The organism is Modicisalibacter coralii, assembly GCF_004117855.1.
GTDB lineage: Bacteria > Pseudomonadota > Gammaproteobacteria > Pseudomonadales > Halomonadaceae > Modicisalibacter > Modicisalibacter coralii.
Genome location: NZ_QWBW01000017.1, coordinates 1 through 115,343 on the forward strand (window position 1 = coordinate 1; position 115,343 = coordinate 115,343).

The following is a 115,343-nucleotide window of genomic DNA, read 5'->3' on the forward strand; positions in this document are numbered from 1 at the left end:
GCCGCGCGCCTCGAGCAGCTTGAGGGCGTCGCGGGATTTCGAGCAGCGCGGGTTGTGATAGAGCGTCAGAGCGGACACGCCGACTCCTTGATTTTCAAGGGTTGATGATGCCGTCCATTCTACGGGGGCGGCCGAAGGGCCACAACGCATGGCCGTCCCGCTCAGGATTCAGGGGGCGTCAGCCGGTCGTAAAGCCATACGCGCCGGCCATCGGCCAGGGTGGTCTGTATCCGACGATAGCGCACGCCCAGGTGTTCATAGCGGTCGAGCTGCGCCAGTTCCTCGGCATCGACCGTGAGCACCAGGCCGGGCACTCGGGCGCCGGGCTGGGGTTCGACGTCCAGGCCGTCGCGCTGGTGATCGTCGAGCACGCCGGGCTCGGGGTCGCCCCAGCGGCCGTAGACCAGCCAGCGCACCACGCCGTAGCGCAGTGTGCCGTAGACGAAGACGGCATGCTCGCCCGGCGCGATCGGTTCCAGGTCGGCAGGCCGCTGATAGCCATAAGGGCTGGCGAAGGTGAACCACAGATAGACGATGGCCGCCAGCGGCGCGGCCAGCAGGGCCGTGGGTACCCAGCTCAGTCGTTTCATCGAAACTCTCGCGTGTCGCAACGAACCCGAGACCTTGCCACAAGCCACGGGTGGCTGCCCAGCGGTGTCAGCCAGGGGACGTTGCGTCTTAAGTCCGGACAGAGAGCTTTGCTACCATCGAGTCATGACCACCACGGAGGGCGTAGCCATGAATCGTCACCAGGACGCGGATGCCGATTTCGAGGCATTGATGGGAAATCAGGTGCGCCCGCTGACCAAGGGCCGGGACAAGGCCGACGTCGCGCCGACCTCGCGCCCGCCCAACGAGGCGCAACTGGCCCGCCGGGCCAGCGCCGAAGCGCAGGAGGAGGTCGCCAACTTCCTCAGCGAGGAATTCGTCGACCTGATCCCCCACAACGACCCCATCGAATATCGCCGCCCCGGCGTGCAGACCGGGGTCGCCGACCGCTTGCGACAGGGCGGTTACCCGCCGGAGGCCCGGTTGCACCTGATCAAGCAGCCGGTCCGCGAATGTCGCCGGGAACTCTTTCGCTTCATCCGCGAGGGCATCGACCACGACCTGCGCTGCCTGCTGATCGTGCATGGTCGCGGCAAGGCGCTGGACAGCCACGCCAACGTGGTGCGCTCCTACGTCGCCAAGTGGCTCACCCAGTTCGACGAGGTTCAGGCCTATGTCTCCGCCCAGTCGTTTCACGGCGGGCTGGGCGCGACCTACGTAATGCTGCGCAAGTCGCTGCGTGCCCGGGCACTCAACCGCGAACGCCAGCAGAAGCGGCGGGGTTGAATGCGACACGGCGCCACCCGAAGGCGGCGCCGTGTCGACGGGGCGGGGGTCAGGCGGTCTCGCGCAGGCGCCGCTCGAAGAGCGCCTCCTTGACGTCCACCGCGGGCTGATAGCTGACGCTGAAGGCGCCCAGCGCGCGCAGGGCGTCGTCGAGGCGCTGGTCCTCGCGCAGCGCCAGGGCGTCGAAGCCGCAACGCGTCATGTAGAACAGCTGGTCGACCAGCACATCGCCGATCGCGCGGATCTCGCCGCTGTACCCATACCGCTCGCGCAGCAGCCGGGCCAGCGAATAGCCGCGGCCATCGGTGAAGGCGGGGAAGTCGATCGCCACCAGGGGCGCCTGGCGGAGCTGTTCGGCCAGCTCGGCGTCGAGTTCCGTGTCGCTGGGCAGCCAGGGCGCCAGCTGCGGCTCGTCACGGTGTGCCTGCCACAGCGCCAGGGGCACGATGGTCGGGCGCTCCTCGGGCAGCGTCTGGTCATCGCGTGACAGCGCCCAGGTGTCCTGCTCGGGTCGGCCGAGCTTGATCAGGCTGGTATCAGGCATAGACACGCTCCTTGAACGGCTTGATGCCGATGCGACGGTAGGTATCGAGAAAACGCTCGTCCTCGTGGCGCTGGGCGAGGTAGACCTGCAACACCTTGTCGATCACCTCGGGGACGTCCTCGCGGTAGAAGGAGGGGCCGAGAATCTTGCCCAGCGAGGCATCGTCGCGGGCGTTGCCGCCCAGCGAAATCTGGTAGTACTCCTCGCCCTTCTTGTCGACGCCGAGGATGCCGATGTTGCCGACGTGATGGTGACCGCAGGCGTTCATGCAGCCGGAGATGTTGAGATCCAGCGGACCCAGGTCGTAGAGAAAGTCGAGGTCCTCGAAGCGCTCCTGGATCGCCTGGGCGATGGGGATCGACACGGCGTTGGCCAGCGCGCAGTAGTCGCCGCCGGGGCAGCAGATCAGGTCGTTGAGCGTGCCCACCGTGGGGTTGGCCATGCCCAGTTCCTGGAGGTTGTGCCACAGCGCCTGGATCTCGTCGACCGGCACGTCGGAAAGCACCACGTTCTGCTCGTGGGTGACGCGCATCTCGCCGAAGCTGAAGGCATCGGCGAGATCGGCGATCGCCTCCATCTGGTCGGCGGTGACGTCCCCCGGGGCGTGCTCGCGGCGCTTGAGCGACAGCGTCACGGCCTTGTAGCCGGGCACCACGTGGTCGGTCACGTTGTTGGTGACGAAGCGCGCGAAGGCGCGATCGTCACGCCGCAGTTGCTCGTAGCCGGCGATCGCCGCCTCGTCGACCGGGCGGCGATCCGGCTCGGGGAAATGCGCCCTGGCAGATTCGACCGCGCTCTCGGTCAGCGTCTGCGGGCCGTCCTTGAGGTGCGCCCACTCGTCCTCGACACGCCGGCGATACTCCTCGATGCCCAGCGCCTTGACCAGGATCTTGATGCGCGCCTTGAACTTGTTGTCGCGGCGCCCGAACTGGTTGTAGACCCTGACGCAGGCTTCCAGGTAGGTCAGCAGGTGCTGCCAGGGCAGGTCCTCGCGGACCACGTCGCCGATCATCGGCGTGCGGCCCATGCCGCCACCGGCCAGGACCCGCACACGCAGTTCGCCGGCCTCGTTGCGCCACAGGCGCAGCCCGATGTCGTGGACCTGAATGGCCGCGCGGTCGTGATCGGCGCCGGTCACCGCGATCTTGAACTTGCGCGGCAGGTAGGCGAATTCCGGGTGCAGGGTCGACCACTGGCGGATCAGCTCGCACCACGGGCGCGGGTCCTCGATCTCGTCGCCGGCGATCCCCGCGAACTGGTCGCTGGTGGTGTTGCGGATGCAGTTGCCGCTGGTCTGAATGGCGTGCATCTGCACCTTGGCCAGCTCGCCGAGGATGTCCGGCACGTCCTCGAGCTTCGGCCAGTTCAGCTGCAGGTTCTGCCGCGTGGTGAAGTGGCCGTAGCCGCGGTCGTAGCGGCGGGTGATGTCGGCCAGGGCGCGCAGCTGCTGGCTGGAGAGCATGCCGTAGGGGATCGCGATGCGCAGCATCGGCGCATGGCGCTGGATGTAGAGCCCGTTCTGCAAGCGCAGCGGACGGAACTCGTCCTCGCCCAGGCGCCCGGCCAGATAGCGATCCATCTGGTCACGGAACTGGGCGACGCGCTCGTCGACGAGCGTCTGATCGTAGGTGTCGTACCGATACATACCGGATATGTCCTGCTAGTCAGGGCGAAATGGGATCCGTGCCGTTGGCACAGACCATACTCCGTTCCATTTATTCTATGAAAGAATAAATAGGCATACTTTTTGATTTTGAAGTTATTAAGCTCTGTCTGAAAAGTCGGCGAGCGATGGCCAGACAAGGCAAAAATTGACGAAAAAGCGCAGTTTACAAGCCGTAAATGAGCATTTTGAGTCAATTTTTAACGCTATATGGGCGAGCGCAGACATTTTTCAGACAAAGCGTAAGGCATTCGAACCGGCCGCGTCGCTCATACCGCCAGGCGCTGCCAGCGTCGACGCTGCCAGACCCGCGCGAAGATCAAGGAATTGAGCCCGCGATAGCCCAGCTGGGCCCACCAGATGCCGAGCAGGCCGTAGCCCTGGACCACGCCGACCCACCAGGCCAGCGGCAGGAACAGCAGCCATTGCAGGGCCAGCGTCAGCAGCATGACGGTGCGATTGGCGCCGGCCCCCAGCAATGCCTGGGCGAGCACGATGGCCGCGGCGTCGAGCACGATCATCAACGCCGTCAATTGTAACGGGACACGCCCCATCTCGACCAAGCTGCCGGGCAGGAACAGGCCGAGCACCTCGGCGGGGAACAGCAGCATCGGCAAGGCGAGCAGCGTCAGGCTCAGCCAGGCCAGGCGCACCACGTCCCAGCCCCAGCGATGGGCGTCGTCCGGCGTCTCCCGGCCCAGCGCCTGACCCACCAGGCTCATGGCGGCCAGCCCCAGACCCACGCCGGGCAGAATCAACAGCAACGACAGGTTGACCAGCACGTGTCCCACGGCGACGCTGGCGGTGCCTATGTGGGCGAGAATCCAGAACAGCACGGCGTAACCGCCGGCGAACCACAGTTGCTGGAAGGAGTGCGGCGCGGCCAGGCGCAGGGTGGTCGCGAAGACCCGCCGTGGCGGCCAGCGCCGATGCCCGCCGCGACGATCGCCGGGCAGGTGTCGCCAGGTCTGGGCGGCCCACAGCAGCACCCCCAGGTACACTGCCGCGGCGGAGCCGGCACCGGCGCCGGAGGCGCCCATCGCCGGCAGCCCCGCCAGACCGAAGACCAGACCGGCGCTGATCGCCACGTTGAGTGCCTGGGTGATCAGGATGATGCGCAGGTAGACGTGCGCCTGCTGAATACCGTTCCAGTAGCCGCGAAAGCAGACGATCAGGGCGATCGGCACCAGGGCGGCGACCCGCCAGCGGAAATAGCCCGCGGCGACCTCGTTGACTTCGGGGGCGGGCGTCATCAGGCCGAGCAGTTGCGGGGCCTGCCAGACACACACGAGACTCAGCGGCAGCGCCACGGCCAGGGCGATGAGCAGCCCCGCCTGCAGCGGCTGGGCGAGCCCGGCTCCAGCCGACTCGCCGTGACGCCGCGCGGTCTGCGCCTGGACCCCGGACGACAGCCCCAGAACCACGGCGGTGACCAGGAACATGGCGTAGCCACCCAGCCCCACACCGGCCAGCGGGACCTCGCCCAGGGTACCGACGAAGGCGGCATCCACCAGGTTCATCAGGCTCTGGGAGAGCATGCCGCCGATGATCGGCAGCGCCAGCCTGAGGATGGCGCGGCTGCGGGCAACGTCGACCATTCAGTCCGGATCGTAGCCCAGCACCGGCGACAGCCAGCGTTCCAGCTCGCCCAGCGGCATGCCCTTGCGTTCGGCCAGGACCTCGACCTGATCGCGGGTGATCTTGCCGGTGGAGAAATACTTCGACTGCGGGTGTGCGAAATACCAGCCGGAGACCGCCGCCGCCGGCCACATGGCGAAACTTTCGGTGAGCTCGAGCCCGGTGTTGGCCGTGGCGTCGAGCAGGCGGAACAGCGTGGCCTTCTCGGTATGGTCGGGGCAGGCCGGATACCCTGGCGCCGGCCGGATGCCCTGATACTTCTCGGCGATCAATTGATCGTTGTCGAGGGTCTCGTCGGGCACGTAACCCCAGAACTCCTTGCGCACCCGCTCGTGCATGCGTTCGGCGAAGGCTTCCGCGAGTCGGTCGGCCAGCGCCTTGACCATGATCGCGTTGTAGTCGTCGCCGGCCGCCTCGTAGCGGGCGGCGAGTTCATCGGCGCCGTGGCCGGTGGTCACCGCGAAGCCGCCGATCCAGTCGGCCTTGCCGGACTTCTTGCCACTCGTCTCATAACGAGGCGCGATGAAGTCGGCCAGGCTGTAGCACACGCCGTCGCGGTTCCTGGTGGTCTGCTGGCGGATATGGAAGAGCCGCTCGACGACGGTTTCACGCCGCTCGTCGGCATACACTTCGATCACGTCGTCGTCGACGCAGTTGGCCGGCCACAGGCCGATCACCCCGCGCGCGGTGAGATGCTTCTCGTCGATCAGCTTGCGCAGCATGGCCTGAGCCTCGGCGAACAGGGTGCGCGCCGCCTCGCCGACCACCTCGTCGTCGAGGATCCTGGGGTACTTGCCGGAGAGCTGCCAGCTGAGGAAGAAGGGCGTCCAGTCGATCCGCTCGACCAGTTCCTCGAGGTCGTAGTCGTCGAACACCTTGAGACCGGTGAAGGTCGGCTCGGGCGGCGTGTAATCCGCCCAGTCGGGCTGGAAGCGCCGCTCGCGGGCCTCGGCGTAGCCGAGATCCGCGGCCTTGGGCCGGCGCCTGGCGTTGCGCTCGCGGACCTTTTCGTACTCGGCGCGGATCTCGGCGACATAGTCCGCCTTGAGCCCGGCCGAGAGCAGCCGACCGGCCACGCCCACGGCGCGCGACGCATCGGTGACGTAGATCACCGGGTGCTCGTAGCCCGGCTCGATCTTGACCGCGGTGTGCGCCTTGGAGGTGGTCGCGCCGCCGATCAGCAGCGGGATGTCGAAGCCCTGGCGCTGCATCTCCTTGGCAACATGGACCATCTCGTCCAGCGACGGCGTGATCAGGCCCGACAGGCCGATGATGTCGGCGTTCTCGTCGCGGGCGGTCTGCAGGATCTTCTCGGCCGGCACCATCACGCCGAGGTCGATCACCTCGTAGTTGTTGCACTGCAGCACGACGCCGACGATGTTCTTGCCGATGTCGTGGACGTCGCCCTTGACGGTGGCCATGACGATCTTGCCCTTGGCCTGGGTCTCGCCGCTCTTCTCGGCCTCGATGTAGGGGATCAGGTAGGCCACCGCCTGCTTCATCACCCGGGCCGACTTGACCACCTGGGGCAGGAACATCTTGCCGGCGCCGAACAGGTCGCCGACCACGTTCATGCCGTCCATCAGCGGCCCCTCGATCACCTCGATGGGGCGCTCGGCGCGTTGCCGGGCGAGTTCGGTGTCTTCCTCGATGTAACTGGTGATGCCCTTGACCAGGGCATGCTCGATGCGTTTCTCGACCTCCCAGCCGCGCCACTCGAGGTCTTCCTTCCTGGTCGCGCCACTCCCGTCATCCTTGTAGCGCTCGGCGAGTTCGAGCAGCCGCTCGGTGGCGTCCGCGCGGCGGTTGAGCACCACGTCCTCGACCGCCTCGCGCAATTCCCCGGGCAGGTCGTCGTAGACCGCCAGCTGGCCGGCATTGACGATGCCCATGGTCAGCCCGGCCTGGATGGCGTGATAGAGGAACACCGAGTGGATCGCCTCGCGCACCGTATTGTTGCCGCGGAACGAGAACGACACGTTGGAGACCCCGCCGGAAACCATGGCGTGGGGCAGGTGGCCGGTGATCCAGCGGGTCGCCTCGATGAAGTCGACGGCGTAGTTGTCGTGCTCCTCGATGCCGGTGGCGATGGCGAAGATGTTGGGGTCGAAGATGATATCCTCGGCGGGGAAGCCGATCTCGTCGACCAGCAGCCGATAGGCACGCTCGCAGATCTCGGTCTTCCTCGCGAGGCTGTCGGCTTGGCCGCTCTCGTCGAAGGCCATCACCACGATCGCCGCCCCGAAGCGCCGGCAGGCCAGGGCCTGCTCGCGGAAGGCGTCTTCCCCCTCCTTGAGCGAGATCGAGTTGACCACGGCCTTGCCCTGGATGCACTTGAGGCCGGCCTCGATGATCGGCCACTTGGACGAGTCGATCATGATCGGCACGCGGGCGATGTCCGGTTCCGAGGCGACCAGGTTGAGGAAGTGGACCATCGCCTCCTGGGAGTCGAGCATCCCCTCGTCCATGTTGATGTCGATCACCTGGGCGCCGTTCTCGACCTGTTCCAGGGCGACTTCCAGGGCGGTGGTGAAGTCCTCTTCCTTGATCAGCCGCTTGAAGCGTGCCGAGCCGGTGACGTTGGTACGCTCGCCGACGTTGACGAACAGCGAGTCGGCTTCGATGTTGAACGGCTCGAGACCGGACAGCCGGCAGGCGGCCGGGCGTTCGGGGATGCGTCGTGGCGTCACGCCCTCGACGGCATCGCGGATCGCGGCGATGTGCTCCGGCGTGGTGCCGCAGCAGCCGCCGATGACGTTGAACAGGCCGCTCTCGGCGAACTCGCCGACGATCGCCGCCATCTCCTCGGGGGTCTGGTCGTACTCGCCGAACTCATTGGGCAGCCCGGCGTTGGGGTGGGCCGAGACCAGGGTGTCGGCCTTGGCGGAGAGCTCTTCCAGGTAAGGGCGCAGTTCGGCCGCCCCCAGCGCGCAGTTCAGGCCCACCGACAGCGGCCGGGCGTGACGGATCGAGTTCCAGAACGCCTCGGTGGTCTGGCCCGACAGGGTGCGACCCGAGGCGTCGGTGATGGTCCCCGAGATCATGACCGGCAGCCGCGCACCGCGCGCCGCGAACAGCTCCTCGAGGGCGTAGATCGCCGCCTTGGCGTTGAGGGTGTCGAAGATCGTCTCGATGAGGATCATATCGACGCCGCCGTCGATCAGCGCCTCGGCGGCCTCGTAGTAGTTCTCGCGCAGGGCGTCGAAGGTGACGTTGCGCTTGGCCGGGTCGTTGACGTCCGGCGACAGCGAGGCCGTGCGGCTGGTCGGTCCCAGCACCCCGGCGACATAACGCGGCACGCCGGTCTCCGCGCCGACCGCATCGCACACCGTGCGGGCCAGGCGCGCCGACTCGCGATTGAGCTCGACGACCAGATCCTCCATGCCGTAGTCGGACTGCGACAGGCGCGTGCTGTTGAAGGTATTGGTCTCGACGATGTCGGCGCCGGCCTCGAGATAGTCGCGATGGATGCGACACACCAGCTCCGGCTGGGTCAGCGCCAGCAGGTCGTTGTTGCCCTGGAGCTGGGTCGGCCAGTCGGCGAAACGCTCGCCGCGAAACGCCGCCTCGCTGAGTCGGGCGTTCTGCAGCATGGTCCCCATGCCACCATCGAGGAGCAGGATGCGGCGTTCGAGACTCCGTGCCAGCGTCTCGGGGAGGCAGGCGGCGAGCGAAGGCGGAAGCGACGAAAGAAGCGTATCGGCAGCCATGGTCGGCAGGTGTCTCCAGCGATGTCGTTATGTCGGTGGCCAATGCGGATCGCGGCAAGCGGCGGCCCGCCGCCCGGCAAACACGCCCGACGAGGGTCGAATATGCTACCAGAAACGCGCCGCTGGCGGGGATCCCGCGACAAAACCCAGTATTTCACTCAGGATTGTGCCGTGGGCGGTTTTTTCTTACCATTGCATAAAACCTGCATTTCCCTGACGGACCGAAACGATGAGCGAGAGCATCCAGATCACCGACAGCGCACAGGACTACCTGGCCGAGCTGCTGGCCAAGCAGAACGTCGACGGTATCGCCGTGCGTATCTTCATCACCCAGCCGGGCACGCCCTACGCCGAGACCTGTCTGGCGTATTGCCGCCCCGGCGAGGAAGAGCCCACCGACGAGACGATGACGCTCGACAAGATCAAGGTGTTCGTCGATACCCACAGCGTGCCGTTTCTCGAAGAGGCCGTGGTCGACTTCAATGCCGACCGCATGGGCGGTCAGCTGACCATCAAGGCGCCCAATGCCAAGATGCCCAAGGTCAACGCCGACAGCCCCCTCGAGGATCGCATCAACTACATCCTCTACAGCGAGATCAACCCCGGCCTGGCGGCACACGGCGGCGAGGTGCGGCTGATCCAGCTCACCGACGAGAACTTCGCCGTGCTGCAGTTCGGCGGGGGGTGCCAGGGCTGTGCCGCGGTCGACCTGACCCTCAAGGAGGGCGTCGAGAAGACCCTGGTCGAGCGCATTCCCGAGCTGGCCGGGATCCGCGACGTGACCGACCATACCGACACCACCAACGCCTACTATCGCTGACCTCTGAGGCCCGGGCGACGCCTCGGGCGCATTGCGCCGAACACATTGCATCGAACACATGAAAAGGGCCGCTCCGGACATCGGGGCGGCCCTTTATCGTGTGAACCCGCTCCCCGCGGGCGGCGCGCTCAATAGACGAAGGGCGGCAGGGGCGCTCGTGCCACCCGCGCCTCGAGGTCGCGCTGGCGATCGCGGGCCTCGTCCCGCGCGCGTTCGCTGTCGGCCAGTTCCGCCGCCAGCCGTGCCTCCCGGCGTTCGCCGTCCTCCCGGGCCGATTCCGCCTGCTTGAGTGCCCACTGGGCCTCACGGTGTGTCGCCTGTTCCTCGGCGAGCTCGCCACGTACCGCCTGCAACGTCTGATCGCTCTCGCGTAGCCGCGTTTCGAGCGCTTCCAGCCGCTGGTTGAACTGCTTCTCGCTGCGCTGGCGTTCCTGACGCGCATCGTCGAGCAGCGTCATCAGGCGTGCCTCGGCGGCTTCGTTGCGCTGCTCCTCCTGGGTCAGTTGTTGGCGCCATTCCGCCTCCTTCTCCGCCAGCGCGCTCTGATGGGCGTCCACCAGGCGCTCGTTATCGGCCTGCAGGCGGGTCAGCCGCTCGTGGGCCGCGTCCCGTTGCTGCACGAGCTGAGTCTCACGCTGTTCGGCCCCCTCGAGGGCAGCTTCCAGTCGCGCAAGGCGGGCGCTGGATTCCTGCAACTGCGCCTGGGTCGCCACCAGATGCTCGTTGAGCGCGGCCTCCCGCTGGCGGGCGTCCTCGGCCTCCCGTCGGGCGCGCTCCGCCTCGGCGCGCGCCTGTTCGATGGCACGATCCGCTTCCTCGCGATAGTGGGCCAGCCCCTCGACGGCGCTCTGCTGCGCCTGCTCCCAGAGCGCCTGCATCAACGCCTCGACGGGCTCGGGGATCGCCCGGGCGGGTGGCTGATCGCGATTCTCCTCGCGCTGCGCGCGCCATTCGCGCAGGTGATCGCTGATGGTGGTGAAACTGCCCGTGCCCAGCACCTCGCGTACCTTCTGAACGCCCGGCGTTTCGCCACGCTGCAAGAGGGTATCGATGGCCCGTCGAACATCCTCGTACTGCACGCCACTGCGCGCCATGACTGCCTCCTTGGTCACCTGGGAGCGCTTGCTCGAGACAGCGATTCTAGCCCAGAAGGGCACGATCGTCAGCTTTTTACATATTACGTAATATGGATAATTACGTATTAAGCGGATTAAAAATTCATGATTACGCGGCTTATCTTGATTATTGGCGCCATGCCCGGGACAATCTCCCGCCAGGTGGGATGCCAGCGAAAGGGGGAGCATGGACAGCCGAGACATCACGGCGGGGTGGAGCGACGGTGACGCGCCCCCGCAAGCACGGGCAGCGCCGGAAGAGGCGGCGCCGGTCCCGGGCGGCAACCCGCCGCTGGAGGCCGCCACCAGCGCGCCCCTGGTGGCGCTCGATTCAGGTCCCGTCACGGCGCCGGATCACGTCCATATCGCCGCCGACAACGACGTGGAAGCGGTGGCCCTGTGGCTCGACGAGTACACCGCCACGCCGCAGACGTGGCGGGCCTATCGCAAGGAGGCCGAACGGCTGCTGCTGTGGCTGGACGAGCAGGCGCTCACCCTCGGCCAGGTCGATCGCTCGGTACTGCAGCGCTTCGAGGCCTTTCTCACCGATCCGCGGCCGGTCGAACGCTGGATCGGGCCGCCGCGTCCGCGTGACCACCCCGGGTGGCGGCCGTTCCGCCGGCCGCTGTCGGCCGCGAGCCGCCGCCAGAGCCTGGTGATCCTGCAGGGGCTGTTCGCCTGGCTGAACGAGGCCGGCTGGGTCGCCCACAACCCGTTCCGGCTGATGCGCGACAAGCGTCGGCGTCTCGACAACCGCCAGCCGGGCATCGAGCGCTACCTGGAACGCCCGGTCTGGGAGTGGCTGTGGCGCTGGCTGAACCGACCGCCCGACGACCAGGCCACGCCCCGTGAACGGCACCTCTGGCAGCGGCGGCGGCTGATCTTCGGCTTTGCCTATCTCCTGGCGCCACGCATCGGCGAAATGGCTCAGGCGCGCATGCGGGACTTCACGTATCGCGAGGGAGGCTGGTGGTGGCGGGTGACGGGGAAGGGCGCCAAGCTCGCGAGCATCCCGGTGCCCGACGACATGATGCGACTGCTCGCTGAATGGCGCCGCAGTCTGGGGCTTGTCGCGCTACCCGATAGCAGCGAAGCGACGCCGGTGATCCGCGCCCTGGATGGCAGGCGCGGGCTCGGCGACAACCAGCTCTATCGGTTGATCAAGACGACCTTTCACGAAGCGGCCCGGGATCTGGCCGACGATCCGGCGGGGCACCAACTGCCGCCACATCTCGTCGAACAGCTCGCCCGGGCCACCCCGCACTGGCTGCGCCATACCGCGCTCACCCATCAGGCCCAGGCCGGCGTCGAGCTGCGCTTTCTCGCCCGGACCGCACGCCACTCGCGACTCGACACCACGGCGCGCTATCTTCACGCCGAAGCCGAGGAGTGGCAGCAGCAGGTGGCCATCCACCGCCTCGATGGCACGCGGCGGGCGGACGACGAGGGGGGCGAGTCGTTATAATGCCGACATCGAGCAACGAGGAGAGACCATGACTGCCCAGCAAGCCCAGGCGGAACTGATCGAGGAATTCGACATCTTCGACAACTGGATGGACCGCTACCAGTACATCATCGACATGGGCAAGCAGTTGCCGGCGTTCCCCGAGGCGCTCAAGACGCCGGAGACCAAGATCCACGGTTGCCAGTCCAACGTCTGGATCCATCACCAGCGTCAGGGCGATACGCTGCATTTCCAGGCGACCTCGGATGCCGCCATCGTCTCCGGTCTGATCGCCGTGCTGATGCGCATCTACAACGATCGCTCGCCGGCGGAGATCGTCGCCACGCAACCCAGCTTTCTGGAGGAACTGGGCCTCGACAAGCATCTGTCGCCGACCCGTTCCAACGGCCTGCACGCCATGCTCAAGCGCATCTATGCCGTCGCCGAGGCGGAAACGGCCGCCTGATCGCGGCGCCGTGCGGTCGGGCCTATGGCCGACGCGGCGCATTCGACAGCCGTGAAGCCGACGCCCGGCAACAGGTCTCGTCGAGTTCCGGGTCGTCGCGGCACAGCTGCTCGCTGGGGCCGCCCGGAACCGGGTCGAGGCCGCCGGGCGAAGCGGGATGGCAGCGCAGAATACGTTTCACGGCCAGCCAGCCACCGCGCCGGAGGCCGTGACAGCGCAGCGCCTCGAGGGCGTAGTGCGAACAACTCGGCCAGAAGCGGCAGCGCGGGCCAAGCAGGGGGCTGATCAGCAGTTGATAGCCCTTGATCAGCGCGACCAGTGGCGCTATCGCCAGGCGTCGCACCGGTCGTGCAAAGAGACCGTCAGCGCGATTGGCCATACAGTTCGCCGGGATCGACGAGGGCATCGGCATCGACCTCGCCGCGTTCGGCCCCCAGAGCGATGTAGAAACAGCTACGCCGGCCGGTGTGGCAGGCTGGCCCCTGCTGATCGACTTTCACCAGCAGGGTATCGCCGTCGCAATCGAAGTGCGCCGATTCCAGCCGCTGCAACTGTCCCGAGGTTTCGCCCTTGCGCCACAGTTTGCTCCGCGAGCGCGACCAGTAGCAGACCCAGCCAGTGGTCAGGGTTTCCTCGAGGGCCAGGCGGTTCATCCAGGCCATCATCAATACCTCGCCGCTGTCGTGCTGCTGGGCGATGACGGGGACCAGGCCATCGTCGTTCCAGCGCACGGCGTCGAGCAGGGCGTTGGTGGAACGGGTCGTGCCGCGCTCGGCGGACTCGAGGGTCTTGAACAGGGTCGTCATGGTAACCGGGCTCGTGGAGTCAGTGGGTCGGGAAGGGACGTTTCAGGAAGAGGCCACGGCCGACGTCGCACGGCAGGCGTCGCAGGCGCCGAGCAGCTCGATGGTCTGACGTTCGACCTGAAAGCCCATGTTCGCCGCGCGGGCGCTGAGCTGGGCACTGACCTCGTCGAGATGCAGCTCCTCGACGCGACCGCAATGGCGGCAGATCAGCAACTGGAAGCCGTGGCGATGCTCGGGGCAGGAGCAGGCAACGTAAGCATTCAGCGATTCGATGCGATGCACCAGCCCCTGCTCGATCAGGAAATCCAGCGCCCGATAGACCGTCGGTGGGCGGGCGGCCCCGTGCTCGGCAGCCAGCTTGTCGAGCAGGTCATAGGCCTTCAGGCCGCCGGGCGCGGCGGCGATCATTTCCAGCACGCGCCGCCGGATCGGCGTGAAGCGCACGCCGCGGCGCTGGCACTGGCGTTCGGCCTGCTGGGTGAGGGTCTGCGTATCGGGCATGAAGCGGGTATCGATATCCGTGGAGCCTCCATTCTACGCGTCCGGCCGATGGGCGGCCAGACGCCTGCCGTCACGATGCCGCCTGGAGTTCGCCGCGGCGGGCGAAGTGCGTCTGGGCGAAGGCCACGCGTTCGGCGACGCTCTTGCCGTCGGGCTGACGCTCGACCAGATCCAGCCGGGGTCGCAACCCCTCGCCGTTGGTCATCTGGATGGCCAGGCCGGGGCGGGCGTTGAGCTCCAGCAACATCGGCCCGTGATGACGATCGAGAACCATGTCGGTGCCCAGATAGCCGAGGCCGGTCATTTCGTAGCAGCTGGCCGCCAGGTTCAGCAGGGTGTCCCAGGCGGGCACGCGCAGGCTGGCCAGGTCATGACCGGTATCGGGATGATCGCTGCGTGGGCGGTCGTGCTGGACGCCGCGCAGCGCCAGGCCCGAGGCGATGTCCAGGCCCACGCCGACGGCCCCCTGGTGCAGGTTGGCCTTGCCGTCGGAGGCGGCGGTGGAAAGCCGCATCATGGCCATGACCGGATAGCCCTTGAAGACGATGACCCGGACATCCGGCACCCCCTCGTAGGTATAGGCCGACAGCGTCTCGTCGAAGGCGATCAGCGACTCGACCAGGGCCACGTCCGGCGTGCCGCCCAGCGAATACAACCCCGACAGGATGTTGGACACGTGGCGCTCCAGGTCCTCGCGCTGCAGACGGTGGCCGCTGGGCTTGATGTAGCCGTCGCCATCGTGATGCTCGATCACCAGAATGCCCTTGCCGCCGCTGCCCTTGGCCGGCTTGATGACGAAGCCGGGGTGGGCGTCGACCATGGCGGCCACGCGCTTGACATCGAACTGGGTGGTGACGGTGCCGATCAGCGCCGGGGTGGTGATGCCATGCTGCTGGGCCAGCAGCTTGGTCTTGAGCTTGTCGTCGACCAGCGGATAGCGGCTGCGGTCGTTGTAGCGGCCGATGTAACGGATGTTGCGGCGGTTCAGGATCAGCGCCATGAGAATCAGCTGCACGCCGAGGAAATTGAAGGTGAGGTGGCGAATCCACGGATTGTTCATCGCCAGATAGGCGAGCACCGCGGTCAGCAGGCTGCCGCCACCCTGGATCAGTACCTCCTTGGGGCCTTCTTCCTCCCAGAGGATCGACATCCGTTCGATGGTCCAGCTGAGAATGATCATCGGGAAGAAGGTGATGGTCAGCCCGGCATTGAGTCCCAGTCGATAGGCGAGCACCGAGAACAGCGAGATGATCGCGATCACCGTGATGATCACTGCCGAGACCCGGGCCACCAGCAATAGATTGAGGTGCGACAGGTAACTGCGGATCACCAGCCCCACGGCCACCACCAGCAGGAACCCGATCAGCCCGGTGAACAGGGTGGTCTGGATGAAGGCCAGGGCGATCAGCACCGGCATGAAGGTGCCGGACGTCTTGATGCCGATCAGTACGCGCAACAGCACCACCACCAGCGCCCCGATGGGAATCAGCAGGATGGTCTTGAACAGCGATTGCTCCTCGAGCGGCAGACTGTGGATCGAGAAGTTGAGCAGCGTATCCTCGGCGAGCTGATTGCGTACCGCCACCGCCGCGGGCTCGTTGTGGCGGATCATCGAGAACGTCACCTGCGAGCGGCTGCCGCCCTCGACCTCGAGAACCGACTGTCCGCCGGCGCCCCACAGCAACAGGTTGTCGGGCCGCCCCTGCTCGCCGGTGACCGGATCGATCAGCATCGATCGGTCGTTCTCGAAGACCTGGACCCAGGGCGTCAACGACTGTCGCCGTCGGCCATCCTCGAGCATCAGGCCGTTGACCACGCGGGCCGGCACACCGGCCTGATTGAGCAGGCGGACCAGCAATTCGGGGCGCGGATACTGGGTCAGCAACAGGCGGGCATTCTCGCCGGCGTCGTCGTCGCTGAAACGGCCGACCAGTTCACGCGCGAAGGTGAACGGATCGGCGGAACGCTGATGGGAGCGCGCGATGATCGCGCGGGCCGCCGTATCGTAGGGCCGCTCCCAGGCGACGTCCCGGGGGACCTCGGGAGGCACCGCCGGCGGCGCCTTGGCCCCCGGCGCGACGAGCAACTGTACCGAATAATAGAGGCGTTGCGTGCCCGTCGCCTCACGGATCGCCCACTGCGCGCGCCGCGCCCCCTGGTCGTCGAGAAACGACAGGCCGTAACCCGACGAGGCGGTGTTCTCGGTCAGCACGCGAAACCCCTGCTGGTGCGTGGGCAGGGCAAGGTCGATCTTGGCCGGGCCGCCATCGGCGACGAAATTGACCTGGGCCTCGATCTCCCAGACCTGACGCTGTTCACCCGGTGTCCAGGGAACCTCGAAGGCGATGTGGCGGTAGAGCGTGACGGCGACGCCGGTCACCAGCAATACGCCGACCAGCAGATAGAAGGGCAGACGGGACATGCGCGTTCCTTATTCGTCGTCGTCGTTATCGGTGGCCTCGTCCCTGGCGGCCGCGGAGGCGGGGGCCCCACCGGGGTATTCGGGACGGTCGTAGAGATAGTGCCGGGCAACGTCGACGACGACGATGTCCCGCATGAAGCGCCGCCCCAGGAGTACCGGATAGGTGAGGTGGGTACGGTCGTTGAGGGTGAACTCGACGTTCTGCTTGATCGGACCCAGGCGCATCAGCAGGCTGATCACCGGTCGGCTTTCCTCGCCGGAGGCCTGGATGATCCGCACCCGGCGCGTGATCTCCGCCTCGATCCATCGATCGCGGACGCTGTCGACGACGACGGCGTCGTCCTCGAGCGCCAGCTTGAAGCGCACCCAGTCCTCGCCGTCGCGCTCGAACTCGGTGATGTCGCGGGCCGACAGCGAGCCGGTATTGGCCCCGGTGTCCAGGCGCGCCTTGAGGTAGGTGCCGAGGGTCGGGAAGCCGACCCATTCACTGCGCCCCACGACTTCCATGTTCTCGAGGGACGGATCCACGCTGGTCGGGCAGTCGGGGACCTTGATGGCGGGCTCGCTATCGCGTTGCTGGAGATCGCCGCGCAGTGCCTTGAGCTGCAAGGTCGCCGCCCGGACATCGCCCTGCAGGACGGCCAGACGCTGTCCCGTGTCGTCGCGACGGGCGGCGTCGACCGCACACTGCGCGGCCAGGGTGTTCTCGAGTTCGGCGATGCGGTCATCGAAGCGCGACGTGGTCAGCAGCGTGTCGAGGCGCGGATCCTGGGAAGCCGGCAGGGCGCAGCCCCCCAGTAGCAAGAGCAGGCCGGCGGCGATCGCCGGCCTCGAGTGTCGAATCGGCATGACGGGGATCCTTGTCGACCGTGTCGGGGCCGTCGGTCGCTGGCGACCGACGGCACGGGGTCTCAAAATGCCGAACGATGATAAGGAGCGCCATCGCCCCTGTCCACGCCGGTCAGCCGTGACCCGCGCTGGAACCCTCGGGATCGGCGGCTCCGGCGTCCCGTGCGGCGTTGTGATCGCGGGCCAGCAGCAGATAGAAGGCCGGCAGCACGAACAGCGTGAACAGCGTGCCAATGCCCAGCCCCGCGGCGATGGTCAGGCCGATGTCGAAGCGGCTGACCGCCCCGGCGCCGGTGGCGATCAACAGCGGGAACATGGCGACGATCAGTGCCACCGAGGTCATGATGATCGGTCGCAGACGAATCGAGGCCGCTTCGATGACCGCCTCACGCTTGTTCAGGCCACGGTCGTGTTGCAGCGTGTTGGCGAACTCGACGATCAGGATGCCATTCTTGGCCACCACGCCGATCAGCGTGATCAGCCCGACCTGGGTGTAGATGTTGACCGTCGACACCCCGAGCGTGATGAAGGCCATCGCCCCGGCGATCGACATGGGCACCGAGACCAGAATGATCAGCGGGTCGCGCCAGCTCTCGAACTGCGCCGCCAGCACCAGATAGATCACCAGCAGCGAGAGGAAGAAGGTCACCATCAGCGCGCTGCCCTGGTTCATCAACTGCCGCGAGGAACCGGTGTAGTCGATCGAATACTCGGCGGGCAGGGTCTCGCTGGCCGCCTGGTTGAGCCAGTCGAGAGCGTCGCCGAGCGCCACGCCGGGGCGCGGCACGCCTTCCAGGGTGATCGCATTGAGTTGCTGGAACTGGGTGCGCTTGGAGGGTTCGACACCACGCTCGAAGCTCACCACGCTCGACAAGGGCACCTGAGCGCCGGAATCGGCCTCGATGTAGTAGTTGTCGATCATCGAGCTATCCAGACGGTAGGCCTGCTCGACCTGGGGGATCACCTTGTAGCTGCGGCCTTCCATGCTGAAGCGGTTGACGAAGCCTTCGCCGAGCAGCGTCGCCAGCGCCTGGCCGACATCCGCCATCGACAGCCCCAGGTCGGCGACCCGGTCGCGGTCGACCTGGATATGAGTGACCGGCCGGTCGAGATCGATCGACTTGCGCAGGAAGGCGAAATTGCCGCTGGCCATGGCCTTGCCGAGCAGCTGGTCGGCGGCGGCGCTGAGATCCTCGAAGCTGTTGCCGGTGGTGATCACGAACTGCACCGGCAGGCCGCCGCTGGAACCGGGCAGGGAAGGGCGCGGGAAGGCGGCGGTCTGCAGGCCGGTGACCTGGGACAGCGCCGCCTGGACGTTGGGCAGCACGCTCATCTGCGAGACGTCGCGCTGGCTCCAGGGCTTCATCTTGAACCCGCCGAATACCGTGTCGGCGCTGGTGCCGCCGAGGATCATGAAGGTCTCGTCGTAGCCATCGATGGTCTCGACGCCCTGCTGGATCTGCGTGGCATAGCGCTTGAGGTAATCCAGCGTGGCGGTCTGCGGCGCCGTACCCTGGAAGAAGATGATGCCCTGGTCCTCGGTGGGGGCCAGCTCGTTCTGGCTGGTGATGAACATGAAATAGATCGACACCAGCACCACGGCGGCGAAGACCACGATCACCGAGACCGTCTGCAGGGCCCGTGAGAGCAGGGCACGGTAGCCGTTGGCCAGGCCGTTGAAGGTACGCTCGACCAGCCCCTCGAACCGCGACGGATCGCCGTGGGGCTTGAGCACCTTGCCGGCGAGCATCGGCGACAGCGTCAGCGCGATGATGCCGGAGACGATCACGGCGCCGGCCAGGGTGAAGGCGAACTCGGTGAACAGCGAGCCGACCAGGCCACCCATGAAGCCGATGGGGGCATAGACCGCCACCAGGGTGGTGGTCATGGCGATGATCGGCGTGGCCATCTCGCGGGCGCCATTGAGGGCGGCCTGGAAACGGGTTTCGCCGGCCTCGATATGGCGATGGACGTTCTCGACGATGATGATCGCGTCGTCCACCACCAGGCCGATCGCCAGCACCATCGACAACAGCGTCAGCAGGTTGAGCGAGAAGCCCAGCACCAGCATGACGAAGGCGCCGCCGATCAGCGACAGCGGCACGGCCACCGCGGGGACCAGGGCGGCGCGAAACGAGCCCAGCGACAAGAAGATCACCACCAGCACGATGATCAGTGCCTCGGCGAGGGTCTTGATCACCTCGTCGATCGAGTCCTCGATGAATTCCGAGGCATCGTAGGGCAGTACCACGTCGAGCCCGGTGGGCAACTGGCTGCGGATTTCCGGCAGCGCCTCGCGAACGGCGCGGGCCACGTCCAGCGGATTGGCGCCGGGCGCCTGTTCGATGGCCATGAAGGTCGAGGGCGTACCGCTGTACCAGGCGACGCTGTCGTAGCTTTCGGCGCCGAGGTCGGTGCGCGCGATGTCGCGCAGACGGATCAGGTTGCCGTCATCGTTGCGAACCACCATGTCGGCGAACTGTTCGGGATCGGTGACGTCGGTGCTCGCGGTGAGGTTGATCGCCACGAACTCGCTGCGGGTCTTGCCGACGCCGGCCTGATAGTTGTTGTTGCGCAGGACGTCGACGACGTCCTGCGGGCTGACGCCGAGCGCGGCCATGCGCTGCGGGTCGAGCCAGATGCGCATGGCGAAGCTCTGGCCGTAGAGTCGCGCCTTGGCGACCCCGGGCAACGCCTGGAGCTTGGGCTGGACTACCCGCGTGAGATAGTCGGTGATCTGCGGTACCGGCATCTCGTTGGAGTAGAAGGCTAGGTACATCAGGGCGGTGGAATCGCCGGTCGTCGACTCGATCACCGGACTTTCGGCAGAGGCGGGGAGTACGCTGCGCTGACTCGCGACCTTGGCCTGGATCTCGGCCAGGGCGGCGTTGGCATCGTAGTTGAGCATCATGTGCACCTCGATCGTCGAGGAACCCTGGATACTGCTCGAATCGATGTAGTCGATGCCGTCGGCCTCGGCGATCGCCTGCTGCAACGGCGTGGTCACGAAGCCCTGGACCAGTTCGGAACTCGCACCGGGATAGCTGGTGGTGACCGTGATCACGGTGCTCTCGAGTTCGGGGTACTGGCGGACCTCCATGTCGAGCGTGGAGCGCAGGCCCATCAGCAGGATCAGCAGGCTGATGACGGTGGCCAGGACCGGCCGGTGGATGAACAGGTCGGTAAATGACTTCATCAGCCCTGCGCCTCCGGCGTCGTCTCGCTGGACGCTGCCTCGCCGGATGAATCACCGCCGGGCTGGGCTGCCGTCGCGCTCTTGCCGTCACCGTCCTGGTCAACAGGCTTGATCGCCTGACCGTCGCGCAGGCGCAACTGGCCGGCGGCCACCACGCGGGCACCGACCTCGAGGCCCTTGACGATCTCCACCTGGTCACCGCGGACACGCCCGGCGGTCACCTGGGTGCGCTGGGCCACGGTCTGTCCCTGATCGTTTTCCACCACGCGGAAGACGTAGTCGCCGTAGGTGTTGAAGGCCAGCGCCGTGCGCGGCAGGGTCAGCACGCGCTGGGTATCCGGGGCGAGGGTGCGCACGTCGGCGAACATGCCGGGCCTGAGCCGATTCTCGGGGTTGTCCAGTGTGGCGCGCACGGCCAGTGTCCGACTGCTTTCATTCACCGCCGGGGCCACGGCTTCGATCTTGCCGGTGAAGGCGCGATCCGGGAACGCCGCCACGTGCACCTCGACCTCACGGCTGGCCTGGACGCGGTCGAGCTGCTTCTCGGGGACGCTGTAGTCGACGTAGATGGGGTCGAGCATGTTGAGATCGACGATCGGCGTGCCCACGGCGATGTACTCGCCGATGTCCACCTGACGCAGCCCGACCACGCCATCGAAGGGCGCGCGAATGGTCTTCTTGTTCAACTGGGCCTGCTGCTGGGCGACATCGGCGCGGGCCGCCTGATAGTTGGCTCGCGCCTCGTCGTACTGTGACTGCGAGATCGCCTTGCGCGGCAACAGGTCGGAATAGCGCCGGAACGTTTCGTTGGCCAGACGGGCCTGGGCCTGGAGCGCCGCCAGCGCCGCCTGGTCGACGCTGTCCTCGAGCTGGATCAGCACGTCACCCCGCGAGACGCGCTGCCCGGACTCGAAGGCGATCTTGCTGACCACACCGGCCACCTCGTTGGAAACCGCCACGCCGTTGATGGCCCGCAGCGAGCCCACCGATTTCAACGCCGGTCGCCAGGGTTGGGCTTCGAGCTCGACGACCTCGACCGGCGCCGGCGGCTGGGCCTGAGCCATCTGCTGGCCCATCTGCTGCATCTGCCAGTATTTCCAGCCGAAAATGCCCCCCAGAACGATGGCCAGCAGGACGATCACGACGATCATGCGTAGGGTGGTCTTCATGGGGGAACTTCCTGAATGAATGCGTTTTTCTTGGTGTGCGGACGTCGGCGGCGCGACCGATGACACAAACGCCACATCATGCGATGTTCATGCAGCAAAGACCAGTCCCGTCTCGCCAACGTCGATCAACGCCGAGGACACGGTCGGCGATGGCTGGTGACCCAGTCAGCTGTTAACGCCGTGTGGGCGGGCGCAGACATGTTCAAACAAAGCGTAAGCGCCGGGTGTGACAGTGCGAAGACGGCAAGGATCCAGGCAATGACGCGACCGCGTATGTCTCGCCAAATGCATTATTTAACATAATATAGATTATGCGAACCAAAGGATCGGCAAGGTCAGTCGGTTCTCGACCGGTTCTCGGTAATTCGATCGCGACACGCGCCCACGGCGTATCCGTTCGCATTGGGACCCGGCTGACAGGCAATGCCGGCCACGTGATCGTCACTCGCCACATGGCCGGAAGACGGCGTGCGCCAATCCCATTCAGCCCGTTCGGTCAGCCGTAATGCGTCGAGCCGCCGAGGAACAGCTCGCCGGCCTCGCCGAGCGTTTCGGTCAGCGTCGGATGCGGATGCACGGTCAACGCCAGGTCCTCGGCGACGGCGCCCATCTCGATGGCCAGCACGGCCTCGCCGATCAGCGACTCCGCCTGGGGCCCGACGATCCCGGCACCCAGCAACCGGCCACTGCCAGGCTCGACGATCAGCTTGGTCAGGCCGTCATCGGCCTGCAGCGTCAAGGCGCGCCCGGCAGCCTGCCAGGGAAACTTGAGCACCTGGATCTCGCGGCCCTCGTCGCGGGCCTGGGTCTCGGTCAGGCCGCACCAGGCGATCTGCGGCACGGTATACACCACGGCCGGCACCGCGCGGGCGTCGAAGGCCGCCGCTTCGCCGGCTGCGGCGCGTGCCGCCACCTTGCCCTGGTGCATGGCTTCATGGGCCAGCAGCATGCCGCCGGTGACGTCGCCGATCGCATGGATATGCGATACGTTGGTGCGACATTGCGCATCGACCTCGATGAAGCCGGCGTCATCACAGTGCACGCCGGCCTTGTCGAGATCCAGCCCATCGCTGTTGGGACGCCGGCCCACCGCGACCAGCACCCGGCTGAAGCGGTGATCGCGCGAGCCATCCGCGTCCTCCAGCGTGACCCTTACCTGGCGCTGCGTTTCATGCAGCCCGGAGACCTGGGTCTCGAGGTGCACGGCCTTGAAACGCGACGCCAGTGTCCTGGCGAGCGGCTCGACCAGATCCGCGTCGGCATTGGGCATCAGGCGCTCGGCCATTTCCACCACGGTCACCTGACTGCCCAGCGACTGATAGACCATGCCCATTTCCAGACCGACGTAGCCGCCGCCGATGACCAGCAACGAGTCGGGAATCTCCTCGAGTTCCAGGGCATCGGTGGAATCCATGATCCGCCGGCTCGCGGCGATATCCACGTCGGGCAGCGCGACCGGTCGCGAGCCGCTGGCGATGATCGCCTGCTCGAAGCGCAACGTGCCCGAGACGTCGTTACCTTCGACGGTCAGGTTCTGCTCGTCGGCAAGGCGCGCGCTGGCCCTGACCAGTCGCACACCGCGCTGCCGACACAGCCCTTCCAGCCCGTCGGTGAGCGTCTTCACCACCTTCTGCTTCCACTGACGGAGCGCATCGGCATCGATCTCGGGCCTGGCGAAGCGCAGGCCCATGGTCTCTGCGGATTCGCTGGCGTGGATCAACTCGGAGACCTCGAGCAGGGTCTTCGAAGGAATGCAGCCACGCAGCAGGCAGACGCCGCCGACCGGTGTCTCGTCGTTGATCAGCGTCACGTCCAGGCCCAGCTTGACCGCCTCGAAGGCCGCGGCATAGCCGCCCGGCCCGCCGCCGATCACGGCCAACTGCGTGCTGTCGGGCAGCTTGGAAGATGTGTGCTTTCTTGCCATGGTCGTCCATTACCTCCGGCAACGTGGCTCAGATCTTGAGCAGCAGCGAATGTGGGTCCTCGAGGGCGCCGATCAGCGTGGTCACGAAGCTGGCGGCATCCGCGCCATCGTTGGCGCGGTGATCGAAGCCGAGCGACAACGGCAGCATCAGCCGCGGCTTGATCTCGTAGTCATCGAGGTCGCCGTGCACCACGGGTTCGAGTCTGGCCTGCCCCATGCCCAGGATGGCGACTTCGGGCGGGTTGATCAGCGGCGACAACGAGGTCCCGCCCATCGGCCCGGGGTTGGTGAGGGTCATGCAGCCGCCCTCCATGTCCTCACGTGCCAGCTCCCCCGCCTTGGCCTTGTCGATGATCGCTTTCAGCTCGGCGGTCAGCTCGATCATGTTCTTGCGATCGACGTCACGAATCACCGGCACCAGCAGGCCCTGGTCGGTGGCCACGGCCACGCCGATATGGAAATAGCGCTTGAGGACGAGTTCCTCGTTCTCGGCATCCAGGCTGGCGTTGAAGCGGGGAAACTGCTTCAAGGCGTAGACCATCGCCTTGAGCATCAGCACGGTCATGGTGAACTTGCCGCCGTTGCTCTCGGCGCTGGGTTCGTAATCGCGACGAAACCGTTCGAGGGCCGTAATGTCGGCCACGTCCTGATGATAGACGTGAGGGATCTCCTGCCAGGACCGGGACATCCGCTGGGCGGTGGCGCGGCGGATCGAGCGCATCGCTTCGCGCTCGGTCTCGCCCCAGCGCGAGAAGTCCGGCAGCCCGCTGGATTCTTGCCGGGATGGCTGTTCGGCCGACAGCGTCTCCCGGGCGGCTGCGCCCTGCTCTCCCTGTGCCGCGGCCTCGACATCGTCCGCGGTCACCCGGCCCTGCGGGCCGCTGGGCTCGACATCGTGCAGGTCGACGCCCATCTCGCGGGCGATGCGCCGTGTGCTGGGCGCTGCGGGGACCGGCTGGCGGCGATCGGTATGCTTGCCGTTGGAACGCGTTTCGCCCTCCTGTCGAGAGCCCGTGTCTTCCTGGGCACTCTCGTCCTGAGCGCTCTCCGCGTCATCTTTCTTCGACGCCTCGCTATCGGCTTCCTGCGTCTCGTCTTCGCTCTCGCGAGAAGACGTATCCTCCTCCTGGTCCTGCGTCGCTTGTTCGTCCTGTGACTCGTCGGCAGTGGCTTCCTCTTCCTTCTCGCCGTCGGGTTGGTAGGTGATCAGCGCGTCATCGACCCGGACGCGATCGCCGGTGCCGGGATGCACGGTCTCGACGGTACCGGTGAACGGCGCGGGGATATCCGTGGCGGCCTTGTCGGTCTCCACCGTGAGCACGGTGTCGCCGTCGTTGACGTGATCGCCCTCGCCGACATGAATCTCGAGAACTTCCGCTTCCTCGAGCCCCTCGCCAGGGTCGGAAAATCTGAACGTTTCGCTCATGGTCCCTTGGTCCTCAATCGTTCAACACGCCGCGGGCGGCTGCCAGGATGCGTTGCTGATCCGGCAGATAATCCTGCTCCCGGGCGAACAACGGTACGATGGTGTCGAAGCCGGTCACGCGGCGCACGGGGGCCTCGAGATAATAGAAGGCGTCCTCGATCAGCCGGGCCATGATTTCGCCCGCCGGGCCATAGGTGCGATGCGCTTCGTGGACGATGACCACCCGCCCGGTGCGGCGTGCGGATTCGGCGAATCGCGAGTGATCGAGCGGCGACAGGCTCAGCAGGTCGATCACCTCGGCCTCGATGCCGTCCTCCTCGGCCAGGGTATCGGCGGCCTGAAGGGTCCGATGGAGCATCGCGCCGTAGCTGATCAGGGTCAGGTCATCGCCTTCGCGGGCAGTCCGCGACTCGCCCAGCGGCAGGGTCTCCTCCGCGTCGGGCACTTCCTCGCGAAAGGCCCGATAGACGGCCTTGGGCTCGAAGAACACTACCGGGTCCGGGTCGCGAATGGCACTGACCAGCAGCGCACGGGCGTTGCGCGGCGTCGAGGGGACGACCATCTTCAGACCCGGGGTATGGGCATAGAAGACCTCCTTGCTCTCGGAGTGGTGCTCGAGGGCATGCACCCCGGCGCCATAGGGCATGCGCAGCACCATCGGCACGCTGTGCCCGCCGCGACTCCGCCAGCGCATGCGCGCGGCGTGGGCTTCCATCTGGTGAAAGCCCTGGTAGCTGAAGCCCGAGAACTGCATTTCGCAGACCGGCTTTAGACCATTGATCGCCATGCCCACCGAGATGCCCGTCAGCGCGGTCTCGGCCACCGGCGAATCGATCACCCGCCGTTCGCCGTAACGCGCCAGCAAGCCGTCGGTGATACGAAAGACCCCACCGTCGACACCGACATCCTCGCCGAGCACGACCACGGACTCGTCGTTGTCCATTTCCTGGCTCAGCGCCAGATTGAGCGCATCCGCCATGTTCAGTTCGGCCATCGGTCACTCTCCTTCCTTGAGTCGATCGGCGAACGATTGCCGTTGCGATTCGAGATACTCGGGGGTGTCTGCATGGATGTGATCGAAGATCACCTGCGGATCGTTCAGCGATTCGATGCGTTCGTGGGCCGCCTTCCAGGCCTCGTCGACCTGCTCCTCGATCGTCTTCTCGAGCTTGTCGATCTGCTTGTCGCTGAGCCAGCGCTTCTTCTTGAGATAGCTCTGCAGACGGGCGATCGGCTCACGCCCCTGCCACTTCTCGACCTCTTCCTCGTCGCGATACTTGCCGGGATCGTCCGCGGTGGTATGTACCGTCAGCCGATAGGTGACGCATTCGATGAGGGTCGGACCCTCACCGTCCCGGGCACGCTTGGCGGCCTCCTGGACGGCGGCATACACGGCCAGCACGTCGTTGCCGTCGACCTGCAGCGAGGGGATCGCGTAGGCCAGCCCCTTCTGGGCCAGGGTCTTGGACTCGCTCTGGCGCCCGCGCGGCATCGAGATCGCCCAGTGGTTGTTCTGGCACAGGAAGATCACCGGGGTCTTGAACACGCTGGCGACGTTCAGCGCCTCGTGGAAGTCACCCTCGGACGTGGCGCCGTCGCCGAAGAAGGTGATGGTGACTTCATCGAGCTCGCGCAGACCGGAGGCGTAGCCGATCCCCACCGCATGGGGGATCTGGGAGGCCACGGGGATGGAGATGGGCAGATCGTGGCTGCCCTGCTCGATGGCGCCGCCTTCGCTGTAGCCGGCGTTGTAGAGCAGCAGGTTTTCCGGCGGAACGCCACGCCAGAGCATGGCCGACGTTTCCCGGAAGGCCGGAACGAACCAGTCATCGTCGCCGAGTGCCGCCATGGCCGGGACCTGGGACGCCTCCTGGCCCTTGGCCGGGGCGAAGGTGCCGATCCGCCCCTGGCGCTGCAGGGTGAGCATCCGTTCGTCGAGGCGTCGGCTGAGCAGCATCGTGCGATGGATGTCGAGCAAGGTGTCCTTGCCGATGTCCGGCTCGAGCTTTTCATCGACCCGGCCCTTCTCGTCGAGTATCGAGAGATACTCGACGGCGTGTTCCAGTCTGACTCGCTTCCTCGGCATGACGTCCCTCCGCGGATTCAGTGAGTTCCCTGTCCCGGCCGCGCTCCGTGCGACCTTGCGACGACTACTGACTGTAGAAACCCTGCCGAGGTATTGCCAATCATTACCGGGCTACCGATCTACGCCGGCCGGTCGATGCCGAGCACACAACGCAAGACGCCCCCGCCATGGGCGGGGGCGTCGTTTTTTTGCGCGGTCTTGCGTCGGCGAGCGCTTAGAGCTCTTCGGCGGGCGCGTAGGAACCATCGGGACGATGGTCTTCCTTGCCGGTCAGACCCGGCGTGAAGACACAGGCCAGCACCAGGGTCTCGGAGGCACGCAGCATGTGGTCGTCATGCTGGTCGAGGATGTAGATGTCGCCCGGGCCGATGGGCCAGATCTTGCCATCGGCCAGGGTTTCCACCTCGCCCTTGCCTTCGATGCAGTAGACCGCCTCGAAGTGGTGCTTGTAATGGATGTGCGTTTCGGTACCGCCGAAGATACGCGTGATGTGGAACGAGCAGTTGCCGCCATCGTCGGCCAGCGAGAGGCGGGTGCTGTCCCAGTTGCCATTCGCGGCCGTGACCAGACGGTCGGTCTGGCGAGCTTCTTCGAGATTGCGAACGATCATAGCCGTTTTCCTTTTCTAGTTCGTGAAGGAGCGCGCCATCCTCGATCCGGGCACGCTCCACCGGGCTTTGCCGGCCTCGGTCAGGCCAGAGCTTCCTTGGCGCTCGCCTCGAGAATATCCAGCCCTTCGATCAGGTCTTCGTCGGAGATGGTCAAGGGGCAGAGGCACTTGACGACTTCGCCGTCCTGGCCGCTGGTCTCGATGATCAGCCCCTTCTCGAAGGCCTTGTGGGTGATCTTGTCGGCGATATCGCCGCTGGCCACGTCGATGCCGCGCATCAGGCCGCGGCCACGCTCGGAGGCCGGGAAGCCGTTCTCGGTGAGCCAGGCGGCGATCTTCTGGAAGCGATCCTCGACCACGCGACCCTTGCGCTGCACGTCACGCTCGAGGGTGTCGTCGCTCCAGTACTTGCGCATCGCGGCGGCGGCGGTGACGAAGGCCAGGTTGAAGCCGCGGAAGGTGCCGTTGTACTGGCCCGGTTTCCACTTGTCGAGCTCGGGGCGCATCAGCACGTGGGCGAACGGCAGCCCGAAACCGGACAGCGACTTGGAGTTGGTGACGATGTCCGGGGTCACGCCGGCATGCTCGAAGCTGAAGAACTTGCCGGTACGTCCGCAGCCCGCCTGGATGTCGTCGACGATCAGCAGGATGTCGTGGGCGCGGCAGATCGATTCGAGGCGCTTGAGCCAGTCGAGGCCGGAGACGTTGATGCCGCCCTCGCCCTGGACCGTCTCGACGATCACCGCGGCCGGCACGTCCAACCCGCCGGACTTGTCGCCGAGCAGCTTCTCGAAGTAATCCAGGGTGTCGACGGCATCGCCCATGTAACCGTCGTAGGGCATGAACGCGGCACCCTGGGTGGGGATGCCACCGGTCGCTTCACGGAACTTGCGGTTGCCGGTGGTGGCCAGCGCGCCCATGGTCACGCCATGGAAACCGTTGGTGAAGGTGACGATGTTGTGCCGCCCCTTGGCGACACGGGCCAGGCGGATCGCCGCCTCGACGGCGTTGGTCCCGGTCGGGCCCGGCAGGTGGACCTTGTAGTCCAGGCCGCGCGGCTTGAGGATCACTTCCTCGAGGGTTTCCAGATACTCGCGCTTGGCGGCGGTCCAGAAGTCCAGGCCGTGGACGATGCCGTCGCTGGCCAGGTAATCGACCAGCGCCTGCTTGATGTGCGGGTTGTTGTGCCCATAGTTGAGGGTCCCGGCGCCGGCCAGGAAGTCGATGTATTCGCGACCGGTCTCGTCGGTCAGGCGGGCATTGCGCGCCTGGGTGAAGACGACCGGAAAGGAACGCGAATAGGTCCGGACTTCGGATTCCATGCGCTCGAGAATCTGTGTCTGCATTGAACGACCTCCGGGTCGATGACAAGTGACTGATTAAAAGCGTGTGACGATGATGACGCGTTGCGCGGTCAGATGCGTTCGGGATCGAACGGGCCGATCCGCACCAAGTTTTCGGGATCGTGCTCCCCGCCCAACTGGTCGGTGGAGAAGTATTCGCGACTGTTCAGCGGGGCCTGCCAGCGGTCGGCGAGGCGCTTGAACAACCCCCAGGACGCCTGATTGTCCGGCGTGATGGTAGTTTCCAGATGACGAACGTGGGCCAGTTCGGGGCGCCGCATGACGGCCTCGACCAGACGCCGGGCGAGCCCGGTGCCACGTGCCTTGTCGCCCACGGCGACCTGCCAGAGGAAGTAGGTTTCCGGGGAGTTGCGCTTGGGGTAACCGGACACGAAGCCGACGATGTCCCCCTCCTCGTCCGTGGCGACGGCACAGCTGTCACGGAACTGCGTGGCCAGGAGCAGATAGGCGTAGGCGGAATTGACGTCGAGCGGCGGGCAGGACTTGACGAGTTCGTAGATGCCCCAACCGTCATCGGTGGTCGGCTTGCGAATGAACAACGGGGCGTGCTGACGCCCGACCACGGCATCCGCGACGCTGGGCTTGGCCAGTTCCGCCGACGGAGTGAAGGATTGCGTTGTCATGGTCATGGGATCGATTCGCCATTGCGAGTTTGAATTCAACCTTAACAGGCGCTTAGCGATAAATCAAAAATATGGTTATGCCGGGAGGCAATGTCCATAAAGGCGGGTTATGTAAGCCGCAAGACGCCTACCGTCGATGACACTGGCAGAAGCTCACCGCCCTTTTATGCACGGCGACTGTGTCGAGCCCGTGACACGGCCATACCGATCGCCGACCGGTGCGCTCCGGGCCCGGGTCGTCAATCAGTCTAGGCAAGGCTGGCGGTCACGGCGAGGCCGGAGATCGAGAAGCGGAGATTCCGCGAGAACGAGCGGATGCCGCGGGGAGGCGGGCGACACGCCCGGAAACGATGAGGCCGCCCGGAGGCGGCCTCGTGAGACGGGGTATCAGCGACGCGTCGGCGTGCGCATGGTGACGAATTCCTCGGCCCCGGTGGGGTGGATGCCCACGGTGGCATCGAAGTCGCTCTTGGTCAGACCGGCACGCACGGCGATGGCGATGCCCTGGATCACCTCGCCGGCTTCCTCGCCGACCATGTGGGCGCCGAGCACCCGATCGCTCGCCTCGTCCACCACCAGCTTCATCAGACAGCGTTCGTCGCTGCCCGACAGGGTATGTTTCATGGGCCGGAAGTCCGCGGTATAGATGCTCACGGCCTCGTATTCGGCGCGCGCCGCCTCCTCGGAGAGCCCCACGGTACCGATGTTGGGGTGACAGAACACCGCGGTGGCGATGTTGCGATAGTCCAGCGGCCCCGGCGGGTTGGCGGTGAAGTGATGCTGGACCATGTGCATGGCCTCGGCCAGGGCCACCGGGGTCAGTTCGGGGCCGCCGGTCACGTCACCGAGCGCCAGGATCGAGGGAACCGACGTCTCGTAGCGGTCGTTGACCTTGATGGTGCCGTCGGGATTGAGCGCGATGTCGAGCTGGTCCAGCCCCAGGCCACGGAGGTTGGGCCGGCGCCCGGTGGCGGCCAGGACCGTATCGACGACCAGCGTCTCGCCGTTGGTCAGGGTGACCGCGAGGCCGTCGTCACGCTTCTCGATGCCCTCGATGGTGGTCTCGAAATGCAGATTGACGCCCTTCTTGGCCATCTCGTCGCGGGTGAACTCGCGCACCTCGTGATCGAAGCCGCGCAGGAACAGCTCGCCGCGGTAGACGAGATGGGCATCGCTGCCCAGGCCGTTGAAGATGCTGGCGAACTCGACGGCGATGTAGCCGCCGCCCAGCACCAGGAAGCGCTTGGGGAATTCGTCGAGATCGAAGACGCGGTTGGAGTCGAGCACGTGCTCCCGACCCGGAAAGTCGGGCACCCAGGGCCAGCCGCCCACGGCGACGAGGATCTTCTCGGCGCTGATCGATTCGCCGTCGACCTCGACGGTGTGGGCGTCGACGACCCGGGCCCGGCCGTTGATCAGGCGCACGTCGGCATTGTCGAGCAGGCGCCCGTAGATGCCGTTGAGTCGCTTGATCTCGGCAATCTTGTTGTCACGCAGCGTCGCCCAGTCGAAGCGCGGCGCCTCGGCAAGCTGCCAACCGAATCCGGCACTGTCCTCGAAGGCTTCATGAAAATGTGCCGCGTAGGAATACAGCTTCTTGGGCACGCATCCGACGTTGACGCAGGTGCCACCCAGGTAGCGATCCTCGGCGATGGCGACGCGAGCCCCGGTCGCCGCCGCGGTACGTGCGGCACGCACGCCACCGGAGCCGGCGCCGATGACGAACAGATCGTAATCGAACTCAGCCACGTTGCTCTCTCCTGTCTACTGTTGGCGGCGATGATAACAGCCGTGCCGTCCGCCCGGGAGGCCCGGGCCATTGACCCTCTCTATACCGTTGATAAAGAATGCAAGCCGCCGCGCGGCCCGACCACAAGGAGTCCTTTTCCATGAAAAAAGAAATGCAGCGTCTGCTGGAACGCAACCGTGACTGGGCCGAGAGCGTCCGTCGGCAGGACCCGGATTTCTTCGCCCGCCTGTCGCAACAGCAGAATCCGGACTATTTGTGGATCGGCTGCTCCGACAGTCGCGTGCCCGCCAACCAGATCGTCGACCTGCCCCCCGGCGAGGTCTTCGTCCACCGCAACGTCGGCAACATCCTCAATCACAGCGACATGAACGCCCTGTCGGTGGTGCAGTTCGCCGTCGACGTGCTCAAGGTCAAGCACATCATGATCGTCGGCCACTACGGGTGTGGCGGGGTCAAGGCGGCGATCACCGGCGGCGAGTTCGGCATCGTCGACTACTGGCTGCACTCGATTCGCGAGCAGTACAGCCGCCATCGCCAGGACCTGCAGCAGCTGCCGCTCGAGGAGCAGGTCGACCGCATGTGCGAACTCAACGTCAAGGCCCAGGTCGCCAATCTCTGCCAGACCAAGATCATCCAGCGCGCCTGGCTGCGCAAGCAGCCGCTGGCCGTTCACGGCTGGGTCTACGGGCTCAATGACGGTCGCGTCAACGACCTCGACTGCTCGGTCGAGGGGCTCGAACAGGTCTCGCAGCTCTATCGCGTCGACCGCGTCGAGCCGATTCCCGGCGACGATTGACCGCCGGCGGCGTCATGGCCATCGCGGCGATGACGCCACTCCCCGCACTTTTGCGACGTTTTCCCGCTGCCCTTCCGAAGGCTCGCCGGACACCGCCCCACCAGCCGGCCGATACGCCGGGCGCATGACCCCAGTCAGTTTTTCGATTGTCCGCCTGTCGGGGGCTCACTATGGTGGTCATGGGACCCAAGGGTCATACAACGAACAATCAACCTTCAGGTTATGACATGACATTCAAGAAAACGCTGCTGGCCTCTCTGGTAGGCGCTTCACTCTGTCTGCCGATGGCGGCCCTCGCCCAGGACGTCAACGGTGACGGTAAAGACGTCATCCTGCGCGTCGCCTATGACGCCGATCCGGTGTCCCTGGACATCCACGAGCAGCTGTCCGGCGGCATGCTGCAGCTCTCTCACCTGACCTTCGACCCCCTGGTACGCTGGACGCAGGACCTGACCTTCGAACCACGCCTGGCGACGGACTGGGAACAGGTCGACGACACCACCATGCGCATGCATCTGCGTGAAGGCGTCACCTTCCACAGCGGCAACCCCTTCACCGCCAAGGACGTCGTCTGGACCGTCGAGCGTCTCAAGCGCAGCCCCGACTTCAAGGCGATCTTCGACCCCATCGCCAGCATCACCGCCGTCGACGACCACACGGTGGAGTTCAAGACCAAGAAGCCCTATCCGCTGCTGCTCAACCTCGCCACCTACATCTTCCCGATGGACAGCGAGTTCTATTCCGGTACCGATGCCAACGGCAAGCCCAAGGACGCCATCGTCAAGAACGGCAACTCCTTCGCCTCGCGCAACATCTCCGGCACCGGGCCATACCGGGTCACCGAGCGTCAGCAGGGTGTCAAGGTCGAGTTCGAACGCAACGAGAACTACTGGGACAAGGATTCCCCGGGCAACGTCGATCACATCGTGCTGACGCCGATCAGCGAGAACGCCACCCGCGTGGCGGCACTGCTCTCCGGCGACGTCGACTTCATCGCCCCGGTCCCGCCCAACGACCTGCAGCGCGTCAAGGCCGACAAGAACGTCAAGCTGGTGACCATGTCCGGCACCCGCATCATCACCCTGCAGATGAACCAAAAGCGCGTCGACGCCTTCAAGGATGCCCGCGTGCGCCAGGCGTTCAACTACGCCATCAATCAGGAAGCCATCGCCGATCGCCTGATGAAGGGCTTCGCGACACCGGCCGCGCAGCTCTCGCCCAAGGGCTACGCCGGTCATGACCCGGATCTCGAGCCGCGCTACGACCTCGAGAAAGCCAAGCAGCTGATGAAGGAGGCCGGTTACGCCGACGGCTTCAGCATCACCATGCTGGCACCCAACAACCGCTACGTGAATGATGCCCAGATCGCCCAGGCGGTGGCCGCCATGCTGGCGCGCATCAACGTCACGGTGGATCTCAAGACGCTGCCCAAGGCCCAGTACTGGGGCGAATTCGACGACCGTGCGGCCGACGTGATGATGATCGGCTGGCACGCCGACACCGAGGATTCGGCGAACTTCTTCCAGTACCTGACCGAATGCCCCGACCCGGACACCGGTGCCGGCCAGTACAACAGCGGCAACTACTGCAACCCGGAACTCGACGAGCTGGTCGCCAAGGCCAACCTGGAGACCGACCGGGACAAGCGCGCGAAGATGCTGCAGGCGGTGGAAAAGGGCCTCTACGATGACGCGGCCTTCATTCCGCTGCACTGGCAGGATCTTGCCTGGGCGGCGAAGAACGAGGTGCAGATCGAGCCGGTGCTCAACGTCATGAACTTCCCCTACCTGGGAGACGTGGTCGTCGAGCAGGACTGACGTCGCCACGGCCGTTCGCCGGTGTTTCCGGCGAACGGCATCACGCCAGAGACCTCAAGCCAAGGAAAGCGCTTCGATGCCTCGCAAGGGGTGTCGCCGGCGTCTTTCGTTTCCAGACAGGACCTGCAATCCATGATTGCCTTTCTGATCAAGCGCCTGTTTCACGCCTTCCTGGTGATGTTCGTCATCAGCGTGATCAGCTTCGCGATCCAGGACAACCTCGGCGACCCCATCCAGCAGATGGTCGGTCAGTCGGTCCCCGAAAGCCAGCGTGCCGAGTTGCGCGAGGAACTGGGTCTCAACGACCCCTTCCTGGTCCAGTACCTGCGCTTCGCCAAGAACGCCCTGCACTTCGACTTCGGCTACTCCTATTTCTACAACGAGCCGACCACCGATGTGGTATTGCGCCACCTGCCCGCCACCCTGGAGCTGGTTTTCGCGACCACCGTGCTGATCATCCTGCTGTCGGTGCCGATCGGCGTGTACAGCGCCATCCGCCCCCGTTCGCCGCTCTCCCGACTGTTCATGGGGGTGTCGATCGTCGGCATCTCGATCCCGGTGTTCCTCACCGCCATCGTGCTCATTCAGATCTTCGCCATCGGCGTGCATGTCTCGCTGTTCCCCGCCGATACCGGCTGGGGCGCCTGGCTCAACGACCTGCTTTCGACCGACGGCGGCATGCCGGCCTACGGCCGCGGTGACGTGACCCATGTCATCGGCACCTGGAGCACCAACTTCGCCTCCCTCGAGGGACTCACCTACCTGGTGCTGCCGGCGATCTCCCTGGCCTCGATCATGCTGCCGCTGTTCATCCGCCTGATACGCGCCGAAATGATGGAAGTCCTGCAGTCCGAGTACGTCAAGTTCGCCAAGGCCAAGGGCATCAGCATGCGCCGCATCTACTTCCTGCATGCCCTGAAGAACACCATGCTGCCGGTGATCACCGTCGGCGGGGTACAGATCGGCACCCTGGTCGCCTACACCATTCTCACCGAGACGGTGTTCCAGTGGCCCGGCGTGGGGCTGATGTTCCTGGATGCCATCCAACGCTCCGACATTCCGCTGATCATCACCTACCTGATGGTGGTCGGCCTGATCTTCGTGATCACCAATACGCTGGTCGACCTGATCTACGGACTGGTCAACCCCACCGTGAAGCTCACAGGTAAGCCCGCATGACGACCCCGACCCAAGCTGCTTCGGTCCCCTCGCGCTGGGCCCGCTTCCGCCATTCCTATCTGGTCTACAGCTTCAAGCGCGACTGGATCGCCCAGGTCTGTCTACTGGTGTTCGTCGCCATGGTCGCCGCCGCCGTGCTGGCGCCCTGGTTGTCACCGATGAACCCCTACGACCTGGCGCAGATCGACATCCTCAGCTCCGAGCTGCCGCCCTTCTGGATCGACGGCAGCGACCCGCAGTACGTGCTGGGCACCGATGCCCAGGGCCGCGACCTGCTGTCGACGATCCTCTATGGCGCCCGCGTGTCGCTGATCATCGGCTTCGGCGCGGTGATCCTCCAGGCCCTGCTGGGCGTCACCTTCGGCCTGCTCGCCGGCTACCTGGGCGGGCGCGTGGATGCCTTCCTGATGCGTCTGGCCGACATCCAGCTGTCGTTCTCCACGCTGATGGTGGCGATCATCGTCGGTGCGGTGATCAAGGCCACCTTCGGCGGCGCCATCTACAGCGAGTACGCGGTGATCATCCTGGTGCTGATCATCGGCCTCGCCGAATGGCCGCAGTACGCGCGCACCGTGCGCGCCTCGGTGCTCGCCGAACGCAGCAAGGAGTACGTCGATGCCGCCCGGGTGATGGGCTTTCGCGCCAAGCGGATCATGTTCCGTCACATCCTGCCCAACACCCTGTCGCCGATCTTCGTGATCTCCACCGTGCAGATCGCCAACGCCATCATCTCCGAGGCCGCGCTGTCGTTCCTCGGCCTGGGCATGCCCGAGACCCAGCCGTCGCTGGGCTCGCTGATCAAGTCGGGCTTCGACTACCTGCAGTCGGGTTCCTGGTGGATCACCCTGATCCCCGGCGCCGTGCTGGTCGTGCTGGTGCTGGTCATCAACCTGCTCGGCGACTGGCTGCGCGACGTGATGAATCCGCGACTCTACAAGGGCTGACGTCATGGCATTACTCGAAGTCTCCAATCTGGACGTGCGCTTCGCCCTGCGTCAGGGCGAGGTCAAGGCGCTGCGCGACGTCAGTTTCACCCTGGATCGCGGCGAGCGGCTGGGCATTGTCGGCGAGTCCGGCGCCGGCAAGTCGGTGGCCGCCTTCACCATCCTCAACCTGATCGCCAAGCCCGGGTACATCGCCGGCGGCAGCATCCGCTTCGACGATCGCGAACTGACCGGGATGAAGCCGCGCCAGTTGCAGCAGATCCGCGGCAACAAGATCTCGATGATCTTCCAGGACCCGATGATGACGCTCAATCCGGTGCTCACCATCGGCGAGCAGATGGTCGAGTGTCTCAAGGCGCACCGGCGCATCCGCACCCGGGCGGCCCGCGAGATCGCCCTCAACAAGCTGCGCCAGGTCCACATCCCCTCGCCGGAGAAGCGCCTCGACCAGTACCCGCACGAACTCTCCGGCGGCATGCGTCAGCGCATCATCATCGCCATCGCGCTGTTGCTCGACCCGGACATCATCGTCGCCGACGAGCCGACCACCGCGCTGGACGTGACCATCCAGGCGGAGATCATGTCGCTGCTGCTCGAACTGTGCGAAAAGCACAACGTGGCGCTGATCCTGATCACCCACGACCTGGGGGTGGTCAGCCAGGTCACCCAGCGCACCCTGGTGATGTATGCCGGCCGGGTGATCGAACAGGGCCCGACCCGCGAGATCATCAACGACGCCCAGCACCCCTACACCCAGGGGCTGATCAACGCCCTGCCGCAGATGGCCACGCCGGGCAGTCGGCTCAACCAGATCCCCGGGGCGATGCCCACGCTGGCCAAGATTCCGCCGGGCTGTGCCTTCCACCCCCGCTGCAGCTTCGCGTTCAACGACGACGGCTCGCCGCGTCGCGATTGCCGGGAAGTGATTCCGGGCTTCGTGCGCTCGGGCAACTGCGATGTCGCCTGTCACATGGTCCGCGACCTGGTCGACAGCGACGCGAACGCCGGCGACCCCGTCAAATTCCAGGAGGCCCCATGACCCAGGTGATGGCCCAGAACGCGTCGCCGGCCACCACGGCGCAGGCGGGCGACACACTCGTCGAGATCCGTAACCTCGAGAAACACTTCCCGCTGTCCGGGGACTTCCTCGAGCAACTGCGCTTCAAGGGTGGCAAGCTGGTGCGCCGCCAGGAGTTCGTCCACGCCATCAACGGCGTCGACATCGACGTCAGACGCGGCGAATCGCTGTGCGTGGTGGGCGAGTCCGGCTGCGGCAAGTCGACCGTGGCACGCATGGTGATGGGGCTTCTGCACCCCACCGGCGGCGAGATCCGCTACGACGGCGAACGTATCGACAACCTCTCGCCGCGTCAGCTCTTGCCCTACCGGCGGCGCATGCAGATGATCTTCCAGAATCCGTATGCCTCGCTGAATCCGCGCATGACCATCCAGCAGACCCTCGAGGAACCGCTGCGCTTCCATCATCCGGACTGGAAGGCGCCGCAGATTCGCGACAAGGTCGCTGAAGTCATGGATTCGGTGGGTATCGATCCCGAATGGGGCAAGCGCTTCGGCCACGAATTCTCCGGGGGCCAGCGCCAACGCATCGCCATCGCCCGCGCCCTGGCCGTCGATCCCGAGTTCATCGTCGCCGACGAGCCGATCTCGGCACTCGACGTATCGATCCAGGCGCAGGTGCTCAACCTGTTGATGGACGCCCAGGAAACCCACCATCTCACCTACCTGTTCATCACCCACGATCTGTCGGTGGTCGAACACTTCGGCACCCGGGTGGTGGTGATGTACCTGGGTCGGGTCTGCGAGGTCGCCGAAACCCGCGCGCTGTTCGCGACGCCCCGCCACCCCTATACCCAGGCCCTGCTCTCGGCGATTCCGCGCCTCGAGGACGACCGTCCCGACTACATCCGGCTGTCCGGTGAAGTACCGACGCCGGTCAACCTGCCATCGGGCTGCGTCTTCCACGGCCGCTGTCCCCACGCCAACGAACGCTGCCGACGCGAAGTACCGCAACTGATCGATGCCCAGGGCACCCAGGTTGCCTGCCATGCCGTCGAGGAGGGGCGGATCTAGGCAATCCTCGCTATAGGCCGATCGCAGTGTCATGTCACAATGTCCCGCCGGCCCCGGAATGGTTTCCGGGGTCCGCCAGCGCCGTGAACACGACACACGCCCGCTCTTGTCTTTCGTCAGGCGTCGCCGCAAACGAGGTATCCGATGGAGATTCGCTGGCTGGAAGACTTCATCACGCTGGCGCGGACACGCCATTTCTCGCGTGCCGCCGAAGCGCAGAACGTCACACAGCCGACCTTTTCACGCCGTATCAAGCTCCTCGAGGAGGAGATGGGCACCACGCTCGTCAATCGTCAGACCCTGCCGCTGTCGCTGACGCCGGCCGGCGAGGAATTCCTGCGCCTGTGCGAACAGATCACCGAACGCGTGCGTCTGACCCGTGAGCGTATCCGACAGCTCGACAACGATCAGGCCCGGCGGATCGTGGTGGCGGCGCCGCAGAGCGTGCTTTCCTATCTGCTGCCCGACTGGCTGGCCCGCCACCAGCTCACCCACCAGGTGGAGCCCTATCTGCGCGCCACCAGCTGGTTGCTCGCCGACTACTTCGAGGCCCTGGATCGCGACGAGTGCGACCTCGCCTTCTGCTACTGGCCGCGTCAGCATGTCGCCCTGGAGCTCGACACCAGCGGTTACGACCACCTCCTGGTCGACGAGGACACCCTGATCCCGGTGAGCGCCCCCGACGACGCCGGCAAGCCGCGCTTTCGCCTGCCGGGTCACCGCCGTCACCCCCTGCCCTTCATCGCCTACCACCCGCAGGGGCTGATCAAGAGCGTGATCGAGGCGCACCTGATGAGGCTGTCGCAGCCGGCGCATCTGATCACGCTCAACGAGAACGTCCAGACCGCCAACATCAAGGAGCTGGTGAGCCAGGGTTACGGCCTCGGCTGGCTGCCGCTGCGCACCATCCGCCGCGCTCTGGAAAGCGGCGAACTGGTCCGTGCCGGCGCCCATCAGTGGGACATCCCGCTGGAGATCCGGCTCTATCGCAGCCGACACAACCGCCACCCCGGCCTCGATGCCCTCTGGCGACAGCTACAGGAGACACAGGATGACTCATGACGCCCTCGAGGCCGCCCATGCCACGCATCTCGACGCCCTCGAGACCGCCTACGCCGCGCTGCTGGAAGCCCACGGCTACGACGGCGTGCTGCTCTACAGCGGTCATCCCCACACCCATTTCGCCGACGACCAGCAGGCCAGCTTCGCGACCTTCGCGCATTTCCTGCACTGGGTGCCCCTGCCCGGGACCCAGCACAGCTGGCTACTGGTCCGTCCCGGCCGCACGCCGCTGCTGCGCTTCCACGCCCCCGCCGATTTCTGGCACCTGACGCCGCGCCTGCCCGATGCCGCCTGGGCACGGCGCTTCACGATCGAAGCCACCGACGAAGCCACGCCGCCACATCCCGGCGGCGGACGCATCGCCCTGATCGGCGAGATCGACCCGACGCTGGCCCAGGCGATCGGCGGCGAGCTCAATCCGCCGGCCCTGCTCGCGGCCCTCGACGAGCTGCGCGTGCGCAAGAGCGACTACGAGATCGAGCGGCTGCGCGAGGCCAACCACTTGGCGCTGGCCGGCCATCACGCCGCGCGCGAGGCGTTCGAGGCCGGCGCCGCCGAGCTCGATATCCAGCTCGCCTACCTGGGGGCCAGCCGCCAGCGCGAATCGGACGTGCCCTACCAGAACATCGTCGGCCTCAACGGCCATGCCGGGGTCCTGCACTACCAGCACTACGATCTCGAGGCACCGGTTCACCGGCGCAGCCTGCTGGTCGACGCCGGGCGCCGCGTGGCCGGCTACTGCGCGGACATCACCCGTACCTGGGCCGGCCGCGACGCCGACGCCCGCTTCGCGGCGCTGATCGACGGCGTCGAGCGCTTCCAGCAGGCGCTGATCGCCGATATCGCCGCCGGGGTCGATTTCGTCGCGCTGCACGAGCGCATGCACCAGGCGCTTGGCGAACTGCTCCAGGCACAGGGCGTGATCCACTGCGATCCCGCCTCGGCCGTGGAGCGAGGCATCACCCGGGCCTTCTGCCCGCACGGGCTCGGCCATCTGCTGGGATTGCAGGTGCACGACGTGGCCGGGCGGCAGGACGATCGGGGGCGGCCGTTGCCCCCGCCGGCCGACGATCCAGCGCTGCGCCTGACCCGTCGCCTCGACGCCGGGATGGTGGTGACCATCGAGCCGGGACTCTACGTCATCCCCCTGCTGCTCGATCCGCTTCGCGAGACGCCGGCCGGCCGGGACATCGACTGGCCGGTCGTCGAACGCCTGGCGCCGCACGGCGGTATCCGCATCGAGGACAACGTGGTCGTCACCGTTCAGGGTGCCGACAACTTGACCCGGGGCATGGCGTCGCCACGCTGACCGACGTCGCGCTTGCCAGATGGCGGCTGCGGGATATGCTGGAAGAGAACCGAGACCGAGGCCGTCATGTCACGCACCATCGTTCCCGCCGATTTCGTGGCCGCACCGGGGCTGGGCAATCGCCACGTCCAGACCCTGCTGCCACTCATGCGGGCCCTGCGCCCCCTGGAACGCGACACCGAGATTCTCAATCTGCCGGACGGGGACTTCGTCGAACTGGCCTGGGTCCGACCGGCGCCGTTGTCGGACGAGGCGCCGATCTTCCTGCTGTTCCACGGTCTCGAGGGGTCGTTCGACTCGCCGTATGCCCGCGAGCTGCTGGCCACGGCCAGTCGGCTCGGCTGGCGCGCCGTGCTGATGCACTTCCGGGGCTGCGGTCAGGGGCCCAATCGCCTGGCACGCGCCTATCACAGCGGTGACACGGCCGACGCCTACTGGCTGATCGGCCAGCTGGCTAGACGCTATCCGCGGGCCTTGAAGGTCGCTGCCGGCGTATCGCTGGGCGGCAACATGCTGGTCAAGCTGGTGGCCGAACAGGGTGGCGACGGCCTCGACCTGGCCGGGGCCATCGCCATCGGCGCCCCGCTCGACCTAGCGGCCAGCGCCGATGCGCTCAACCGGGGTTTCGCCAGGGTCTACCAGCGTCATCTGCTGAAGTCGCTGAAACGCAAGATCGCCCACAAGCTGGAAAGCCACCGCTCCCTGCCGATCGACCTGTCGGCCCACCAGTTGGCGCAACTGGATACCTTCTGGGCCTACGACAACGCGGTGACCGCCCCGCTGCATGGTTTCAGCTCGGCCAGCGACTATTACCGTCGTGCCTCGGCGGGCCGGTTGCTTCGCGACATCGAGTTGCCGATGCTGGTTCTGCACGCCGCCGACGACCCTTTCATGCCGGCGGAACTGTTCGAGCGGCTGCCGGCACCCGGTGACGCGGTCCGCCTCGAGATTGCCCCACGCGGTGGGCACGTGGGGTTCGTCGAGTCACGACACGGGCGCCTCGGCTCCTGGCTGGCCAGGCGTGTGGCGCGTCAGCTCGGCGACTGGATGACCGTCACACGCCCCCTGAGTGCCACGGCGCAAGGCGACTGACCGCCCTGCCGGGCGATCGACACCTTCCGCGTCTCAGCCGATCGGGCAACTGACCCCCGTGCCCTTGAGGCCACAGTAGCCGCCCGGGTTCTTGGCCAGATACTGCTGATGATATTCCTCGGCGTAATAAAAGGCCTCGAGCGGCGCGATTTCCGTGGTCACCGCCCCCATGTGTGCCGTTTCCAATGCCTGCTGATAGCAATTTCGGCTCTGTTCGGCCTTTTTTTGTTGTTCGGAGGTAACGGTATAAATGGCGGAGCGATACTGGCTGCCGATATCGTTGCCCTGGCGCATCCCCTGTGTCGGATCGTGGGCTTCCCAGAACACCTGCAGCAGCTCCGGCAAGCCGATCTCGGCGGGATCGAACACCACGCGCACCACCTCGGCGTGTCCGGTGAGGCCGGTGCAGGTCTCCTCGTAGGTGGGATTGGGGGTATAACCACCGGCATAGCCCACCGCCGTGACGTAGACGCCCGGGAGCTCCCAGAACAACTGTTCCGCGCCCCAGAAACAGCCCAGCCCGAGTACGATCTCCTCGTGACCCGCCGGGAACGGCGGTAGCATCGAGCGGCGGTTGACGGCGTGAATGCCGCTGATCGACATTGGCTCATCGCGCCCCGGCAGGGCCTGCTCGGGCGTGGGCATGCGCTGTTTGTCTCTGATCCACATGGGGTGTCTCTCTCTTGAAGTCGACTATCGAATTGTCTGCCGCCTGTCCCTGCGGCAGCCAGCGAACGTTCGCCGGCTGCTGCGCGCCGGTCCTGCAGGACCTTCGCCGGGCGCACACGCCCGAGGCCCTGATGCGGGCCCGTTACTCGGCCTTCGTCATCCAGGACACGGCCTTCCTGCAGGCCAGTTGGGACCCGGCGACACGGCCGCCAATGGCCGACCTGGAAGCCTCCGCCCCACGCTGGTGCCGGCTGACGGTCATCGACAGCGAGGACGCCGGCGACGGCACGGGACGCGTTCGCTTCACGGCGGTCGGTCGCGAGTCCGGCGGCTTCTTCGTGCTCACGGAAAGCAGCCGGTTTCGCTTCGACAGCCAGGCCGATCACTGGCGCTACGTCGATGGCGATGCCGACTGGCGCCGCCTCGACGTGGGGCGCAATGCCCCCTGCCCCTGCGCCAGCGGGCTCAAGGCGAAGCGCTGCTGCGCCCGAGACTGAAACTGTAGATGAGGTCGACGGCCTGGGCGGCTCCGGTCACGGCCTCGACATACAGATTCTGCATCAGCTTGTAACGCAGCGTCAGTTCGGCGATCGGCGAAAAGATGCCCACGCCGTAGCTGACCTGCAGGTCATCGAACAGCTGGCCGCTGACCACCACCTGGCTGTCCTCGCCACTGCCCGCGGTGTCGAGGCTCAGATCCTGGACGCCGAAGGCCTGTCCGAGCTGGCCGATCGCCCCGCCGGTGCGTGACAGTGACAGGCCGATCAATGCCGAGGTCATGGCCCCGTCGGAACCGGTGTCGTCGGGCGCCCGCCCGCGCAGCAGGTAGGACAGCGCGCGACTCTCGGCCATCGCCGGCTCGGAAAACACCTCGAGCCGGGGCTGGGAGGCCGGCCCGGTGACCCGCAGGCCGGCGATCACGTCGTCCTCGGTGGCATCCGGATTGCGGATCGCCTCGAACTGCAGCCGCGGCTGGGAAGCCGGGCCGCTGAACAGCACCTGCCCCTGGCGGATCAGCAGATCCTGACCGAAGGCCTCGTAGCGCCCCCCGACCAGATTGACGTCCCCGAACAGCTGAACCGGACCATTGCCCTGGCGCACCTGCAGGCTACCCTGCAACGCGGCCTGCAGGCCGTAGGCCTCGAGCTGCACATCGGGACCGATATGCAGGTCGATCTGGACGTCGAGCTGCATGCCCGCCTCGGAGAGCGTCTGGGCGGTGGCCTCGTCCGCCCCCTGCGAGGCCTGTTCGGCCGCCTGGCGCGCCTTGCGGTCGGCGTCGGCCTGATCCTCGCGGGTGATGATCACTTCGTCGCTGCTCGGCGAGACCGCCGACGGCGGGATCTGGCCGACCTCGAGCCGTGCCCAGGGCACATCGACATCGCCGCGTACCTGCAGCCGCTGCGGCGTCGCCTGGATGGCGAGATCCGGTGCGACGTGCAGTCGGCCGAATTCCGGCATCGCCACCAGCAATGGATCCTGGGTGGCGTCGAGCGAGATATCGGCCTGCCATTGCGGGAGCTCGTCCCAGCGCGCCTGACCGGATAGCAGCAGGCGCCCTTCCTCGCCGGCCACGTAGCCGTCCAGGTCGGCCCGGTGGCCGGACAGCGCCATCGCGACCCGGCCATCGGCGACGCTCAGCGGCAGGTCACGGCCACTGGCTTTCAGCCCATCGAGCACCAGCCTGCCATTCAGCTCGGGGTTGGTCAGTGCCCCGGCCAGGGTCAGATCGCCGTCGAGCGTCCCCTCGAGACTCTGCAGGCCGGTTGCCAACGACCGATAGGGGGCGAGGCGCAGGGCCTCGAGGCGCAGGCGACCTTCGAGCCCGGCCTCCCCCGTGGGCTCGACGACGCGGGCGTTCAGGGTCACGTCGCCGGCGTCGGCCAGCGAGACACTGGCCTTGACGTCGGCTGCCGCCGGCGAGGCGTCGAGGCTCAGTCCGAGCCGGGTCTCGGGCAGCGACCAGGGCTTGCCATAGGCATCCTGGCCCTGCAGGCCCAGACGGCCGTCGAGGTCGCCCCGAGCCCGCCAGCGTTGCCCGCCCGCCGACCAGTCGAGGCTCACGGTGCCGCCGGCCTGGCCCTCGGCAAGCCAGCCCTCGGGCAACAGCGGATCGACCAGATCCAGCGGCAGCGCCTCGAGGGACAGGGCGGCCTGGCCCTGCTCGGCGGACGCCGCCAGTTGACGGGTGGCGCAGAGTCGCCCGCCCTGACGGCGGCTCAGGCAGAACGGCTGAAGAGTGAAGCGGCTCGCCGTTAGATCGATGGCAAAGGCCGTGGGATCCCCGAGACGCAGGTCGCCCCGGTCGCTGTCGAGCGACAGCCGGGTCAAGCGGCCGCGATACCGCGTGCGTGCGGCATCGAGCCCGCCCTCGACGGCCAGGGCGGCCCGCGTCAGTGGCGTGTCGTCGGCGGCATCGACATCCAGTGTCAGGCGGTGATCGGAGAGCTTGCCGACCAGATCCAGCGCGACCCGCGTCAGACGGCGGTCGGCGGCCTCGAGGTCGGCCGCGTCCAGCGTCACGTCCAGCGTCGGATCGTCGATCCCCTGCACATCGGCGTCGAGCGACACTCGCGCGACACGCTGGTCCGCATAACGCAGATCGCGGCCCTCGAGGGTGGCGCGTACCTGGGGGGCGTCGAGCGTTCCGGCCAGCGAAAAGTCGCCCTTCGCGCTGCCGCCGAGCGCCGGCAACAGGCTATCCAGGGCCGGGGCATCAAGCCGGCCCTGCATGTCGAGCCTGTCGGCGATGTGACCCTGAGCGGTCAGCCGGTTGCGCCCCTGGCGCAGATCCAGGGTATCGATCTGCCAGTGCATGTCGCTGCCGCCGTTCAGCTTGGCCTCGAGCGACAAGGCGCGCTCCTGCAACGTCCCGTCGATGGTCAGTTGCGGGACATCCAGCTGCCAGCCCGCGTCGCGCATGGCGAAATGAGCCCGGACATCGCCATCCAGCGTCCCGCTGACCGCCTGGGTGACGGCATCCAGCGAGAAGCGCTGAAGGTTCACGCTGGCCGTGACATCCAGCGAGGGCGCCCAGCGGGCCTCGCCGTGGCTGATCAGCGCCCCGTCGGCCGAGGCCAGCGACAGCGGCTGCCAGACGAAATGCTCGAGATCGCCGTTGCCGGTCAGACCGACCCGAACCGTCTGCGGAATCGCGCTCCCCGAGACCTGCCCCTGCAATGCCACCCGGTAGTCTTGCAAATTGCCGTGCGCCTTGAGCTGCAGGTCCCGAACCCGATAGCGAGGCTCATCGGCGGTGTCGGGGGGCGACGCCGGGGCGGTATCCACGGCGTCCTTCTCGCCGACCTCCGGCGGTTCGGCCATGCCGGGCAACGGCCAGACGAGCGACGTCGACTGCAGCACGACGTCGAAGGGAATCCGCGCGGCGAGAACGTCGGCGGTGGCCTCGAGACGGGCCGTGACGGGCCCCTCGGCCGCCAGATCGACGCCCAGGTCCGCCAGCGAACCGGAGACGTCGAGAGTGACTCGCTGCCCGGCAAGCGGGGCCCGATGCACGACACCCTCCAGGTGCGCGCTCAGCGGGTAGTCGTCCTGCAGAGTGACCCGCGCCGCCAGGCGGGCATCGGCCTCGGGCGAGGTCACCGCCAGGCTGTGCAGACGCACATCGTGCCCTTCGCCATCGAGGCGCAGCGCCAGGCGCTCGATGCGACGCGGGTCGGGCCCGTCGAGACGAAAGTCGTCGATGACCAGGCTGGGCACATGCACCGCCAGGGGCAAGCGGATATCGGGTAGCTCCAGGCCCGGCGCAGGCTCGCTGGACGTTTCCCCCGGCTCGCTCGCGGCAGGCCCATCGGGGGCCTCGGTGGTGGCGACGCCCGCCCCGGCAGCCGGTTCGTGCAGGGCCACGCTGGCATCGATCGCCGCGCTCGAAAGCCCGACGTCACCTGCCCCGGACGATGGCGCGAGCGTCTGCCCGGCCGTGCCGGACAGCGCGAGGCGAGCGCCATCGAGACGCGTGGGCAGCAGCGTCAGTTCACTGCCGGAAAGCCGCGCACCGCTGGTGAAGCGCCGCCAGTTCAGTCGAGTCCCGTCGGCGAGCTGCACGTCGACGTCGCGCAACGACACGCCGCGCAGCTCGATGGGAAACGGCACCACGATCGGCGGCAGACCGCCGGAGGATGCCGGCTTTTCGGGAGGTGGCTCGTCGTCGCCGGCCACCAGACGCACGTCGGCGCCTTCCACCTGCAGGGCATCGAGGCACAGCTTGCCGTCGAACAGGCAGTCGTCGGCCCAGGCCAGATGCAGGCGATCGATACGCACGTGAGCCGACCCCGCCGTCAGGACCAGTCCGGTCACGGTGAACTCGTCGAGCGGCGCCCCCGAGACGCTGTCGACCGACAGCCAGCCGCGCTGTTCGCCCTGCCCGACCAGCCAGGCCGTCCCCCAGGGCGACAGCGCCAGGCCCAGCAACAGCAGCACCAGGCCGATCAGCCAGAGGGGAAACCACAGCAGGAGACGCAGTGACGGAATCAGAATTCGGGCCCTATGGCGAAGTGCAGACGCCACGAGTCCTCCTCGTTGTCGAAGGGATGAGCGATGTCGAGCCGGATCGGCCCCACCGGCGAGACCCAGCGCACCCCGAGCCCCGCCCCGGTGGCCAGTTCCTGCGGCCACCAGTCGTTGAAGGCGTTGCCGGTATCGACGAAGGCCGCGCCCCACCAGTCACCGGTCAGCCGGCGCTGCGCCTCGAGGCTCGCCACCAGCAATTGTTGCCCACCAAGCAGCTCGCCATCGTCGTTTTCCGGGGCCAGGCTCTCGTAGCCGTAGCCACGCACACTGCGATCCCCCCCGGCGAAGAAGCGCAGCGACGGCGGAATCTTGTCGAAGTCGCCGGTGCTCATGGCACCGACGCTGGTGCGACCGATGAACCGCCAGTCGCTGCCCAGCGAGCGGATCCACTGGGAATCCAGCGTACCGCGCACGAAGCGGGCGTCCGACCCCCAGGCGGTGTCCGACACGGCCAGCGACAGACGCTGGCTGTCACCCCAGGTGGGGAAGCGCGGGTTGCGCGTGCGCGTCCGGCTCCAGGTGACCCCGGGATAGTAGAGCAGGACCCGTTCATCCTCGTCGGCCTGCTTGAAGTCCTCGTAGGTCGAGCGCGCGAAGATCCGCTGCGTCCAGCCGTTGTCGAAGGTCCAGAGCCGGGCGATTTCCACCGAGGCCTCGAGACTCTGGGTATCCTCGTTGTCGAGATTCTTCAGGCCGTACTGCAGCTCGTAGCTGTCCTTGAGCGGATTCTCGAGCGGCAGGGTGTAGGTACCGCTGAAGGTCTGCTCGGGGCCCGAGAGATACAAGGAATGATCGAGGCTGTCGCCGTCGTCGTTGAGCCAGGGCTGCTTCCAGGAAAACTGCAGCCGCGGCCCGACATCGGTGGCATAGCCCACGCCGACCTCGAACTGATGGCGGTCGGCGGGGATCAGGCTGATGTCGACCGGCACCCGTGGCGGGCCCGGCGTGGCCAGGTCGCGGGCCGCCGTCACGGCGCCGGGCTGCAGGAGCACGTCGGCGGCGTCCGCCGGCGAGCCGGACGCGGACTCGCGCACCGTGGCCTCCCACCAGTTGCGCTGGGCCTGGGCCACCGGCGCCGGCCGTTCGATCCGCGGTCGCACCCCGATACTGCGAAACCAGTTGGTCTGACCGAGACGCTGGTTGTACTCGGCGAGCTTGCCCGCCGCGTAGGGGTCGCCCGCCGCGAACGGCGACATGTTGCGCAGGCGCTCGAGCGCGATCTGGCTGCCCTCGAAGCGGATGTCGCCGAAACGGTAGCGCGGACCGCTGGCCATCGTCAGGTAGATGCGCGCGCTCTGCTCCCAGGGCCGCACCTCGATGCGATGCCGGGTGAAGTCGGCGTCGAAGTAGCCACGTTCGAGCGCCAGGGTCGACAAGCGGTTGCGCAGGTTCTCGTAGGGGGCATGCAGGAGCGGCTCGCCCTCTTTCAGGGGCAGGTCTTTCAGGGCCTGGCGGAACGCCTTGTCATCGCTGCCCTCGCCGGTGACCTCGATGTCGAGTTCGCGAATGATCACCCGTTGTCCCGGGTCGACCGCGACCCGGGCGCCGTCGATCGTGGCGTCACCGCCGCGCAGTGTCACCGACACCGTCGGGCTGTAGTAACCGTAGGCCTTGAGTGCCTTGCGTGTGCGCTGCTCGATTTCGGCGACCAGGCGCTGGCGCCCGTAGTCCGCGGCAGTCAGGGCGTCGAGATAGTGGCGAACGTTGTCCGCCGGCGGACCGGAGACACCCGTGACATCGGCATCGAGCGCCAGGGCCGGGGCGCTGAACAGCAAACCGGCGGCAAGGCACGCAGGCGTGAACCGGGGGTGGCGCATCGTTCAGCGTCCCGGGCCGAGGCGCACGGCGACTGACGGCGCCGCGAAATGACCGCGTCCCGCGGACGTCTGGCGGTGGCGGGTGACCGATGCTGGCATGCGCTCCTCGATTCCTTGAGTGGCTGGCGTGTCGTTATCCCGGGCGAGGCCGTCAGCGGTTGCCGAGGCTCTCGAGCGTGGCGTTGATCGCCACTTGATTCTGGCGCAATTCGGTGATCGCCGCGCGCAGTTCGCTGACGCTCGAATCGAGTGTCTGCCACTGTGCCTGACGCGAGTCGGCACCGTCACTCAGGGCCGCCACCCGGCCGGCCAGATCGCCGAGTCGCGAATCGAGGTCATCGAGCGTCTTGCCCATGGCCTCGACCCGCGTCGTCAGCGTCTGCGAGGCGTCCTCGAACGACGCGATACGCTCACGGAGCTCGTCCCGCGAGGCTTCCAGCGTATCGAGCCGGGTCGCCAGCGCCTGACGGCCTTCATCGCTCTTCTGCTCGAGGGCATTCATCGAGCGCTGGGTGGCCGACAGCGTGGCGGTGAGACTGTCGCGTTGCTGGCGGGCAGCGTCGAGCCGCTGCTCGAGAGCGGCGAGCGCCGAATTGTCCGCCGCTTGCTGATCTAGACTCTCAACGCTGCCCGCAAGTTCACTGATTCTGTGATCGAGCGCTTGTTGTTCATCGCTCAGCTGACCGATGCGCTCCTCGAAGGTGGAGGCGGAAACGCCCCGGCCGTCGTCGAGCCCGTCGAGCCGGGCGTGCATGTTGGAGATCTGACCCGCCAGCTCGCGCTGCGTCTCGTGCCACGACTGACGATCGACCCAGTACCAGCCGGACAGCACGCACAAACCGGCGAGCAACAGCAGGCAGACCAGCCAGAGTGGCCCGGTACGCCCCCCGCGGCTGGCCGCCCCCGCACGGTGATGTTGCGTCAATTCGTCCTCCGGCCCCGGTACGATGGGGTTCAGGCGTGGTTCGTGATCACGATCCGCCATGGGGTCTCCTCGTCGGCATATGGTCGCAAGTGCGTGGCGAGCCCGGCATCGATCGATTCCCGGCGATGCTAACGGAATTGGCGAGCATACCCCAGACTGCTAACATACCGCGACGCCACTAACGCAGATGCTTGGTATTGTAAGGTTTTTTATCAGGTTCTGTATTCCACGGCGATCAATAAAAGGAGATAACCTTGGCATTTGAACTTCCCGCCCTGCCCTATGAGAAAAACGCGCTGGAACCGCACATCTCTGCGGAAACGCTCGAGTATCATTACGGCAAGCATCATCAGGCCTACGTCACCAAGCTCAACGACCTGACCCAGGGCACCGACGACGCGAACAAGTCTCTCGAGGAGATCATCCAGTCCGCGTCCGGGGGGCTGTTCAACCAGGCCGCCCAGGTCTGGAACCACACCTTCTACTGGCACTGCCTGTCGCCCAACGGCGGCGGCGAGCCGAGCGGCGCCCTGGCCGAGGCGATCAACGCCAAGTTCGGCTCCTTCGAGGCCTTCAAGGAGACGTTCAACACCACGGCGGCCGGCAACTTCGGCGCCGGCTGGACCTGGCTGATCAAGACCGCCGACGGTGGCGTCGACATCATCAACACCGACGATGCCGACACCCCGATCGCCCATGGCCAGACCCCGTTGCTGACCATCGATGTCTGGGAGCATGCCTACTACATCGACTACCGCAACGCCCGTCCCAAGTACCTGGACGCGGTGTGGAACGTCATCAACTGGGACTTCGTCGCCCAGAACTTCGGCTGATCGCTTTCGGGCCCAGCCCGAGCGTCACTGAAACGAGAAGCGCCTCGCAATCCGCGAGGCGCTTTTGCATGACCGGGTGCCCCGTGGCTGGACCGGGCCTGAAAGACTGGTACCAGGTTGGTATTTCGGTCGTCTTTACCGGGAAGAAACACCTAGAGCGCCTCTGCCACGACCGCCTCGAAGGCTCGCGAATCCTGGTCACTGAAGAAGCATAGCGTCACGTCCAGCGAGTGGCACGGCAATGCCTCACCCAGCGCATCGAGCACCACCCGGGCGGCCGCGTCGAACGGGTAGCCGTAGACACCGGTGGAGATCGCCGGAAAGGCGATGCTGCGGCAGTCGTGCGCGTCGGCCAGCGCCAGGGCGTTGCGATAACAGTTGGCGAGCAGATGCGACTTGTCCTTGGTCTTGGCGTAGACCGGGCCGACGGTGTGAATCACGTAGCGCGCCGGCAGCTCGAAGCCGTCGGTCAACGCAACCTCGCCGTCCGGCAGGCCGTCGGGCCAGTCAGTCTCGCGCAGACGCTGGCAGGCCTGCTTGAGTTCGGGGCCGGCGGCGCGATGAATGGCACCGTCCACACCGCCGCCGCCCATCAGCGAATGGTTGGCGGCGTTGACGATAGCATCCACCTCCAGCCGGGTGATGTCGCCGGTGATCACGCTGACCCGACGGTCGAACCACGCCTTGTCCATATTGCCTCCACTGTTGCCTGACACTGGATTCGTTCCTGAGCGTAGCAGTGAGGCTCAGACCAGGCTCTCGAGCCACTGCTTGAGCTGCGGCCCCTGCATGGCACCGGACCGGCGGGCGATCTCGCGCCCCTCACGGAAGACGATCAAGGTGGGAATGCTGCGGATGCCGAAGCGTCCGGCCAACGCCGTCTGCGCCTCGGTGTCGAGCTTGGCGAAACGCAGGCGTGGCTCGAGCTCGCCGGCGGTGCGCGCGAAGACCGGCGCCATCATCTTGCAGGGCCCGCACCAGCTGGCCCAGAAATCCACCACCACCGGCAGCTCGCTGCGCATCACCAGCGCCTCGAAGTTGTCGGCGGTCAGGTCCAGCGGCGCCCCGGTGAACAGGGCGTTCCGGCACTTGCCGCAACGCGGCGCGTGCCCGAGCCGTTCGTCGAGCACACGGTTCATGGCCAGGCAGTGCGGGCAGGCCAGCTTCAGGGAATCAGCCATCTCGGCCTCCGGAATGGGTGTCACCGAGACCGAATATGGTGGCTACGCTGAGGGCGATCAAGCTTTCGTCGAATCGCGCCGCCGGCAGGCTCCGGCCGGCATCCAAGAACCGCGGGCGCGGCTATGCTGCGATGACGGACACTCAGGGTCCGGTCCTGCGAGGATTCCCGGCGATGAAAGTTCTCGACTATCGGCGTCTCGGGTGGGGCGCCATGGGGCTGTGTCTGTGCATCAGCAGCGTACTGGCGGGCGAGGTGGATCAGGCGCTGATCGATCGCGGTCGCTACGTGGCCGCGGTCAGTGGCTGCAACGACTGCCACACGCCCGGCTACGCCCAAAATGACGGGCAGACCCCAGAGGCACAATGGCTGACCGGGGACCGGCTGGGCTGGTACGGCCCCTGGGGCACCACCTACCCGAGCAACCTCCGCCTGCTCGCCGCTCAGCTCGACGAGTCACAATGGATTGCAATGGCACGCAACCTGAAATCGCTCCCACCGATGCCCTGGTTCAACCTCAATCGCATGAGTGCCGAGGATTCGCGAGCGCTATACCACTATCTGCGCTTCCTGGGGCCGGCCGGCGAACCGGCGCCCGCCTACCAGCCGCCGGGGGTCGAACCACAGTCGCCCCATGTCACCTTCCCGGCCGGTCCCTGAGAGGCCCCTGTGCCATTCGGACTCATGCAGGCCAACCACGACCCTGTTATCGTGCAGGGTCGTCACTGACCGTTCGAGCCCGCTGATGCCCTCCCGTTCCCGGCCCCGCATCCTGCTGCGTCTGTTGCCTCTGCTGCGCCCCTATCGCTGGCGCGCCTGCCTCGCCGGGCTGGCCCTGCTCGTCGCCTCGTCGAGCGTACTCCTGCTCGGGCAGGGGCTGCGCACGGTGATCGATCGGGGCTTCCTCGATGCCGACGTCGCCCGGCTCAACCGCACCCTGGCGGTCATGCTCGCCGTGGTGGCCTTGCTCGCCGCGGCCTCGGCGCTGCGCTACTACCTGGTGACCTGGATCGGCGAACGGCTCGCCGCCGACCTGCGCCGCGACGTCTTCGGTCACCTGCTGACCCTGGAGCCGGCCTTCTTCGAACGGAACGGTGCTGGCGAGATCCAGTCGCGGCTCACCGCCGATACCAGTGTGCTGCAGAGCCTGTTCGGTTCGTCGCTGTCGGTGGCCCTGCGCAATCTGGTGATGCTGTTCGGCGCGGTGGCGCTGATGCTGGTGACCCAGCCCTGGCTCAGCGCCCTGGTGCTGCTGGGCATCCCGCTCACCGTGCTGCCGATTCTCGCCTTCGGACGCCGCGTGCGCCGCCTGTCGCGGCACAGCCAGGACCAGATCGCCGAACTCGGGCGCTACGCCGGAGAGGCACTGAACGGCATCCGCACCCTGCAGGCCTTCGACCACGAGACGATCGCTCGCCACGACTACAACCGCACGGTGGAGGCGGCCTTCCAGGTCGCGGTGTTCCGTACCCGCCAGCGCGCCTGGCTGACCGGGATCGCCATGCTGGTGATCTTTGCCGCGGTTGGCGTCATGCTCTGGCAGGGGGGCCATGCGGTACTCGCCGGCACGATGAGCGCCGGCGAACTCTCGGCCTTCGTCTTCTACGCGGTACTCGCCGCCGGCGCCGTCGCCGCGCTGGCCGAAGTCGCCGGCGACGTGCAGCGAGCGGCCGGGGCCGCCGAACGGCTATTCGAACTGCTCGACGCCCGCCCGCGCATTCAGGCGCCGCCGGTGCCCCGCCACCTGCCCTCGCCGGTGCGCGGCGAGATCCGGATCAGCGCTCTGCGCTTCGCCTACCCCGGGCGCCAGGCAACACCGGCGCTGGATGGGCTCGACCTGCACATCCGCCCCGGCGAGCGGATCGCCCTGGTAGGGCCGTCCGGCGCCGGCAAGAGCACCCTGCTGCAACTGCTGCTGCGCTTCTACGACCCCGACGCCGGCCGGCTGACGCTGGACGGCGTCGATCTGCGCGACCTCGACCCAGGAGAGCTGCGCGGCGCCCTGGGCATGGTCGCCCAGGAGCCGGTACTGTTCACCGGCAGCGCCGCCGACAACATCCGCTACGGTCGACCGGGCGCCGACGACGAGGCGGTACGCGCCGCCGCCCGCGACGCCCATGCCCTGGCGTTTCTCGAGGCGCTGCCCGCGGGGCTTGACACCCATATCGGGCCCGGCGGCGTCCAGCTTTCGGGCGGTCAGCGCCAGCGTCTGGCGATCGCCCGCGCACTGCTGCGCGACCCGGCGGTACTGCTGCTCGACGAGGCGACCAGCGCGCTGGACGCGGAAAGCGAACGGCTGGTCCAGGCCGCGCTGGACCGGTTGATGCGCGGCCGCACCAGCCTGGTCGTCGCCCATCGCCTGGCCACGGTGATCGCCGCCGACCGTCTGCTGGTCTTCGACCGCGGTCGCCTGATCGGCTCGGGGACCCACGACGAACTGCTCGCGAGCACCCCTCTCTATCGGCATCTGGCGAGCCTGCAGTTCGCCCTGGATGTGTCGTGAGCCCGCGCGACTCGCTCACGACGAACGTTCGATCGTGACAGCGGTTCCATGGTAAATAGTTCCCCCGGACATATGCCCGCCCTGGAGGACACGACATGCCCCAGCTCCGCCTGGGATTCATTGGTATCGGCCTGATGGGCGCACCGATGACCCGCCGCCTGCTCGACGCCGGCTTTCCGGTCACCGTGTGGAACCGCAGCCCGGAGAAGACCGGCGACGTCGTGGCCGCCGGCGCCCGGGTCGCCGGCTCGATCGGCGAGCTCGTCGCCGATGTGGATGTGATCATGTTGTGCCTGGCGAATACCCAGGTGGTCGAGTCGACGGTCTTCGGCGACGACGGCGTCGCGGCACACGCCCGTGGCGATCAGTGGCTGGTCGATTTCTCCAGCAGCGACCCGCAGGCGACTCGCACCTTCGCCCGGCGGCTCAGCGAGTCCTGCGCCACCCCCTGGGTCGATGCGCCGGTCTCGGGCGGCGTGGCCGGCGCCGAGAGCGGCAGCCTGGCCATCATGTGCGGTGGCGAGGCCGAGCACATGACCGCCCTTCAGGCAGTCTTCGCGCCCCTGGCGGCCCGCGTCACGCACATGGGCCCGGTGGGTAGCGGGCAGGTCGCCAAGCTCTGCAACCAGATGATCGTCGGCTGCAATGCGCTGGTGATCGCCGAGATGATCGCCCTGGCCGAAGCCAGCGGCGTGGACGCCGGGCGCCTGCCTGAGGCCCTGGCCGGCGGCTTTGCCGACTCCAAGCCGCTGCAGTTGCTTGCCCCGCGCATGGCCGCCGACGATTTCGACGCTCCGCCCTGGCATCTGCGCACCCTGCTCAAGGATCTGGACATGGCCCTCGCCCAGAGCCAGCGGGTGACCAGCGCGGCCCCCATGACCGGCCTCGCCGGGCAACTGATGCGCCAGCACGCCGCGCAGGGCCACGCCGAGGACGACCCGGCGACGCTGGTGCTGCGCTACCGACCGAACGAAAATCGTTGAGGCCGGTCCCAGCATGGCATTCGGCGCGATCGGACGTTTTGGGCACATAGCCTTCAAGGATCGTCGGCAACGGCCGATAGGTCGATATGTCATTAACGTTTTCCCAGCGAACGACGTTTTCCAAGCCAATCTGGCAGCGTTGTCGTCGGTTCGGGCCGGACTTGCCCGAGCCATTTGGCGATCGACCAAGGCCGACCATGTCATGCGGGGAGCGGCGGACCGGGATGGACCGCCACCCCACCCGGACAAGTGAGCTGATGCCCCTTCCAAGCCCTAGCATGCTGTTTCGTGTCCTCCCCGCGTTGTGTACGCTCTTCCTGCTGGCCGCCTCGGCGCTCTGGCTGCTGGCCCGCGCCGACGATATGCCGTGGATTTCCGACGTGGTCACCGGCCATCGGCTGGCGTTCCTGACGCTTCTGCTGGCCGGCTTCGTCACGGCGATCTGGCTGGTGGTCCGCCAGCTGTTCACCCGACCGATCCACGAACTCGTGGACTACGTCAGGAGCCAGCACGAGGGGGTCCCCGAAGCCGCGCCCTCCCATCTGCTGAGCCGACACGACGATATCGCCTACCTGACCCGCGAGATCGAGCATCTGCTCGAGACCCTGCGCTCCAAGAACGAGCAACTGCTCGCCGAGACCCTCAACGACCCGCTCACCGGACTCGGCAACCGGCGACTGCTGGAGCAGCGTCTCGAGATCGCCCTGCCCCTCAGCCGACGTCGCATGACGCCGCTGTCGGCGCTGATGATCGATGTCGATCACTTCAAGCAGTACAACGACCATTACGGGCACCCGGCCGGCGACGAATGCCTGAAGGAGATCGCCAACGTCCTGCGCGATATCTTCCGCCGCGAGACCGACATCGTGGTGCGTCTGGGCGGCGAGGAGTTCCTGGTGGTGCTGCTCGACAACGAACTCGATGATGCCACCCGGCTGGCCGAAGCGATGCGCAGCATGCTTCAGGCGGTGGGCATTCCTCACGAGCACTCGCCGACCGCCGAGGTGGTCACCGTCAGCATCGGCGTCGCCACCGCCCCGCCGGGCACCCCGATCGATCTGGACAGTCTGCTGGCCTGTGCCGATTCCGCGCTCTACCGCTGCAAGGCAACGGGCCGCAACTGCACGGTCAGTCACACCGTGGGGGTATCGCCGGTGCCCGTTGAGGCGTTACGCCAATCCTCGTGATCCCGTCTCGGGCTTACAAAACGCTACCCGCCGCGCCTGACTTGGCGTTGGGCCGCGCCAGAATACTGTATATAATTACAGTAATCACAAGGATATCGATACCGCTATAGCGCTATATTTCCGATAAATAGCTCCATAGGGCTATTTCCCAATAGCCCTTATTGGCTATTTTTTCGGAAATGCGCGAATATAGCTATTGGTGGCAGCCACGGAGTCTTGTCATGCCCATCCTCGGCGTCCTGACCGGCGATGTCGTCGGCTCGCAGCAGATTCCCGACAAGGAACGGCTGCGCGATGTGCTGGAAAGCGCCCTGGCGCTCATCGAATCGCGCTTCCAGGCGCGCAGCGATCGCTATCGGGGGGACGGCTTCCAGGTTGCGCTGCCCACTCCCGCGCAGGCAATGACGGCCGCCGTGCTGATCCGCAGTGCCCTGATCCAGGAATCGGCGTCGCGGCAGACGACCTGGGATGCGCGCATCGCCGTCGCCGCTGGCGAGGGCACGCTGCCCGCCGAAGGCGCCCTGACCGATGCCCAAGGCCCGGCGTTCGTGCTCTCCGGGCATTGCCTGGATGCCCTCGCCGATACCGACCGGCGCCTGGCCGTGGCGTTGCCCGACGCCTTCGCGGACCCGGCGCTCACGCTACTCACCCGCTTCGCCGACGACATCATCGGCGGCTGGTCGCGCTACTCGGCCGAAGTGGCCTACCATAGCCTGCTTCACGAGGAGTCCCAGCAGTCACTGGCTCGGCGGCTGGGGCGCGCCCAACCCACCATCAACCGCCGGCTGGCGGCGGCACGCTGGCCCTTGATCCGCGACTACATCGCCTTCATCGATCAGCGCCTGAGCGAGGTCGAGCCATGAACGTGGCCGCCCTGTCGTCGCTGTTGCTGCTGCTGATGGCCCATCTGGCCGGGGATTTCCTGTTCCAGGGCCGCGCCTGGGTACACAGCAAGCAGACGCATCACCATCGCTCCCGCGCCGTCTATCTGCATGCCGGCGTGCATACCGGCCTGGCCCTCGCCGCCTTGTGGCTCGGCGGCTGGACGAGCGCAGCGGCCCTGATCGCGGCCGTGGTGATCGGCGCCACCCATCTGGCGATCGACATCCTGAAGAGCTACAGCCCGGCGCGGGTGCGCTACTTCCTGCTCGATCAGGCGCTGCATATCGCCGTGCTGACGGGCGTCTGGCTGTGGCTGAAGGCCGAGCCGGGCTGGCTGGCAACGCTGGCCCACTGGCTGCTGGCCCCCGGAACGCTGCTGGTGGCGCTGAGCTATCTGGTGATCCTGCAACCGCTGTCGATCCTCATCGCCCAGGTGATGCGCCGCTGGAGCGATCAGGTCGACAACCGCGGCATGCTGGCCGACGCCGGCGCGCGCATCGGCATGCTCGAGCGCTTCCTGGTACTGACCTTCGTGCTCGCCGACCAGATGATGCCGATCGGCTTCCTGCTCGCCGCCAAGTCGGTGCTGCGCTTCGGCGAGTTGCGCGAGGACCGCGACCGCCGGCTCACCGAATACGTGCTGCTGGGCACCATGCTCAGCTTCGCGCTGACCCTCAGCCTTGGCCTCCTGGTGCGCCACGCCCTGACCATGCTGTGAGCTTTCTCAGCGCGGGTAGTGCACCAGGTTGTGAAAGCGCGCCACGCGTTCGCCGTCGTTGCGGTAGCCGTGCGGCCGATCGGCCTGCAGCCGGGCCACGTCACCCGCGGCGAGATGCCGCCACCGTCCCGCTTCCGCCACCGCCATGACGCCGTCGACGACGATCACGTGCTCGACGACACCGCTGCCGTGGGCGCTCGACTCACTGCACGCCCCCGGCGCGAGTTCGACGGCGAACATCTCCAGGCCCAGTTGCGCGTCGAAGGGCACCAGCACGCTCACCTGCATGCCGACGCTGTCTCGCAGCGGCGGCGGGGCCGAGGTGGCGGGCGGCGATTCGCCGACCAGGAAGGCGGAAAGCGATACCCCGAAACCGCCCGCGATCTTCCACAGCGTCGCCACGGTCGGGCTCGACTCGCCCCGTTCGATCTGGCCCAGCATCGCCTTGCTGACGCCCGTGGCCTGTGCGCAGCGGGTCAGGCTCCAGCCACGGCCCTGGCGCAGGGCCTTCAATGTCGCCGCAATGTGGGGGGTCGGGTCGGACACGTCACACTCCTCGTCGCTGCCCAGGGCACGGGCGTTCGGGATCGGCCGCCATTGTACGCGATGACGCACGGTGCTATGGTCGCCTCGATGTGCGTTATAACGCACGATCCTCGCAACCCGGAGCCTCCCATGCCCGCGTCGTCCCTTCTGCGCGATCTCTCCCCGTCGGCGCTCGTCGCCGGTTTCGTGGCGGTACTGGTGGGCTACACCAGTTCGGCGGTGATCATCTTCCAGGCCGCGGAGGCCGCCGGCGCCGGCCCGGCACAGATCGGCGCCTGGCTGAGCATGCTGGGGCTGGGCATGGGGCTCACCTCGCTGGGCCTGTCGCTGTACTACCGCGAGCCGATCCTCACCGCCTGGTCGACGCCCGGCGCGGCCCTGCTCGCCACCAGCCTGCCCGGCTACAGCCTGCCCGAGGCGATCGGCGTCTTTCTGTTCTCGGCGGCGCTGGTGCTGCTCTGCGGAGTCACGGGGCTGTTCGCACGCCTCATGCAACGCATCCCGCCGTCGATCGCCGCGGCCATGCTGGCCGGCGTACTGCTGCGTTTCGGTATCGACGCTTTCGCCGCCCTGCGCGTGGACTTCCCGCTCGTCGGGGCGATGTGCGCCGCCTATCTGATCGGCAAGCGCTGGCTGCCGCGCTACACCATTCTGCTGGTGCTGGCGACCGGCCTGGCGGTGGCCTGGGCCACCGGTGATATCGAGACACAGCGCAGCGCGCTGCGCTTCGCCGAGCCGGCGTTCATCATGCCCGCCTTCTCGCCGTCGGCGCTGATCGGCGTGGGGATCCCGCTGTTCGTGGTCAGCATGGCTTCGCAGAACGCCCCGGGAGTGGCGACCCTGCGCGCGGCCGGCTATACCGCGCCGGTCTCGCCGTTGATGATCTGGACCGGTCTCGCCACCTTGGTATTGGCGCCCTTCGGCGGGTTCTCGGTATGCCTGGCGGCGATCACCGCGGCGATCTGCATGGGGCCGGAAGCACATCCCGACCCGGCACGGCGCTACACGGCCGCCGCCGCCGCGGGGGGCTTCTACCTGCTGGCCGGGGCGTTCGGCGGCTCGATCGGCACGCTGTTCGACGCCCTGCCCCAGCCGCTGATCGCCGCCGTCGCCGGTCTCGCCCTGCTGTCGACGATCGCCAACAGTCTGCACCAGGCGCTCGACGACGCGAGCGAGCGCGAAGCGGCGGTCGTGACCTTCCTGGTCACCGCCTCCGGCGTCACGCTGCTGGGCGTGGGCGCGGCATTCTGGGGGCTGCTGGGCGGCCTGGCGGTACTCGCCCTGCGGCGGCGGCCCCGAGCAGCGGGTCGAGAGGCGATCAGCAGCGATGCGGAACCCACCGCAGATGGCGCCACTCAGCGCGGCTAGACGATCGCCTGAAGCGCTTGCCGTCGATCTGCAACCGCTCAGGCCGAGCGACGCGAGGCGGCATCATCGGGAATCACATCGACCGCCACGTCGAGTGTATGCTCGCCGCCGCCGCTCATCACCCCGTTGAGCGGCGGCACATCGGCGTAATCGCGCCCCCAGCCGATGACGATGTGCTGTTCGCCGGGCAGGCTGCCGTTGGTCGGATCGAGCTCCAGCCAGCCCCAGCCCGGCAGGAACACCGCCAGCCAGGCGTGCGACGCGTCGGCGCCCACCAGCTTGGCCTGCCCGGGCGGCGGCAGCGTCTCCAGGTAGCCACTGACATAGCGCGCCGCCAGGCCCTGCGACCGCAGGCAGCCGATCGCCAGATGGGCGAAGTCCTGGCAGACCCCGCGGCGCTCGTCGAGCACGTCCATGAGCGGTGTCGCCAGCGTGGTGAAGCCGGGATCGTAGGTGAACTCCTCGTGGATCCGGCGATTGAGATCGATCACCGCGTCGAGCAGCGAGCGACCGGCCGGGAAGCTCGGCGCGGCGTAGGCCGCCAGACGGGGGTGGCAGCGGATGAACGGCGAATCGAGACGGAACTGCCGGGCCTGCAGGCAGCGCCGCTCGGCGGCCCGGGCCAGAATGTCGCGACAGTCCTGCCAGTCGCCGGCCGGCGCGCCCGGCAACGGCGGTCGCGGCAGGGTCTCGAGCCGGGTGCGCACGGTGACCTCCAGGCTCGAATGGATATCCTGGATCGCGAAGTACATCACCCGGTTGCCGAAGAAGTCGCTGCGTTCGCTGCGCACCGCCGGACGCGGCGTGATGCTCACCTGCGAGGCCTCGCAGCGCTGCCAGGGCAGCTCGCGCGGCAGCATGCGCGCCTCGTTGTGACACAGCGTCACCGGCGCGCTGTAGGTGTAGCGGGTGGTGTGACGCAACTGGTAGATCACGGCTGCACCTGCATCTTGATCAGCTGGCGCGGCGCCTCGACGTGGCTGAAGTGGCTGTGAGCGACGGCGTCGGAGAGTTTCCCCAGCGGCTCGAGCAGCGCCTCGAACAGCGCCGCCAGGGCCTCGCGGGCCGCCGCCGAATCATGAACGTGGGAAAGCACCTCGATATCGGCGAGCTGCAGCGTGCTCATGGCCTGGAGAATCAGCCGCTGCTCCTGACGCCGATACGGGGTGCTCGAGTCGGCGGTCTGTGGCAGGCGTTCGATCTGCCGACACAGCCGCTTGAGCATGTAGCCCACCGAACGCGGATTGCCCTCGTCGAACAGCAGCAGGTCGAGAATCGCGGTGGGATGCAGTTCGCTGCGGTAGCGCCGCCGGTAAGCGGTGACGTTATCGGTGGTGGCGAGCACCACCTCCCACAGCGCCACGCCCGGCTCGCGGGCTCCGATCAGCGCCAGCTGCAACAACTCCAGGCTGTGCAGTACGCGCTCGATGAAGCGCCCGATGTCCATGAAGCGCCAGCCGAAATGATGCGGCATGGTCTCGTTGCACAGACCGTAGAAGGCCGACAGCTGAGTGACGATCTCCTCGCAGGCCCGTCGTCCGGCACTCGCCGAGGGCACCTGCGGCAAGGCGTTGATCTGACGACGCAGGTGGTTGAGCACCCGCCAGGCATCGTCGCCCAAGTGATCGCGCACCGCGCGGCAGTTGCGCAGTACCTGCTGAAAACAGGCCGGCAGTCCCCCCGGCTGAGCGTCCTCGAAGAGCGTCAGCAGACACGTGCGCAGGTCGCCGAAGCGTCGCTCGGCGGCCGCCGCTTCGGGCCACTTCAGGGACAAGGCCTCGAACAGATCGGCGAGGATGATGTCGGCGTATTCCTGCTGATCCTGTTCGAGCAGACGCAGCAGCGCCTCGCGCAACAGCCGCGAGCGCACGTCGAGCCGCTCGCCGTAGCGCCCCAGCCAGAACAGGCTGTCGGCGACCCGGCTCGGTAGATCGACACCGTCGCGGGTCACCACGATCGGCCCCGAGGCCTGGCGCAGCAGGCTGACATGCGGCTGCGGCTTCTCGGCCAGTACCCAGACGTCCTTGACCACCTCGCTGGCCAGCGACGGCGTGCCCGGGCTACCGACCCAGGCGAGCCCGCCCGGCATGGCGCGGTAATCCCGGTCGCCGTCGCGCTCGCCCGGCTCGCGGGTGACGAAGGTGCGCAGATTGAACGGTGCGGGCTGCAGGCGACGCGCGGCATCGTCATAGACCGGCGCGGTGGCCGGCGCGATCGGCCGCTGGGCGACATAGCGGTTGGGCCGGGCGATCACCGCCTTGCGCAAGGCCTGCGCCTCACCCCGGCTCAGGTCCGCCACCTCGACCAGCCGGGCACCCGGTTCGATGCCACGGATCACCAGGGTGTCGAACTCGGCGAGCACCGTCTCCAGCGCGGCTGGATCGCCGCACCACCAGCTCTCCGGCGCCGCCAGCGCTAGCGGCTCGCCGAGCAGGCGCTGACAGAGCGCGGGCAGGTACGGCGCGAGCCCGGGGTGTTCGAGCACGCTCACCCCCAGCGGGTTGGACAGCACCACACAACCACTGCGCGCCGCCTGGACCAGGCCGGGCACGCCGATCAGCGAATCGCCACGCAGCTCCAGCGGATCGCACCAGGCATCCTCGAGCCGGCGCAGGATCACGTCCACCGGCTTGAGCCCGCCCAGGGTACGCATCCACACGCGCTCGTCGCGCACCACCAGGTCGAGGCTCTCGACCAGCGAGAGATTCATGTAGTTGGCCAGATACGCGTGCTCGAAGTAGCTGTCGCTGTCCGGTCCCGGGGTCAACAGCACCACGTTGGGCTGGTCGCGATGCAGGGTCGACAGCGACGCCAGGCCGCGATGCTCGGCCTCGAGAAAGCCCGCCAGGCGCCGCWGCGGCGCCTCGCGGTAGAGCGTGGGCATGGCGCGGGCGAGGATGATGCGGTTTTCCAGGGCATAGCCGGCCCCCGACGGCGCCTGCACCCGGTCGGCGATCACCCGCCACTGCCCGGCGGCATCGAGCACCAGGTCGATGCCGTGAAAGATCAACCCGGTGGGCGGCTTCCCGTCGCCATCAGGAGGTCGGTCACAGGCGAGCAGGAAACCGGGGTGCTCGAAGATCAGCTCGGGGGGCAGCAGGCCCTCCTCGATCAGCCGGCGCGGCCCGTAGAGATCGGCGAACAGCGCATCGAACAACCGGCTGCGCTGGGTCAGGCCGACCTCGAGCGCGCGCCAGCTGGCGGGATCGATCGCCAGCGGCAGCGGATCGACCCGCCAGGTACGCAGGCGACCGCGAGCGTCGTCGTGGACGTTGAAGGTCACGCCGTTCTCGTAGAGCAGCCGCTGGACCTCGTCGGAGCGCTCGGCGAGACCGGTCTCGCCGAGCGCGGCCAGCGCCTCGAGCAGCCCGCGCCAGTGGGGGCGCAGACGGCCTTCGCCGTCGAGCAGGGCATCGAAGCCGGCGCCCGGCGCATAATCGCGGAGCAAGGTCTCAAGCGCCTGCGCCGTTTCGGGCGGCAGCGGCGCATCGAGGGTGAGGGCATCGCGCAGCAGCGCGGCATCCGGCAGACCGGGAACATCATGACCCAGCATCGAAAGAGCCCTGAGGTGATGAAAGCCGACGTCATGATACCGCGTCAACGCCCCGCCAAAGCATCGATCTGGGCGCTTGCACGACGGTATATGTGACGCCTCGAAGGCCCTGCCCCGCCCCTTCGAGGCTCGCGTTCACGGCAGGCGCCGCAGATCCAGGGTCATCGGCAGCTCCAGGCTCGGCGTCTCGCACGGGGCGCTCATGGCCCCCTGAGTATGGCCTTCGGCCCAGAAACGCGCCAGACGCCGCGCCTCGGCCTCGTTGGCGTTGACCGGAAAGGTCTCGTAGTTGCGCCCGGCGGGATGCGCGACATGGTAGGTGCAGCCGCCCACCGACCGCGCGTTCCAGGTATCGACGACATCGAAGACCAGCGGTGCCTGCACCGGAATCCGCGGGTGCAGCGCCGAGGGAGGCTGCCAGGCCCGAAAGCGCACCCCGGCGACCGCCTCGCCGACCCGGCCGGTGGGCGTCAGCGGCACCCGGCGCCCGTTGCAGGTGACCGCGTAACGGTCGCCGCTCATGCCCTCGACACGCACCTGCAAGCGCTCCACCGAGGAATCGACATAGCGCGCGGTGCCGCCGCCGGCGGTCTCCTCGCCGAGCACGTGCCAGGGCTCGATCGCCTGGCGCAGCTCGAGCCGGACATCGCGATAGGCCACCCGGCCGTGCACCGGAAAACGGAATTCCAGGAACGGCGCGAACCATTCCTGCCGAAAGTCGAAACCGTGACGGCGCAGATCCTCGAGCACATCGCCGAGATCGTTCCACAGGCAGTGCGGGAGCAACCAGCGGTCGTGCAGCGCCGTTCCCCAGCGCACCAGCTTGCCGCGATACGGCCGCTCCCAGCAGCGCGCCACCAGGGCGCGAATCAGCAGCATCTGCATCAGGCTCATGCGGGCATGGGGCGGCATCTCGAAGGCGCGCAGCTCGACCAGTCCCAGGCGGCCGGTCTCGCTGTCCGGGGAATAGAGCTTGTCGATGCAGAACTCGGCGCGGTGGGTGTTGCCGGTGATGTCGGTGAGCAGGTGACGCAGCAGGCGATCGACCAGCCACGGCTGGGGCACCTCGCCCTCGGGCATCTGGGCCAGCGCGATCTCCAGCTCGTAGAGGGCCTCGTGGCGGGCCTCGTCGACCCGCGGTGCCTGGCTGGTGGGGCCCAGAAACAGGCCCGAGAACAGATACGACAGGCTGGGATGATGCTGCCAGTAGGTGAGCAGGCTGCCCAGCAGGTCGGGACGCCTCAGAAACGGCGAATCGGCGGGCGTCGCGCCGCCCAGAGTGACATGGTTGCCGCCGCCGGTACCGGTGTGGCGGCCGTCGAGCATGAACTTCTCGGTACCCAGGCGGGCCTGGCGAGCCTCCTCGTAGAGGGTCTCGGTATTGGCGACCAGTGACGGCCAGTCTCCGGCCGGCATGATGTTGACCTCGATCACCCCCGGGTCGGGGGTGATCAGGAACTTGGTCAACCGCGGATCGGCCGGCGGCGGATAGCCCTCGACGACCACCGGCATGGCCAGTTCGGCGGCGGTGTCCTCGATGCTCGCCACCAGATCGAGGTAGTGCTCGAGTCGCGTCAGCGGCGGCAGGAAGACGTGCACCCGGCCATCGCGCGGCTCGACGCACAGGCTGGTGTGGATCACCGCGTCGTCGCCATCCTCGCTGGGCCAGGCCTGGTCCTGCCACGTCTCGCCGCCCGGCTGGCGGTGCAGGCCGTGACCGGCATCGCCGGTGTGGTGGGCGTGCAACTCGCTGTAGCGACGCATCACCTCGCCGTGGACGTCGCCGAGCGCCTGGCGGAACTCGAACAGCGACTGGGGATGCGGCGAATCCGGACGCTCGACCCACGGCAGCGCGGTCAGCGGCAGGCGCAGGCCCATCGGCGAGTCGCCGGGGACCAGATAGAGATGGTCGCGCTTGAGCGGCCAGTTGCCGCTCTCCCAGGCATGGTCACGCTCTTGGGCATGGCGCAGCGGCAGCGCGAAGCCGGTGGCCTCGCCCAGCCCCCGTTCGAGCAGCTGGCCCAGGCGGCGGCGTTCCTCGTCGTCGTCGAGATCGTAGTCCCGCGGGTCGAGATTGACCGGCAACATGCGCTCGCGCCACAGGTAGTAATAGGCATCCTCGTAACCGGGAATAAGATGACGGACATCGAGCCCCAGGCGCCGCGTCAGGGCCTCGGCGAAGCGCCGGGCATCGTCGATGGTGCAACGCGCCGCCTGGCGATCGTCGGCGAGCAGCGCCTCGTCGCGCCACAACGGCACGCCGTCGCGTCGCCAGTAGCAGGCCAGCGCCCAGCGCGGCAACGACTCCCCGGGATACCACTTGCCCTGATGGGTGTGCAGCAGCCCGCCCGCGGCGAAGCGCCGGCGCAGGCGCTTGAGCAGGTCGCCGGCGAGGCGGCGTTTGGTGGGCCCCAGCGCCGCGGTGTTCCATTCATCGCCGTCCATGTCGTCGATCGACACGAAGGTCGGCTCGCCGCCCAGGGTCAGCCGCACGTCGCCGGCCGCCAGACGTTCGTCGACGACCTCGCCGAGCGCCATGATCTCGGCCCACTGCGCCTCACTGTAGGGCTTGGTGACCCGCGGGTCCTCGTGGATACGCTCGACGTGCATGGCGAAATCGAAGTCGACCTCGCACTCGTCGGAGAAGCCGCTGATCGGCGCCGCGCTGGACGGCTCCGGCGTCGCCGCCAGCGGGATGTGCCCCTCCCCCGCCAGCAACCCCGAGGTCGGGTCAAGGCCCACCCAGCCGGCGCCGGGAATGAACACCTCGGTCCAGGCATGCAGATCGGTGAAGTCGACCTCGGTGCCCGAGGGGCCGTCGAGCGCCTTGACGTCGGCGGCCAGTTGGATCAGGTAGCCGGACACGAAGCGCGCCGCCAGCCCCAGGTGGCGCAGGATCTGCACCAGCAGCCAGGCGCTGTCGCGGCACGAGCCGCTGCCCTTGGCGAGGGTTTCCTCGCAGCTCTGCACCCCCGGCTCCATGCGCACCAGATAGGCGATGTCATGCTGCAGGCGCTGGTTGAGCTCGACCAGGAAATCGACCACGCCCCGCGCCTCCGGCGATACCGCGCTCAGCCAGTCGCGCAGCCGCGAGCCCGCCTCGCGCACCTCGAGATAGGGCGCCAGCTCCTTGGCCAGCCCGTCGGGATAGGCGAAGGGAAACGTCTCGGCGTAGGGCTCGACGAAGAAATCGAAGGGATTGATCACGGTCATCGGCGCGACGAGCTCGATATCGACCGTCAGTTGCGTGAGCTTTTCGGGGAACACCGCGCGGGCGATGAAGTTGCCGAACGGATCCTGCTGCCAATTGAGAAAGTGCGGGTCGCCGTCGATGGTCAGCGAATAGGCCTCGATCGGCGTCCGGCAATGCGGCGCGGGTCTCAGGCGGATCAGGTGTGGCGAGAGGTTGACCGGGCGGTCGAAATGATAGCGGGTGTGGTGCTGCAAGGCGACGCGAATCGTCATATCGGCCCCCGTTGGCTCGACGAATACCGGTGCTACCGGCGGATGCCCTTCACTATCGACCGGGGGCGCGCCCAGCACAACCTGCAACATCGTGTCTCAACGCTCGGCGAGAGGCGATCGACGACGAACTGGTATAGCTTTAGGGAAGCCCACCCACTGGGCAACGGACCGACATCGCGACCCACGCCGGTCGCCAGGCGAGGTAACGCCCATGAGTCTCATCGATTGGCAGAACTACCGCAGCAACGATTTCTACGACGAGCTCCTGGCGGCCCCCGGCCAACCGCGCCCCGCGGCCCGGGAACTCTGCGACATCCTCGCCGGCTTCACGCCCCAGGACCTGTCGGAGCGCAAGGCTGCCGCCGAGATCGCCATCCAGACCATGGGCATCACCTTCACCGTGTACTCCGAAGGCAGCATGATCGATCGCGCCTGGCCGTTCGACATCGTCCCGCGGATCATCCCCGCCGACGAATGGCGGCGCACCGAGGCCGGGCTCAAGCAGCGCGTCGAGGCGCTCAACCTGTTCATCGACGACCTCTACCACGACCAGCGCATCGTCAGGGACAAGCTGCTGCCCGCCGAGGTGCTGGCCCAGTCGGTCAATTTCCGCCCGCAATGTCGCGGCATCGACCCGCCCCACCACGTCTGGGCGCACATCTGCGGTTCGGACCTGGTGCGCGACGCCGACGGCACCCTCTACGTCCTCGAGGACAATCTGCGCGTGCCCTCGGGCGTGTCCTACATGCTCGAGAACCGCAACGTCACCAAGCGCGTGCTGCCCGAAGTCTTCGCCACCGGCCGCATCCTGCCGGTCGACGACTACTGCGCGCAGCTCTATGACATGCTCGCCAGTCTCTCGCCACGGCCCTACGACGAGCCGCAGGTAGTGGTGCTCACCCCGGGCATCTACAACTCCGCCTATTACGAGCACGCCTACCTGGCGCAGCAGATGGGCGTCGAGCTGGTCCAGGGCTCCGACCTGGTGGTGGATGACGACGACATCGTCTACATGCGCACCATCGAGGGGCTGACGCGGGTCGACGTGATCTATCGCCGCATCGACGACCTGTTCCTCGACCCGGAGGTCTTCAATCCCGCATCCACGCTGGGCGTCGCGGGGCTGATGCGCGCCTGGCGCGCCGGCAAGGTGGCACTGGCCAACGCCCCCGGCGCCGGTGTCGCCGACGACAAGGTGGTCTACGCCTTCGTGCCCCGGATCATCCGCTACTACCTCGACCAGGAAGCCATCCTGCCCAACGTGCCCAGCTACCTGTGCATGTTCGAGGAGGACCGCCGCTACGTGCTCGATCACCTCGACGAACTGGTGGTCAAGCCGGCCAACGAGTCCGGCGGCTACGGCATGCTCATCGGCCCCCGCGCCACGCCGACCCAGCGCGCCGAGTTCGCCGAGCGGATCAAGGCCGACCCGCGCAACTACATGGCTCAGCCGACACTGAACCTGTCTACCGCGCCGACGCTGTGCGACGGCAACGCCGAGCCCCGCCACGTCGATCTGCGCCCCTTCATCCTGTCCGGTACCGACATTCAGGTCACCACCGGCGGGCTGACGCGGGTGGCGCTGGTCAAGGACTCGCTAGTCGTGAACTCCTCGCAGGGCGGGGGAAGCAAGGACACCTGGATCGTCGAGACCGAGGGGGAGTGAACGCCATGCTGTCGCGAGTCGCCGAGAACCTCTACTGGATGGCACGCTACCTCGAGCGCGCCGAGGACACCGCCCGCCTGGTCAGCGTCAACACCCACCTGCTGCTCGACCTGCCCCATCAGACCGCCCTGGGCTGGTCGACGCTGATCGACATCACCGGCAGCGACGCGACCTTCGCCGAGCTGTACGACCGGCGCAACGAGAAGAACGTCGTGCACTTTCTCTGCCTGGAGCGCGAGAACCCGGGGTCGATCCTCTCCTCGCTGGCCGGCGCCCGGGAGAACCTGCGCACCACCCGCGACGTGGTTTCCCGCGAGATCTGGGAGCAGATCAACGAGATGTATCTCGAGGTCCGCGACCAGGCCGAGAACGCCCTCGCCCCGCGGCGGCGCGACGCCTTCCTCAAGCGCCTGGTCCGCGGCTGCCAGACACTCACCGGGCTGATCGAGGGCACCCTGAGCCATTCGGCGGCACGCACCTTCATCGAGATCGGTCGTCACCTCGAACGCGCCGACATGACCACCCGCATCGTCGACGTGCGCTCGGGCAACCTGCTGCCCAAGGGCCCCGAAGAGCTGCGCCCCTTCGAGCACCTGCAGTGGATGAGCGTGCTCAAGTCGCTGACCGCCTATCAGATGTACCGTCAGCAGATCCGCCTGCGGGTACGCGGACCGGACGTGCTGCGCTTTCTGCTCCAGGACCAGCACTTCCCCCGGGCCGTGGCGAGAACTCTCGAGGCACTGGCCTGGGACCTGCAGTCACTGCCCCGCCACGACCGTGCCCTGGCGGCGGCGGCGCTGGTGCGCGCCGACATCCTCGAGGCCGACATGCAGGCACTGGCACGTTCCCCAGACGAGTTGCACGCCTTCATCGACGAGCTGCAGATCGGCTTCAATACCCTCCACGACGCCATCGCCAACACCTATTTCGCGCGCCTGGAAGACACCCCGCGGGGGCTGGTTCCCGGCCAGGAGGACGACGAGGAAGCCGATTAGTGCAGTGTATCGCCAGTAATACGAAACAATAGCGGTGCATAGTGATGCCAGCCAAGGCGCGGACGGCTTCCCAGCCTACAGCTGACACTCCCAACGGATTATTCAACTATCCCCAAGCTCATGCTTGTATTCCCAGCAACCGCCTTACGCCACTAATCAACGCATTGAAACTGTGAGAATGGTTTTGATCGAGCGACAGATGGGGGCCCATCGACCGAGAACCTGCGACTTTCTGGTATGAGGACACCAGACGTTTTAACTCCTGATGAGGGCTACCTAATCTATCTGGCGATCGATATTTAGTTTTTTCCTGCTGGCGGCTCAGGTTCCTAATACAAAATGCGCGCTCGACCGCGACAAGATCACCCAAATAAAAAGATTCAAGCTCACGACAAGCAATACGTACCAACACATCTTCGCGCCCAGCCTGGCGGCATTTCTCAACCAAAGCAGCCTTGACGTCGGTGCAAACACCACTATCCTGATCCCGAAGCACGACGAAAACCGTGTCTGGTTGCTGCCAGGCGCGCAACCTTTTGGGAAGGCGCTTTTCTAAATCCTGTTTGCCCTCGAAAACGATATACTGGACTTGGATATCCTCAGGTATCAATCGAGGTAGTAGACCTTTCAACATTTCGCGAGCAGAGGGTTCTTCCAGAAAGAAAACCAGTTGACTCATTGCGGATCCGCTCCTCCGAACAGGCCCTCTTTCCAGAGATAACCCATCTGGTCACCTTCATCGGCAAATGCCACTAGCTGGGCATCCTCACTTGCACGCCGAATCTGCGTACACCCCTGCTCTTTGATCAGCCAGTATATCTCATCGACCTGCACAGCGTTGAGAAAATCAGGCGAGTGCGTGGATACAAAAACCTGACCGCCACGCTCGGCATAGCCACGAAACTCCTCGGCCAGTTCCCACAACAGAGTAGGATAGAGCTGATTTTCCGGCTCCTCAATACATAGCAAGGGATGTGGCTCAGGGTCGTAAAGCAGCACCAAATAGGCAAACATCTTGATGGTGCCATCAGAGACATAGCGATCGATAAAAGGATCCCTGAACGATCCATCCTGAAAATTCAGGATTAAGCGTCCATCCTGCATTAATACAGGTTCCACATCCCTAACTCCAGGCACGCGATGCTTCATCGCCTCGACAATCTGCTGAAAAATTTCCGAATAGTTCTCGTAGATATTTCTCGCTACGAGCTGCAAATTGTCGCCACTTACCGACAGATGTTCGAAATCACCGATCGACTCTTTGCTACCCCGAGCAAGGTTAATATGAAAGTCGGAAACATGCCAGTTTTCGATTAACTGTCGAAAAGCACTTGCAGCACGAAAGCGCTCGAACTGCCCTAGCCCTTTAATAGCGAGTACATCTTTGCCAACATTTTGCTGCTCACGCTCAAGCTGCTCATTCTGTTTATCAAAGTCTTCCTCATTGATAATGGCGTAACCAGAACCGCCCTCGAAATCGAGAAAATGATACGGTGAGCCGTAGCGTCCGCGCTTGTAGCGCAGAACTTCTCGCTTGACGGTTGGCTGGCGAGCATCCAAGCCAATTTCCAGAAGATAGGTAATAAGCCGTTCGATACCCGCAATTTCCATGCGGAACTTGATCTCGAAGCTGATACAGTCGTCGGCATTGGCACCGCGGCTCAATACCTCTTTGAAACCGCCTCTGGCCTGAAGCGCGTGTCGCACGTTGTAGGTCAGACAGTCCTTAAGAAAGCCAAACACATCGAATAAAGTGCTCTTCCCGCTACCATTGGCCCCAACGATGACGCAGAAGCGCGGGATATCCGTCATCGCAGTGTTTTGAAAGCCTTTGAAATTGCAAATACGGATCGACTCGATACGCATCGTCATACCTCCTGTCAGAGTTCGAGCCCGTCTACCCACTCGTGTGGCCGGTCTCGTGATAAGCGACAACAGTCACGCTCCAAGAGCCAATCTATTCACTATGGTTCGCGTCCATTCCATCCAATGCTTGCAGTCACACAACGCATACAGATGGTATACGAGCTGGCGAAACGAATCACCCTCTATGGCGCAGACACCAACTGCTATCCAGCATCTGATTTCACCTTTCTTCCTGCAGCGGCGGATCAGGGCAATCCTAACAGCCCGACACGCGCGCGGCGGAGCCCACTGAGCTATCGCCACCACGGTCACTAGGTACTCAAGTGCTACTTCCAAGGCCAAGCTGCCATTTTTAGACTCGCTCCGGTATAGACATGGTGATCTAGCAGAAGTCGACGAATCTACTCACGGTCGTCGCAATAACAACATCTAGCTTTGATCTCTCGGTAGGTTATTCATTCGGGGCCCTACAGCTCGATGAGGTTATACAACTCGCCGTTGTACGAAGACTCCCCTCCATCGAGTCCTGCCGTCGAGTGAAGCCGACCCTCGCCTTGGGACTAACCCGATGCCTGATGGATCAACTGGTGCACATAGGCCAGCTTGTCGCGGATCGCCGGGGTGACCACCTCGGGCACCAGGTCGGTCAGGCCCATCTCGCGGTTGAGTTCGTTGACGCCCAGGCCGACCTGATGGAACGCCGCCAGCATGCGCGTCAGGCTGGCGTCGTGATCCGCCGCGCTCACCCCCAGATGGTGGGCGGTATCGAGGACCGCGACGATGTCCAGGTAGAAGGCGAAGGTCTCGGCGAAGTCCTCCCACGGGTGCATGGTGGCGTAGGCGGAGACGTAACGCTGCGCCCAGTCGTCGGGCGGCCCGCTCTCGTAGTAGCGCTCCAGCGCCTCGCCGTAGGGCGGCGAGTCGTGGTCGCCGAAGACCTCGCGCGAGGCAGCTTCGTCACGCCCCTTGACCAGCAGGTCCCAGTAGTAGTGGCCGATCTCGTGGCGGAAATGGCCAATCAACGTGCGATGGGACTCGTGCATGTCGACGCGCAGCCGCTCGCGCTCGACATCGTCGGCTTCCTTGACGTTGATGGTGATGTGCCCCTCGGCATGGCCGGTGTAGACCTTGTCGGTGCCGGCGGTGCTGCGCCACAGACCGGCGTCCGGCAAGGCATCGGCCATGAACGAGAAGCTCAACGGCGGCTCGAAGCCCTCCTCGGCGGTGCCGTGGGGCAGCCCCAGCAGGTCGAGGGTATAGAACAGCCGCCGCTTGGCCGCCTCGAGCGCCGCCCAGCGCTCGCGATGCCCCTCGATCGACAGGTCGGGCACCACATCGTTGTAGCGACAGCAGTCGCACAGGGCGTCCGCCTCGCCGTTGCCGTCGAGCGGTATCATGCGGTTGCAGACGTCATGCTCGAGATAGTTGAAGCACTTGAGCAGCGCCGCACCGCACTCGGCGTTGGTACAGCGAAAGCCCCCCTCGGCGAGCGGTTCGAGCGCGCTGATGCCCTGGCACACCGGACACCAGCCCACCTCGCGCTGACAGCTGAGACATCGGGTGTTGTCGAAGAACAGCCGGCTACCGCAGGTGCAGGAATAGGTTCTCATGCCATGTTCTCCCGAACGTGAGCGCTCCATCGCCCTCTCTGCATAGCCGTTCGCGAGGCGGCTGGCAACCGGTTCGCAGTGTCGCGCGTCAGTCGTCGCGCAGGCTCCGCATATGCCCATCGCGCTCCATGGCCACGTGCCAGCTCAGCGCCTGCTCCAGGCAGTGCGGCGTCTGGCCGCCGCGCCGCAGGGCAGTCTCGAAGTAGCGTCTCAGCGCCGGGCGATAGGCCGGGTCGGCACAGTGCTCGATGATCAGCGGCGCGCGTTCGCGAGGGGCCAGTCCGCGCAGATCCGCCAGGCCGTGCTCGGTCACCAGGATGTCGACGTCGTGCTCGGTATGATCGACATGGCTGACGAAGGGCACCAGGCTCGACACGTCGCCGTCCTTGGCCAGCGACTTGGTGATGAACACCGATAGCTGGGCGTTGCGGGCGAAATCCCCCGAACCGCCGATGCCGTTCATCATCCGCGTGCCGCAGACGTGGGTGGAATTGACGTTGCCGTAGATATCCGCCTCCAGCGCCGTGTTGATGGCGATCACGCCCAGCCGACGCACGATGCCGGGGTGGTTGGACAGCTCCTGCGGACGCAGGATCAGGCGGTCGCGATACTTGGCGAGATTGCCCCATACCGAGTCGCCACGCGCCTCGGACAGGGTGATCGAGCACCCCGAGGCGTAATCGAGCTTGCCGGCGTCGAACAGCTCGAAGGTCGAATCCTGGAGCACCTCGGAATACATGGTCAGGTGCTCGAAGGGGCCATGGGCCAGGCCGGTGACCACCGCGTTGGCCATGCTGCCGATACCCGCCTGCAGCGGCAGCAAAGAGCGGGTCAGCCGACCGGCCTCCACCTCGGCGGTGAAGAACGCCGTCAGGTGATCGGCGATGCGCTGGGTATCGGCGTCCGGCGGCAGCACGGTGGACGGGCTGTCGCGGCCGTCGGTCACCACGATGGCGGCGATCTTCGCCGGATCGATGGGAATGTAGGGCGTGCCGATCCGCGAATCCGGCGCCACCACCGGAATCGGCGTGCGATTGGGGCGCATCTGGGGGATGTAGATGTCGTGCAGCCCCTCGAGTTCGGCCGGCGCCGACAGATTGAGTTCGATGATCACGCGCTTGGCGAGAATCGCGTAACTGGCCGAGTTGCCCACCGAGGTGGTCGGCACGATACCGCCCTCCTCGGTGATCGCCGCCGCCTCGACCACCGCCACGTCCAGGTCATGGAGCTGATGATTGCGCAGCAGCTCGACGGTCTCCGAGAGGTGCTGATCGATGAACATCACCTCGCCGGCATTGATCGCGCGACGCAGCGTACCATCGACCTGGAAGGGCATGCGGCGGGTGAGCACGTGGGCCTCGGTCAGCAGCTTGTCGAGATCGTTGCCCAGCGAAGCGCCGGTCATCAGGGTGATCGACAGCGGATCGCGCTGCGCGCGCTCGGCCAGCGCCCTGGGCACGGCCTTGGCCTCGCCGGCGCGGGTGAAGCCGCTCATGCCCACCGTCATGCCGTTCTCGATCAGGGCGGCGGCCTGCTCGGCGCTACGCTCGAGTGACTCCCATCCGGGCAGGCGACAACGGGCCCCGATACTGGTGACGGTCATGACAGGCTCTCCGGCAATGCAGACAATGATGAGGGCGGGGTCGACGAAGCGTGTCGACAATCGCAGCCCAAGAGGATTGCACGCTAACGAGGGGCTCGCCAACACCTTCGTCGTAAGACCTTGGTATAGGAAACACGCCATCGGCGGGTCCCTCGCCGCCAGCCGTGTCGGCCATCATTGGCGCCTCCCGTCGCCCCTGATACCGTTCCCCGATCCTTTCAGGCCGATCACTCAGGAGAGCCGCGCATGGTCGATATCACGCTGACGTCATGCCGGGGCGGCGACATCACCCCCCATCTCGAGGCGCTCGCGCGCCTGCGCATTCGTGTCTTTCGCGACTTCCCCTATCTCTACGATGGCGATCTCGCCTACGAGGCCGATTACCTGTCGCGCTACGCCGAGTGCCCGGACAGCCTGTTCGTGCTGGCCTTCGACGGCGACACCCTGGTGGGCGCCGCCACCGGCATGCCGCTCGACGCCGAATGCCAGGCCTTTCGCCAGCCCTTCGAACGCGCCGGCATCGAGCCCCGCTCGGTCTTCTACTACGGCGAGTCGGTGCTGCTGCCGGCGTACCGGGGACAAGGCATCGGCAAGGCCTTCATGGCCGAACGCGAGGCACACGCCCGGCACCGGGGCTTTTCCCGGGTCGCCTTCTGCGCCGTCGAGCGCGCGCCGGATCATCCGCACCGACCCGCCGACCATCGACCGCTGCACGGCTTCTGGAACGCGCGGGGCTATCGCCGCCAGCCGGCGCTGACCACGACCTTCGCCTGGAAGGACGTCGGCGACGACCGGGAGACCGAGAAAACCATGGTATTCTGGCTGCGCGAACTCGAGGACCAGGAGCCGGCATGACCCGCATGATCGACGTCGCCACCGCCCAGTACCCGATCGACGCCCTGCGCGATTTCGACGAGTTCCGCGCCAAGGCCGAACGCTGGGTGCAGAATGCCGTCAATCACGGCGCCGACCTGCTGGTACTGCCCGAGTACGGCGGCATGGAACTCGCCTCGCTGCTGCCCCCGGACGTGCGGGACGATCTGCACGCGCAGCTCGACGCCCTGCAGGCACTGCGCGACGCGGCGATCGCCACCTGGCGCGCGCTGGTCGAGCGCCATGGTGTGACGCTGCTGGCCCCGTCGATGCCCTGGCGGGTCGCGCCGGGCCGCTACGTCAATCGCGCCTGGTTGCTCGCCCCGGGTCACGCCGACTTCCAGGACAAGCAGATCATGACCCGCTTCGAGCGCGGCCCCTGGGGTATCTCGCCGGGCGACCCCGACACCGATGGCGCTCTCAAGGTCTTCGATACGCCGGTGGGTCGCCTCGGCGTGCTGATCTGCTACGACAGCGAATTCCCGCTCCTTGCCCGGAGCCTCGTCGAGGCCGGCGCGGAACTCTTGCTGGTGCCCAGTTGTACCGACACCGAGGCCGGCTATCACCGGGTTCGCTGGTGCGCCCAGGCACGCGCCATCGAGCAGCAGGTCGCGGTGATCCATTCGCCCACCAACGGCGAGGCCCTGTGGTCGCCGGCGGTGGACGTCAACGTCGGTCGCGCCGCCGTCTACACCCCCTGCGATCAGGGTTTCCCGCCGGACGGCGTGCTCACCCGCGCCCACGACGACACCCCCGGCTGGCAGTTCGCCCGGCTGGACCTCGACGCCATCGCCGCCCTGCGCGAGTCCGGGCAGGTCGACAACCACAACGACTGGCGGCATCAGCGCCAGCGGCTGCAACCCGCCAGGGTGTCGCTGCGCCAGGCCCGGGCCGGCGCTGCCCGACAGGAGTGACCAAGCCCCTGCCGGGGCTTTTGCCGCGCGCAGGGCAACCCCGTACAATGCCACGAATCGCCGATTCAGGCCCCTCAACGAGTCACTGAAGGAAACGCCGGACCCATGCGCGCCAGTCAACTCTTGATCGCCACCCTCAAGGAAGTCCCCGCCGACGCCGAAGTCGTCAGCCATCAGTTGATGCTGCGCGCCGGGATGATCCGCCGTCTCACGTCGGGGCTCTACACCTGGTTGCCGATCGGACTGCGCACCCTGCGCAAGGTCGAACGCATCGTGCGCGAGGAGATGGACCGTGCCGGCGCCCAGGAAATACTCATGCCGGCCGTGCAGCCGGCCGAGCTGTGGCAGGAGTCCGGCCGCTGGGAGCAGTACGGGCCCGAACTGCTGCGCCTCAAGGATCGTCACGATCGCGATTACTGCGTCGGCCCCACCCATGAAGAAGTGATCACCGATCTGGTGCGTCGTGAGCTGTCGAGCTACAAGCAGCTGCCGAGCAACTTCTATCAGATCCAGACCAAGTTCCGCGACGAGATCCGCCCGCGCTTCGGGGTGATGCGCTCGCGGGAATTCATCATGAAGGATGCCTATTCCTTCCACGCCGACGAGGCGTCGCTGAAGGCGGGCTATCAGGTGATGTACGACGCCTATGTGCGCATCTTCACGCGCCTGGGCCTGGACTTCCGCCCGGTGATCGCCGACAACGGCTCGATCGGCGGCACCGGTTCCCACGAGTTCCACGTGCTGGCCGATTCCGGCGAGGACGACATCATCTTCTCCAGCGAGTCCGACTACGCCGCCAACATGGAGAAGGCCGAGGCCCTGCCCGCCCCGCTCGGCGAGACGCCGGAGCGCCCGGCGCCGCAGGAGGAACTGCGCCTGGTCGACACGCCTCATGCGCGGACCATTGCCACCCTGGTCGAAGAGCACGGACTGCCGATCGAGAAGACCATCAAGACGCTGATGGTGCATGCCGCCGACGGCGGATTGATCGCCCTGCTGGTTCGCGGCGACCACGAACTCAACGAGGTCAAGGCCGAGAACCTGCCCGAGGTCGCCACCCCGCTGACCATGGCCAACGAAGACGAGATTCGCGCCGTGGTCGGCGCCGGCCCCGGCTCGCTGGGGCCGGTGAACCTGGACATGCCGGTCGTCATCGACCGCAGCGTGGCGCTGATGAGCGATTTCGGCGCCGGTGCCAACATCGACGGCAAGCATTACTTCGGCATCAACTGGGAGCGTGACGTCACCCTGCCCAGGGTCGCCGACCTGCGCAACGTGGTCGAGGGCGACCCGTCGCCGGACGGCAAGGGCACGCTTTCGATCAAGCGCGGCATCGAGGTCGGCCACGTCTTCCAGCTCGGCACCAAGTACTCCGACGCCATGAATGCCACCGTGCTCGACGAAAACGGCAAGCCGGCCACGCTGTGGATGGGCTGCTACGGCATCGGCATCACGCGGATCGTCGCCGCGGCGATCGAGCAGAACCACGACGCCGCCGGGATCATCTGGCCCGATGCCATCGCCCCGTTCCAGGTGATGCTGGTGCCGATGAACGCCCACAAGTCGCAGCGCGTACGCGACACCGCCGAACGGCTCTACGAGACGCTGCGTGACCAGGGCTTCGACGTGCTGCTCGACGACCGCGATACCCGCCCGGGGGTCAAGTTCAACGACCAGGAACTGATCGGCATCCCCCATCGCATCGTCATCGGCGACCGCGGCCTCGACAACGGCGAGCTGGAGTACAAGGGGCGTCGCGACACCGACAACACCATGATTCCCGCCGACAGCGTCGCCGACTTCCTGCGTGAGCGGCTCGCGGGCTGACCGTGCCCGGCGGCGGCACCGGGCGTTACGAGGGGTGGCAGCCGGTCTCGCGTTGTGCCCCGCCCTCGCCCTGGCCGCCGCCAATGTTCCGGCGCAGGTCCCCGGGACGTTGCTCGATACCCTGGAAAGCGTGACCCATGCCCGCGGCACTCAGGCCGATGCCGCGACCTCGGCCTGGATCGCCACCATGCAGGCGCGTCTGGCGCCGCGGCTGGGCGATCCCCGGGCACGCCGTCGTCTGTTGGCGCGCATCCATGCCGAAGCCCGACTGGCCGGCCTGAGCCCGGAAATCGTGCTGGCGGTGATTCAGGTCGAGAGCGGCTTTCGCCGCGACGCCGAATCGAGCGCCGGTGCCCAGGGCCTGATGCAGGTGATGCCGTTCTGGAAACGTGTCATCGGCCGGCGCGACGACGATCTCTTCGACCCCGTCACGAACCTGCGCTACGGCTGCACGATCCTCGGTTACTACCTGCGGCTCGAAAGCGGCGATCTGACCCGGGCCCTGGCCCGCTACAACGGCAGTCTGGGCGAGACCGGCTACCCGGAACGGGTGTTGCGGGCCTGGCAGACACGCTGGTGGCTGGCCGCGACGCTCGAATGAGCGACTTGACGAAACCGGGATAATGGCTCAGAAATCGATAAGGATCCCAGCAATTCTCCGTTGCCAACGCCATGCCCCCCGTTCGATGTTCGCTCCCCGCCCGCCCGCACAGGACTCCCCCGCGTGATCGCCACCCTTCGCCGTTGCCTCGGTCTCGTCATCTTCAGCCTGGCGCTGGTGGCCAGTCGTGCCGCGGAGCGTCTGTTGCGCGGCTCTTCGCCATGCTTTCCACGGCAAACCTTCTCGAGCCGACTTTACAGCCGCGTCAACGGCCTTCAGGCCAACCTGTTGACCTGGCAGGCCCGCCTGCAGCCGCATGACGTCGATCCGCTGACGGGGATCGGCACCTGCCAGGCCGCGCTGGCGGAAATCGACCGGCTGATCGAGCGCGGTAAGCCCTTTTCGCTGGCGAGCATGAGCATCGACAACATCAAGGCGATCAACGAGCGCCTGGGGCATGCGGTGGGCGATCAGTTGCTGGTGTCGCTGGCGCGACGCCTGATGCGTCTGGAGATCCACCGCGGCCGCGTCTACCGCCTGGGGGGCGACGAGTTCCTGATACTCGCCGCCCCACCGGCCGCCGGCGAGTGCTTCGACGAGCGTCTGCGCGAACGGCTCTGCCAGCCGCTCGAGCTCGACGGCACCTCGTTGATCCCGTCGCTGTCGCTGGCCGGTCTGCGCTATCCCGAGAATGGTCAGGACGCGCGTCGCCTGCTGCGCCGTTCGCGGATCGCCCTGGCCCACGCCCGCCAGGCCCACGACGGTTACCACGCCTACGAAAGCCGGCTCGACCATCACCACGAGCGCGAACGTCAATTGCTGCGCGACATGGTCCTCGCCGTCCGTGAGCAGCAGTTGAGGATCGTCTACCAGCCCAAGATCCGCATCGCCGATGGCAGCGTGGTGGGTTTCGAGGCACTGATGCAGTGGCAGCATCCCGATCTGGGCCTGCTGCAGGCCGACGAATTCCTGCCGCTGGCGGTGGACTCCGGTCACATGGCGCTGCTGGGCGACTGGATGCTTCAGCACGTGATCGCCCAGATGGCGGTCTGGGTGCACGCGCGGCACCCCCAGCACGTTGCCGTCAACCTGTCCGCCGTGGACCTCGAGGACGCCCATCTCGGTCAGCGCATTACCGGCTGGCTCGAGGCACACGGCGTGGATCCGCGGCTGTTGATGCTCGAGATCACCGAGCAGTCGATGATGCGCGAACCGACGCTGGCCGCGCGCCTGCTCGCCGAACTGCGCGACCTGGGGATCCGGGTGGCCATCGACGATTTCGGCACCGGCTACTCGTCGCTGGCCCAGCTGCGCCGGTTGCCGCTGGACGTGCTCAAGATCGACAAGTCCTTCGTCCTCGAACTGCCCGCGCAGCCGGAGGATGCGCTGATCGTCAACGCCAGCATCGCGCTGGCCCACAGCTTCGGCCTGGAGGTGATCGCCGAGGGGGTCGAGACCCCTCAGCACCTGCGTCTGCTCGCCGAGGCGGGCTGCGACCAGGCCCAGGGCTACCTGATCTCTCACGCTCTCGACGCCGACGAGGTCCCCGCCTGGCTGGAAGCCTATCGACGCCGGCCCCTGAACGCCTTGCGCGGCGTGAACTGAGCGCTCGGTGGAACCGCCGACATCCTCCGGGGTCAAAGCGCTTACAGTCATGGAAGGAAGAGCCGCATGCTTTCGGACGCGATCGAGATCAGGAAGATCACCACGGGCGAGACGACACGCTACGAAGTCTACGACAGCGACACCGGCACCAGCCTGGGCCTCTTCGAGAGCCGGGAACGTGCCGAGACCGAGCGACACCACCTCCAGCAATCCGCACGGGCGCTGCACATCCGCAGCAGACACGACGACACCGACACGGGCTGAGCCGTCGGGGGATCGGGAAGCGCGGATGGCACCGATATAAAAAAGCCGGCCCCTGAGGACCGGCACATGGGGCAAATGCCCCTCCCTGACGACATCGTTCGATCCTGAACGACCGGTGAGAGCGGTTTGCCCCGCCGGTCGCTCATGAGCGATCCGATGTCCTCACTGTAACCAATCCCGTCGCCGCGACGCCTGATCTGGATCAAGACCGCCCCCTGCACCTGTCGCAGCCAGTTCACCCACTTGATCCCGGTCAGTTTTTCGCGGTTATCAGCCGAACTTGCGGTCCTCCACCTGCGCCGCTTCGACGTCGCCGGGCAGCGGGTGCCCCTTGGCCAGCTCGGCGCGGGTCGCTTCGCGGATCGCCAGGATCTCGACGTCGTAGCGCAGGGCCCGGCCCGCCAGCGGATGGTTGGCGTCCACCGTGACCCGGTCGTCAGTAACCTCGAGGATCGTCACGGCACGCGGCCCGTCGGGTCCCTGGGCCTGAAAGCGCATCCCCGGCGCCAGCGTCTCGGCGCCACCGAAGGCACTGCGCGCCACCGGCTGCACCAAGGCCTCGTCACGCAGGCCATAGGCCTCGGCCGGTTGCAGGGTCACACTCAGGCGAGCCCCTTCGGCCTGGCCCGCGAGTGAGCGCTCGAGACCGGCGACGATGTTGTCGTGACCGTGGAGGTACTCCAGTGGGGTGTTGCGCTGGCGTGAATCGTCGAGTACCTCGCCGGCATCGTCACGCAGGGTATAATGCAGGGTCACCACTCGATGGGCGGCGATGGTCATGGCGGTCTCCACAAGTCGATGGGAAGGGAAGTCGTGACAGATCAACGACGGCGCAGATGCTCGACCGGCACCTCGAGACGCTGCTGACCATGCAGGAGGTTGAGCAGCACGATCGCCCGCTCCTCGCCTTTCTGGCGCTCGAACACGGCGCTCAGGGCGCGGAACGGCCCCTCGCCGATCTCCACCGCTTCGCCGGCGCGGAAATAGACGTTGACGCCGCGCGCGTCGACGCTGGCTGCCGCGTTGCCGCGCAACGTCTCGACCAGGGCGTCATCGACGGCCACGGGAGCGTCGCCGAAACCCACCAGCTTGAGCACGCCACGGGTCGAGCGGATCGGCCGCCAGTTGCTGGCCAGCTTGTCGAGGCGAATGAACAGGTAATACGGAAACAGCGGCTCGTCGAGCCAGCACAACTTGCCCCGGCGCTTCTTCTGAACCTGCAGCACGGGATGAAAGATCTCGTAGCCCTGGTTGGCCAGATTGTCGCTGGCCCGGAACGATTCGCCACCCTTGCATTGAATCAGATACCAGCGGGGGATGGCGTCGTCGCTGCTCTTGTCGATCGCGTCATTCATGCACTCATCCTTGCGTCAGCCGCTCGACCCGGCGAGTGGCTGGCGAGCATTGATCTCCGTGCGTCCAACCACGTAAGTTAGCCGCTTATCGATGTCATCCTACCATCGTTGATCGCCGTGATTGAGCGGCCCACGTCAAATTCCGCATTCCAGGCAGGAGAGCTTCACCATGCCCCGTAACGCCCCCCATCGCTCCTGGCGAGACGCCCTGGCCGTATACTGTCAGGCGCCCGTCGTCGCGATGCTGTTTCTGGGCTTCGCCGCCGGGTTGCCGTTCCTGCTGGTGTTTTCCACCCTCACCGCCTGGCTGCGCGATGCCAGCGTCGATGTTACGGCGATCGGCTTCTTCTCGTGGATCGGCATGCTCTACTCCATCAAGCTGGTCTGGGCCCCGGTGGTCGATCGTCTGCCACTGCCGGGGCTGACACGGCTGCTCGGCCAACGACGCGGCTGGATGCTGATCGCCCAGTTGACGATCGCCGGCGGCCTGGTCGGCCTGGCGAGTCTCGATCCCCGCGAGAGCCTGGCGCTGGTCGCCGGCTTCGCCCTGCTGGTGGCCTTCGGTGCCGCCACCCAGGACATCGTCATCGACGCCTTTCGTATCGAATCCGCGGGCGAGGAGGTCCAGGCGGCCATGGCCTCGACCTACATCATCGGCTATCGCGGGGGGCTACTGGCGGCCGGCGCGGGAGCGCTCTACATCGCCGACCTGGCCTCGTGGCACGTCGCCTATCTGAGCATGGCGGCACTGGTCGGGGTGGGGCTGATCACCGTGCTGCTGCGCCCCGAGCCACCGCGCGCCTCGCTGGCCGGGCAGTTGATCCACGAGCCCCGGGTACGCGGCTTCCTGCGTGCCAACCGTCACCGCCCCCGGGTCTGGCGCCGCCTGGGCGCCTGGGTGACGGGCGCGATCGTCTGCCCCTTCACCGACTTCTTCACGCGCTACGGCCGCCAGGCACTGTGGCTCTTGCTGCTGATCGGCCTGTTTCGCATCAGCGACCTGTCGATGGCGGCGATGGCCAACCCGCTGTACATCGACCTGGGATTCTCGCTGTCGCAGATCGCCAACGTCAGCAAGGTGTTCGGCATCCTCATGAGCATCACCGGTGGCGTGGTCGGCGGGCTGCTGGTGGTGCGCTACGGGATCGCCAACATGCTGCTGCTGGGGGCGGTGCTCGCGGCGGCCACCAATCTGCTGTTCGCGGCGCTGGCCACCCTGGGCGCGGAACTGCCCATGCTGGTGGTGACGATCATGAGCGACAATCTCGCCAACGGCCTGGCCAGCACGGTGTTCATCGCCTTCCTGTCGAGTCTCACCTCGCGCGCCTACACCGCGACCCAGTACGCGCTGTTTTCCTCGCTGATGACCCTGCCGGGCAAGTTCATCGGCGGGTTCTCGGGGGTCGTGGTGGCCAATCAGGGCTATGCGATCTTCTTTCTCTGGTCGACGGCGCTGGGGCTACCCGCGATCCTGCTGGCCTGGCGGCTGAGCCGCGATCCACGCCTGATGGCGACACCCCACGCCGGCCAGGGGCGCTGAGATACTCTCTCAGCGCGCCGGCGGCGACTCGGCCAGCCGTCGCCGCTGTTCCGAGAGCCACTTGAGCGCCCCGCGGGTGGCCACCCACTGATCGCGCATCAGCGCCCGGTACTGCCAGGCCTCGGCCTTGGTACCGGGTTCGGGCACTTCCACGGCCAGGGGTACCGGCTTGGGGTTGTCGGCGCACATCATGGCGATGGCATGGCCGTTGAGAGCCTGGACCGCGTCCAGCGAGTCCTCGGCATCGTCGAAGCGCTCCAGCCGATAGAGCGCCAGCACGCGGCCCATCAGCACACCCAGCAGCGGGGCGTCGTCGTCCGCCGCGGGCTGATCGCTGAGGTCGAGGGCCTCGCGGTCGCGTCCTTCTCGCAGCAATTGATCGAGCACCAGTTCGCGCAGCCCCAGATTGTCCTGGTCGTCGAGCACCAGCAGGCGCTCGGCCAGATGCCGCGAACGCTGCCGGTCGCCGCGCTCCATGCCTACCACCAGCGCCAGCCCGGCGCGCAGGATCACCGCGTTGTCGGCATCGTCCCAGGCGAAGCGCCCCTGGAACGCCTCGAGCTGCTCCAGCCAGTGCTCCAGGCGTCGGGCAAGCGGGGCGAAGAAACTTTCGGCCATCCACGGCAGACTGCCGAAGCGGCTGGCCAGCGCCATGCTCAGGGTCTGCACCACCCGCGGCGAATCCAGCCACTCGGGGTGCGAACACAGTCCGACCAGCCACTCCCCGGCCTGCGGCCAGGGGTCGTCCTGGAAGCCCAGCGCCGCCTCCTCGTCGACCTCGACGCCGAAGACGTCGCGCCACGCCGCATCCAGGGTGTCCTCGCGGGCGGTGGAGTGATACTCGATACGTCCGTCCTCACGCCGCTGGAAATGCAGCCGCGGCGGGGTGGGCAAGGCCTCGAGCAGGGCCTGGAGGTTGATCAGGGGCTCGGCCAGGGCTTCCTCGGAATTGACCATCTGCTCGGCGAGCGTGGCCCCGGGGTTGTCGGCCAGATCGGCGAGGAACTGCAGCTGGTCGGCGTCCAGATCGCCACGCCGGGCAAGCCGGCGGAACCAGAAGCGGGCACGTTCGCCGGCTTCCTCGGGGTGCCCCTCGTGGAGCAGCAGCATGGCCTCGATGTAGGCCAGGGTCGGCGAATCGGGCAGGGTCTGCTGGGCGCGCACGAAGGCCTCGCGGGCGCTGGCCAGATCGTCGCTGTCCAGATGCATCAGGCACAGCCGCTCCAGCGCCACGCCGCGCAGGAACAGCGGGCCGCGTTCGAGAATGGCGTCGAGCAGCGCGGCGCGCTTGCGGTTGAAACCGCGCTCCTGGTAGATGTCGATCAGCAGCTCGAAGGCCGGCTCGGTCTGTTCGGGCAGCCGGCTCCAGTCGGCGGCGTCGAAGAGCGTCTCGAGGATCTGCTGGGCGCGTCCGCGCTGGCCGCTCTCGGCGGCGATCAGCCCGGCTTCGAGCAACGCCTGGGCCGGCGCCCTGCCGCTGTCCAGCGCCGCCTTGAGGAGATCGCCCTTCCAGTCGCGCAGCGACAGCATCCACATCAGATGCGGCGGCACCGCACCGGGCAACTGGACCCCGCCGCAGCAGTGTTTCATCTTGCGACCGGAATCGCACCAGCAGGGTTCGTTGGGGCCCGGCCGGGCCAGCGGCTCACAGGCGAAGTCCAGCCGCGCCAGCGGCGTCTGGTTCCAGAGTTCCGGCGCCAGGGCCTGTGCCTGCGCCAGGTTGCCGCCCAGATACTTGACCCCTTCCTCGCGTGCCCAGGCCATCAGCGTGGGATAGTGTTCGTCGTCCCGGATCGCTGCCAGCGCGCCCCCGGCGTAACCCAGCAGCTGTTCTACCCACATCGCCAGCATCGCCACCCTCCTCGGAAAATCCGTGCAGTCTAGCATGCCCGGACGGCTCCACTCACCAGCCACGAACGGCTATGGCATGCGCCATCCGCGGGTGCTAGGGTAACGCCTGCCCACCTCGTCGCGTACAAGGACCTTCCGCGTTGTTCCTGCCGTTCCGCCGCGCCCGTCAACCCTCATCCGAAACCCCGCAGGTGCGCCTGGAACGCGAGGGCCGGGACGAGATTCGCCGCATCACCGCCGCCGTGGAGAAGGTGCCCTGGACGGTGAGCCTGATGCAGATCCTCTGGACCGCCGGCCCGGTGACCCTGCTCGGCGCCTGGGGCGGTTATCTGCTGGGCTACGGCAAGGCCCCCACCGCCGACAACTACATCTTCTTCATCTCCTACACGGTGATCACCGGCGCGGCGGGGATCATCGCCAACGTGCTCCACAACCTGACCGGCGGACGCCGTGCCGAACGCACCGCCAACAAGATCGAGCGGGTGATCAAGAGCCTGCCGGAGCTGCTGCTGGCGACCCGCAACCTGATCGTGGAGAATCTCGAGGGCGATGCCCGACGTCGCGAGGCGGCGGCCATGCTGCTGCGCAAGCAGGACCTCGCGCCCGAGGGCGTCGAACTGGCGGCCATCGAGCTGCTCGACGATCGCGACAGTGCGCGCATCATCGCCCAGGTCGATATCTATCGGCGGGTCGGCCTGCATGCCCGCATCCGCGATCTGGTGGCCCTCTATCGTGACACCCTGGAGCCGCAGTTCGCCGAGATCGCCGAACTCGCCCCGGACGCCGCCACCCTGCTGCGCGACCGCTTCGAGGGACGCGCCCCGGACCTGCGCCAGGGCGTGCCGCGCGACAGCAACTTCATCGAACGCGTGCTGGCGGCCATCGAGGAAGACAACGACCTGCTGATGACCCTGCAGGACGTCGAGGAGATGCTGATCCTGGCCTTCGAACTGATCAGTGGCCGACGCATTCCGCTGTTGACCTTCGAGTATCGCGGCCGCTGGCGACTGGCTCAGGCCCTCGACAATCTGGAAGAGGCGCGCGCCCGCTACCGGATCGCCCAGGCGACCGGCCTGTCGCGCCTCAAGGCATTGACCGCCTATCTCGCCGAGCAGTCCGGCACGCTGGTCGAACATGCCGCCGCCGGGCTGCGCGCCGAGGTGCTGCTCGAGCGCTCGATCCAGGCCATGGACGCGCTGACCGAGCAGATCCAGCATCTCGCCCCGGAAGTCGCCCGCGGTCGCGACGAGCGTCGCGCGCAGCTGCGCCAGAAGGCCGACCTGCTGACCAACGCCATTCGCCTCTACAAGGCCGCCTACAGTGCCTACGAGGCGGTCGGCCGCAGTCATGCCCAACTGCTCAAGCGATCCCAGCGCTGGGACGAGATCAGCGCCCGCCTCGCCGACCAGGACACCCGCCTGCGCCTGGGACCCGGCCGCCGCGGCCTGCGCATTCACGAGCGCGTCATCGCCCTGGACGACGCCGCCAAGGCCGAAGTCTGCAAGCATCTGGCCCGCCACCTGAAGAGCGCCGGCATCGAACAGCCCCGGGCATCGCGTCCCCAGCCGCTGGAGCGCGACGCCCTGCTCGCCGTCGGCATGGACGTCGCCAAGCGCCTGGCGATCGAGATCGCCCTGGCGCTGGAGCCGCACATCCAGCTCTCGCGGCCCGAGGTGCAGCGCGCGATCAACGGCTCCAACGCCGCCGACTTCGGCCAGGTCGAGCCCAACCTGTCGGCCGGCGCCAAGGCGGCGCTGGGCGCGGCCATGGTCAAGGAGATCGACGTCGATCTGTCGCGGACCGCCGAATCCCTGGCGCTGGCCCTGGTCCGCCACTATCGGGTGGATCTCGACCCCGCGGCGCGGCGCTTTCTCATCAAGCAGTACGGCGCTCGCGAGAGCACCCTCGACATGCTGGTCAACTACCAGGCCAGCCACCCGCGCAGCGAGGCGCGCTCGATCAGCTATCTCAGCCAGCGCCCCACCGTGGTGAGCGCACCGCGCCGCGACTGGTACCGGGCGCTGGTCCAGGCCAAGCGCGCCCTGGGCTGACCGGCGCGGCAACTTGCCGCTGCCGCGTCATACTGGAAGAATATCCAGACACTCCGACACACAGCGGCCTCGCATGCGCCTGATCATCGCCGAAAAACCCAGCCTGGCCCGGGCCATCGCCGACGCCCTGCCCGGCAACGTCCAACGCCGCGACGGCGCCCTCGAGGTCGGCGACAACGTCGTCAGCTGGTGTCTGGGCCACCTGCTCGAACAGGCCGCCCCGGATGCCTACGACCCGCGCTTCAAGCAGTGGCGCCTGGATCATCTGCCGATCATCCCCGACACCTGGCGGCTCACGCCACGCCCCAAGGCGCGGGGCCAGCTCAAGGTGCTGCGCGAGTGGCTCAAGCGCGCCGACCGCGTGGTGCATGCCGGCGACCCGGACCGCGAGGGGCAATTGCTGGTTCAGGAGGTGATCGAACATCTCGGCTGGCGGGGGCCCGTCGAGCGTTTGCTGATCAGCGACCTCAACCGCCCGGCGGTGGTCCGCGCGCTGGATACCATGGCCGACAATCGCGACTACCAGCCGCTCTACCGGGCCGCCCAGGCGCGCTCGCGGGCCGACTGGCTGTACGGCATCAACCTTTCGCGCGCCTGGACGCTGACCGGGCGTCAGGCGGGTCACGACGGCGTGCTCTCGGTGGGCCGGGTGCAGACGCCGGTGCTGGGCCTGGTGGTACGCCGCGACAACGAGATCGCGCGCTTCGTGCCGCGGCCCTTTCACGTGCTGTGGGCGGACCTGCGCGTCGCCGCCGGCACCCTACGCGCCTGGTGGCAGCCCGGCGAGTCGCACCCGCTCGACGATCAGGGGCGGCTGCTCCAGCGCGGCCCCGCCGAGGCCCTGGGTGCCCGACTGCCCGGCGCCGAGGGCCGGCTCACCGGTCTGGAGGCCCAGCACAAGCGCCAGAGCGCGCCGCTGCCCTACTCGCTGTCGGCGCTGCAGGTCGATGCCGCCCGTCGCTACCGGCTCTCCGCCAAGCGCGTGCTCGACCTCTGTCAGTCGCTCTACGAACGCCACCAGTTGATCACCTACCCACGCTCCGACTGCCGTCACCTGCCCCGTGCCCATCGGGACGAGGCGCGGGCCACCCTGACCCGCGCCTGCCAGGGCGACGAGATGCTCGCCGGGTGGCTGAACGGCGCCGACTTCGCTCGCCGCTCGCGGGCCTACGACGACGCCAAGGTGGGCGCGCACCATGCCCTCGCCCCCACCGGCAAGCCCTTCGATGCCGCACGACTGTCGCGCGAGGAGGCCGACATCTTCCGGCTGATCGCCCGCAACGTGCTGGCACAGTTCTATCCGGCCCTGGAGACCCGGGAGATCAAGGCCGAGTTCACGATTCTCGACGAGCGTTTCCGCGCCCAGGGCCGCGAGATTCTCGTGCCCGGCTGGAAGCCGCTGTTCACCACCCGCGACGAGGCACCGCCACTGCCGCCGCTGACCGAGGGCGAATCGGCCACGGTCGTCGAAGCAGGGATCGACGACAAGGAAACCCGGCCACCGGAGCCGTTCACCGACGCCAGTCTGATCAAGGCGATGATGAACATCGCCCGCTATGTCGACGACCCCGCGGTCAAGCGCACCCTGCGCGACACCGACGGCCTGGGCACCGAAGCGACCCGCGCCGGCATCGTCGAGACCCTGCTCGACCGCGGCTATCTGGTGCGCCAGGGCGGCGCCCTGCGCGCGACCCGGACCGGCCAGGCGCTGATCGCCGCCCTGCCCGATGCCGCCACCCGCCCCGAGCGCACCGCCCTCTGGGAGCAGCGCCTGCGGGCGATCGCCGAGAGCCAGGACCAGCCGGCGCCGTTTCTCGACGCCCTGATCGGCGACCTGCGCACACTGCTCGCCGCCGCCGACAGCGAACGCATGCGTCAGGCGCTGAGCGGCGCCGAGGGGTTCACGGCCGGCAAGCCGACGCGCGGAGCGAAGCGCACCACGAACCGTCGCGGCAAGACCGGCCGAGGCAAGAGAACCACCACGGGGCGGCGTACCTCGCGCACTCGCAAGGAGACCTCCTGATGGCCGCGCCCTGGCTGATCCTAGGCGCGGGCTCGCTGGGTCGTCTACTCGCCGCCCGGCTGAGCGGTCGGCAGGCGCTGGCCCTGATCGGCCGCCGCGCCAGCGTCCGGGCGCTGAATCTGACCACGCCCGAGGGCCGCACGACGGATCACGCGGTGCCCCGCATCGTCATGGCCGACGCCCTATACCGGCCCGGCCTGGTCCACGTGACGACCAAGAGCCACGCGGTCGAGACGGCGCTCGAAGAGCTGGCCGGGCACATCGCCGCCGATACACCGCTGGTACTCTGGCAGAACGGCTTTCAGGTCCAGCCCCGGGTGACGCGCGACTGGCTCGGCCCGGTGCTCTGCGCGGTGACCAGCGAGGGCGCCTACGTCGACGGCGAGGATGGCATCGTGCACGCCGGTCACGGCACGACCCATCTGGGCAATCTCGACGGCGAGCATGCCGCCCTCGCCACCAGCGTGGCACGAACCCTGAGCGCCGCCGGCCTGCCCGGCCGGGCCTGTGACGACATTCGCCGCCGCCTGTGGCACAAGCTCGCCGTGAATGCGGCGATCAACCCCATGGTGGCGATCCATCGCATCCGCAATGGCGGACTGCGCGACCCTGCGCATCGGCCGCGCGTCGCGGCGATCATCGCCGAGGTCGCGACCGTCATGGCCGCGGAGCGGATCGAACCGCCGCAAGCCGGCTGGTCGGCGCATGTCTGGGGGGTGATCGAGGCCACCGCCGGCAATCGCGCCTCGATGCTGCAGGACGTGCTCGCCGGACGGCCCACCGAGCGGGAGGCGATTCTCGGCCCGCTGCGCGAGGCGGCGGCCCGTCATGGCTTGGAGACGCCTGTCTTGGAGACGTTGTGGCGCGATACCCCTAGCTGATGCTGGTAAAGAAAAGCGGGAAGGAAATTCGCCTGTAAAGCCAAACGGAGATAACGGTATAAATAGAATGGTAGCGGTATAACCCTGCAGTGCGGCGGCTACCCGGTCACGACCAGCGAACGCCGCCCTTCGAGCAGAAGCCCGGCGCGCCTTCACGCACCGGGCTTCTCCAACCGGCCAACGCACGACCGGCCTAGCCGGTGTTGCGCAGCCCCGCGGCGATCCCCGCCATGGTCACCATCAGCGCCCGCGACAGCGCCGGGCTGATCGCCCCGTCGGCATCGCGGTTACGCTGCAGCAATTCGGCCTGCAGGCCGTGCAGCGGATCGATGTAGGGATTGCGCACGTCGATCGCCTGACGGATCAACGGCGTGCCCTCGAGCAGTTCGTCCTGATCGAGGATTCGCAGCAAGGCGCCGTGCAGCCGGTCCAGGCGATCGCGCAACGAGGCCCCCAGCGACTGCAGGGCCGGCTCGTCGACGAGACGCTGCTCGTAGTAGGCGGCAATGCCCCGGTCGGCCTTGGCGAGCAGCATCTCGAGCATGTCGAGGTAGGTGCCGAAGAACGGCCAGTGGCGGCGCATCTCGCGCAGGCGCTCGAGGCCGTCGGACTCCTCGATGCGGGTGGCGAAGGCCTCACCGCTGCCCAGCCAGGCGGGAAGCATCAGCCGGGTCTGGGTCCAGGCGAAGATCCAGGGGATCGCGCGCAGCGACTCGACCCCGCCCTCCTGACGGCGCTTGGCCGGACGCGAGCCCAGCGGCAGGCGCCCCAGCGCGCCTTCCGGCGTCACGGCACGGAAGTACGGCACGAAGTCGGGATCCTCGCGGACCACGCCGACATAGGCGCCATGGGCGATCTCGGCCAGCCGGTCCATCTCCTCGCGCCACTCGGGCTCGGGCGACGGCGGCGGCAGCAGCGTCGCCTCGAGCACCGCGCAGGCGTAGATCTCCATCGAGCGCAGGGCGATGTCGGGTTGGCCGAACTTGAAGCGGATCATCTCGCCCTGCTCGGTGACGCGCAGACTGCCGTTCACCGAGCCGGGCGGCTGGGAGAGGATGGCCGCATGCGCCGGGCCGCCGCCGCGGCCCACGGTGCCGCCCCGGCCGTGGAACAGCGTCAGGTTGACGCCGTGACGCCGGCAGACCTCGACCAGGGTCTCCTGGGCCCGATACTGGGCCCAGGCGGCGGCCAGCTGGCCGGCGTCCTTGGCCGAGTCTGAGTAGCCGATCATCACCTCCTGGGCGTCGCCGGCCATCTCGCGGTAGCCGGGCAGTGCCAGCAGTCGGTCGATCACCGCGCCGGCCCGGTCCAGATCGTCGAGGGTCTCGAACAGCGGCGCGATGGGCAGGCGCACGTCGCCGCCCACCTCCTTCATCAACAGCGCCACCGCCAGCACATCGGACGGATGCCCCGCCATCGAGATGATGTAGGTGCCCAGCGCCTCGCGATGTTCCTGGGCGATCACCCGGAAGGTGTCGATCACCTCCCGCGCCTCGGTGGAGCAATCCCAGCGCCGCGGGATCAACGGCCGTGGCGAGACCAGTTCGCCGAGCAGGAAGGACTGGCGCTGCTCCTCGTCCCAATCCTGGTAGCGGCCCAGGCCCAGATAGCTGGTCAATTCGTCGAGCATCTGGGTATGACGGCTCGATTCCTGACGGATGTCGAGCTTGGTCAACGACACGCCGAACACCGCCACGCGACGCAGGGTGTCCAGCAAGGCGCCGTTGGCGATGGTGTCCAGCCCCACGTCGCACAGCGACCGGTAGCAGGTGAGCAGCGGCGCATAGAGCTGGTCGCGGGTCTCGATGATCGGCCCACCCTCGAAGGGCTTGCCGTCGAGACACGCCTTGGCCCAGTCGCGGGTCGCCTCGACCCGGACGATGAGCCGTTTGAGCAGCGCCCGGTAGGGTTCGGGCTCGTCGCCCACCTCGGCCTTGAGCGCGCTGTTGGCCTTCCACATCGACAGTTCGGCCTTGAGCTGCTCGAGATCGCGCAGGTAGAGATCGGCGGCCATCCAGCGCCCCAGCAGCAGCACCTCGCGGGTGACCCGGGCGGTGACATTGGGGTTGCCGTCGCGGTCGCCGCCCATCCAGGAGGCGAAACGCAACGGCGAGGCGTCCAGCGGCAGACGCTCGCCGGCGGTGTCCAGCAGCAGGTTGTCGAGATCGCGGTGGAAATCGGGCACCGCCTGCCACAGCGAGTTCTCGATCACCGCGAACCCCCACTTGGCCTCGTCGACCGGCGTGGGGCGTTCGTGGCGGATCTCGTCGGTGTGCCAGGCCTGACTGATCAGTTCCTGCAGACGGCCGTGGACGCGCGCCGCCTTCTCCGGATAGTCGAGCGAGCCCTCCATCGCCGTCAGGCACTCGTCGATGGCATCGTACTTCTGGATCAGCGTGCGCCGGATGACCTCGGTGGGATGGGCGGTCAGCACCAGTTCGACACGCATCCCGGCGAGCGTCTCGATCACCTGGCGCGGGCTGTGGCCGGAGCGGGTGATGCGTCCGAGCAGTTCGCCGAGCACCGGCTGCGACCCGGGCTTGTAGTCCTCGACCCGGCGGAATCGCGCCCGGTAATGCTGCTCGGCGATGTTGGCCAGGTTGAGAAACTGGTTGAAGGCGCGGGTCACCGGCAGCAGATCCTGGTCGGGCAAGGCGCGCAGATACTCGATCAGCTCGCGCTGCGAGCCGCCCTCGCCCTGACGCCCGCCCTTGGCCAGCGCGCGGATCGCCTCGATCTTGTCGACGAAGCCGGGGCCCAGGTCGTCGGCGATGGTGTGCCCCAGACTGTCGCCCAGAATCCGGACATTGTCGCGTAGCGATTCGTGCAGGTCGTCACTCATTGAGGCTCTCCTTGGAAGGGTTCCTTTCATGGCGCTTGGCGGCGTCCCAGTGGCGGTCCATCTCCGCCAGCGACACATCCTCGGGGCGCCGTTGCTGGTCGGCCAGCGCCCGCTCGACGTACTGAAAGCGCCGCTCGAACTTGGCATTGGTCCCGCGCAGCGCGCGTTCGGGATCGCTGCCCAGCCGTCGCGCCAGATTGACCACCGCGAACAGCAGGTCGCCGACCTCCTCGCCGGCGTGATCGACGTCGCCCTCGGCCAGCGCCTGCTCGACCTCGTCGAGCTCCTCGCGGATCTTGGCGATCACGCCGCGCTCGTCGGGCCAGTCGAAGCCGACCCGGGCGGCCCGCTTGGTCAGCTTGGCGGCCCGCGACAGCGCCGGCAGATTGCGCGGCACGTCGTCGAGCACCGAGATGGCGGCCCGCGCGTGACGCTCGTCGGCCTTGAGCGCCTCCCAGTTCGACTTGACCTGGCGGGTCTCGACCTCGGCGGCGCTCACCCCCTCGCGCCGCGAGGCCAGGGTGCCGTCGGGAAAGACGTGCGGGTGCCGGGCGAGCATCTTGGCGGTCAGGGTATCGACGACGTCGTGAAAGTCGAAGCGCCCCTCCTCCTCGGCGAAACGGCTGTAGTAGACCACCTGGAAGAGCAGGTCGCCCAGCTCGCCGGGCAGCTCATCGAAGGCCCGACGCTCGATGGCGTCGGCGACCTCGTAGGCTTCCTCCAGGGTGTGGGGGACGATCGAATCCCAGTCCTGCCTGACGTCCCAGGGGCAGCCCTCGCGGGGATCGCGAAGCACCGCCATCAGGCTCAGCAGGTCGTCGAGGCCGTGTCGGCGTGCGTTCATGATGGCGCTCCCGGCTGGTTGGCCCCGCTGCGCAGGCGCTTGACGTCGATCACGTTGGGCAGTTGCTGGATGCGCGAGAAGATTCGCCCCAGCGCTTCGAGGCCGTCGACCTCGAGGGTGATCTTCATGCGCGCCACGTTGTCGTCCTTGTCGGTCCGCGTGTTGACGCTGAGCACGTTGACCCGGTCGTGGCTCAACACGTGGGTGACGTCGCGCAGCAGCCCGGAACGATCCCAGGCCTCGATCTCCATGTCGACGGGATACTGGGTACGCGACTGATCGCCCCACTCCACGTCGACGATGCGCCCCGGCTCCTCGCTGCGCAACTGCAGGATGTTGGGGCAATCCTGACGGTGGATGGTCACGCCGCGCCCCTGGGTGATGTAGCCGATGATCTGCTCGCCGGGGACCGGATGACAGCAGTTGGCCATGGTGGTCTTGAGATTGCCCACGCCCAGCACGGTGATGCCGTCGTCGGGGCTCTTCGCCGTCCGCCGGGGCTTGGTCAGCAGGCGATCGAGCTGTTCCTCGTCGTCGGTATCGCCGAACAGCTGCTGGGCCTGGTGAAGCACCTGACCGATGCGCAGGTCGCCGGCACCGATCGCCGCGTACATGTCGTCGGGGGTCGGGTAGTTGACCGCGCTGGCCAGGGTCGCCAGGTCGAGGCCCTCGATGTCGAGCCGGCGGAATTCCTTCTCGAACAGCGCGCGGCCCTCCTCGAGGTTCTGGTCGCGCGCCTGGTGCTTGAACCACGACTGGATCTTGGCGCGCGCCCGCGACGTGCGCACGAAGCCGAGATTGGGGTTGAGCCAGTCGCGGCTGGGCCCGCCCTTGGAGGCGGTGAGGATCTCCACCTGCTGGCCGGTCTTGAGCTTGAAGGTCAGCGGCACGATGCGGCCGTCGACCTTGGCCCCCCGGCAGCGGTGGCCGACCTCGGTGTGCACCCGATAGGCGAAGTCGATCGGCGTGGCGACCCGTGGCAGGTCGATGATGTGGCCGTCGGGGGTGAACACGTAGATGCGGTCCGGCGCCACGTCGCTGGACAGCCCTTCGCGCAGGTCGCCGAGTTCGCCCACCTCGTCCTGCCATTCCAGCACCTGGCGCAGCCAGGCGATCTTCTCCTCGTAGCTGCGGCTCTTGCTGCCCACGTCGTGGCCCTTGTAGCGCCAATGGGCGCAGACGCCGAGCTCGGCCTCCTCGTGCATGGCGAAGGTGCGGATCTGAATCTCCAGCACCTTGTTCTCGGGGCCGATCAACGCCGTGTGCAGCGACTGATAGCCATTCTTCTTGGGGTTGGCGATGTAGTCGTCGAACTCGTTGGGCACGTGATGCCAGCGCGAATGGACGATGCCCAGCGCGGTATAGCAGTCGGCGACCTCGGGCACCAGGATGCGCACCGCGCGCACGTCGTAGACCTGCGAGAAGTCGATGTGCTTGCGCTTCATCTTGCGCCAGATCGAATAGATGTGCTTGGCGCGCCCGTCGACCTCATAGCGCGAGATGCCGTTCTGCTCGAGCAACGATTCGAGCGTCGTGACCACATCCTGGATGTAGTGATCGCGGTCGACACGCTTCTCGGCGAGCAGCCGGGCGATCTTCTTGTACTCGTCCTCGTGAAGATAGCGGAACGAGAGATCCTCGAGCTCCCACTTGAGATGCCCGATCCCCAGCCGGTGGGCCAGCGGCGCATAGATGTCGAACACCTCGCGCGCCACGCTCAGGCGCTTCTCGCGCGGGGCATCGCGAACCTGACGCAACGCGCAGGTCCGCTCGGCGATCTTGATCAGTGCCACGCGCACGTCATCGATCATCGTCACCAGCATTTTGCGCAGGTTTTCCTGCTGATTGTGCTGGGACAGCCCCTGACAGGGGGTCTGCTGCTGGCTGATCGCCGCCATGTTGAGCACGCCGTCGATCAGGCGCGTCACCACGGCACCGAAACGCTTGCCGACCTGTTCGAGACTGATCTGACCCTCGCGCACCGCGCGATACAGGACCGCCGCTTCGAGGGCTTCCTGATCGAGCTTCAGTTCGCCGAGGATGTCGGCCATCTCCAGGCCGGTACGAAAACTGGAACCGTCGGCCATCCAGGCCTTGTGGGGTTTCTCGGTCTCGCGCGCCAGGCGGTCGGCGAGTTCGCAGGCGGCTTTCATTTCGCCGACGTCGCGCAGGCTGACATCGTCCTGCAGGCGCGCCAGCCAGCGATCGATGTCGACCTGACCGTCGGCGGTCAGTGGTTGATCTTCGCGAACCTTGACCATGTGTCCTTGGGTACCTCTCCCCGGTTGTTCGGTGACCCGCCGAGCGCTGAACCGGCGGATCGGGTTCGTCAGCGCTCGCGCTCGAACAGCAGCATCGACTCGAGATGCGCGGTCTGGACGAACATGTCGGCCACGGCGGCCCGGCGGATGCGATAGCCGGCATGCACGAGGCGTGCCGCATCGCGGGCCAGCGTGGCCGGATCACAGGCGACGTAGAGAATGCGCGGCACGCGGGAGGCGGCCAGGTCGAGACACGCCGCCTCGGCGCCCTCCCGGGGCGGGTCGAGCACCACCACGTCGATCTCGCCGCCGAAGCCCGGCGAACGGGTCAGGTCGACCTGACGTGCCTCGACATGGTGCAGGCCATTGGCCGCCGCATTGTCGCGCAGTCGCGAGACCATCGCCGGGCTGCCTTCCAGCGCGAGCACCGCGCCGGCCTCGCCTGCCAGGGCCAGGGTGAAATTGCCGACCCCGGCGAACAGGTCGACGATGCGCTCCTCGCCCCGCAGCGCCAGCCAGTCGCGCGCGGTACTCACCAGCTGTCGGTTGACCTCGGCGTTGACCTGCAGGAAATCGCCGGGCTCGAAGCCCACCACGACATCGCGCGCCCCGCCCTTCAGGGTATAGCGCAATGTCCCGGGCTTGCCGAGCCAACGCCATTGCGGCTGGTCGCGTCCCACCTGCCAGACGACATGCACGCCGTGCGCCTCGCCCCATTCGCGCCAGCGCCGGGCGTCCGCCGGGTTGTCGCGCAACTGGCGGACCACCACCACGCGCGAGTCGTCGCCGGCGAGGAGCTCGATATGACCGACACGGCGCACCGCCTCGAGCGATGCCAGCAGGTCGCGCAACGGCGTGAGCAGTTCCCCCAGTTCGGGCACCAGAATGGGGCATTGATCGATGTCGACCAGGTGGTGACTGCCCCGGGCACGAAACCCCAGATGGCAGTGGCCGCGACTGTCGAGCCTGACCCCGAGCCGCGCCCGGCGACGATAGCCGAGCGGCGCGCCGGCCAGCACGTCCACCGCGACGCCGAGTTCGATGCCGTGGCGTTCGAGCTGGTCGACGAGCACCGAGCGCTTGTGGGCGCGCTGGGCATCGACGGCGAGATGCTGCAGGTCACAGCCCCCGCACCGACCGTAGTGCGGGCACGCCGGTACCGCCCGCTCCGCCGACGAGTGCCGACGGTGACGCACGTGCGCCTCGTCGAAGCGCTGGCGGCGGCGGTGGACGGCGATCTCGACGACTTCACCGGGCAACGCGTCGTCGACGAAGACGGTCTTGCCGTCACCATCACGGGACACCCCGCGCCCGTCGTGGGAGAGCCGCTGAATCGTCAGCGCCGCGCCGTCGCTCCCGGCTTCTTGACGCCGGGGAGCCGTCCGGGTCGTCGGTTTCGAAGACGTCCGCGCGGGACGTCGCTTGCCGAGCATCGCCATGTCAAACCTCGGGGGCGAAGAGCCCCGTCGACAGGTAGCGGTCGCCCCGATCGCAGACGATGAACGCGATCACGGCATTCTCCACCTGCTCGGCGATGCGCAGGGCGCCGGCCAGCGCCCCGCCGGAGGAGACCCCGGCGAGGATGCCTTCCTCGCGCGCCAGGCGCCGCATGTGCGCCTCGGCCTCGTGCTGGCCGATGTCCAGCACGCTGTCGACCCGCGAGGCGTCGAAGATGCTGGGCAGGTAGGCCGCCGGCCAGCGGCGGATACCGGCGATGCTCGCGCCGTCCTCGGGCTGCAGGCCGACGATCTGGATCGCCGGATTGCGCTCCTTGAGATAGCGCGAGACCCCCATGATGGTGCCCGTGGTCCCCATCGAACTGATGAAATGGGTGATCGTGCCCGCGGTCTGCTGCCAGAGTTCGGGGCCGGTGGTGCGGTAATGGGACAAGGGGTTGTCGGGATTGGCGAACTGGTTGAGCGGCTTGCCCTCACCACGTTCGATCATTGCGTCAGCCAGGTCGCGGGCGCCTTCCATGCCCTGCTCCCGGGTCACCGTGATCAGCCTGGCGCCGTAGGCCGCCATCGCCTGCTTGCGCTCGCTGGACGCGCTATCGGGCATGATCAGCACCATCCGATAGCCCTTGATGGCGGCGGCCATGGCCAGCGCGATCCCGGTATTGCCCGAGGTGGCCTCGATCAGTGTATCGCCCGGGGCGATCTCGCCGCGGGCCTCGGCCTCGCGGATCATCGACAGGGCCGGGCGATCCTTGACCGAACCGGCCGGATTGTTGCCTTCGAGCTTGGCCAGCAGGGTGTTGTTGCGGCCCGCGCCGATGCGCTGCAGGCGCACCAGCGGTGTATTGCCGACGCTGTCCTCGAGTGTGGGAAATTGCATGGACTCTTCCTTTTGGCCCCGTATGAGCCACCCGTGGCGTGGCGGAACTCCGCCGCCACGGACGCACCCGGGCGGTGATAAAAACTCCCCGCATTATATCCCCGCCGTGCGGCAGTGGACAGGCAACCCCCCCGCCTGTGGCATACTCGCGGCATCGTCACCGTCACGGATGCACGTCATGTCCTTGTGGTTCCGACTGATCGTCGCCTCGCTGGCGATGCCGCTGCTGGCCCTGGCCCTCCTGGGAGGCTGGCAGCTCTATGCGACCGATACCTGGCGGCGCGATGCCCTGGTCACCCGCGTCACGCAAGCGGTGGAGCTGGTGAGACCGGAACTCGTCGCGGCGTCGCGGGACGAGCGGCTCGACTCGCTGCTCGGGCGCCTGGAAGCCCTCGACGGCGTCGCTGCGGTGGCCCTCGATCCGGCGCCCCCCGCGTCGGCGGCCGCCGGCCTGCACCGCGATGCGGGGCGCTGGCACGTGCGCCTCGCCCTGCCCGGCAGCCCACCGGCGTCCTCGGCTCCCCTCTGGCTGGACGTCACCCTGCGCCAGGGGGTGCTGGCCCTGCCGTTCTACCGGCAACTGTCGGAGCTCGCCCTGACCCTGCTTGGCGCTGCCCTGATCCTCGGCAGCGCGGCGCTGCTTCTGCCACGACGACTCTTTGCCACGCTGCAGGCCCAGCGGGACGTGCTGCAACGCGTCGCGTCCGGCGATCACGACGCGCGCCTGCCGGCGTCGCCCTTCCGCGAGCTGGACGATACCTCGCGTGCCATCAACGCCCTCGCCGACCATCTGCGTCAGGAGCACGAGGCGACGCACACCCGCATCGAACGCACCACCGCCGACCTGCGCGAGTCGATGGAGACCATCGAGCGACAGAATCAGGAACTGGATGGCGCCCGCCGCCAGGCGCTCGAGGCCAGCCGCGTCAAGTCAGAGTTCCTCGCCAACGTGAGTCACGAGATCCGCACCCCGCTCAACGGCATCGTCGGCTTCTGCCGGTTGCTGCATCGCAGCCCCCTCGACGAGCACCAGCGCGAGTGGCTCGGGCATGTCGAGCAGGCCGCCGACAATCTGCTCTCGCTGGTCAACGACATTCTCGACTTCTCCAAGCTGGAGGCCGGCAAACTGCCGCTGGACACGGTGGAACTCGATATCGCCGAGCTGGTCGACGAGGTACTGCTGCTCGAGGCCCCCGGTATCCAGAACAAGGGCCTGGAGATGCTCGGCCTGGTCTACGACGACGTACCGTCGTCGCTGCTCGGCGATCCGCTGCGCATCAAGCAGGTGCTGACCAATCTGACCCACAACGCGGTCAAGTTCACCGACCGGGGAGAAATCCTGGTGCGCGTCCAGGTCGAGGCGGACCATGGCAGCGAAGCGGTGATCGGCGTACGCGTCAGCGACACCGGCATGGGCCTGCCCCCCGAGGTCCGTCAGCAACTCTTCCAGCCCTTCGTCCAGGGCAGCGTCTCGCGCAGCACCCATCCGGGGGGCACGGGGCTGGGTCTGAAGATCTGCAAGCAGCTGCTGGACCAGATGGGCGGCGCCATCGACGTGACCAGCGAGGCCGGCACGGGCACCACCTTTCATGTCACGCTGCCACTGCGACTCGGCCAGTCCGGCGCCTCCCGCGCCGCGCTGCAGGACCTCGGCGGGCGGCATATCGCCCTGTTCGAGCCGCACGGGCCGAGCCGCCTGGCGCTGCGCCACTGGCTGCGCAGCGCCGCGGCGGTGGTGACGATCCTGGATACGCCGGCGACCCGCGAGACCCTGCCCGACGGCACCGACCTGCTGATCGAGGCGCTGCCCCACGCGACACTGCCGGCGCGCGAGCGCCTGGCAACGCTGGACTGCGCCATCCTGCTGCTGCGTCATGGCGAGCCCGACGACGACCCCGACCGGTTGCCGCCGCGCTGCCGAACCTTCCTCAAGCCCTTGACCCGCCAGCGCCTGGCCACGGCACTACACCAGTTGCTGGTCGACGAGGCGACCGGCCTGACGTCGCCCCCCGCCCCACTGCCGACGGCCGCGCCGGAGCCGCGCCGAACCACCGCGCGCCATCGCGTGCTGACCGTCGACGACATCGCCTCCAACCGTCTGCTGGTCGAGGAGTGGCTCAAGCATCGCGGGGTGGAGTGCGTGACCGCCCGGAACGGCGAGGAAGCCCTCGCCCTGGCCCGGGCGCAGCATTTCGACCTGGTGCTGATGGACATTCGTCTGCCGGGCATGGATGGCATCGAGACCACGACCGCCCTGCGGCGCCTGGACGAACACTGGGCCAACTGCCCGGTCGTCGCCCTGACCGCCCATGCCCTGCCCGAGGACACGCGCGCGCTGGTGGATACCGGCATGCAGGCGGTACTCACCAAGCCGCTCGACGTGACGGCGCTGGATCGCCTGCTCGCGACCTACCTGGACCTGCCCGACGCGCCCCGCGACGACGCTCCGGCGCCCGCCACGCGGCAGGTCGCCCCGGCAGGCACCGACGACGAGGAACTGCCGGTGGTCGATACCGACCTCGGCACCACCCTGGCCGGCGGCCGCCCGGACCTTGCCCAGCGCATGCTCGACGATCTGCTCGAGAGCCTCGACGAGAGCGAGGCGCGCCTGCGGCAGACCTACCAGGCCGGGGACGAGGAAGGGTTTCTCGACGCCGTTCACCACCTCAACGGCGCCTGTCGCTACTGCGGGGTACCGCAGTTGGCACTGGTCGCCGAGACGCTCGAATCCCGGTTACGGGCGCAGGGCATCGATGCCGTGGCGGATATCCACGAGGCGTTGCTCGATGCCCTGCAGCGGCTGCGCGACTGGCGGTCCGAAACCACCTCGCCGGCGGCCCACTGACTCAGTGCTCGTGGGCGTGCTCGTGATCGTCGAGGGCGGCCACGAAGCCCGCCTCGTAGCCGGCGACGACCCGCCGCTTCATCTCGGCGACCGCCTCCTTGAGCCCCACGAACAGCGCGCGGGCGATGATCGCGTGACCGATGTTGAGTTCGGTGATGCCCGGAATCGCCGCGATCGGCTCGACGTTATGGTAGTGCAGGCCGTGACCGGCATTCACCGTCAGCCCAAGCTCCAGCGCCAGTTCGGCGGCCGCCGCGACCCGCGCGTGCTCGACGCGCGCACTCTCGCCACGGGCCTCGGCGTAGGCGCCGGTGTGCAGCTCGATCACCGGCGCCCCCACCTCGTAGGCGGCGCGGATCTGATCGGGCTCGGGGTCGATGAACAGCGAGACTTCGCAGCCGGCCGCGGCCAGACGTTCGCAGGCCGCGGCGATCGACTCCCGCGCGCCGACCACGTCCAGACCGCCCTCGGTGGTCAGCTCCTCGCGCTTTTCCGGGACCAGGCAGACGTTGTCCGGGCGCAGGCGTTCGGCGAAGGCGAGCATCTCCGCGGTGACCGCCATCTCCAGATTGATTCGGGTATTGAGCACCTCGGCGAGGCGCAGCACGTCGCGGTCCTGGATGTGCCGCCGGTCCTCGCGCAGGTGCAGCGTGATGCCGTCGGCGCCGGCCTCCTCGGCGAGCAGCGCCGCCTGGACGGGATCGGGGTAACGCGTGCCGCGCGCCTGACGCAGGGTCGCCACATGGTCGATGTTGACGCCGAGCAGAATGCGGGGAGGATGCATGGGGGTCTCCTGGGAAAGCGGGTAATCAGGAGACAAGAGTAATGACGGAAGACGGAAGACGGAAGACGGAAGACGGAAGACGGAAGACGGAAGGACAGGATGACCGCCCGGGTGCAGAGGCCGCGCGTCCCGAAACTTTCCAATCAGTGTCCCGACCCCCGGCGGCGACGCATCGCCAGCTGGTGCATCAGTTCCCGCGAACGCAGCGGCTTCGCGCCCAGCAGCGGCGCCAGCGCGGCGCGCATCAGCGACTTGGCGGCCCCGGCGAGTCCCGGGCTGGCCCAGTCGCCCTGGGCGAGCAGGCGCAGGGTGCGCCCGTCGAGGCCCTGCCCCGCCGGGGCCCGCGCAAAGCGCCGGGGACCCGCCTGATAGACGTAACGCGCCTGCGGATCCAGCTCACGGTCGTCGAGGTCGAGGAAGACCGGTTCGGCGTCGAGGGTCTCGAGCAGGCTCGCCTCCAGGCGGCGCAGCGCCGGCGCCCGCCCGGCCGGGTTGGGCAGCGCCCCGAGGGCGGCGGTATAGAAGGCGAACACCTCGGCGGTGGGCAGCATCGGTGGCAACAGGCGGGTCAGCAGCTCGTTGGCGTAGAGCCCGCACAGCAGGCCCTCACCGGCCAGCAGCAGCGCCGCGCCGTGGGTCTCGATCAGACGCAACCGCTTGAGTTCGTTGTCGCCACTCCAGGTGACGTGCAGCGGCGCGAAGGGCTGCAACCGCGAACGCGACTTGCTGCCGGCACGCTGCACGCCCTGGGCGACGGCCCGCACGCGGCCGTGATCGAGCGTGATCAGCTCGACCAGGGCGCTGGTCTCGCGGTAGGGGCGCCGATGCAGCAGATAGGCCGGTTGCGGTGTCATCACGGATCCAGTGCGCTCTCAGCCGAAGCCCGAAGCCGTCAGTCCAGATCGTAGCCCAGGCTCTTCAGCGCCCGATCGTCGTCGGACCAGCCGCGCTTGACCTTGACCCACAGGTTGAGCATCACCTTGGCATCGAAGGCCCGCTCCATCTCGAGGCGCGCCTCGCGGCCGATCTTCTTGATCCGCTCGCCGTTCTCGCCGATCAGGATCTTCTTCTGCCCCTGGCGCTCGACCAGCATCAGTGCGCTGACGTGCACCACCCGTCCCTCGTCGCGGAACTCCTCGATCTCCACGGTCATCTGGTAGGGCAGCTCGTCGCCGAGCTGGCGCATGACCTTCTCGCGCACCAGTTCGGCGGCCAGGAAGCGCTGGCTGCGGTCGGTGACCTGGTCGTCGGGGAAATGATGCGTACTCTCGGGCAGGTACTGGGCCAGCTCGCCCTCAAGCTCGGGCACGTTGGTACCGTGCTTGGCCGAGATCGGCAGGATCGCCGCGAACTCACGCTTGGCCTGCAAGCGCTCGAGCCACGGCAAAAGCTCACTCTTGTCCTTGAGCCAGTCGACCTTGTTGACCGCCAGGATCACCGGGGCACGGACATGCGTGAGCTTGTCGAGCACCACGTCGTCCTCCTCGGTCCAGCGCGTGCGATCGACCAGAAACACCACGCAGTCGATGTCGCGCAGGGCCTGGGTCGCCGCCTGATTCATGAAGCGGTTGATGGCCTTGTTGCGATCCTTGCTCTGGATGTGCATGCCCGGGGTGTCGACATAGATGAACTGATCGTCGCCCTCGGTCTTGATGCCCATCACCTGGTGGCGCGTGGTCTGCGGACGCCGCGAGGTGATCGAGATCTTCTGGCCGAGAATCCGGTTCATCAGCGTCGACTTGCCGACGTTGGGCCGGCCGACGATGGCGACGAAACCACAGCGCTGTGTCATGAACGACCTCCTCGCGGCTCGAGCAGGCTCAGGGCCTTTTCGGCGGCCTCCTGCTCGGCGTGACGCCGGCTGGAACCGACGCCCAGTGTATGATCGGCCAGCCGGTCGACGTGGCACTCGACGGTGAACGTCTGGGCATGGGCCTCGCCCTCCACCGAGATCACCTCGTAGCGCGGCAGCGGCGACTGGCGCGACTGCAGGAATTCCTGGAGGCGTGTCTTGGGGTCCTTCTGGGTGTCGTGCAGATCGATCGACTCCAGACGCGTGCCGTACCAGGCCAGGATCCGCGCCTTGACGGCGTCCATGCCGGCGTCCAGGTAGATGGCGCCGATCACCGCTTCCATGGCATCGGCGAGAATCGAGTCGCGACGATACCCGCCGCTCTTCATCTCGCCGGAGCCCAGGCGAAGCTGATCGCCGAGATCGAACTCACGGGCCACTTCCGCCAGGGTCTGGCCCTTGACCAGCCGTGCCCGCAGGCGCGAGAGCTGCCCTTCGCGCGCCTGGGGGAACCGCTGGAAGAGGGCTTCGCCGATCACGAAATTGACGATGGAATCCCCCAGGAATTCCAGCCGCTCGTTGTTGTCGCCACCGAAGCTGCGGTGGGTCAGGGCCAGTTCCAGTAGCGCCGGGTCACGAAAGTCGTGACCGATGCGGCGACTGAAGGCGTGTTGCGAGGTACTCACGAAACGTCCGCTCTCGAGATGGCGTGAATGGTCGACTGCGCGGTTCAAGGAATCAACCGCACCGAACTGAAGCTGGGCAGACCGCCGTCCCAGTGCATCCACACGGCGAAGGCCTTGCCGACGATGTTGGCTTCGGGCACGAAGCCCCAGTAGCGGCTGTCGTTGGAATGGTCGCGGTTGTCGCCCATCATGAAGTAATGCCCGGGCGGCACCACCACCTCGCGCATCTGCGGGCCGGGATCGCGAGGGTTGTTGTAGATGGCGTGCTCATGCTCGCCCAGCCACTCCTTGAAGCGCACTTCGCCGGGCGCCTTTTCCGGGTTGCGATCGACGACTTCCTTCTTCACCGGCTCGCCGTTGACGTAGAGCTGCTTGCCCTCGTAGCGGATCCGATCACCCGGCAGGCCCACCACGCGCTTGATGAAATCCACCGACGGGTCCTCCGGGAAGCGGAACACCATGACGTCACCGCGCTGGGGCTCGCCGAGATCGAGGATCTCGGTGTGCGCCACCGGCAGACGCAGGCCGTAGGTGAACTTGTTGACCAGGATGAAATCGCCGATCTCGAGGGTGGGGCGCATCGACCCGGAGGGAATCTGAAAGGGCTCGATCACGAAGCTGCGCAGCAGCAACACCACCAGCAGCACGGGAAAGAACGACCGGGCATAGTCCACCGGCCAGGGTTCGCGGCTCAGCTTGTTGCGGCGCGACTCGTCCAGCGAGCCCCCCTCGCCCGCTTCGGCGGTGGCCAGCCGTGCCTGACGGCGACGACGCCACCAGACCAGGTCCAGCAACCAGACCAATCCCGTGACGGCGACGGCCACCACCAGCAGTAGCGAAAAGTTCATGTCTGTCTCGATTCCTAGTCATTGACCTTGAGTACGGCGAGGAAGGCATCCTGCGGGATCTCGACGCGGCCCACCTGCTTCATGCGCTTCTTGCCGGCCTTCTGCTTCTCGAGCAGTTTCTTCTTGCGCGTCACGTCGCCGCCATAACACTTGGCGGTCACGTTCTTGCGCAGCGCCTTGACCGTCGAGCGCGCCACCACCTGGCTGCCGATGGCGGCCTGGATCGCCACGTCGAACATCTGGCGTGGAATCAGTTCCTTCATCCGCTCGACCAGCGCCCGGCCGCGCCCCTGGGCGTGATCGCGATGGACGATCGCCGCCAGGGCGTCGACCTGATCGCCGTTGATCAGCACGTCGAGGCGTACCAGCTTGGCCGCCTGGAAGCGCTCGAAGCTGTAATCCAGCGACGCATAACCCCGCGAGATCGACTTGAGGCGATCGAAGAAGTCCATGACCACCTCGCTCATCGGCAGTTCATAGGCGAGCTGGATCTGGTTGCCGAGGAACTGCATGTCGAGCTGCACGCCGCGGCGCTGTTCGCACTCGGCGATGACGTTGCCGACGAACTCCTGCGGGACCAGGATGTTGGCACGCACGATCGGCTCGCGCATCTCCTCGACGCTGGCCAGGTCGGGCAGCTTCGACGGGTTGGAGACGTAGCGCGTCTCGCCCTTCTCCATCGCCAGCTCGTAGACCACCGTGGGCGCCGTGGTGATCAGGTCCAGGCCGTACTCGCGCTCGAGACGTTCCTGGATGATCTCCATGTGCAGCGTGCCCAGGAACCCGACCCGGAAACCGAAACCCAGGGCATCGGAATTCTCCGGCTCGTAATCCAGCGAGGCGTCGTTGAGCGCCAGCTTCTCCAGGGCGTCGCGGAACTCCTCGTAGTCGTCGGAAGTGACCGGGAACATCCCCGCGTAGACCTGCGGCTTGACCTTCTGGAAACCCGGCAGGCGTGGCGTGTCGGCGGTCTTGGCATGGGTGATGGTATCGCCCACCGGCGCGCCGTGGATGTCCTTGATCCCGGCGACGACGAAGCCTACCTCGCCGGCGCGCAGGATGCCGGTCTGCTTGCGCTTGGGCGTGAAGATCCCCACCTCGGTGACGTCCCAGTCGCGCCCGGTGGACTTCATGCGAATCTTGTCGCCCTTGCGCAGCGTGCCGTCGAACAGGCGGATCAGCGACACCACGCCCAGGTAATTGTCGAACCAGGAGTCGATGATCAGCGCCTGGAGCGGTTTCTCGGCGTCGCCCCGGGGCGGTGGAATGTCGCGCACCAGGCGCTCGAGCAGTCCTTCCATGCCCAGCCCGGTCTTGGCCGAGACCTGACAGGCGTCGACCGCGTCCAGGCCGATGATCTCCTCGATCTCCTGAGCCACGCGATCGGGGTCGGCCTGGGGCAGGTCGATCTTGTTGAGCACCGGCAGCACCTCGAGATCCTGGGCGATCGCGGTGTAGCAGTTGGCCACCGACTGGGCCTCGACGCCCTGGGCGGCATCGACCACCAGCAACGCCCCCTCGCAGGCGTAGAGCGAGCGCGAGACCTCGTAGGAGAAATCGACGTGCCCCGGCGTGTCGATGAAGTTGAGCTGATAGGTCTGGCCGTCTTCCGCCTGATAGTCCAGCGTGACCGACTGGGCCTTGATGGTGATCCCGCGTTCGCGCTCGAGATCCATCGAGTCGAGCACCTGCTCCTTGAGCTCGCGTTCGGTCAGCCCGCCGCACAGTTGGATGATCCGGTCGGCCAGCGTCGACTTGCCGTGATCGATGTGCGCGATGATCGAAAAGTTGCGTATATTGTTGATGACCTTGCGGTTTTCAGCGTCTGACATGCAATTGAACCCGGTTCGTGTACACGCACGCGTGCGGATCGGGACCGTCTGTCCCGGGCGGCGTGTCGAAGAAGATGGCGGCATTGTACCGACATGCCTCCGGCAAGGACAGCGAACGCCGTTCGGGGGACGACAGCAGAACGGGGCCCGCAGGCCCCGTTCCGGTCACGCACGAGCGTGGTGTCGGGTCATTCCGCCTTGCCGAGGCGCAGCGCCACGAACAGCGAATGGCCATCGCGATACAGGCGTACCGGTACCGCACGGTCCTGTGTCACGCCCTCGATCGCCTTGGCGAGCTGCGTCGCCGACTCGACCGGCTTCTGATCGAGCGAGACGATGATGTCGCCGCTCTGGATACCGGCTTCGGCCGCGGCGCCGGTGGGGTCCACCTGCACGATGCGCACGCCGTGATCGAGACCGAGGCGGCCGAGTTCGTCGTCGCTCAGGTCGCGCACCGCCACGCCCAGGCGGGTCTGCGGGTCCTGGGCGCCGTCGTCGGACGCCTGCTGCAGCGCCTCTTCTGGCCAGTCGCCCACGGTGACCTTCTGGGTCATCTGCTTGCCGTTGCGCAGCACGTCCAGCTTGACGGTCTCGCCGGGCGACACCTTGCCGATCAGGCGCGGCAGCTTGCTCGACTGATCGACCTCCTCGCCGTCGACGGCGAGGATCACGTCACCCGCCTTGAGCCCCGCCTTGGCCGCCGGGGAATCGTCGGCGACATCGGCGATCAGTGCGCCGCGCTGATTCTTCAAGCCGAAGGACTCGGCCAGGTCGCGGGACACCGGCTGGATGACCACGCCCAGCCAGCCACGGCTGACGTGCCCGGTCGCCTTGAGCTGATCGGCGATGTCCATCGCCACGTTGATGGGGATGGCGAACGACAGCCCCATGAAGCCACCGCTGCGGGTGAATATCTGCGAGTTGATCCCCACGACCTTGCCGTCGAGGTTGAACAGCGGACCGCCCGAATTGCCCGGGTTGATGGCCACGTCGGTCTGGATGAACGGCACGTAGGCATCGGTCGGCAGGGTCCGGTCGATGGCGCTGACGATACCCGCGGTCACCGAATGGTCGAAACCGAACGGCGAGCCGATGGCGGCGACCCACTCACCGACCTCGAGATCGTCGGAGTCGCCGATGTTGAGGGTCGGCAGGTCCTTGGCATCGACCTTGAGCAGCGCCACGTCGGTCTTCTTGTCTTCACCGACCAGCTTGGCCTTGAGCTCGCGCCGGTCGTTGAGGCGGACCACGATCTTGTCGGCGCCATCGACCACGTGGGCATTGGTCATGATGTAGCCGTCCTGGCTGATGATGAAGCCGGAGCCCAGCGAATGCCGCTCCTCGGTGCCGCCGCCATTGCCGCCGCCGCGCGGGCCGAAGGGGATCTGATCACCGAAGAAATGGCGGAATATCTCGGGGACGTCCTGCTGGCCCTGGCCGCCCCACGGCCCCATGCTGCGGCGCTGCACCTCCTGGGTCGTCGAGATGTTGACGACCCCGGGGGCGGCCTGTTTCACCAGCTCGGTGAAGTCCGGCAGATCGCGCGCCTGCGCGCTCTGCACGGCGAATGCGGCTACCACGAGCATCAGCCACAAGGAGAGCTGTCGTGTGATGCGTTGCATTGAGAACTCCTGCTTCGTGTTCCTGGGAACCCGGCCACGACGAAACCGTGCGGGGCGGCACCGATGTCCTCTCCTCGCGAGCTGCCGGGAGGCGGGATCGAACGTCACGGGCGTCGCCACGACGAGACCGTCGCGGACAGGCTCGATCGCGGATCGCTGTTTAGCTGTCGGTGAGCGCAAGTAACGAACGAGTGACATTCATGCGCTCGGGGGGTTTGATGCACGAGGCCGCGGAGAGTTCAGTCCGCCTCGCGAAATCGGCGCAGCTCGTCCCCTTGCCGTCACGCACGCCGCACGGCGGCGCCGGGGGCACGGTCGGGGATCGGCGAAATGCCGCACCGCCCTCCGCCCGGTCCGATCAAGCGTCCGCGAATCGCCTCAGCACGTCACCCTCCATGCGGTAGCGCACCCATTCCGACTGAGGCTGCGCCCCGATCGAGCGATAGAAATCGATGGCGGGCGTATTCCAGTCGAGCACGCTCCATTCCAGCCGTCCGCAATCGTTGCTCCAGGCCTGTCGAGCCAGGTGCTTGAGCAGCAGCTTGCCCGCGCCGAGGCCTCGGTGGTCGGTGCTGACATAGAGGTCTTCCAGATAGAGACCATTGCGGCCTTGCCAGGTCGAATAGCTGAAGAAGTACACCGCGTAACCGATGGGCCGACCGTCACACTCGCAGATCAACGCCCGGGCCGTTGCCTGCTCGTCGAAGAGACTGTGCTCGATATCCGCGAGGCTGGCCGTGACCTCGTCCAACGCCTTCTCGTAGTCGGCCAACTCGCGGATGAATGCCAGTATGCATGGTGCATCGTCGATGGTGGCCGGGCGAACGTGCAGGTTCACGATGGGAGTCTCCGCGTCGAATGGATGCCCCATCATGACGGCAGAGGTATACTGCATGTAGTGCATTTTCATCATCTTTCAGTGAACAGCATGCATCCTTCCCTGCGCCGTCTCGACCTGAACCTCCTGCTGACATTCGACGCCCTGTACCGCCATCGCACGGTGGCCAACGCCGCCGCCGAACTGGCCATCAGCGCGTCCGCCTTCAGCCACGCGCTCGCCCGGCTGCGCTCGGCGCTCAATGACGAGCTGTTCATCCGCCAGGGCAACCGCATGCACCCGACCCAGCGAGCCGACCTGCTGGCCCCGGCGGTGGCGGCGAGCCTGAAGCTATTGTCCGACCAGCTCGGACAATGGGAACCCTTCGATCCCGCCACCAGTCAGCGTACGTTCGTGTTCGCGGCCACCGATTACACGGCCTTCGAACTGCTGCCGGGCCTCATCGGACAGCTCCAGCGGGCCGCCCCCGGCCTGCGTCTACGGCTGATCGCCTCCGATCGCAAGGTCTCCATCCAGGATCTGGCGTCCGGACGCATCGACTTTGCCCTGGGCTACAGCGAGGATCGCGAGACGCTGCCTGCCGGTATCGACAGCGAAGCGTGGCTGACGGACGATTACCTCGTCATCGCCAGCAGGCATCATCCCCGGATACGAGACACGCTGGACCTTCCCCGCTATCTGGCAGAACGGCATGCCGTCGTCACGCCCTGGGGAGAAGCTCGGGGTGTCGTGGATGGGGTGCTCGCCGGCATGGGCCTCGAGCGGGATGTCGCCCTGCAACTCCCCGCGGTGATGACGGCCCCCTTCATCATTGCCGAAAGCGAGTTGCTGATGACGATTCCACGCCGTGCCGCCGAGGCACTGCGTGCCGCCACCCCCATCGACCTGTATCCGGCGCCGTTCGCGATTCCGCCCTACACCCTCAAGCTCTACAGCCATAGCAAGTATGCCCGCAGCGACGCGCACGTCTGGATGTCGCGCCAGTTGAAAGAGCATTTCGCGAAACAGCATCGGGCGCCCTTCGAGAGCCCACGAACGCCGTGAGCCGAGAGAATCCCCGATCAGGGTGAGGCGGTTTTCGAGGCGGCGGGGCGATAATCGACGCGATCGGCCACCCGCGCCAGCACCAGCGGCGGGACTTCGCCCACCACCACGATCTGGAAGACGCGGTCGTCGAGCCGCACGTGACGGACGGCGGCATGCGAGATCCCCAGACGGTGCAACCCGGGGCGCAACGCGGCGTCCGGGCCGCGCAGCGGCTCGATGAACAGACTGAAACTGGACAGACCGTCGCTGTAGAGCCGTTGCGACAGCGGCTCGGCCTCGACGCCGTGGCCATCGGGCAGCGACAGCGGCCGGTACCCCGCCGGCAGCCACCCGGGCCGCCAGAGCCCCGGCGGCGGGTCGTCCGCCGGCTCGAACGCGACCGCCCGCTCGTAGAGACGTGGCTGGCCCAGTTCGGTCATCTGGAAGGTTTCCAGGACCCGGCCGTCGAGACCGATCAGCACCTGCTTGAGCGGCAGTCCCGTCTCGCGGTCCAGCCACAGACGATGGCCATAGCGAAGGTTGTCGAGCGGCGCGACGTCCAGACGCACGACGTTGCGCCCGGCGATGCGCGATTCGCCGTCGACGGAAAACCGATAATGGGCGTCGAGACGCGCCATGATCGCCGAGGGCGAGGTACGACCGGAGCCGATGGCGCCCGAGAGATCGTCGCGCCCGACGCGCCCCTGACGCCGATAGACCACCGGCGGGCCGTCGAGATAGCTCGCCACCTCGTGCTCGGTACCGTCACGGATCTCGTGGGACAGCGCCAGGGTGCGCACGCCGGCGCCACTGATACGCACCGCACGGGCCTGGAACTGATAGCAGTGGCTGGCCCAGAGGCTGCGCTCTAGCCAGTCCCGGGGGGTGGTGTCCGACGACGGCGCGTCGGCGAGCTGGCGGCAATCGAAGCCGGTGGTGGCGGAGTCGGGCTGGGCCAGCACCGTGGCGCTGGCCAACAGCAGGGTCAGCGCCGCCAGGCAACGGGAGGGCGCCAGCCGGGGCATCAGTGCCCTCCCAGGGATTCCTGGGCTGAGGCACGCAACAGCGGCATCCAGGTTTCGCCGGAGCGATAGGCCGCGCCCTGGGCGTGGCGGTCCAGATAGCGCTGCAGCAACTGCGCCTGCTCGAGATCGCCGGCCTGGGTGGACTGGGCGCCGGGGGCCATGAACATCGGGCTCTCGAAACCGGCGCCCACGGTCATCAAGCCGTTGTTGCCCGCCGAGAGGGCACCGGGAGAAAAGGCCGGATACTGGGGAAGATCGACGAGTTCGGCGCCGCCCGATGCCCTGGACCGCGTCTCGTTGGCCGCCATCCCGGGAGCCGCAGCGCCGGCGCCGCCGCTGGAAGATGTCGTGCGGGTCGCCATGTCCGGCGAGGTGACCGGGCTCGAGCCGTTGTAGACCTGCACGCCGGTGATCACCATCAACGACACCGTGGCCGCCACCGCGGCGCTCCCCGCGAACGACAGGCCGCCACGTCGGGCCACCGGTTCATCGGCGACACGGGGACGCGGCTCCGCTTCGATGCGCGCCATGATCCCCGCCGAGAGATCGGCGCTCACGTCGACGTCGCGATCACGCGCCATGAGGCTGCGTGCCAGATGATAACGTCGCCAGACATCGGCATCCCCGGGAGACTCGTCCAGCGACTTCAGCACGCGCCGCAATTCGAGTTCGTCTCCCTCGTTGTCCATCAACGCGGACAGCGATTCCCGTAGATTGTCGTTCATCTCACACCCTCACAGTCGACAAGACGATGGAACGATCGCCGTCGTGCCCTCTTCGGCACGGCATCTGTCGTGCGCCATGCGTCGGCGCTCCATCGGTTTTCTCGCATCCGATGATGCGAACACCCCCTGTGACGTCAAAAACGCCAGACAGTTCAGCGGGGTCGGGCAATTTTCTCGCGCTCCCTCATTCATGGATCATGTCCTGGCGATGCGCGCCGCTGAGCAACGGCTGGATATGCCGGTCCACCGCCTCACGGGCACGGAAGATGCGCGAACGCACCGTGCCCACCGGACACTGCATGATGTGCGCGATGTCCTCGTAGGACAGCCCGTCCATCTCGCGCAGCGTGATGGCGGTGCGCAAATCCTCGGGCAGTTGCTCGATGGCCTCGAAGACGGCGGCCTCGAGCTGATCGCGGGCGATCGCCGCCTCGGGAGTCTCGATGTCGGAAAGCCGCCCGCTGTGATCGACGACCTCGGCATCGCCGATATCCAGATCGCTGCCGGGCGGGCGACGCCCCTTGGAGACCAGGTGGTTCTTGGCGGTGTTGATGGCGATGCGGTACATCCAGGTATAGAAGGCGCTCTCCGAACGGAAGTTGCCCAACGCCCGGTAGGCCTTGATGAACGCCTCCTGGGCGACGTCCTGGACCTCGGCATGGTCATGGACGTAACGCCCGATCAGGCCGATGATCTTGTGCTGGTATTTCTTGACCAGCAGGTCGAAGGCCCGGTTGTCGCCCCGCTGGGCGCGCTCGACGAGTTGCTGATCGGTTTCCCGAATGCCCATTCAACGCCTCTCCGGCCGAACGACACGGAACGGATGACGGCCGGCGGGCGCGTAATGCCGCAGGCATGGCATGGCATGATTGAGGGTCATTGAGTCAACCTGGGACCTGGTAAGGGAACGTTTAGCGCCTAAGTGTTCCTGTTTCTGTCGCCTGCATCAAGACGAGCGACGATTTTAGCCGTCCGGTGAACCACGCCGGCGATTGATTTCCCGGGGGCCGCCGGGCGATAGTAGAGGGATCACTCCGACACGCATCCACAGGTAGCTGAATGTCAGAACAGCAGGTCAACAACCTCAACGTCCTCGCTCAGGACGTGCTGATCACCCCCGAAGCGCTGAAACAGGAAATTCCGCTCTCCGACCGCGCCGAACAGACGGTCATCGAGGGTCGCCGAACCATTCAACGCATTCTCGACGGCGAGGATCCCCGGCTGCTGGTCGTCATCGGCCCCTGCTCCATCCACGATCCCGAGGCGGCCCGCGACTACGCCCGCCGTCTACGCCAGCTGGCCGACCGGGTCAGCGACAGCCTGTATATCGTCATGCGCGTCTACTTCGAGAAACCGCGCACCACGGTGGGCTGGAAGGGGTTGATCAACGACCCCCACCTCAACGATTCCTTCGACATCTCCGAAGGCCTGCACATCGCCCGCAACCTGCTGGTCGAGCTGACCGAGATGGGCCTGCCGCTGGCCACCGAGGCGCTCGACCCGATCTCGCCCCAGTACCTGCAGGACTGCATCAGCTGGTCGGCGATCGGCGCGCGCACCACCGAGTCGCAGACGCACCGCGAGATGGCTTCCGGGCTGTCCTGCCCGGTGGGCTTCAAGAACGGCACCGACGGCAGCCTCGACGTGGCGGTCAACGCCCTCAAGTCGGTCGCCCACCCGCACAATTTCCTGGGCATCGACCAGGCCGGTCAGGTGGCGGTGATCCGTACCCGCGGCAACGCCTACGGCCACGTGGTGCTGCGCGGCGGCAACGGCAAGCCCAACTACGACAGCGTCAGCGTGGCGCTGGCCGAACAGGAACTCGCCAAGGCCGGCGTCAGCGCCAACCTCATGATCGACTGCTCCCACGCCAACTCCAACAAGGATCCGGCCCTGCAGTCGCTGGTCATGGACAACGTCACCAACCAGATCCTCGAGGGCAACCGCTCGATCATCGGCCTGATGGTCGAATCCAACATCGGCTGGGGCAATCAGTCGATTCCCGAGGATCGCAGCCAGCTCGAGTATGGCGTGTCGATCACCGATGCCTGCATCGACTGGGACACCACCGAACGGGTGCTCGCACAGATGGCCGACAAGCTCGCGCCGGTACTCGCCAGGCGCCGCAGCGCTGTCTGACCCCCGGCGGCACCCCGCAGCGCGACGCCCGGGGCCCTAGCGGCCCCGGGCGTCGGCTCGCCATGGCACGATGCGTGACGACCGCGACGCTCAGCCGGCCGGCTGGCCATCGATCTCGCGGCGGAACGGCGGCAACGAGTCGAGCAGGGCCCGTCCGTAGCGCCGCGTCAGTACCCGCCGATCGAGCAGCGTGATGCGCCCCTCGTCGGCCTCCTTGCGGATCAGCCGCCCGCACGCCTGAACCAGCTTGATCGAGGCATCCGGCACCGAGATGCGCATGAAGGGGTTACCGCCGCGACTCTCGATCCACTCGGCCAGGGTCGCCCCCACCGGATCGTCGGGCACGGCGAACGGCAGCCGGGTGATCACCACATGGGTCAGGTAATGCCCGGGCAGGTCGATGCCCTCGGCGAAGCTCGCCAGGCCGAACAGCAGGCTCCCCTCCCCGGCGTCGATACGCTT

General features: G+C 67.0%; 91 protein-coding genes and 2 pseudogenes (1 of these 93 running past the window's edge). 37 read left to right on the forward strand and 56 right to left on the reverse strand.

Translation table 11 applies throughout. The features are described 5' to 3' along the window. Nucleotides 1–161: 161 nt before the first annotated feature. Nucleotides 162–590: a gamma-glutamylcyclotransferase family protein gene (locus tag D0901_RS10715; RefSeq protein ID WP_129140298.1), complete on the reverse strand. Its 429-nt coding sequence runs from the start codon at nt 588–590 to the stop codon at nt 162–164. Nucleotides 591–738: 148 nt separating this feature from the next. Between D0901_RS10715 and smrA the strand changes: the two genes are divergently transcribed. Then, on the forward strand, nt 739–1,335 hold the full coding sequence (gene smrA, locus D0901_RS10720; protein ID WP_129140299.1) for a DNA endonuclease SmrA: 597 nt from the start codon (nt 739–741) through the stop codon (nt 1,333–1,335). A 49-nt stretch (nt 1,336–1,384) separates the two neighbouring features. Here smrA and D0901_RS10725 read toward each other — a convergent pair whose 3' ends face one another. The 4 genes from D0901_RS10725 to metH form a co-directional block, all read right to left on the reverse strand. Then, entirely contained in the window at nt 1,385–1,879 is a 495-nt protein-coding gene (locus D0901_RS10725; protein WP_129140300.1) for a DUF934 domain-containing protein, read from the reverse strand. Beyond that, a complete protein-coding gene (locus tag D0901_RS10730; RefSeq protein WP_129140301.1) occupies nt 1,872–3,524 on the reverse strand; it encodes a nitrite/sulfite reductase in 1,653 nt (550 codons plus the stop codon). The genes D0901_RS10725 and D0901_RS10730 overlap by 8 nt, the downstream gene beginning before the upstream one ends. Before the next feature lie 287 nt (nt 3,525–3,811). Further along, on the reverse strand, nt 3,812–5,140 hold the full coding sequence (locus D0901_RS10735) for an MATE family efflux transporter (protein WP_129140302.1): 1,329 nt from the start codon (nt 5,138–5,140) through the stop codon (nt 3,812–3,814). Continuing rightward, a complete protein-coding gene (gene metH, locus D0901_RS10740; protein ID WP_129140303.1) occupies nt 5,141–8,890 on the reverse strand; it encodes a methionine synthase in 3,750 nt (1,249 codons plus the stop codon). A 229-nt stretch (nt 8,891–9,119) separates the two neighbouring features. Here metH and nfuA point away from each other — a divergent pair, with 229 nt between their 5' ends. Next, nucleotides 9,120–9,710: a Fe-S biogenesis protein NfuA gene (nfuA, locus tag D0901_RS10745; RefSeq protein ID WP_129140304.1), complete on the forward strand. Its 591-nt coding sequence runs from the start codon at nt 9,120–9,122 to the stop codon at nt 9,708–9,710. A gap of 128 nt (nt 9,711–9,838) precedes the next feature. On the opposite strand, the gene D0901_RS10750 is transcribed toward nfuA, so the two are convergent. Then, nucleotides 9,839–10,804 carry a DNA-binding protein gene (locus D0901_RS10750; RefSeq protein WP_162500856.1) on the reverse strand — a complete coding sequence of 322 codons (966 nt, stop codon included), beginning with the start codon at nt 10,802–10,804 and terminating at the stop codon, nt 9,839–9,841. Nucleotides 10,805–11,012: 208 nt separating this feature from the next. On the opposite strand from D0901_RS10750, the gene D0901_RS10755 reads away from it, so the two are divergent. After that, entirely contained in the window at nt 11,013–12,290 is a 1,278-nt protein-coding gene (locus tag D0901_RS10755) for a tyrosine-type recombinase/integrase (protein ID WP_129140306.1), read from the forward strand. A 28-nt stretch (nt 12,291–12,318) separates the two neighbouring features. Next, nucleotides 12,319–12,735, forward strand: a complete 417-nt coding sequence (locus D0901_RS10760) for a SufE family protein (protein ID WP_129140307.1) — start codon at nt 12,319–12,321, stop codon at nt 12,733–12,735. 22 nt (nt 12,736–12,757) lie between these two features. On the opposite strand, the gene yidD is transcribed toward D0901_RS10760, so the two are convergent. From yidD to gorA, 16 genes and pseudogenes are all read right to left on the reverse strand, one after another. After that, nucleotides 12,758–13,114, reverse strand: coding sequence for a membrane protein insertion efficiency factor YidD (gene yidD / locus D0901_RS10765; protein WP_129140308.1), 357 nt, complete (start codon nt 13,112–13,114; stop codon nt 12,758–12,760). Further along, on the reverse strand, nt 13,098–13,541 hold the full coding sequence (hisI, locus tag D0901_RS10770) for a phosphoribosyl-AMP cyclohydrolase (protein ID WP_129140309.1): 444 nt from the start codon (nt 13,539–13,541) through the stop codon (nt 13,098–13,100). Before hisI ends, yidD begins: the two co-directional genes overlap by 17 nt. 42 nt (nt 13,542–13,583) lie before the next feature. Beyond that, nucleotides 13,584–14,042 (reverse strand): transcriptional repressor, encoded by a 459-nt coding sequence (locus D0901_RS10775; RefSeq protein ID WP_129140310.1) that lies wholly within the window; start codon nt 14,040–14,042, stop codon nt 13,584–13,586. 70 nt (nt 14,043–14,112) lie between these two features. Continuing rightward, nucleotides 14,113–15,042 carry an alpha-L-glutamate ligase-like protein gene (locus D0901_RS21260; protein WP_233440402.1) on the reverse strand — a complete coding sequence of 310 codons (930 nt, stop codon included), beginning with the start codon at nt 15,040–15,042 and terminating at the stop codon, nt 14,113–14,115. Further along, nucleotides 15,040–16,464 (reverse strand): annotated as a pseudogene (locus tag D0901_RS21265) (inactive transglutaminase family protein); the annotation flags it as partial. The gene D0901_RS21260 and the pseudogene D0901_RS21265, both read right to left, overlap by 3 nt. Before the next feature lie 9 nt (nt 16,465–16,473). Then, complete coding sequence (locus D0901_RS10785; RefSeq protein WP_129140312.1) at nt 16,474–17,313, reverse strand: ATP-dependent zinc protease family protein; 840 nt, start codon at nt 17,311–17,313, stop codon at nt 16,474–16,476. A 112-nt stretch (nt 17,314–17,425) separates the two neighbouring features. Next, nucleotides 17,426–20,509, reverse strand: coding sequence for an efflux RND transporter permease subunit (locus tag D0901_RS10790; protein ID WP_129140313.1), 3,084 nt, complete (start codon nt 20,507–20,509; stop codon nt 17,426–17,428). After that, nucleotides 20,509–21,678, reverse strand: coding sequence for an efflux RND transporter periplasmic adaptor subunit (locus tag D0901_RS10795; RefSeq protein ID WP_129140314.1), 1,170 nt, complete (start codon nt 21,676–21,678; stop codon nt 20,509–20,511). The genes D0901_RS10790 and D0901_RS10795 overlap by 1 nt, the downstream gene beginning before the upstream one ends. 496 nt (nt 21,679–22,174) lie before the next feature. Beyond that, nucleotides 22,175–23,602: a dihydrolipoyl dehydrogenase gene (gene lpdA, locus D0901_RS10800; RefSeq protein WP_129140315.1), complete on the reverse strand. Its 1,428-nt coding sequence runs from the start codon at nt 23,600–23,602 to the stop codon at nt 22,175–22,177. Between the two features lie 28 nt (nt 23,603–23,630). Continuing rightward, nucleotides 23,631–25,028 carry a dihydrolipoamide acetyltransferase family protein gene (locus D0901_RS10805; RefSeq protein ID WP_129140316.1) on the reverse strand — a complete coding sequence of 466 codons (1,398 nt, stop codon included), beginning with the start codon at nt 25,026–25,028 and terminating at the stop codon, nt 23,631–23,633. Between the two features lie 13 nt (nt 25,029–25,041). After that, the gene (locus D0901_RS21105; RefSeq protein WP_203234853.1) at nt 25,042–26,022 is read right to left on the reverse strand and encodes an alpha-ketoacid dehydrogenase subunit beta; all 981 of its coding nucleotides are present in this window, start codon (nt 26,020–26,022) and stop codon (nt 25,042–25,044) included. Nucleotides 26,023–26,025: 3 nt separating this feature from the next. Beyond that, entirely contained in the window at nt 26,026–27,114 is a 1,089-nt protein-coding gene (gene pdhA, locus D0901_RS21110) for a pyruvate dehydrogenase (acetyl-transferring) E1 component subunit alpha (protein WP_203234854.1), read from the reverse strand. A gap of 214 nt (nt 27,115–27,328) precedes the next feature. Further along, on the reverse strand, nt 27,329–27,724 hold the full coding sequence (locus D0901_RS10815) for an ectoine synthase (RefSeq protein WP_129140317.1): 396 nt from the start codon (nt 27,722–27,724) through the stop codon (nt 27,329–27,331). Between the two features lie 80 nt (nt 27,725–27,804). After that, complete coding sequence (ectB, locus tag D0901_RS10820) at nt 27,805–29,070, reverse strand: diaminobutyrate--2-oxoglutarate transaminase (protein WP_129140318.1); 1,266 nt, start codon at nt 29,068–29,070, stop codon at nt 27,805–27,807. Between the two features lie 68 nt (nt 29,071–29,138). After that, nucleotides 29,139–29,717 (reverse strand): diaminobutyrate acetyltransferase, encoded by a 579-nt coding sequence (gene ectA, locus D0901_RS10825; protein ID WP_129140319.1) that lies wholly within the window; start codon nt 29,715–29,717, stop codon nt 29,139–29,141. A gap of 381 nt (nt 29,718–30,098) precedes the next feature. After that, nucleotides 30,099–31,460, reverse strand: coding sequence for a glutathione-disulfide reductase (gorA, locus tag D0901_RS10830; RefSeq protein WP_129140320.1), 1,362 nt, complete (start codon nt 31,458–31,460; stop codon nt 30,099–30,101). A 140-nt stretch (nt 31,461–31,600) separates the two neighbouring features. Here gorA and can point away from each other — a divergent pair, with 140 nt between their 5' ends. The 9 genes from can to D0901_RS10875 all read left to right on the forward strand — a co-directional run bounded on the left by can (nt 31,601) and on the right by D0901_RS10875 (nt 41,751). After that, nucleotides 31,601–32,257, forward strand: a complete 657-nt coding sequence (gene can / locus D0901_RS10835) for a carbonate dehydratase (RefSeq protein WP_129140321.1) — start codon at nt 31,601–31,603, stop codon at nt 32,255–32,257. Between the two features lie 227 nt (nt 32,258–32,484). Continuing rightward, a complete protein-coding gene (locus D0901_RS10840) occupies nt 32,485–34,074 on the forward strand; it encodes an ABC transporter substrate-binding protein (RefSeq protein WP_129140322.1) in 1,590 nt (529 codons plus the stop codon). A 132-nt stretch (nt 34,075–34,206) separates the two neighbouring features. Then, complete coding sequence (locus tag D0901_RS10845) at nt 34,207–35,253, forward strand: ABC transporter permease (protein WP_129140323.1); 1,047 nt, start codon at nt 34,207–34,209, stop codon at nt 35,251–35,253. Continuing rightward, nucleotides 35,250–36,197 carry an ABC transporter permease gene (locus D0901_RS10850; protein ID WP_129140324.1) on the forward strand — a complete coding sequence of 316 codons (948 nt, stop codon included), beginning with the start codon at nt 35,250–35,252 and terminating at the stop codon, nt 36,195–36,197. The genes D0901_RS10845 and D0901_RS10850 overlap by 4 nt, the downstream gene beginning before the upstream one ends. Before the next feature lie 4 nt (nt 36,198–36,201). After that, nucleotides 36,202–37,236 (forward strand): ABC transporter ATP-binding protein, encoded by a 1,035-nt coding sequence (locus tag D0901_RS10855; protein WP_129140325.1) that lies wholly within the window; start codon nt 36,202–36,204, stop codon nt 37,234–37,236. Beyond that, on the forward strand, nt 37,233–38,288 hold the full coding sequence (locus D0901_RS10860; RefSeq protein ID WP_224417032.1) for an ABC transporter ATP-binding protein: 1,056 nt from the start codon (nt 37,233–37,235) through the stop codon (nt 38,286–38,288). Before D0901_RS10855 ends, D0901_RS10860 begins: the two co-directional genes overlap by 4 nt. A 144-nt stretch (nt 38,289–38,432) precedes the next feature. After that, the gene (locus D0901_RS10865) at nt 38,433–39,350 is read left to right on the forward strand and encodes a LysR family transcriptional regulator (RefSeq protein WP_129140326.1); all 918 of its coding nucleotides are present in this window, start codon (nt 38,433–38,435) and stop codon (nt 39,348–39,350) included. Then, a complete protein-coding gene (gene pepQ / locus D0901_RS10870; RefSeq protein ID WP_129140327.1) occupies nt 39,340–40,659 on the forward strand; it encodes a Xaa-Pro dipeptidase in 1,320 nt (439 codons plus the stop codon). Before D0901_RS10865 ends, pepQ begins: the two co-directional genes overlap by 11 nt. Nucleotides 40,660–40,725: 66 nt before the next feature. Further along, entirely contained in the window at nt 40,726–41,751 is a 1,026-nt protein-coding gene (locus D0901_RS10875; RefSeq protein ID WP_129140328.1) for a hydrolase, read from the forward strand. 33 nt (nt 41,752–41,784) lie between these two features. Here the strand turns inward: D0901_RS10875 and msrA are convergent, their stop codons facing one another. Beyond that, nucleotides 41,785–42,420 (reverse strand): peptide-methionine (S)-S-oxide reductase MsrA, encoded by a 636-nt coding sequence (msrA, locus tag D0901_RS10880; protein ID WP_129140329.1) that lies wholly within the window; start codon nt 42,418–42,420, stop codon nt 41,785–41,787. A 14-nt stretch (nt 42,421–42,434) separates the two neighbouring features. Here msrA and D0901_RS10885 point away from each other — a divergent pair, with 14 nt between their 5' ends. Beyond that, nucleotides 42,435–42,917 carry a YchJ family protein gene (locus D0901_RS10885; protein ID WP_233440398.1) on the forward strand — a complete coding sequence of 161 codons (483 nt, stop codon included), beginning with the start codon at nt 42,435–42,437 and terminating at the stop codon, nt 42,915–42,917. Here the strand turns inward: D0901_RS10885 and tamB are convergent. From tamB to D0901_RS10900, 3 genes are all read right to left on the reverse strand, one after another. Beyond that, nucleotides 42,886–46,947 carry an autotransporter assembly complex protein TamB gene (gene tamB / locus D0901_RS10890; RefSeq protein WP_233440399.1) on the reverse strand — a complete coding sequence of 1,354 codons (4,062 nt, stop codon included), beginning with the start codon at nt 46,945–46,947 and terminating at the stop codon, nt 42,886–42,888. The two genes, D0901_RS10885 and tamB, sit on opposite strands and share 32 nt — an antisense overlap. Then, on the reverse strand, nt 46,911–48,767 hold the full coding sequence (tamA, locus tag D0901_RS10895) for an autotransporter assembly complex protein TamA (protein WP_129140330.1): 1,857 nt from the start codon (nt 48,765–48,767) through the stop codon (nt 46,911–46,913). Before tamA ends, tamB begins: the two co-directional genes overlap by 37 nt. A gap of 151 nt (nt 48,768–48,918) precedes the next feature. Then, nucleotides 48,919–49,752: a hypothetical protein gene (locus tag D0901_RS10900; protein WP_129140331.1), complete on the reverse strand. Its 834-nt coding sequence runs from the start codon at nt 49,750–49,752 to the stop codon at nt 48,919–48,921. A 194-nt stretch (nt 49,753–49,946) separates the two neighbouring features. Between D0901_RS10900 and D0901_RS10905 the strand changes: the two genes are divergently transcribed. Next, nucleotides 49,947–50,525, forward strand: a complete 579-nt coding sequence (locus D0901_RS10905) for a superoxide dismutase (RefSeq protein WP_129140332.1) — start codon at nt 49,947–49,949, stop codon at nt 50,523–50,525. Nucleotides 50,526–50,677: 152 nt separating this feature from the next. Here the strand turns inward: D0901_RS10905 and D0901_RS10910 are convergent, their stop codons facing one another. Together D0901_RS10910 and trxC are read right to left on the reverse strand one after the other, a co-directional pair. Next, complete coding sequence (locus D0901_RS10910) at nt 50,678–51,217, reverse strand: O-acetyl-ADP-ribose deacetylase (protein WP_129140333.1); 540 nt, start codon at nt 51,215–51,217, stop codon at nt 50,678–50,680. A 54-nt stretch (nt 51,218–51,271) separates the two neighbouring features. Then, nucleotides 51,272–51,706: a thioredoxin TrxC gene (gene trxC / locus D0901_RS10915; protein ID WP_129140334.1), complete on the reverse strand. Its 435-nt coding sequence runs from the start codon at nt 51,704–51,706 to the stop codon at nt 51,272–51,274. A gap of 173 nt (nt 51,707–51,879) precedes the next feature. Between trxC and D0901_RS10920 the strand changes: the two genes are divergently transcribed. The 6 genes and pseudogenes from D0901_RS10920 to D0901_RS10945 all read left to right on the forward strand — a co-directional run bounded on the left by D0901_RS10920 (nt 51,880) and on the right by D0901_RS10945 (nt 57,978). Continuing rightward, nucleotides 51,880–52,365 carry a hypothetical protein gene (locus D0901_RS10920; protein WP_203234855.1) on the forward strand — a complete coding sequence of 162 codons (486 nt, stop codon included), beginning with the start codon at nt 51,880–51,882 and terminating at the stop codon, nt 52,363–52,365. Between the two features lie 85 nt (nt 52,366–52,450). Beyond that, a complete protein-coding gene (locus tag D0901_RS10925) occupies nt 52,451–54,208 on the forward strand; it encodes an ABC transporter transmembrane domain-containing protein (RefSeq protein ID WP_129140335.1) in 1,758 nt (585 codons plus the stop codon). A 92-nt stretch (nt 54,209–54,300) separates the two neighbouring features. Further along, a pseudogene (locus D0901_RS21415) lies at nt 54,301–55,191 on the forward strand (NAD(P)-dependent oxidoreductase); the annotation flags it as partial. 278 nt (nt 55,192–55,469) lie between these two features. After that, nucleotides 55,470–56,378, forward strand: a complete 909-nt coding sequence (locus tag D0901_RS10935; protein WP_162500857.1) for a GGDEF domain-containing protein — start codon at nt 55,470–55,472, stop codon at nt 56,376–56,378. A gap of 221 nt (nt 56,379–56,599) precedes the next feature. Further along, on the forward strand, nt 56,600–57,241 hold the full coding sequence (locus D0901_RS10940) for a nucleotidyl cyclase domain-containing protein (RefSeq protein ID WP_129140338.1): 642 nt from the start codon (nt 56,600–56,602) through the stop codon (nt 57,239–57,241). Next, the gene (locus D0901_RS10945; RefSeq protein WP_129140339.1) at nt 57,238–57,978 is read left to right on the forward strand and encodes a DUF3307 domain-containing protein; all 741 of its coding nucleotides are present in this window, start codon (nt 57,238–57,240) and stop codon (nt 57,976–57,978) included. The genes D0901_RS10940 and D0901_RS10945 overlap by 4 nt, the downstream gene beginning before the upstream one ends. 6 nt (nt 57,979–57,984) lie before the next feature. On the opposite strand, the gene D0901_RS10950 is transcribed toward D0901_RS10945, so the two are convergent. After that, entirely contained in the window at nt 57,985–58,524 is a 540-nt protein-coding gene (locus D0901_RS10950; RefSeq protein ID WP_129140340.1) for a helix-turn-helix domain-containing protein, read from the reverse strand. Nucleotides 58,525–58,653: 129 nt separating this feature from the next. On the opposite strand from D0901_RS10950, the gene D0901_RS10955 reads away from it, so the two are divergent. Then, on the forward strand, nt 58,654–59,892 hold the full coding sequence (locus tag D0901_RS10955; RefSeq protein WP_129140341.1) for a benzoate/H(+) symporter BenE family transporter: 1,239 nt from the start codon (nt 58,654–58,656) through the stop codon (nt 59,890–59,892). Nucleotides 59,893–59,930: 38 nt separating this feature from the next. Here the strand turns inward: D0901_RS10955 and D0901_RS10960 are convergent, their stop codons facing one another. The 3 genes from D0901_RS10960 to D0901_RS10970 all read right to left on the reverse strand — a co-directional run bounded on the left by D0901_RS10960 (nt 59,931) and on the right by D0901_RS10970 (nt 66,910). Next, on the reverse strand, nt 59,931–60,827 hold the full coding sequence (locus D0901_RS10960; protein WP_129140342.1) for a transglutaminase family protein: 897 nt from the start codon (nt 60,825–60,827) through the stop codon (nt 59,931–59,933). After that, complete coding sequence (locus D0901_RS10965) at nt 60,824–63,445, reverse strand: circularly permuted type 2 ATP-grasp protein (RefSeq protein ID WP_129140343.1); 2,622 nt, start codon at nt 63,443–63,445, stop codon at nt 60,824–60,826. The genes D0901_RS10960 and D0901_RS10965 overlap by 4 nt, the downstream gene beginning before the upstream one ends. Before the next feature lie 135 nt (nt 63,446–63,580). Next, nucleotides 63,581–66,910, reverse strand: a complete 3,330-nt coding sequence (locus D0901_RS10970; RefSeq protein WP_129140344.1) for a transglutaminase family protein — start codon at nt 66,908–66,910, stop codon at nt 63,581–63,583. 211 nt (nt 66,911–67,121) lie between these two features. On the opposite strand from D0901_RS10970, the gene D0901_RS10975 reads away from it, so the two are divergent. Beyond that, on the forward strand, nt 67,122–68,576 hold the full coding sequence (locus D0901_RS10975) for a circularly permuted type 2 ATP-grasp protein (protein WP_129140345.1): 1,455 nt from the start codon (nt 67,122–67,124) through the stop codon (nt 68,574–68,576). A gap of 5 nt (nt 68,577–68,581) precedes the next feature. Further along, nucleotides 68,582–69,571, forward strand: coding sequence for an alpha-E domain-containing protein (locus tag D0901_RS10980; protein ID WP_129140346.1), 990 nt, complete (start codon nt 68,582–68,584; stop codon nt 69,569–69,571). A gap of 118 nt (nt 69,572–69,689) precedes the next feature. Here D0901_RS10980 and D0901_RS10985 read toward each other — a convergent pair whose 3' ends face one another. The 4 genes from D0901_RS10985 to D0901_RS11000 form a co-directional block, all read right to left on the reverse strand. After that, entirely contained in the window at nt 69,690–70,250 is a 561-nt protein-coding gene (locus tag D0901_RS10985) for a DUF4276 family protein (RefSeq protein WP_129140347.1), read from the reverse strand. Next, nucleotides 70,247–71,437: an AAA family ATPase gene (locus D0901_RS10990; RefSeq protein ID WP_129140348.1), complete on the reverse strand. Its 1,191-nt coding sequence runs from the start codon at nt 71,435–71,437 to the stop codon at nt 70,247–70,249. Before D0901_RS10990 ends, D0901_RS10985 begins: the two co-directional genes overlap by 4 nt. Before the next feature lie 560 nt (nt 71,438–71,997). After that, on the reverse strand, nt 71,998–73,047 hold the full coding sequence (locus D0901_RS10995) for a zinc-binding metallopeptidase family protein (protein ID WP_129140349.1): 1,050 nt from the start codon (nt 73,045–73,047) through the stop codon (nt 71,998–72,000). 88 nt (nt 73,048–73,135) lie between these two features. Next, nucleotides 73,136–74,650 carry an acetyl-CoA hydrolase/transferase family protein gene (locus D0901_RS11000; protein ID WP_129140350.1) on the reverse strand — a complete coding sequence of 505 codons (1,515 nt, stop codon included), beginning with the start codon at nt 74,648–74,650 and terminating at the stop codon, nt 73,136–73,138. Nucleotides 74,651–74,896: 246 nt separating this feature from the next. Between D0901_RS11000 and D0901_RS11005 the strand changes: the two genes are divergently transcribed. The 6 genes from D0901_RS11005 to D0901_RS11030 all read left to right on the forward strand — a co-directional run bounded on the left by D0901_RS11005 (nt 74,897) and on the right by D0901_RS11030 (nt 80,734). Then, complete coding sequence (locus tag D0901_RS11005) at nt 74,897–75,505, forward strand: GNAT family N-acetyltransferase (RefSeq protein WP_129140351.1); 609 nt, start codon at nt 74,897–74,899, stop codon at nt 75,503–75,505. After that, nucleotides 75,502–76,437: a carbon-nitrogen hydrolase family protein gene (locus tag D0901_RS11010; protein ID WP_129140352.1), complete on the forward strand. Its 936-nt coding sequence runs from the start codon at nt 75,502–75,504 to the stop codon at nt 76,435–76,437. The genes D0901_RS11005 and D0901_RS11010 overlap by 4 nt, the downstream gene beginning before the upstream one ends. Nucleotides 76,438–76,542: 105 nt before the next feature. Continuing rightward, nucleotides 76,543–78,264 (forward strand): proline--tRNA ligase, encoded by a 1,722-nt coding sequence (locus D0901_RS11015; protein ID WP_129140353.1) that lies wholly within the window; start codon nt 76,543–76,545, stop codon nt 78,262–78,264. Nucleotides 78,265–78,298: 34 nt separating this feature from the next. Beyond that, nucleotides 78,299–78,865, forward strand: coding sequence for a transglycosylase SLT domain-containing protein (locus D0901_RS11020; protein ID WP_233440400.1), 567 nt, complete (start codon nt 78,299–78,301; stop codon nt 78,863–78,865). Between the two features lie 123 nt (nt 78,866–78,988). Next, nucleotides 78,989–80,470, forward strand: coding sequence for a putative bifunctional diguanylate cyclase/phosphodiesterase (locus D0901_RS11025; protein WP_129140354.1), 1,482 nt, complete (start codon nt 78,989–78,991; stop codon nt 80,468–80,470). A gap of 66 nt (nt 80,471–80,536) precedes the next feature. After that, the gene (locus tag D0901_RS11030) at nt 80,537–80,734 is read left to right on the forward strand and encodes a hypothetical protein (RefSeq protein ID WP_129140355.1); all 198 of its coding nucleotides are present in this window, start codon (nt 80,537–80,539) and stop codon (nt 80,732–80,734) included. Nucleotides 80,735–81,004: 270 nt separating this feature from the next. On the opposite strand, the gene D0901_RS11035 is transcribed toward D0901_RS11030, so the two are convergent. Then, nucleotides 81,005–81,514 (reverse strand): FKBP-type peptidyl-prolyl cis-trans isomerase, encoded by a 510-nt coding sequence (locus tag D0901_RS11035; RefSeq protein WP_129140356.1) that lies wholly within the window; start codon nt 81,512–81,514, stop codon nt 81,005–81,007. A 41-nt stretch (nt 81,515–81,555) separates the two neighbouring features. After that, nucleotides 81,556–82,089, reverse strand: coding sequence for a transcription/translation regulatory transformer protein RfaH (rfaH, locus tag D0901_RS11040; RefSeq protein WP_129140357.1), 534 nt, complete (start codon nt 82,087–82,089; stop codon nt 81,556–81,558). Nucleotides 82,090–82,258: 169 nt separating this feature from the next. Here rfaH and D0901_RS11045 point away from each other — a divergent pair, with 169 nt between their 5' ends. Next, nucleotides 82,259–83,629 carry an AmpG family muropeptide MFS transporter gene (locus tag D0901_RS11045; RefSeq protein ID WP_129140358.1) on the forward strand — a complete coding sequence of 457 codons (1,371 nt, stop codon included), beginning with the start codon at nt 82,259–82,261 and terminating at the stop codon, nt 83,627–83,629. Nucleotides 83,630–83,638: 9 nt separating this feature from the next. Here the strand turns inward: D0901_RS11045 and D0901_RS11050 are convergent, their stop codons facing one another. Then, entirely contained in the window at nt 83,639–85,480 is a 1,842-nt protein-coding gene (locus D0901_RS11050; protein ID WP_129140359.1) for an SEC-C domain-containing protein, read from the reverse strand. A gap of 140 nt (nt 85,481–85,620) precedes the next feature. Here D0901_RS11050 and D0901_RS11055 point away from each other — a divergent pair, with 140 nt between their 5' ends. The 3 genes from D0901_RS11055 (at nt 85,621) to D0901_RS11065 (ending at nt 90,435) form a co-directional block, all read left to right on the forward strand. Further along, nucleotides 85,621–87,531, forward strand: a complete 1,911-nt coding sequence (locus tag D0901_RS11055) for a coiled-coil domain-containing protein (RefSeq protein ID WP_129140360.1) — start codon at nt 85,621–85,623, stop codon at nt 87,529–87,531. A gap of 73 nt (nt 87,532–87,604) precedes the next feature. Further along, nucleotides 87,605–89,554 (forward strand): DNA topoisomerase III, encoded by a 1,950-nt coding sequence (locus D0901_RS11060; RefSeq protein ID WP_129140361.1) that lies wholly within the window; start codon nt 87,605–87,607, stop codon nt 89,552–89,554. Next, complete coding sequence (locus D0901_RS11065; protein ID WP_129140362.1) at nt 89,554–90,435, forward strand: ketopantoate reductase family protein; 882 nt, start codon at nt 89,554–89,556, stop codon at nt 90,433–90,435. Before D0901_RS11060 ends, D0901_RS11065 begins: the two co-directional genes overlap by 1 nt. Before the next feature lie 193 nt (nt 90,436–90,628). Here D0901_RS11065 and ppc read toward each other — a convergent pair whose 3' ends face one another. The 5 genes from ppc to cysM all read right to left on the reverse strand — a co-directional run bounded on the left by ppc (nt 90,629) and on the right by cysM (nt 98,719). Then, nucleotides 90,629–93,277 carry a phosphoenolpyruvate carboxylase gene (gene ppc, locus D0901_RS11070; RefSeq protein ID WP_129140363.1) on the reverse strand — a complete coding sequence of 883 codons (2,649 nt, stop codon included), beginning with the start codon at nt 93,275–93,277 and terminating at the stop codon, nt 90,629–90,631. After that, a complete protein-coding gene (mazG, locus tag D0901_RS11075) occupies nt 93,270–94,121 on the reverse strand; it encodes a nucleoside triphosphate pyrophosphohydrolase (RefSeq protein WP_129140364.1) in 852 nt (283 codons plus the stop codon). Before mazG ends, ppc begins: the two co-directional genes overlap by 8 nt. Then, nucleotides 94,118–96,382, reverse strand: coding sequence for a GTP diphosphokinase (gene relA / locus D0901_RS11080; protein ID WP_129140365.1), 2,265 nt, complete (start codon nt 96,380–96,382; stop codon nt 94,118–94,120). Before relA ends, mazG begins: the two co-directional genes overlap by 4 nt. A gap of 68 nt (nt 96,383–96,450) precedes the next feature. Next, nucleotides 96,451–97,821, reverse strand: a complete 1,371-nt coding sequence (locus tag D0901_RS11085; protein ID WP_129140366.1) for a methyltransferase domain-containing protein — start codon at nt 97,819–97,821, stop codon at nt 96,451–96,453. Between the two features lies 1 nt (nt 97,822). Beyond that, nucleotides 97,823–98,719, reverse strand: coding sequence for a cysteine synthase CysM (cysM, locus tag D0901_RS11090; protein ID WP_129140367.1), 897 nt, complete (start codon nt 98,717–98,719; stop codon nt 97,823–97,825). Between the two features lie 178 nt (nt 98,720–98,897). On the opposite strand from cysM, the gene D0901_RS11095 reads away from it, so the two are divergent. Next, nucleotides 98,898–101,564 (forward strand): ATP-binding protein, encoded by a 2,667-nt coding sequence (locus tag D0901_RS11095; protein WP_129140368.1) that lies wholly within the window; start codon nt 98,898–98,900, stop codon nt 101,562–101,564. 1 nt (nt 101,565) lies between these two features. Here D0901_RS11095 and pdxJ read toward each other — a convergent pair whose 3' ends face one another. The 8 genes from pdxJ to D0901_RS11135 all read right to left on the reverse strand — a co-directional run bounded on the left by pdxJ (nt 101,566) and on the right by D0901_RS11135 (nt 110,032). Then, complete coding sequence (gene pdxJ / locus D0901_RS11100; RefSeq protein ID WP_129140369.1) at nt 101,566–102,348, reverse strand: pyridoxine 5'-phosphate synthase; 783 nt, start codon at nt 102,346–102,348, stop codon at nt 101,566–101,568. A gap of 143 nt (nt 102,349–102,491) precedes the next feature. Continuing rightward, nucleotides 102,492–103,202 (reverse strand): DNA repair protein RecO, encoded by a 711-nt coding sequence (gene recO / locus D0901_RS11105; RefSeq protein WP_129140370.1) that lies wholly within the window; start codon nt 103,200–103,202, stop codon nt 102,492–102,494. A gap of 38 nt (nt 103,203–103,240) precedes the next feature. Continuing rightward, on the reverse strand, nt 103,241–104,140 hold the full coding sequence (gene era / locus D0901_RS11110; protein ID WP_129140371.1) for a GTPase Era: 900 nt from the start codon (nt 104,138–104,140) through the stop codon (nt 103,241–103,243). Next, nucleotides 104,137–104,826 (reverse strand): ribonuclease III, encoded by a 690-nt coding sequence (gene rnc, locus D0901_RS11115; RefSeq protein WP_129140372.1) that lies wholly within the window; start codon nt 104,824–104,826, stop codon nt 104,137–104,139. The genes era and rnc overlap by 4 nt, the downstream gene beginning before the upstream one ends. Nucleotides 104,827–104,870: 44 nt before the next feature. Then, on the reverse strand, nt 104,871–105,674 hold the full coding sequence (gene lepB, locus D0901_RS11120; protein WP_129140373.1) for a signal peptidase I: 804 nt from the start codon (nt 105,672–105,674) through the stop codon (nt 104,871–104,873). Nucleotides 105,675–105,688: 14 nt separating this feature from the next. Beyond that, nucleotides 105,689–107,506 (reverse strand): translation elongation factor 4, encoded by a 1,818-nt coding sequence (lepA, locus tag D0901_RS11125; RefSeq protein WP_129140374.1) that lies wholly within the window; start codon nt 107,504–107,506, stop codon nt 105,689–105,691. A gap of 188 nt (nt 107,507–107,694) precedes the next feature. After that, on the reverse strand, nt 107,695–109,128 hold the full coding sequence (locus D0901_RS11130; protein WP_129140375.1) for a DegQ family serine endoprotease: 1,434 nt from the start codon (nt 109,126–109,128) through the stop codon (nt 107,695–107,697). 358 nt (nt 109,129–109,486) lie between these two features. Further along, the gene (locus D0901_RS11135; protein WP_482194151.1) at nt 109,487–110,032 is read right to left on the reverse strand and encodes an N-acetyltransferase family protein; all 546 of its coding nucleotides are present in this window, start codon (nt 110,030–110,032) and stop codon (nt 109,487–109,489) included. A 24-nt stretch (nt 110,033–110,056) separates the two neighbouring features. Between D0901_RS11135 and D0901_RS11140 the strand changes: the two genes are divergently transcribed. Continuing rightward, nucleotides 110,057–111,010, forward strand: coding sequence for a LysR family transcriptional regulator (locus D0901_RS11140; protein ID WP_129140376.1), 954 nt, complete (start codon nt 110,057–110,059; stop codon nt 111,008–111,010). A 17-nt stretch (nt 111,011–111,027) separates the two neighbouring features. On the opposite strand, the gene D0901_RS11145 is transcribed toward D0901_RS11140, so the two are convergent. The 3 genes from D0901_RS11145 to rpoE form a co-directional block, all read right to left on the reverse strand. Further along, entirely contained in the window at nt 111,028–112,017 is a 990-nt protein-coding gene (locus D0901_RS11145) for a MucB/RseB C-terminal domain-containing protein (RefSeq protein ID WP_233440401.1), read from the reverse strand. Further along, entirely contained in the window at nt 112,017–112,742 is a 726-nt protein-coding gene (locus tag D0901_RS11150) for a sigma-E factor negative regulatory protein (RefSeq protein ID WP_129140377.1), read from the reverse strand. The genes D0901_RS11145 and D0901_RS11150 overlap by 1 nt, the downstream gene beginning before the upstream one ends. A 184-nt stretch (nt 112,743–112,926) precedes the next feature. After that, on the reverse strand, nt 112,927–113,532 hold the full coding sequence (rpoE, locus tag D0901_RS11155; protein ID WP_129140378.1) for an RNA polymerase sigma factor RpoE: 606 nt from the start codon (nt 113,530–113,532) through the stop codon (nt 112,927–112,929). 269 nt (nt 113,533–113,801) lie between these two features. Here rpoE and D0901_RS11160 point away from each other — a divergent pair, with 269 nt between their 5' ends. Continuing rightward, nucleotides 113,802–114,881, forward strand: a complete 1,080-nt coding sequence (locus D0901_RS11160) for a 3-deoxy-7-phosphoheptulonate synthase (RefSeq protein WP_129140379.1) — start codon at nt 113,802–113,804, stop codon at nt 114,879–114,881. Between the two features lie 90 nt (nt 114,882–114,971). On the opposite strand, the gene dinG is transcribed toward D0901_RS11160, so the two are convergent. Then, nucleotides 114,972–115,343, reverse strand: partial view of an ATP-dependent DNA helicase DinG gene (gene dinG, locus D0901_RS11165; protein ID WP_129140380.1) — the 3' end only. Its footprint extends 1,767 nt past the window's final position; the window shows 372 of its 2,139 coding nt (coding positions 1,768–2,139); its start codon lies beyond the right edge, outside the window; the stop codon is at nt 114,972–114,974.

Excerpts from the sequence above, each read along its gene's own strand:
- D0901_RS11060 (WP_129140361.1), top strand. The coding sequence starts at position 87,605 with ATGCGCCTGATCATCGCCGAAAAACCCAGCCTGGCCCGGGCCATCGCC.
- lepB (WP_129140373.1), bottom strand. The coding sequence starts at position 105,674 with ATGAACTTTTCGCTACTGCTGGTGGTGGCCGTCGCCGTCACGGGATTG.
- rfaH (WP_129140357.1), bottom strand. The coding sequence starts at position 82,089 with ATGAATGACGCGATCGACAAGAGCAGCGACGACGCCATCCCCCGCTGG.
- pdhA (WP_203234854.1), bottom strand. The coding sequence starts at position 27,114 with ATGCCGAGGAAGCGAGTCAGACTGGAACACGCCGTCGAGTATCTCTCG.
- D0901_RS10805 (WP_129140316.1), bottom strand. The coding sequence starts at position 25,028 with ATGAGCGAAACGTTCAGATTTTCCGACCCTGGCGAGGGGCTCGAGGAA.
- D0901_RS11130 (WP_129140375.1), bottom strand. The coding sequence starts at position 109,128 with ATGCAACGCATCACACGACAGCTCTCCTTGTGGCTGATGCTCGTGGTA.
- D0901_RS10920 (WP_203234855.1), top strand. The coding sequence starts at position 51,880 with ATGAAAGTTCTCGACTATCGGCGTCTCGGGTGGGGCGCCATGGGGCTG.
- D0901_RS11045 (WP_129140358.1), top strand. The coding sequence starts at position 82,259 with ATGCCCCGTAACGCCCCCCATCGCTCCTGGCGAGACGCCCTGGCCGTA.
- ppc (WP_129140363.1), bottom strand. The coding sequence starts at position 93,277 with ATGAGTGACGACCTGCACGAATCGCTACGCGACAATGTCCGGATTCTG.
- D0901_RS10940 (WP_129140338.1), top strand. The coding sequence starts at position 56,600 with ATGCCCATCCTCGGCGTCCTGACCGGCGATGTCGTCGGCTCGCAGCAG.
- D0901_RS21105 (WP_203234853.1), bottom strand. The coding sequence starts at position 26,022 with ATGGCCGAACTGAACATGGCGGATGCGCTCAATCTGGCGCTGAGCCAG.
- D0901_RS10900 (WP_129140331.1), bottom strand. The coding sequence starts at position 49,752 with ATGGCGGATCGTGATCACGAACCACGCCTGAACCCCATCGTACCGGGG.
- mazG (WP_129140364.1), bottom strand. The coding sequence starts at position 94,121 with ATGAACGCACGCCGACACGGCCTCGACGACCTGCTGAGCCTGATGGCG.
- cysM (WP_129140367.1), bottom strand. The coding sequence starts at position 98,719 with ATGCAATTTCCCACACTCGAGGACAGCGTCGGCAATACACCGCTGGTG.
- D0901_RS10735 (WP_129140302.1), bottom strand. The coding sequence starts at position 5,140 with ATGGTCGACGTTGCCCGCAGCCGCGCCATCCTCAGGCTGGCGCTGCCG.
- can (WP_129140321.1), top strand. The coding sequence starts at position 31,601 with ATGAAAAAAGAAATGCAGCGTCTGCTGGAACGCAACCGTGACTGGGCC.
- nfuA (WP_129140304.1), top strand. The coding sequence starts at position 9,120 with ATGAGCGAGAGCATCCAGATCACCGACAGCGCACAGGACTACCTGGCC.
- D0901_RS11065 (WP_129140362.1), top strand. The coding sequence starts at position 89,554 with ATGGCCGCGCCCTGGCTGATCCTAGGCGCGGGCTCGCTGGGTCGTCTA.
- relA (WP_129140365.1), bottom strand. The coding sequence starts at position 96,382 with ATGGTCAAGGTTCGCGAAGATCAACCACTGACCGCCGACGGTCAGGTC.
- D0901_RS10815 (WP_129140317.1), bottom strand. The coding sequence starts at position 27,724 with ATGATCGTTCGCAATCTCGAAGAAGCTCGCCAGACCGACCGTCTGGTC.
- D0901_RS10995 (WP_129140349.1), bottom strand. The coding sequence starts at position 73,047 with ATGAGAACCTATTCCTGCACCTGCGGTAGCCGGCTGTTCTTCGACAAC.
- D0901_RS10875 (WP_129140328.1), top strand. The coding sequence starts at position 40,726 with ATGTCACGCACCATCGTTCCCGCCGATTTCGTGGCCGCACCGGGGCTG.
- pdxJ (WP_129140369.1), bottom strand. The coding sequence starts at position 102,348 with ATGCATCCTCCCCGCATTCTGCTCGGCGTCAACATCGACCATGTGGCG.
- D0901_RS11085 (WP_129140366.1), bottom strand. The coding sequence starts at position 97,821 with ATGGCGATGCTCGGCAAGCGACGTCCCGCGCGGACGTCTTCGAAACCG.
- D0901_RS10990 (WP_129140348.1), bottom strand. The coding sequence starts at position 71,437 with ATGCGTATCGAGTCGATCCGTATTTGCAATTTCAAAGGCTTTCAAAAC.
- D0901_RS11010 (WP_129140352.1), top strand. The coding sequence starts at position 75,502 with ATGACCCGCATGATCGACGTCGCCACCGCCCAGTACCCGATCGACGCC.
- D0901_RS10785 (WP_129140312.1), bottom strand. The coding sequence starts at position 17,313 with ATGCCGATTCGACACTCGAGGCCGGCGATCGCCGCCGGCCTGCTCTTG.
- D0901_RS11000 (WP_129140350.1), bottom strand. The coding sequence starts at position 74,650 with ATGACCGTCACCAGTATCGGGGCCCGTTGTCGCCTGCCCGGATGGGAG.
- D0901_RS10790 (WP_129140313.1), bottom strand. The coding sequence starts at position 20,509 with ATGAAGTCATTTACCGACCTGTTCATCCACCGGCCGGTCCTGGCCACC.
- D0901_RS10775 (WP_129140310.1), bottom strand. The coding sequence starts at position 14,042 with ATGCCCGATACGCAGACCCTCACCCAGCAGGCCGAACGCCAGTGCCAG.
- D0901_RS21260 (WP_233440402.1), bottom strand. The coding sequence starts at position 15,042 with ATGGCGCTGATCCTGAACCGCCGCAACATCCGTTACATCGGCCGCTAC.
- pepQ (WP_129140327.1), top strand. The coding sequence starts at position 39,340 with ATGACTCATGACGCCCTCGAGGCCGCCCATGCCACGCATCTCGACGCC.
- D0901_RS10855 (WP_129140325.1), top strand. The coding sequence starts at position 36,202 with ATGGCATTACTCGAAGTCTCCAATCTGGACGTGCGCTTCGCCCTGCGT.
- D0901_RS11135 (WP_482194151.1), bottom strand. The coding sequence starts at position 110,032 with ATGCACTACATGCAGTATACCTCTGCCGTCATGATGGGGCATCCATTC.
- rpoE (WP_129140378.1), bottom strand. The coding sequence starts at position 113,532 with ATGGGCATTCGGGAAACCGATCAGCAACTCGTCGAGCGCGCCCAGCGG.
- D0901_RS11035 (WP_129140356.1), bottom strand. The coding sequence starts at position 81,514 with ATGACCATCGCCGCCCATCGAGTGGTGACCCTGCATTATACCCTGCGT.
- msrA (WP_129140329.1), bottom strand. The coding sequence starts at position 42,420 with ATGTGGATCAGAGACAAACAGCGCATGCCCACGCCCGAGCAGGCCCTG.
- yidD (WP_129140308.1), bottom strand. The coding sequence starts at position 13,114 with ATGGCCAATCGCGCTGACGGTCTCTTTGCACGACCGGTGCGACGCCTG.
- D0901_RS10955 (WP_129140341.1), top strand. The coding sequence starts at position 58,654 with ATGCCCGCGTCGTCCCTTCTGCGCGATCTCTCCCCGTCGGCGCTCGTC.
- lpdA (WP_129140315.1), bottom strand. The coding sequence starts at position 23,602 with ATGGCAAGAAAGCACACATCTTCCAAGCTGCCCGACAGCACGCAGTTG.
- smrA (WP_129140299.1), top strand. The coding sequence starts at position 739 with ATGAATCGTCACCAGGACGCGGATGCCGATTTCGAGGCATTGATGGGA.
- D0901_RS10725 (WP_129140300.1), bottom strand. The coding sequence starts at position 1,879 with ATGCCTGATACCAGCCTGATCAAGCTCGGCCGACCCGAGCAGGACACC.
- ectB (WP_129140318.1), bottom strand. The coding sequence starts at position 29,070 with ATGCAGACACAGATTCTCGAGCGCATGGAATCCGAAGTCCGGACCTAT.
- D0901_RS10850 (WP_129140324.1), top strand. The coding sequence starts at position 35,250 with ATGACGACCCCGACCCAAGCTGCTTCGGTCCCCTCGCGCTGGGCCCGC.
- D0901_RS10750 (WP_162500856.1), bottom strand. The coding sequence starts at position 10,804 with ATGGCGCGCAGTGGCGTGCAGTACGAGGATGTTCGACGGGCCATCGAT.
- lepA (WP_129140374.1), bottom strand. The coding sequence starts at position 107,506 with ATGTCAGACGCTGAAAACCGCAAGGTCATCAACAATATACGCAACTTT.
- D0901_RS10980 (WP_129140346.1), top strand. The coding sequence starts at position 68,582 with ATGCTGTCGCGAGTCGCCGAGAACCTCTACTGGATGGCACGCTACCTC.
- D0901_RS10975 (WP_129140345.1), top strand. The coding sequence starts at position 67,122 with ATGAGTCTCATCGATTGGCAGAACTACCGCAGCAACGATTTCTACGAC.
- tamA (WP_129140330.1), bottom strand. The coding sequence starts at position 48,767 with ATGCGCCACCCCCGGTTCACGCCTGCGTGCCTTGCCGCCGGTTTGCTG.
- D0901_RS11140 (WP_129140376.1), top strand. The coding sequence starts at position 110,057 with ATGCATCCTTCCCTGCGCCGTCTCGACCTGAACCTCCTGCTGACATTC.
- D0901_RS10985 (WP_129140347.1), bottom strand. The coding sequence starts at position 70,250 with ATGAGTCAACTGGTTTTCTTTCTGGAAGAACCCTCTGCTCGCGAAATG.
- metH (WP_129140303.1), bottom strand. The coding sequence starts at position 8,890 with ATGGCTGCCGATACGCTTCTTTCGTCGCTTCCGCCTTCGCTCGCCGCC.
- D0901_RS10845 (WP_129140323.1), top strand. The coding sequence starts at position 34,207 with ATGATTGCCTTTCTGATCAAGCGCCTGTTTCACGCCTTCCTGGTGATG.
- D0901_RS10715 (WP_129140298.1), bottom strand. The coding sequence starts at position 590 with ATGAAACGACTGAGCTGGGTACCCACGGCCCTGCTGGCCGCGCCGCTG.
- D0901_RS11015 (WP_129140353.1), top strand. The coding sequence starts at position 76,543 with ATGCGCGCCAGTCAACTCTTGATCGCCACCCTCAAGGAAGTCCCCGCC.
- hisI (WP_129140309.1), bottom strand. The coding sequence starts at position 13,541 with ATGACGACCCTGTTCAAGACCCTCGAGTCCGCCGAGCGCGGCACGACC.
- D0901_RS11145 (WP_233440401.1), bottom strand. The coding sequence starts at position 112,017 with ATGCCCCGGCTGGCGCCCTCCCGTTGCCTGGCGGCGCTGACCCTGCTG.
- D0901_RS11150 (WP_129140377.1), bottom strand. The coding sequence starts at position 112,742 with ATGAACGACAATCTACGGGAATCGCTGTCCGCGTTGATGGACAACGAG.
- trxC (WP_129140334.1), bottom strand. The coding sequence starts at position 51,706 with ATGGCTGATTCCCTGAAGCTGGCCTGCCCGCACTGCCTGGCCATGAAC.
- D0901_RS10910 (WP_129140333.1), bottom strand. The coding sequence starts at position 51,217 with ATGGACAAGGCGTGGTTCGACCGTCGGGTCAGCGTGATCACCGGCGAC.
- D0901_RS10935 (WP_162500857.1), top strand. The coding sequence starts at position 55,470 with ATGCTGTTTCGTGTCCTCCCCGCGTTGTGTACGCTCTTCCTGCTGGCC.
- D0901_RS10795 (WP_129140314.1), bottom strand. The coding sequence starts at position 21,678 with ATGAAGACCACCCTACGCATGATCGTCGTGATCGTCCTGCTGGCCATC.
- D0901_RS11030 (WP_129140355.1), top strand. The coding sequence starts at position 80,537 with ATGCTTTCGGACGCGATCGAGATCAGGAAGATCACCACGGGCGAGACG.
- D0901_RS11160 (WP_129140379.1), top strand. The coding sequence starts at position 113,802 with ATGTCAGAACAGCAGGTCAACAACCTCAACGTCCTCGCTCAGGACGTG.
- D0901_RS11005 (WP_129140351.1), top strand. The coding sequence starts at position 74,897 with ATGGTCGATATCACGCTGACGTCATGCCGGGGCGGCGACATCACCCCC.
- D0901_RS10925 (WP_129140335.1), top strand. The coding sequence starts at position 52,451 with ATGCCCTCCCGTTCCCGGCCCCGCATCCTGCTGCGTCTGTTGCCTCTG.
- D0901_RS10730 (WP_129140301.1), bottom strand. The coding sequence starts at position 3,524 with ATGTATCGGTACGACACCTACGATCAGACGCTCGTCGACGAGCGCGTC.
- D0901_RS11095 (WP_129140368.1), top strand. The coding sequence starts at position 98,898 with ATGTCCTTGTGGTTCCGACTGATCGTCGCCTCGCTGGCGATGCCGCTG.
- D0901_RS10860 (WP_224417032.1), top strand. The coding sequence starts at position 37,233 with ATGACCCAGGTGATGGCCCAGAACGCGTCGCCGGCCACCACGGCGCAG.
- D0901_RS10840 (WP_129140322.1), top strand. The coding sequence starts at position 32,485 with ATGACATTCAAGAAAACGCTGCTGGCCTCTCTGGTAGGCGCTTCACTC.
- D0901_RS10970 (WP_129140344.1), bottom strand. The coding sequence starts at position 66,910 with ATGACGATTCGCGTCGCCTTGCAGCACCACACCCGCTATCATTTCGAC.
- ectA (WP_129140319.1), bottom strand. The coding sequence starts at position 29,717 with ATGACCATGACAACGCAATCCTTCACTCCGTCGGCGGAACTGGCCAAG.
- D0901_RS10760 (WP_129140307.1), top strand. The coding sequence starts at position 12,319 with ATGACTGCCCAGCAAGCCCAGGCGGAACTGATCGAGGAATTCGACATC.
- recO (WP_129140370.1), bottom strand. The coding sequence starts at position 103,202 with ATGACACCGCAACCGGCCTATCTGCTGCATCGGCGCCCCTACCGCGAG.
- D0901_RS11050 (WP_129140359.1), bottom strand. The coding sequence starts at position 85,480 with ATGCTGGCGATGTGGGTAGAACAGCTGCTGGGTTACGCCGGGGGCGCG.
- D0901_RS10755 (WP_129140306.1), top strand. The coding sequence starts at position 11,013 with ATGGACAGCCGAGACATCACGGCGGGGTGGAGCGACGGTGACGCGCCC.
- D0901_RS10865 (WP_129140326.1), top strand. The coding sequence starts at position 38,433 with ATGGAGATTCGCTGGCTGGAAGACTTCATCACGCTGGCGCGGACACGC.
- era (WP_129140371.1), bottom strand. The coding sequence starts at position 104,140 with ATGACACAGCGCTGTGGTTTCGTCGCCATCGTCGGCCGGCCCAACGTC.
- D0901_RS10945 (WP_129140339.1), top strand. The coding sequence starts at position 57,238 with ATGAACGTGGCCGCCCTGTCGTCGCTGTTGCTGCTGCTGATGGCCCAT.